Genomic DNA, 113,710 nt, shown 5'->3' with positions numbered 1-113,710 from the left:
CCGGCAAAGCGGCACCCCGGCAACAGTTGCGGGCCATCAGTTGACGCCGACCCTTGCGCAAACCCGGTAAAATATTGCACTTCCTTATCCCGAGGGGCGAACCGACCGCAGCCGGTGCCCGCGTTCGAGGAGAAAGAGCAGTGACAACCAAGAGCTTCGGCTGGCTCCGTCCCGCCGCCGCACTGATCGTTGCGGGGGCGCTCTCAGCGTGTGCCCTGCCCCAGGTCGGCCCGAACAAGACACAGATCGAGGCCGGATCGGTTGCCAAGGGCGGCGATGCCTTCATCGTCGATGTCGACAATCGCGTGGCCAAGGCCACGGACGTGATCCCGTCGCTGGGGTTCTCGCGCGACTTCACCAATGCCGCGCAGCTGACATCGGACACGATCCGCCCCGGCGACGTGCTGGGCCTGACGATCTGGGAAAACGTCGATGACGGGCTCCTGACCGGGGCCACCGGCAACGCCACCGCGCTGGAAGAGGTGCAGGTGGACAGCGCGGGGTTCATCTTCGTGCCCTATGCCGGGCGCATCCGCGCCGCCGGCAACACGCCCAACCAGCTGCGCGAATCGATCACCCAGCAACTGGATGAACAGACCCCCGACCCGCAGGTGCAGGTGCGTCGCCTTGCGGGCGACGGCTCGACCGTGTCGCTCGTCGGCGCGGTCGGCGCGCAGGGGGTCTATCCGATCGAACGCTCGACCCGGTCGCTGTCGTCGATGCTGGCCAAGGCCGGCGGCGTGACGGTCGAACCCAAGATCGCGCAGGTCACGGTGATCCGCGGCGGCTCGCGCGGCAAGGTCTGGTTCCAGGACATCTTCTCGAACCCGTCGCTCGACATCGCGCTGCGCGGCGGCGACCGCATCCTGGTCGAGGAAGACACCCGGTCCTATGTCGCCATGGGCGCCACCGGCACCCAGGCGCGGGTTCCCTTCGAGAGCAAGGACCTGTCGGCCATCGAGGCGGTGGCGCAGGTGGGCGGGCTGGTCGGCGCGGCATCCGACCCCACCGGCATCTTCGTATTCCGCGAGGAATACCCCAAGGTCGCCAACAACGTGCTGGGCCGCACCGACCTGAGCGGGCCGCAGCGCATGGTCTATGTGCTGAACCTGACCGAAAAGAACGGCATGTTCGTGGCGCGCGATTTCATCATCCGTGATGACGATACGGTCTATGTGACCGAGGCGCCCTTTACCCAGTGGTCGAAAACGCTTTCGCTGCTGATCGGTTCGGTGACCCCGCTGGCAAGCGTCAAGACCCTCGCCAACTAGTCCCGTGCCCGGCCGCGAACGCGTCGGGCCGACGGGCCACCCCCGGCTCTTTGCCTATAATGGCGGTTTCCTGAACCGGCGGATCCGGCGGATCCTGACGCTCGCCGGAGCGCCGGTTCGCGCCGGCCTGCCCGGCCCCGGCGATGCGGTCGCTGTCTGGGGCGACAGTCCCACCGCCTGGCGCGGGCAAGCGGTGGCGCAACGGCGCGGGGTGCCCCTGTGGCGGATCGAGGACGCGTTCCTGCGGTCGCTGCATCCCGGCCGCGCCGGCGAACCGCCGCTGGGGCTGCTGATCGACCGCACCGGCGTGCATTTCGACGCCGCGCACCCGTCGGACCTGGAAACCCTGCTGGCCACCCACCCGCTGGACGAGACCTCGATGCTCGGTCGCGCACGCGACGCGATCACCCGGATGCGCGAGGCCCATCTGAGCAAATACAGCGGTGTCGACCCCGGCCTGCCGGTGCCCGATCCGGGCTATGTGCTGGTGGTGGACCAGACGCGCGGTGATGCCTCGGTGCGGGCCAGCGGCGGCGACCGGGCGCGGTTCCGCGCCATGCTGGCGGCCGCGCGCGATGAAAACCCCGGTGCCCGCATCCTGATCCGAACCCATCCCGAAACGGCGTCGGGGTTCCGTCCCGGCCATTTCGACGCCTCGGACACGGGCGGCGATGCCATGTTTTCGACCGACCCGGTCAGCCCCTGGCACCTGGTCGATGGCGCGGTCGCGGTCTATACCCTGTCCTCGCAGCTGGGGTTCGAAGCCATCCTCGCCGGCCACAGGCCCCGCGTGTTCGGCCAGCCCTTCTATGCCGGCTGGGGGCTGAGCGTGGATGAAACACCGCTGCCGCGCCGTGGCCGCACCCTGACAGCGGCGCAGCTCTTTGCCGCCGCGATGATCCTCTACCCGGTCTGGTACGACCCCTATCGCGACCGGCTGTGCGATCTGGAATCCGTTCTCGACACGCTCGACGCGCAGGCCCGCGCCTGGCGCGAGGATCGCCACGGCTGGGTCGCCAGCGGCATGCGCCTGTGGAAACGCCGCCCCCTGCAACGGTTCTACGGCCGCGAGAAACGGGTGGTGTTTTCCGATCACCCGCCCCGCGATACGCGCCGCCACATGGTCTGGGCCGGCAGGGCGGGGCCGGGCCAGTCGGACCAGGCGGGCCAGTCGGGCCAGTCGGACCAGGCGGGCGCGGTCCGCGTCGAGGACGGGTTCCTGCGGTCGCGCGGGCTGGGCGCCGAACTGGTGCCGCCGCTGTCGCTGGTGACAGATGATCTGGGCATCTACTACGATCCGCGCCAGCCCTCGCGGCTGGAGGCGCTGATCGCGCAGCGCGCCACCCTGACCCCGGCCCAGCGCACCCGGGCCGAGGCGCTGATCGCGGCGCTGACCGGCGTCGGGCTGAGCAAATACAACCTTGGCGGAACCGCCCCCACCCTGCCCGCCGGGCGCAAGGTTCTGGTGCCGGGACAGGTCGAGGACGACGCGTCGATCCTGACCGGCACCGGCGCGGTGTCCAGCAATGCAGGGCTGCTGCGCGCGGCGCGGGCGGCCAACCCCGGCGCGGTGCTGATCTACAAGCCCCACCCGGATGTCGAGGCCGGGTTGCGCAGGGGCGCGGTCGATGACCTGTCGGCGGCGGATCTGGTCGCAACCGGGGCCGACCCGGCGGCGCTGCTGTCGCAGCTGGACGAGCTGTGGACGATGACATCGCTGATGGGGTTCGAGGCCCTGTTGCGGGGCGTCCCGGTGGTGACGCTGGGCGCGCCGTTCTATGCGGGCTGGGGGTTGACGGACGATCGGGGCGAGGTGCCCGCCCGGCGGACTGCGCGCCCCGGTCTCGCCGGGCTGGTCCATGCCGCGCTGATCGACTACCCGCGCTATTTCGATCCCGTCACCGGCCAGCCCTGCCCGGTCGAAGTGGTGGTGGAGCGGCTCGCCGCCGGTGCGGTGGCGCATCCCGGTCTGGCCAACCGGCTGCTGTCGAAGCTGCAGGGCATCTTTGCCAGCCGCGCCGATCTGTGGCGATAGCCAGCTAGAACCGGCGCGTCATCTTCGACATGCGCCGCATCTGGCGCATGGTCTGCCTGGCCTTGCGGTGCTGTTGCTGCTGCGCCTGCCGGTCCTGTGGCGACAGCCCGGTATCGTCGGCCGGTCCGCCCCCCGACGCGGCCATGTCGATCCCCGCATCGATGCCCTTGCCGATCGCACGGCGAGACATCATCCGGATCAACCGGTGGATCAGCCTTTCAAGGGTCATCAGGTCACTCCTCGAACATTTCCGACTGGCCGGTTTCGACGCCGTCATCATCGTCGTCGTCATCGGCCTGCGGCCCCGGCACCCCCGGCGGCGGACGGTTTTCCAGCAACCCGGCCGCGCGCAGTTCCTTCAGCCCCGGCAGGTCGCGCGCGGTTTCCAGGCCGAAGTGATCCAGGAATTCAGGCGTTACCACGAACGTCACCGGGCGGCCCGGCGTCATCCGGCGCCGGCCGAGCCGAATCCACTCCATCTCCATCAGCTGGTCGATGGTGCCCCGGCTGACCGAAACCCCCCGGATTTCCTCGATCTCGGCCCGCGTCACCGGCTGGTGATAGGCGATGATGGCCAGGGTTTCGACCGCCGCGCGGCTCAGTTTTCTGGTCTCGACCGTTTCCTTGCGCATCAGGAACCCCAGGTCGGGCGCGGTGCGGATCGCCCAGGCATCGCCCACGCGTACCACGCGAACCCCGCGCCCCTCATAGCGCTTGCGCAGCCGCACCAGGGCCTCGGCCGGATCGCTGCCATGGGGCATCCGTGTCTCGAGATCGCGCACGGAGACCGGCTCGACGCTGGCGAACAGCACCGCCTCGACCATGCGTTCCTGTTCCCCCATGGGCGGCGCTTCGAACAGCGTGTCGCCGCCGGCATCGCCCGCGGACTCCGCGCCGGTCTCGATATCGTCGCTCTCAGTCATCTTTCTTCCTGCGCAGGTGTATCGGGGCAAAGGTATCGCTCTGCCGGATTTCGAGATGCCCTTCCTTGACCAGTTCCAGCGAGGCGGCAAATGTCGCCGCCGTGGCCGACCGCCGCCGCGCCGGATCGCTTTCCCAGCCATCGGGCAGATAGCTGGTCAGATCGGTCCAGGTGCCGGCAAAGCCGATCAGCGGGCGCATCCGTTCCAGCGCCTGTTCCATCGTGAACACCGCGTCGCGATCCATCACGAAGGGGCGGAAATCGTCGCGGGTGCGGATCCGGGCATAGCCCTGCATCAGGTCCAGCAGCGTCGCCGAATAGCGCACGGTGCGGATACGCGCCACGTCCTCGGCTTCGCCGCGGGCAAAGAAATCGCGCCCCAGCCGATCGCGCCCCATCAGCCGCGCCGCCGCGTCGCGCATCGCCTGCAGCCGCTCCAGCTGGAACGCCAGATGCGCGGCCAGCTCCTCGCCGGTGGGGCCCTCCTCGGACGGGTCCGGCGGCAGCAGCAGGCGCGATTTCAGGAACGCCAGCCAAGCCGCCATCACCAGGTAATCCGCAGCCAGTTCGATCCGCAGCGCCTTGGCCTTTTCGACGAAGGCCAGATACTGGCGCGCCAGTTCGAGCACCGAGATCCGGCGCAGGTCGACCTTCTGGGTGCGCGACAGGGTCAGCAGAACGTCGAGCGGCCCCTCGAACCCGTCCACATCGACGATCAGCGCCTCTGCGGCCAGCCGGTCGGCGACCGCCATTCCGTTATTCGAGAACAGGCTTTCCTCAGCCATAAACCTCACCGCCCATGAGGCGGGAAAGTTCGACCTCGGCAGCGCCGATGTCAAGCGGTTCCGGGTCACGCCGCGCCGCCAGCGCCGCCTCGGCGCGGGCCTGTGCCCGCGGCCCCATCCGTCCGGCCGCGTCCGCCACCGCGACCCGGTCGGCCAGCGGGGCATTGCAGAACAGCACCGCATCACACCCGGCCGCCAATGCCCGGCGCGCCAGATCAGGCCGCGCACCCTGCAGGGCTTGCATGCCCAGATCGTCGGTCATCACCAGCCCGTCGAACCCGATCCGGTCGCGGATCACCGCCATCACCCCGGCCGACAACGTCGCGGGACTGTCCGCGTCGAGGGCTTCGTAGAGCAGATGCGCCGTCATCCCCATCGGCAGGTCGCGCAGGGCCCGGAACGGGGCGAAATCGGTGTCGTCCAGTTCCGCGTTCCCGGCGCTCACGCGCGGCAGGTCGACATGGCTGTCCAGCGTGCTGCGCCCATGTCCGGGCATGTGCTTGACCACCGGCAGGACGCCACCCGCCAGCAGCGCGTCAGCCACCGCCCGGCCCAGCCGCGCCACCTGCCCGGGGTCGCCGCCATAGCAGCGGTTGAGCAGGAATTCATGGGTTTGCGGCCCGGCCAGATCGACCATCGGCGCACAATCGCTGTCGATGCCCAGCGACCGCAATTCATCCGCGATCAGCCGGTATCGCAGATACATCGCCCGATCCGCCCGGTCGCCCGCGCGGGCCACATGATCGAGCGGCGGCAACCACTGGCGGGCCAGCGGCGGGCGAAGTCGCTGCACCCGCCCGCCTTCCTGGTCTATCGTGATCGGCGCATCGCGCCCGACCGCCATCCGCATGTCGTCGCACAGCGCGCGCACCTGGTCGGCGGTTTCGATGTTGCGGCCGAACAGGATGAACCCGAACGGGTCGGCATCCCGAAAGAACGCCTTTTCATCGGCGCTGAGCCGCAGCCCGTCGGCATCCAGGATGGTGGCGCCGAAATTCATCGCGAGATCACCGCGCGATGACCGGAATGCAGTCGACCCCCTCGGACACGAACACCGCGCAGAACCGGCGCGTGTCGTTCATGTCGTTGAACCCGGCGGCGCGCAGACGCCAGAAGCTGCGCCCGCCGCTCTTGGCTTCCTGCACCACGCGACGCTTGTCGGCGAGATAGTCACCGAACCGCGCGCCCAGCCGGTCCCAGTCGGCCCGCGCCGCCTCGGCGCTGTCAAAGGCGCCGAGCTGCGCCAGTTTCGTCCCCGGCGGGATGCCCGCGGGATCGAGATCGAGGCCCGCCGTCGGCGCCGCCGCGACCGCAGTCGCCGACGATTTGATCACCGCGGCGTCACCCGGGCGGGCGCGCGGGCGCAGGGATTGTTTCGGTCCGGGACCGGTGACCACCGCCGCCGCGGCCCTGGGGGCGGCCCCCTCGACGCGCATCACCGCCGGTTCGGGCTGCGGCAGGCCGGTGTCCTGTTGCTGCTGGCCCTTGATCACGTCGGCCAGCAATTCCTCGATCAGCCGGTTCACATCGCCATTGTCAGCCCGCGCGGCAGGCGCCGGCGTTTCGGTCAGCGCCTCGGCGGGACGGTCTTCTTCGGACAGTTCCATCGGCTTGGGCGCCAGCACCAGTTTTTCGGCGGGCGGCGCGGCCGGGCCTTCGGCGGCGACACGGTTCACCGCCAGCCCCTGATGGTCGGCGGCGCGGCCGCCGGGATCGGCGGGCAGGTCGCGCATCGGCCCTTCGAGCGCACGCACCACCGGCACACCGGAGACATCCCGGACCAGAATCTTGTAGCCCCAGACCCCGATCCCGCCGATCAGCGCAAGCGATACCGCCGCGCCCATCAGGTTCACCATGCCTCGAAATCCGCCAGCGGTTTCGCCCGCAGGCTGGTATGCCTGCGGGTTCACGTCCCGCGTGTCCTCGTAAACTGCCATATCCGCCTCACTGCCCTTCGCGCGGATACGAACCGCGCCGGGTTTCTCTGCTGCCTCGAACCGGCGCGCTGGTGGGCTTGTTACCGCATCTCCTGCGCCGGTGTGACGCCAAGAATACCAAGACCTGAGGAAATAACAACGGAAACGGCACGCGCGAGGGCGAGTTTCGACCGGCTGGTGTCTTCGTCGCCATCCTGCAGGAACCTAAGCCCCGGCAGATCGTTGCCCCGGTTCCACAAGGCATGGAAATCGCCCGCGAGTTCATAGAGGTAGAACGCGATCCGGTGGGGTTCGTGGGTCCGCGCGGCGATCTCGACCTGGCGCGGCCATTCGGCCAGCTTCTTCGCCACGGCAAGCTCGGCCTCGTGATCCAGCCGCGACAGGTCTGCCCCGCCCAGCCGGGCGTCGCCGGCATCGAGACCGGCCTCGGCGGCGCGGCGCAGCAGGCTCATCACCCGCGCATGGGCGTATTGCACATAGAAGACCGGGTTCTCGCGGCTCTGTTCCAGCACCTTGTCGAAATCGAAATCCAGCGGCGCATCGTTCTTGCGGGTCAGCATCACAAACCGGGTCACGCCGGGGCCGACCTGGTCCACCACATCGCGCAGGGTGACGAAATTGCCTGCGCGCTTGGACATCTTGAACGGTTCGCCATTCTTCCACAGCTTCACCAGCTGGGTCAGCTTGATGTCCAGCGGCACCTTGCCGTCGCTCAGCGCCGACACCGCCGCCTTCATCCGCTTGACATAGCCGCCATGGTCGGCGCCGAACACGTCAATAAGCTCGTCGAAGCCCCTGAAAACCTTGTCGAAATGATAGGCAATGTCCGGCGCGAAATAGGTCCAGCTGCCATCGGATTTCTTCACCGGCCGATCCACGTCATCGCCGTGATCGGTGGACCGGAACAGGGTCTGTTCGCGGGGTTCCCAATCCTCGGGTTTCTTGCCCTTGGGCGGCTCCAACACGCCCTCGTAGATCAGCCCCTTGTCGTCCAGGCTGGCCAGCGCCGCCTCGATCCGCCCGGTGCCATAGAGCGATTTTTCCGAGAAGAACACGTCCATCTCGACGCCCAGCGCGGCGAGATCGGCGCGGATCAGGTCCATCATCGCCCCGGTGGCAAAGACACGCGCCTCGGCCAGCCAGACCTCTTCGGGCTGGTCCACCCAGGCATCGCCCACCTTGTCCTTGAGCGCCTGTCCCACCGGCACCAGATAGTCGCCGGGATAGGTGCCGTCTTCGAAGGCGACCTGGTGCCCATGCGCTTCGAGATAGCGCAGATAGACCGACCGGGCGAGCACATCGACCTGCGCCCCGCCGTCGTTGATGTAATATTCACGGGTCACGTCATGGCCCGCATAGGCCAGAAGGCTGGCCAGCGCGTCGCCGAACACCGCCCCCCGCGTGTGCCCCACATGCAACGGTCCGGTGGGGTTGGCGCTGACATATTCGACGTTGACGCGCCGCCCCTGCCCCATGTCCGACCGGCCAAAGCCGTCGCCCCGGGCCAGAACCGCACCGATCACGCCCTGCCAGACCGACGGGGCCAGCCGCAGGTTGAGAAACCCCGGCCCGGCCACGTCGGCGCTGTCGATGCGGTCATCCGCCGACAACTCCCGCGCCAGCGCGGCGGCGATGTCGCGCGGTTTCATGCCCGCGGGTTTCGCCAGCACCATCGCCGCGTTGGTCGCCATGTCGCCATGCGCGGCATCGCGCGGCGGTTCGACCGCCACATTGTCGAAGGCCAGCCCCCCGGGCAGCGCGCCTTCGGATTGCATCCGGCCCAGCGCGTCAATGACGAGGCCGCGGATTTCTGCAAAGAGGTTCATCACGTCGCTTTCCTTTGTCGACCCTGCGTTTAACATTCTCGCGAACATGGTCAACGCGGCTTGTGACCGACCGGACCGGCGCGGGCGGCTATGCCCCGCCCATCAGCCGGGCGTGTTCCTGCAGCGCGAAGCGGTCGGTCATGCCGGCGATGTAGTCCGACACGATCCGCGCCAGCGCGGTTTCATCCGCCACCGCGGCGATCTCGGCCTGCCACTGGCCCGGCAACAGTTCGGGCCGCGACAGGTAGAGCGGGAACAGGTCCTCGATCACCTGCGTGACCTCGGCCCGGATCTTCATCACCGAGGGCGCGCGATACATGCGCGTGAACAGGAACCCGCGGATTTCGCGCAGCCTGGCCAGCAGCGGATCGGAAAAGGCAATGACCGGACGGCCCAGCAGGCGCAGATCCTCGACGCTGCGCGCGCCCGACGCGTCGAGCTGCGCGCGCGAGGTGTCGATCACATCCGACACCATCACCCCGAACACCCGCCTCAGCGCCTCGTGCCGGCGGCGTGATCTGTCCAGCCCCGGATAGGCGGTGTCGACCGCGTCAAATGCGGCATCGACGATGGGCAGCGCCGCGATCTCGTCATCGGTGAACAGCCCGGCGCGCAACCCGTCATGCAGGTCGTGATTGTTGTAGGCGATGTCATCCGACAACGCCGCCACCTGCGCCTCGGGGCCGGCATGGCTGTGCAGTTCCAGGTCGAATGCCGCATTGCATTCGGCCAGCGCCCAGGGCAGGTCACCGGTGACCGGACCATTGTGCTTGGCGATGCCTTCGAGCGTTTCCCAGGTCAGGTTCAGGCCGTCGAACTCGGCATAATGCCGTTCCAGCGCGGTGACGATGCGGATCGCCTGCGCGTTGTGGTCGAACCCGCCATGGGGCACCATCAGCGCATGCAGCGCGTCCTCGCCGGTATGCCCGAACGGGGTGTGGCCCAGATCATGAGCCAGCGCCACCGCCTCGGTCAGTTCCGGGTTCAGGCCCAGCGCACCCGAAATGGTCCGCGCCACCTGCGCCACCTCGATCGAATGGGTCAGCCGGGTGCGGAACAGATCACCCTCGTGTTCGACGAAGACCTGCGTCTTGTGCTTGAGCCGCCGAAAGGCGCCGGCATGGATGATCCGGTCGCGGTCACGCTGGAAGCAGGATCTGAAGCTGCTTTCCTCTTCGGGCACCAGCCGCCCGCGGCTGCGCGCCGGATCGGTCGCAAATGATGCCTTCATGACCCGTCAATTCCTTGTCCCCGGTCCTCGCAATTTCTATATTGCAGGGCGCGGGGCTTTGAAACCGCGCATTGAACCAGCAAGGATCCCACGATGAACCTGCCGCCGAAAGTCACCGACCGCGCCTTTCAACGGCTGGCCGAGATCGGGGCCGCCGAACAGGGCCAGGCCCTGCGCGTCGCCGTCGAAGGCGGCGGCTGCTCGGGGTTTCAGTATGACATCGTGCTGGACGCACCGGGCGATGGGGACCTCGTGCTCGAGGGCAACGGGCAAAAGGTGGTGGTCGACCGGGTGTCGCTGCCGTTCCTCGAAAACGCGGTGATCGATTTCGCCGATGAACTGATCGGCGCCCGGTTCGTGATCGAGAACCCCAACGCCACGTCCTCTTGCGGCTGCGGCACGTCCTTTTCGATGTAGCGCATCCGGCAGCGGCTAATCCGCCGGACAGGCGCTGGGGAAGCGGCTGGCTGGATAGTCGCGGTCGAGCGACCGGGGCATCAGCGACAACATCCCGTCCTCGGCGATGCTGTCCGCGATCCCGTTCAACAGCCCGGCAACATCACGCACACGCTGCTGCGCCACCGGCCCGGCATCCGCCTCGGCATGGGAAAACGCCGCCGGGTCGTCCAGCATGTGCCGGGCGAGCGCACGGATGCGGGCGGCCGATACCGGGTGCGTGCCCGTTGCGGCAGCGCGGCCTTCGGGATCGCGCCACCAGGCCGCAAGATAGTAGATCAGCACGCCCATCGGCATCGTGCCCACCGAGGTGAAATGCCGGGTGGCGAAATCGTCGGCCGCGATCTCCTGCGCCTGGGATGCCGCCGCGGTCAGGCCCGCGCGATGCCGCAGCACCAGATGGCCGGTTTCATGCGCCAGGATGAACAGCAGGCCGGAGGAATAGAACCGGTCGGACAGGCTGTTGGTATAGGGATCGGCCAGCAGCGCATCGCGGTCGAGCGCAAAGGCCCGCAGCGGCGACGGCATCGCCCTGCCCTTGCGCAGCAGCGACCAGAGATAGGAATGCACATGGTCCTGGCTGCAACCTCGACCGTGGAACCAGGCGGTCAGGGTGGCGATGTCATCAAAGAAACGGATCGATTCCAGCGGCATGTAGATCGTTCCCGTGGCCGGGTCGGAAAAGAACGCCATCGGATGCGGGCCGCGTTCGGGAAACGCCAGGCTGATCCCATCGGCCAGCGGGCGCTGATCGCGCGGCATATGGGCGATGATGCCGTCCTGCAACGCGGCTCGGAGACTGGGGATCGCGCGATCGGCCACCCGTGCCATGTCTGCCGCCGAATAGAACTCGGCACCGGCCGGCGTTGCCAGCAGCACCGGCACCGCCAGCACCCGCAGCATGGCGCGGCAGGCTGACCGCACCCGGTGACCGGGCCCGGCAGGCGGCGACCCGCCGTTCCGGTTGTCGGCGTGATGAGGCATCCGTTGGTCCATTGCGTGTCTTTCGCGCTGGCTGCACGCATGATATCGCCGCAATGATAGCACATCGCCACGCAACGCGCCTGTCGTGGCCGTGCCGTGGCGGGCGAAACGGGCGGCCGGAGACGCAGATGAAGATTGCAACATTCAACATCAACGGCATCAAGGCCCGTGCGCAGGCGCTGCCCGCCTGGCTCGATGACGCGCAGCCCGACGTGGTCCTGCTGCAGGAAATCAAGTCGGTCGACGAGGCGTTCCCGCGCGATATCTTCGAGGATCGCGGATACAACGTGGAGACGCACGGCCAGAAGGGCTTCAACGGCGTCGCGATCCTGTCGAAACTGCCGCTTGAGGATGTGCGCCGCGGCCTGCCCGGCGACGACAGCGACGAACAGGCCCGCTGGATCGAGGCGACCGTGGTCGGCACGCGTGCGCTGCGGGTCTGCGGGCTCTACCTGCCCAACGGCAACCCGGCGCCGGGGCCGAAATACGATTACAAGCTGGCCTGGATGGAACGGCTGCGCCACCGCGCCCGCGATCTTCTGGCCAGCGAGGAACCGGCGCTGATGGCCGGCGACTACAACATCATCCCGCAACCCGAGGATGCCGCGCGCCCCGAGGCCTGGCACAAGGACGCGCTGTTTCTGCCGCAGAGCCGGGCGGCATATTGGCGGATCGTCAATCTCGGCTTTACCGATGCGTTCCGCGCCTGCCAGCCGGCGCCCGGACATTATTCGTTCTGGGATTACCAGGCCGGCGCATGGAACCGCAATGACGGGATCCGCATCGATCATCTCCTGCTGACCCCGCAGGCGGCGGACCTGCTCCGCGATTGCCGGATCGACGCCGAAATCCGGGGCTATGAAAAGCCTTCGGATCACGTTCCGGTCTGGATCGACCTGGATATCTGAACCGCGGTCAGGCGGTCACGTCGTGGCCGTAGATCCAGTTGAACTGATGCACCATCCGTCCCGGCGCGAGGGCCCCGCCCAGTTTCAGCGCCAGATGCGCCGCGCCCCGCACGGGCGCAGACCGCAGGTGGTATTTCCAGGCGTTTCCGCTGGCGGCGGCAACCACCCGGACCACCCGGTCGCGGCGGCGGGCCTGGTAGGCGGCCAGCCCCAGCTCCATCGTTCCGGCCCGTGACAGACTGTCAGCCAGCACCCAGGCATCCTCGAGCGCCATGTTCGCCCCCTGCGCCATGAACGGCAGCGTCGGATGCGCCGCATCGCCCAGGATCGCCAGCCGCCCCTCGTGCCAAAGCTCGGCAACCGGGTGCCGGAACAGCCCCCAGTGACCGACATCGTCGACGCGGCCCAGCAACTCGGCCGCCGGCCCGGAGAAATCGGCAAAGGCGGCCCGCAGGTTTTCCGGGTCGTCGCGGTGATGCCAGCCCTCGGCGACCCAGGAGGCGCGTTCTTCGACCGCGACGATATTGACCAGCGTTCCGCCGCGGAGCGGATAACTTACCAGGTGGCGCCCCGGCCCCATATGCACGGTGGCCTCGGCCGGCTGGCCCGGAGCGGCCGCCACCACCGCGCGCCAAGCCGCCTGGCCGGTAAAGAACAGATCGGTTGCGTTGCCGAGCGCCCCGCGCGCGCAGGAATGCACTCCATCCGCGCCCACCACGAGATCCGCCGTCATCGTCACGCCGCCGGGCAGGTGCACGACCGGGTCCGGCCCTGCCTCCACGCGCTGGACCTGCTGCAGCAGCCGGATCTCGACCCCAGCCTCGCGGGCCGCCCCCGCCAGCAGGTCGATGAGGTCGGCGCGATGCACGAAGTAATAGCCCTGGCCGGATGCCAGACGGGCCAGATCGAGCCGCAGCACCTCGCCCGTGCGGGCATAGTCCCGCAACACCACCGCGCGCGCGCGCACCGCATCCCGTGCCAGCGCGGCTTCGAGGCCGAGCGCGCGCAGCACCGCGACACCGTTGGGGCTGATCTGCAACCCGGCACCGACCTCGGAAATCTCGGGCGCCTGTTCCAGCACCGTCACATCGGCCCCGAAACGCCGCAGGCACAGGGCGGCGGCCAGGCCCGCGATCCCGCCACCCAGGACCAGAGTGCTTTGCCCGTCGAGTTTCATCCGGCCTCCTGAAAACGAAAGGCGCCGGGGCAGCATTGCCCGGCGCCTGTGTTTCGTGCCCCCTCACCGCATCGGCGCGGCGGCGCCTCAGTCGTCGCGATGCACCTTCTCGCGGCGCTCGTGGCGTTCCTGCGCCTCGAGGCTCATCGTCGCGATCGGGCGGGCGTCCAGGCGCTTCAGCGAAATGGGTTCGCCGGTCACGTCGCAATACCCGTATTCGCCTTCGTCGATCCGGCGCAGAGCGCTGTCGATCTTGGCGACCAGCTTGCGCTGGCGGTCGCGGGTGCGCAGTTCCAGCGCCCGGTCGGTTTCTTCGCTGGCGCGGTCTGCCACGTCCGGGATATTGCGGGTTCCGTCCTGCAGGCCTTCGATGGTGTCGCGGCTTCCCGCCAGAAGTTCCTGTTTCCAATTCAACAGCTTGCGCCGGAAATATTCAAGCTGTCGTTCGTTCATGAAAGGCTCATCTTCGGCCGGACGATAGTCATCCGGCAGAAAAACTTCCTGCTTCATCCTCACCCCCTCGGATCGGCCAATACTGACTGACAAATCTACTTCCTTAGACATTGGCTCCTTCTGCCGCTGCGTTTATCCGAGGGCTTTCGGATTGTCACTACACAAACGCGCACCGGCTGCGCTAAAAGCCCCGACAAGCGGCCACCGCTGCGACTACACAGGAAAAGGGTTGCTAAAACATGAAATTCGAAGGCACCAGGGAATATGTGGCCACCGAGGACCTGACCGTTGCGGTGAACGCGGCGGTGACGCTGGAACGTCCGCTGCTGGTCAAGGGCGAACCGGGTACGGGCAAGACCGAACTGGCCCGCCAGGTGGCCAGCGCGCTCGGGCTGCGGATGATCGAATGGAACATCAAGTCCACCACCCGCGCCCAGCAGGGCCTCTATGAATACGATGCGGTGTCGCGCCTGCGCGACAGCCAGCTGGGCGAGGAAAAGGTCCATGATGTCGGCAACTACATCAAGAAGGGCAAGCTGTGGCAGGCGTTCGAGGCCGACGAAAAGGTGGTGCTGCTGATCGACGAGATCGACAAGGCCGATATCGAGTTTCCCAACGACCTGCTGCAGGAACTCGACAAGATGGAGTTCCACGTCTACGAGACCGGCGAGACGATCCGCGCGGAACAGCGCCCGATCGTGATCATCACCTCGAACAACGAAAAGGAACTGCCCGACGCCTTCCTGCGCCGCTGTTTCTTTCACTACATCCGCTTTCCTGACGAACAGACGATGCGCAAGATCGTCGAGGTTCATCATCCGGGCATCAAGGAGGCGCTGCTGACCACGGCGCTGACCCAGTTCTACGAAATCCGCGACACCGCGGGGCTGAAGAAAAAGCCGTCGACCTCGGAGGTGCTGGACTGGCTGAAACTGCTGCTGGCCGAAGACCTGAGCCCCGAGGACATGAAGCGCGACGGCGCCAACGCGCTGCCGAAACTGCACGGGGCGCTGCTGAAAAACGAACAGGACGTGCACCTGTTCGAACGGCTCGCCTTCATGGCCCGCGCCCAGCGCTGAAACCGCGCCGCTTTCGCTTGACCTGACAGGGACGGCGGCGCAAAAGACGCTTGAGCCGCGCGCCGCCCTCTGTCACCTTCGGACCATGCCCACACCCGTTTCCATTCGCCCCCTGCGCACAGACGACCGCGCCGACTGGGCCGAAATGTGGTCCGGGTATCTCGATTTCTATGAAACCTCTGCACCGCCAGAGGTCTATGACAGCACATTCGCCCGGCTGCTGGGCGACGACCCGCAGGATTTCTCCTGCCTGCTGGCGGAAATCGACGGTCGCCCGGTGGGGCTGGTCCATTACCTGTTCCACCGCCACGCCTGGAAGATCGAGAATGTCTGTTACCTGCAGGATCTCTATGCCCGTCCCGACTGCCGCGGCACGGGCGTCGGCCGCGCCCTGATCGAAGCGGTCTATGCCGCCGCCGACGCGGCGGGCGCGCCGTCGGTCTACTGGCTGACGCAGGATTTCAACACCACCGCCCGGCGCCTTTACGACAATATCGGCACCTGCACCCCCTTCATCCGGTACCAGCGCCCATGATCCGCACCGCCGCCTCGTTTCTCGCCGCCCTGGCGCTGGCCGCCTGCACCGCCGTCCCTGCCCCGAACACCCCGACGCGGGCACGGCAGGCCGACAGCGACCTGCCGCCGGTCCGCAGTTTCACCCGGTCGCACCCGACACCGCCGCAGCGGTCGAACGCGAATATCGCCGCCGATTTCCTCAGCCTTCACTTCGAACTCGAGAGCGGCCGCCCGCTGCCGACATTCACCCGGTTCGAGACCCCGATCACCGTGCGGGTCACCGGCGCGCCGCCGCCCACGCTCGGCCCCGACCTCGCCCGGCTGCTGACGCGCCTGCGCAACGAGGCGGGGATCGACATCCGCCAGGTGCGCGAGGGCGACGCGAATATCACCATCGAAGCGGTCAGCCGCGAGCAGATCCGCCGCGCCCTGCCGCAAGCCGCCTGTTTCGTGGTGCCCAATGTCAGCTCGCTCGAGGATTTCCGGCGCCATCGCCGCGATCAGCGCACCAACTGGTCGCTGCTGACGACACGCACCCGGCTGGGCATCTTCCTGCCCAATGACGCCGCCCCCCAGGAGGTGCGCGACTGCCTGCACGAGGAGCTCGCCCAGGCGCTGGGTCCGCTGAACGATCTCTACCGGCTGCCGGATTCGGTGTTCAACGACGACAACGTGCACACGGTTCTGACCGGGTTCGACATGCTGATCCTGCGCGCCACCTACGCGCCCGAACTGTATTCGGGCATGTCCGCCTCCGAGGTTGCCGCCGAATTGCCCGACCTGCTGTCGCGGCTGAACCCGCATGGCGATTTCCTGCCCGTCGATCCGGTCTCCAGGACCCCGCGCAGCTGGATCAACAACGTGCAGACCACGCTGGGGCCGACCGCGTCGTTGGGCGCGCGCCGGACATCCGCCAACGCGGCGGTCCGCACGGCGGCCGAACTCGGCTGGCAGGACCACCGCCGCGCCTTCGGCCATTACATGCTGGGGCGGATCGCCCAGGCAACCGACCCGATCCAGGCGCAGCAGAATTTCGATGCCGCGCTGGCCTATCTCGACCGCACCCCCGGCGCCGACCTGCACCGCGCCTATATCGTCACCCAGACCGCCGCCCATGCGCTCGCCCGCGGCGATGCCGAAACCGCGCTGAAACAGATCCGCTCCAATATCGGCGTGGCCTATCGCGCCGAGAACGCCGCGCTGCTGTCCACGCTGATGATGCTCGAGGCCGAGGCGCTGGACCTGCAGGGTCAGGGCGCCAAGGCACGCACGGTCAGGCTGGACAGCCTCGGCTGGGCACGCTACGGCTTCGGCAGCGACTGGGCCGTCCGCGCAAAGATGCGGGAAATCGCTGCGCTCAACCCCAGGCGCCGAGCCGAAAGCTGACGGGAACCGCCGCACCATGATCGTGATCCTTGCCGTCCTCGCCGGCGCCGTTTCCGGCGCGCTGATCGCCCGCAGCCGCGGCGGCCGTGGGCTGGACATGGCCCAATACGCCGCCGGCTATGCCATCGCCTTTGGCATTCTCGGCCTGCTCGTCACCGTCCTGGTTCACCGCGCGGCACTGTAGGCGCATGTTCCTGCCCTTTTTCGAAAACCTGCGCAAAACCGGCATCCCGGTGTCCTTGCGCGAATTCCTCACCTTCCTCGAAGGGATGAAAAAGGGGCTCGCCACCTACGATATCGAAGCCTTCTACTATCTCGCACGCGCCGCGATGGTGAAGGACGAACGCAATATCGACAAGTTCGACCGCGCCTTTGCCGCCAGTTTCGAAGGGCTGGAACAGATCAGCCTGCAACAGGTGCTCGACGCGGTGGACGTGCCCGCCGACTGGCTGACGAAAATGGCCGAAAAACACCTCTCGGACGAGGAAAAGGCAGAGATCGAGGCGCTCGGCGGGTTCGAGAAACTGATGGAGACCCTGCGCGAACGGCTGGCCGAACAGCAGGGCCGCCACCAGGGCGGCAACAAATGGATCGGAACCGCGGGCACCTCGCCCTTCGGCGCCTATGGCTACAACCCCGAGGGCGTGCGCATCGGCCAGAAGGAAAGCCGCCACCGCCGCGCGGTCAAGGTCTGGGACAAGCGCGAGTTTCGCAATCTCGACGACACGGTCGAACTCGGCACCCGCAACATCAAGGTGGCGCTGAAACGGCTGCGCCGCTGGGCCCGCGAAGGCGCAACCGAGGAACTCGACCTCGACGGCACCATCCGCGCCACCGCCGAACATGGCTATCTCGACGTGAAAACCCGGCCCGAACGGCACAACGCGGTCAAGGTGGTGCTGTTTCTCGACGTGGGCGGCAGCATGGACCCGCATGTCAAGGTGGTGCAGGAACTGTTTTCCGCCGCCCGCGCCGAATTCAAGCACCTGGAATATTACTATTTTCACAACTGCCTCTACGAAGGCGTCTGGCGCGACAATCGCCGGCGCTGGGACGCGCAGACCCCGACCCACGAGGTGCTGCGCACCTATGGGCCCGACTACAAATGCATCTTCGTCGGCGATGCCTCGATGTCGCCTTATGAAATCGCCTATCCCGGCGGCGCCAACGAACACTGGAACGCCGAGGCCGGCCAGGTCTGGCTGGCCCGCGCCCGCGACCAGTGGACATCGAACCTGTGGATCAACCCGGTGCCCGAGAAATACTGGGACTACACCCATTCGATCCAGATGATCCGCGAGATCTTCGAGGACCGCATGGTGCCGATGACACTGGCCGGGCTGGAACGGGGCATGCGGGACCTGACCCGCTAGCGCCACCCCCCTTCCTCTTGCCGCAAATATCCCCGCCGGAGGCTCCCGCCGCTTGCCGCCCGCGCCGAACGGTCCCATATCTGTCCCATGCTCAAGGTGACGCCGATCCTGCTGGCGGTTCTCTACGCCGTCGCGCTCTACCGGATCTCGGTCTGGCGCACGCACCGGGATCTCGACGCCCGGTCGACCGAACTGGCCGACCCCCGCCTCAAGGCGATCACCGACCGGCTGGCCGCCGCGCTCGACCTCGCACGGATCCCGGTCTTCATCTACGAGATCGACCCGGTGAACGGGCTGGCCGCGCCGGACGGGCGCATCTTCATCACCCGCGGCTTCTATCGCAAGTTCCGCAACGGCGAGGTCACCGGCGAAGAGATGGCCAGCGTCATCGCCCATGAACTGGGCCATGTGGCACTGGGCCACGCCCGGCGGCGCATGATCGATTTTTCCGGCCAGAACGCGTTGCGGGCGGCGCTGGTCATGCTGCTGGGCCGCTTCATTCCCTTTGTCGGGGTCTGGATCGCCAACGCGCTGACCTCGCTGCTGGCCGCCCGCCTGTCCCGCGCCGACGAATACGAGGCGGACGAATACGCCGCCGCGCTGCTGACCCGCGCGGGCATCGGCATCGGCCCGCAGATTTCGCTGTTTCGCAAGCTCGACCAGCTGACGCAAAGCCGCGCGGGCATGGCGCCCGCCTGGCTGATGAGCCATCCCGGCACCACCGACCGCATCGCCGCGCTCGAGGCGCTGGAAAACCGCTGGAACACCCCGTGACGTCGCGGCGCCCCTTGCCGCCGGCCACCTCCCGAACCACATCGGGACAGGACCAGCCGCGGAGCCACACATGCTGTATTCCCTTCTCGACCTCGCCCCGGTGCCCGAGGGCCAAGACATCCGGCAGGCACTGCGAAACAGCACCGATCTGGCGCAGAAGGCCGAGGCCTGGGGGTATCACCGCTATTGGCTGGCCGAACATCACAACATGCCCGGCATCGCCAGCGCCGCCACCGCGGTCCTGATCGGGCATATCGCCAGCCACACCACCACCCTGCGTGTCGGCGCGGGCGGGATCATGCTGCCCAACCACGCGCCCTACATGGTGGCCGAAGCCTTCGGCACGCTGGCCTCGCTCTACGGCGACCGCATCGACCTCGGGCTGGGCCGCGCGCCCGGCACCGACATGGTGACCGCCCGCGCCCTGCGCCGGGGGCTGTCCCAGCAGGACAGCTTTCCGCAGGACGTGGTCGACCTGCTCGGGTTTTTCGCCCCGGCGGACCCTGCCGCGCGGGTGCGCGCCTTTCCCGGGCAGGGCACCAACGTGCCGGTCTGGATCCTGGGATCCAGCCTCTACGGCGCGCAACTGGCGGCGCAGCTGGGCCTGCCCTATGCCTTCGCCTCGCATTTCGCGCCCCAGGCGCTGGACCAGGCACTCGAGCATTATCGCCGCAGCTTCCGGCCCTCGGCCTTCCTGGCCGAACCGCATGCGATGATGGCGGTCAACATCTTTGCCGCCGAAACCGATGCCGGTGGCGCACGGCTCAGAACCACGATGCAGCTGGCCTTTGCCCGGTTGCGCAGCGGCATGCCCGGCAAACTGCCCGCCCCCGTCGATGATATCGCGGCCCATCTCGACCCCGCCCTGCTGGCGGGCGTGAACGAGGCGCTGCGGATCTCGGCGACCGGCAGCCGCGAGAGCGTGCGCGCACAACTGGCGGGCCTGATCGAACGCCACGCCCCGGACGAGGTCATCATCACCGGCCAGATCCACGACCACGCCGCCCGCCTGCGGTCGTTCGAGATCGCGGCCGAGATCCTGCGCGCCCTCTGAGGCTCAGTCCGCCAGCGCCTTGGCGAGCCTCGGCAGACGCGCCTTCTTCAGCAGCGCACGCATGGTCCAGACCTGACCCGACAGCCGGTTCGCCTCGGCGAGCACCGCCTCGCCCACGCCGCGCATCCCTTCGGCATCGGCGGTCCAGAACCCGAACAGCAACCCGTCGGGCCCGGTCCGTTCCAGCCCTTCCTCGGCAAGGACATGGCGCGGGAAATCCTTGCGGTTCAGCGTCACGATCATGTCCGCCGATGCCGCCACCGCCACCGCGAGCACATGCACATCCGCCGCGTCCGGCAGCCAGAGCCGCGCCTCGATCCCCGGTGCGGGGGGGTGTTCGGCGCCGGGCCAGCGCGCGCGCAGCAGCGCGATTTCGGCCTGTGCCTGCGCCGCTCCATCAGGCCCCAGCTTTTCCGCCGCCCGCGCCCATTCGCCCAGGATCCGCGCCGACCAGAGCGGCGTGAAATGGCCCCGTTCGGCCGCCCCCAGCAGCATCTCGCGCATCACCGTGGGATAGAGCACGCAGGTGTCCAGCACCGCCTTCATAGCCGGAAGAACAGCGCCTTGAGATAGCCGCTTTCGGCCAGATGCGGCAGTTGCGGATGGTCCGGCCCGGCAAACCCGGTATGGATCAGCTGCGCCGAGCGCCCCGCGCGCCCGATCCCGCGCGCGCAGGCGCCGTGGAACCGGGGCAGATCGGCCGCGTGGGAACAGGAACACAGGCCCAGGTAGCCCCCCGGCGCGACCAGCGGCGCGGCCAGCCGGGCCACCCGTTCATAGGCGCGCAACCCGGCCGTCAGCGCCTGTTTGCCGGGCGCAAAGGCGGGCGGGTCACAGATCACCAGATCGAACGCGGCCCCTTCGGCCCCCAGTGCTGCCAGCACGTCGAACGCATCGCCCTGCCGGGTGGTGAACCGGGTCGCGACGTCCCCCGCGTCGGCCCCTGCCTCGGCCAGCGCCAAGGCCGCGGCCGAGCCATCCACCGCCAGCGCCGATTGCGCACCATTGGCGAGCGCGGCCAGCGCAAAGCCGCCCACATGGGAAAACACGTCCAGCACCCGCGCATCCCGCGCCAGCCGCGCGGCAAAGGCATGGTTGGGGCGCTGATCGTAGAACAGCCCGGTTTTCTGCCCGCCGGTCAGGTCGGCCATGTAGGTGGCCCCGTTCATCGGCACCGGAACCGGCGCGTCGGGGGCCGCTCCCCGCAGCACCGCCGATACATCGTCCAGCCCCTCCAGCGCGCGGGCACGTCCGCCGGCATTCTTGAGAATGGTCGTCACGCCGGTCACGCGGGCCAGCGCATCCGCCAGCAGGTCCAGATGCAGCTCGGCCCAGGCGGCGTTGGGCTGGATCACCGCCACCGCGTCAAAACGGTCGATCACCACGCCCGGCAGCCCGTCCGCCTCGGCATGAATCAAACGGTAGAATGGCGCGTCAAACAGCCGTTCCCGCAGTGCCAGCGCGCGGGTGAGACGCGCGGCGAACCAGTCTTGGTCCACCACGGCGGCGCTGTCGCGGTCGATGATACGGGCCATGATCCTGGACCCGGGGTTGATCGCCGCCAGCCCCAGGTCGGTCTGCGCGGCATCCTGCAGCACCGCCAGCGTCCCCGGCGACAACGCCCTGGTTCGCCGGTCGGTGACCAGATCGCCGGCATAGGCCCATGGCGCCCCGTGGCGCAGGGCGCGGGCATTTGCCTTGGGTTTCAGGCGGACACGGGGGCGGTCAGGGAGCGGATCGTTCATCCGGGCGGCATAGCCGGTCGCGTCCGCATGGGAAAGGGGCAGAAGATGTCGGACATTCGGACCGGAACAGAAATACACTTGTCACAAAACACGAACATCATACCCGATCACTTGATACCAATGGATACGGTCCGAATGCCGACGCGGTGTATTTCGCCGACAATTGAGGCGAATTTTAGGCGGTTTGAAATCAAACTCGAAAAACCGGGGGCGCCGCGTCAGTTGCGCGGGCGCGACCGCCATCCGCCCCGGCGGCGCGGCATCGACATGCCGGTCAGCCCCTGCCGCAGGACATCGACCATGGGATGGTCGCCGGGTTTGTCGGCATGGCTTTGCAGCAACGCCCGGATCGCCGGTCCCGGTTCCTGCCCGTCGGGCAGGCTCAGCGCCCAGTCGAGAAATATCGACCGGCATTCGGCGGGGGTGATCCCGTCGATTCGGAACGCTTCGAGGATCAGACCCTTGGGATCGGTCTGCGGATCACCCTTCATCCCGTGTCTCCCGCTCCAGTGCCGCGCTGATGATGTCGTCGGCCCGTCCATAGGCCTGTTCCAGCATCCCGCGCAATGCCTCGATCGTCCCGGCCCCGGCGCTGCGGCACAGGAACGCGGTTCCCGCCTGCCCGATCTCGTCCGGGTCGACGGTCTGGTCGGTCAGCAGCCGCGCCGCGGCCTGCACCGACCAAAAGAGCGCATGCGCTGCGTCCAGCGCCCCGGCCTCGGCCTCCGACAGCCAGCCGACCGCCGCCGCACCGGCCAGCCCGCCGGCCACGTCGCGCGCGGCATTGCCCCGCAGCAACGCTCCGGCCTGGGCGGCCAGTTCGATATCCTGCATCCGCCCGGCCCCGGTCTTGACATCGAACACGCCGCCCGGCGACTTGGCCGCCGCGATCCGCGCCCGCATCCCGGCCGTCTCGCGCAGCACCCCGGCCCGGTCGAACGGACCGGACAGAACCTCGCGACGGAACGCCTCGATATCGTCGGCAAAACCGGGCGCAGCGGCGACCACGCGGGCGCGCGTCAATGCCAGGTGTTCCCAGACCCAGGCCTCTTCCTTCTGGTAGCGGCGGAAACTGTCCCAGCTGGTGGCCACCGGCCCCTGCGTTCCCGAGGGCCGCAGCCGCATGTCGACCTCGTAGAGCCTGCCCTCGGCCATCGGCGCGGTCAGCGCCGTGATCAGCGCCTGGGTCAGCCGCGCGTAATAGGTGCGCGCGGCCAGCGGGCGCGGCCCGTCGGACGCCTCCACCCCGCCGGCATCGTAGATCACGATCAGGTCGAGATCCGATCTCGCGTTGAGCTGCCCCGCCCCGAGCGAGCCCATCCCGAGCACGGCCGCGCCCCGGCCCGGCGGCTGGCCGTGACGGCGGGCGAACTCGGCCACGACGCGGGGCATCAGCGCGGCGATCGTGGCGGCGGCGAGGTCCGAGAACTGCGTGCCGGCGTCCTGCGCGTCGATCAGCCCCCGCAGGTGATGCACCCCGACCCGGAAATGCCATTCCTTCGCCCAGCCCCGCGCCGCGTCGAGCTGGTGTTCGTAGTCGTCCTCGGCATCGAGCCGCGCCGACAGCGATGCCCGCAGCGCCGCTTCGCCCGGCCAGGGGGCAAAGAAATCGCCGCCGATCACCGCGTCGAAAACCCCCGAATTGCGCGACAGGTAGGCTGCCAGCGCCGGCGAGGTGCCAGTGATATCGACCAGCAGGTCGATCAGCGTCGGCCGGGCCTTGAGCAGCGAAAAGAACTGCACCCCGGCGGGCAGGCCGGCGAGGAACCCGTCCAGCGCCAACAGCGCCTCCGCCGGTTTCGGGGTCTGCGCCAGCCGCCCCAGCAACTCGGGCTTCAGTTCCTCGAAAATCCGCGCCGCGCGCTGCGACCTCAGCGCCGGATAGGTCGGCCAGCGGGCCAGGACATCGGTATCGAACGCCGCGTCGTGCCGGGGCTGGTCGGCGGGGGCCGCCGCGCCCTTGTCGGGGGCAAAGAAGCCTTCGGTGAGGTCGTGCACCTCGGTCAGTCGCGCGGTCAGGTCACGGGCGAGCGTATCGGGATCCCGGTCCATCAGGCAGGCGATCCGGGCAAAGCCGTCATCGGTGGCGGGGATCTTGTGGGTCTGGGCGTCATGCACCATCTGGATGCGGTGTTCGACCTCGCGATGGGCGCGGTAGTGATCCGACAGCCGGGCGGCCACGTCCCGCGGGATCCAACCCGCCTCGGCCAGCGCCGCCAACCCGTCGACGGTGCCGCGCAGCCGCAGCGACCGGTCGCGCCCGCCCGCGATCAACTGGCGGGTCTGGGTAAAGAACTCGATCTCGCGAATACCGCCCCGGCCCAGTTTCATGTCATGGCCGCGCAGCACCAGCCGCCCACCGGTCCCCTTGTTCTCGCGAATGCGCAGGCGCATGTCATGGGCGTCCTGGATCGCGGCGAAATCCAGATGCTTGCGCCAGACGAACGGCCGCAGCGTGTCGAGAAAACCGGCGCCCGCCGCGAGGTCGCCCGCACAGGGCCGGGCCTTGATGAACGCGGCCCGTTCCCAGGCGCGGCCCAGGCTTTCGTAATACCGTTCGGCGGCCTCCATCGCGATGCAGACCGGCGTGACGGCGGGATCGGGCCGCAGGCGCAGGTCGGTGCGGAACACATAGCCGTCGGCGGTCTTGTCAGACAGGATCGCGCACATGTTGCGGGTGGCGCGGACCAGCCCCTGCCGGGCCTCCATATAGGCATCGGGATCATAGCGGGTTTCATCGAACAGGCAGATCAGGTCGATATCCGAGGAATAGTTCAGCTCATGCGCGCCCATCTTGCCCATGGCCATGACCACCAGCCCCGCCGCCGCTTCGACATCGTCGGGGCCCTGCCCCGGCAGCTTGCCACGCCGGATCAGCGCCGCGATCTCGGATTTCAGCGCCTGATCGCAGGCCAGCGCCGCGAAATCGGTCAGCGTCGCGGTCACCCGTTCCAGCGGCCATGCGCCGCCGAGATCGGCCAGCGCGGTCAGCAGCGCGATCCGCCTCTTGCCCTGCCGCAGACCGGCCTTCAGATCGCCCGGCGTCAGCGCCCGCGCATCGTGCAACACATCGGTCACCGCCCCGTCGGGATCGTCGAGCGCCGCCGGCAGCCAGCTGGCCTCGGTCTCGATCAGCGTCTTGAGATAGGGGCTCGACCCGCCGGCCCCGGCCACCAGTTCGGCCAGATCGCCCGACAGCGCGGGCACCGCTGCCCGGGTCTCGTCGCCCAGTTCGGCGTCGAACGGGCGCGGCAGCCGGGTCAGGGCGCTGGCCAGCGGGCCGGTGGCGGACGGCAAGGAGGCAGGCGGTTCGGGGGCAGGCATATCAGACATGGGCGGAGGATGCGCAGAGCGGCTGCGCGGGGTCAATGATCCCCGGCGCCCAGCGGGGTGTCCATGGAAAAGGAATTGATCCAGCCCTCGCCATCGCGGCGCCAGAGCGAGGCGACATACATCGCCTTTTCCCCGTCCCGCCCCGGTTCGCTGAAATACGCGCGATAGACCAGCAGCACATGCCCCTGCCCCGCGGGCAGCAGCCGTTCCTCGTCGAGCCGATAGCCGGTGATGACCGGCCCGTCATCCAGCGCGGCCATGTGGTCGTCGCGACCGGCATAGCCCGATGGATAGACGCCGAGGAAATCGCAGCTGAGCATCCGGCCATCGGCCTGCGGGTCGCCCGTCAGCATCGCCTCCCACACCGCGCGTTCCAGCGCCACGATATCGGCGATTGCGGGCGGGTCGGTTTCGGTCCATTCCTGCATGACCCGCAGTCTGGCCATGCCGGGCGCCCCGTCAAGACAGGAGAAGACCGATGAGCAAGAGCCTCAGGCGCGTCCGCGCGGCGCTGGATGCCGCGGGCGTCGACGCCGAGATCCGCGAAACGCCGCTGTCGCGCACGGCGGCCGAGGCGGCCGAGGCCGTTGGCTGCGCGGTGGACCAGATCGCCAAATCGATCATCTTTCGCGGTGAAACCAGCGGCGAGGCGATCCTGTTCCTCACCGCGGGCGGCAACCGCGTCGACCCGGACCGCGCCGCCATCGCCGCGGGCGAACCGCTGGGCAAGGCCGACGCGGCGCTGATCCGGGCCCAGACCGGATTTGCCATCGGCGGGGTCGCGCCGGTGGGACACACCAACCCGATCCGCGCCTATTTCGACCCGCGGCTTGCCGATTTCCCGACCGTGTGGGCCGCCGCCGGCACCCCGCACCATGTCTTTTCCACCGAACCGGATGTTCTGTTGCGCATTTCTGGCGCACAACCTTATGATTTCACTTCGCAATCGAAGATAATGTAAAAATAGTTCACATCTCCTCTTGCAAAATCCCCGGATGGTGCCGATCTTGTTCAATGTGAACGACATTCACATCGACGACCGCCACATAACACGATCTGGAGAACCTGCACGATGACCACCTTCACCGACACTGTCCCCGCCACGACCCAGCCCGGTGGCTGGTTCGCCCGCGCCGAGGCCTGGCTCGACAGCAAGGGCAAAGGCGCATGGATCGCAGCCATGGTGCTGGGCTTCATCTTCTTCTGGCCCGTGGGACTGGCTCTTCTCGCCTACATGATCTGGAGCAAACGCATGTTCGGAAAATCCTGCCGCCGCGCCTCCCGCCACGCGCGCCACGCCTATGCCGCATCGCGGCCAACCGGCAACAGCGCCTTTGATGCCTACAAGGCGGACACGCTGCGCCGGCTGGAAGAGGAACAGCGCAACTTCGAGGCCTTCCTCGAACGGCTGCGCGAAGCCAAGGACAAGGCCGAGTTCGATCAGTTCATGGAAGAGCGCGCCCGCGTCGCCCGCGACGAGACCGACAGCGAAGATCACGACCCGGCCTGATCCTGGCCTGAACCTGGCCTGATCCCCGCCACCACCTGACCCTGACCGGCCCGCCCCCCTTGGGCGGGCCGGTTTGCCCCTCCCGAATGTTCCGGTTACACCCGGTCACCTCGTTCCCTCAGTCACGGACCCCACCCGATGCCGCATCTGCCCGACCCCGAGTTCCAGCCGGATTTCTACGCCTCGGTGCCGCTGAAACGCCTGATTGCCTGGGTGTTCGATACCATCATCATTGTCGCGCTGAGCCTGATCGCGGTGCTGTTCACCGCCTTTGTCGGCGCCTTCTTCTGGCCCGTTCTCTACCTGGTGCTCGGCTTTGCCTATCGCGTCGTCACCATCGCCAGCGGTTCGGCGACCTGGGGGATGCGGTTTGCCGGGATCGAGTTCCGCAATGCCTATGGCGAACGGTTCGATCTCGGGCTCGCGCTGGCCCATACCGCCGGCTACAGCCTGTCCATCGCGCTGCCGGTGCTACAGGTCATCTCAATCGTGATGATGCTGACCGGCGCGCGCGGCCAGGGGCTGACCGACGCGTTTCTCGGCAGCGTGGCGATCAACCGGCGCGCGGTAACCTAGGCCGCACGCACGGGCTTGGCGCATGGTTGAGCCGTTGCTATCATCGCGTGAAACCATGATGGAACACCCATGCGCCATACGCTGCCGATCGCGCCGCAATTCTATGTCACGGCTCCGCAGCCCTGCCCCTATCTGGACGGGCGGATGGAGCGGAAGCTGTTTACCGCGCTGCATGGCGACAATGCCGACCGGCTGAACGATTCCCTGTCCCAACAGGGGTTTCGCCGGTCGCAGAACGTGCTCTACCGGCCCGCCTGCGCCGAATGTTCGGCCTGCATGTCGGCGCGGATCGATGTCAGCCGGTTCAGTCCGTCCAAAAGCCAGAAACGCACCCTGCGGCGCAATGCCGGGCTGCAGCGCCGCGCCACGTCGCCCTGGGCGACCGAGGAACAATACGACCTGTTCCGCCGCTATCTGGATGCCCGCCACGCCGATGGCGGCATGGCCGACATGGACATGTTCGAATTTGCCGCGATGATCGAGGAAACCCCGATCCGCAGCCGGGTGATCGAATATACCGATGGCGAAACCGGCGCGCTTGTCGGGGTCAGCCTGACCGATGTGCTCGATGACGGGCTGAGCATGGTCTATTCCTTCTTCGACCCGGACCGGCCGCAGGAATCCATGGGCACGCACATGATTCTCGACCATGTCGACATCGCCCGCGAAAACGCCCTGCCCTTCGTCTATCTCGGCTATTGGGTGCCGGGCAGCCGCAAGATGGGCTACAAGGCCAAGTTTTCGGGGCTGGACCTCTATCACGGCGGCGAATGGCACCCGATGACCTCGCCCGCAGATTATGTCGAGGCCCGCGATACCCATCCGTTGTCATCCGACCCGATCGCGGAACAGGTGGCCGGCATCCAGTTGCCCGACCGCCACCCGACCCGGGCCTGAACCGAACCGTCAGGATATCAACGCCGAGACATGAAAAGGGGGCCCGAGGCCCCCTTTGCCGGTTCTTACCGCCGCGATCAGTTGGGCATCAGCGCGGGAACGATGGTCACGATGGCCGGGAAATACCACAGGATTCCCAGCCCGATCACCTGGATGACCACGAAAGGCAGGATACCGCGATAGATATGACCGGTCGTGACTTCCTTGGGGGCGACCCCGCGCAGATAGAACAGCGCGAACCCGAATGGCGGCGTCAGGAAACTGGTCTGCAGGTTCACCGCCACCATGATCGTGACCCATTTCGGATCGAACGACCCGCCATAGATCACCGGCCCGACGATCGGGATCACGATGTAGATGATCTCGAGGAAATCCAGCACGAAGCCGAGCACGAACAACACCAGCATCACGATCAGGAACACCGTGAATTCGTTGTCGAAGCTCTTGAGGAACTGCTGGATGTAATGTTCCCCGCCAAACGAGATCACCACCAGGTTCAGCAGCTGCGACCCGATCAGGATGGTGAACACCATCGAGGTCACCTTGGCGGTTTCGCGAACCACCGGCGTCAGCACCCCGGTCGAGAACAGCACCCAGCATCCGAACAGCAGCCCGAACAGCGCATAGAGATAGGCGCCATAGGCCAGCAGGAAGGCGATCCAGCTTTCGGCGCCGACACTTTCGCGGTTGATGCGCAGGTCGAAATTGATGCCGATCAGGATGCAGATGATGATCGCGTAGGTGGACCAGATGATGACCCTGCCCGTGCGGCCTTCGTCATGGAGCTTGCGGTAGGCCGCGAGCATGATCGCCCCGCCCGCCCCCAGCGCAGCGGCCGGTGTCGGATTGGTGATGCCGCCCAGGATCGAGCCGAGCACCGCCACGATCAGGACCAGCGGCGGGAACACGACGCGGATCAGTTCGTTCTGCGCCAGCCGCGACGCCGCCGCGCCGCATCCGTAGAGCGCCAGTGCGAACGGCAATGCCAACAGCAGGAAGGTCGCGCCCGAAGACGAGACCGGCGAGATCAGGAACAGGTCCACCAGCGCGACGAGGATCAACCCGACCGCCCCCAGCATCAGCGGCCGGGGTTCGCTGGATGGCGAGATCCCCCGCCCCATGATCAGCACCAGGCCGAGGATGACGATCAGCACGGCAACGCCGGTTCCGATCGGGGCGGCGCCGGCGATCTTGGCCAGGCGGGTTGCTTCCAGTTCCTCCTCGGTCAGTTTCTGGCTCGCCGCGGCGCCGCCGGCCGCGTCGATCCTGGCCTGTTCGGAGACCGCCGTATCCCATTTCTCCTGCCCATGCAGGTCGATCATCGAGGCCTTGCATTCCTCGCTGACATTGGTGCGCAGGCTGGCGCCTTCACCCAGGTCGGAAAAGGCGGATACCGTGATATCCTGCGAGCCGATGACATTCACGTTGACCAGCAGCACCGCCCCCACGATCAGCGCCAGCGGCGCCGCCAGCAGCCATGTCAGGGCCTCGGACCGGGTGATCGGCTCCTGGCTGGTCGACCCCATTTCCACCGCCGGGGCATGTTCGGGATTGAGCAGCGCATAGCCGAACGCATAAAGCGCATAGAGCAGCGCCAGCAGGATGCCGGGCAGCAGCGCCGCCTGGAACAGCGTGCCCACCGACACCACCGCCGGTTCCCCCAGATAGGTCAGCGCGTCCGAACAGCCCGCGGCGACGGCGCGGCTTTCCTGCGCGGTGGAATAGAGATCGCCCGCGAGCGTGCCCAGCAGCACGATCACGATCGAGGGCGGAATGATCTGCCCCAGCGTGCCCGAGGCCGCGATCACGCCGGTGGCCAGTTCCGGCGAATAATTGTTCCGCAGCATCGTCGGCAGCGCCAGCAGCCCCATCGTCACCACGGTTGCGCCGACGATACCGGTCGAGGCCGCCAGGAACGCCCCCACCACCACGATCGACACGGCCAGGCCGCCGGGCAGCGGCCCGAACACGCGGGCCATGGTGGTCAGCAGGTCGTTGGCGATCTTGGACCGTTCCAGCGCGATGCCCATCATCACGAACATCACCACCGCCAGCAGCGTTTCGATCGACTGGCCCGCCAGAACCCGTTCGTTCATGCGGTTCACGATGAAGGACACGTTGCGGTCCAGCGCGGTTTCCCAGCCCTGCGCAAAGACCGGCACAGCGGATCTCGGCAGATCCGGGTATCGGAATATCGACACCGCATCCGGCTTGACCCCCGTCGCGACCAGATCGCGATAGGCCTGGCTGCCGGTGTCTATGGCCTGGTGGATCAGCAGGCCGGCGCTGTCCAGCGCGGCGATGATCCCGAAAGAGATGATGCCCGCGCCGCCGATGGCGAACGCCACCGGAAAACCGCTCAGGATTCCCCCGAAAAGGCAGAAAAATACGATGATCAGGCCGATCTCGACGCCATCAAGTCCGAATAGCATGACCGGCTCCCTTAGTGATGTTCTTCGATTGCATGAACAATCTCGGCCTCCTCGTCGCCGAGATCATCCCTGTCGAGATGTTTGTGTTCGCTGTCCGGGCCTTCGACCAGTTCCAGGAAGGACCGGTAGAAAAAGGCGACAGCGTGGATGAAGATCATGGCGGCAAAGCTAACCAGCAGGATCTTGAACAGGAAATAGGCGTCGAACCCGTTCGGGCTGAACCCGATGGTTTCCACGTTCCAGCGCAACGCCCGCGATTTCGTCAGCAGCTTGTCCAGCGTGTCGCTCGCCGACGGTTTCGGCACCACCAGATGCCGCCACAAGAAATACCAGCCATACATCCAGATCAGTACCGCCGTCGGCATCATGAAGATGACCGCGCCGAACATGTCGATCACGCGTTTGGCGCGGAAACCCACCGCCGAATAGATCAGGTCCACACGGACATGGCTGCCCTGCACGAATGTATAGGTGGCGCAGAGCGTGACGATGATCGCGTTTTCCAGCTTCAGCATCTCGGCCCACCACGACACGTCGCGGGTCACCGTCTTGCCCAGCCCCATCGAGATTTCGGAGGCGGCGAAGATGCGCTGCATGAAGATAATGACGATCTGCTGCAGCACCATCAGCAGCCCGGCCCAGGCCATCAGCCGCCCGACGCTGTTGGCGAAACCTTCCATCACGATCACGCAGGACCACATGAAATTGCGCCAGATGAGGCCGATCAGCGTCACGATCAGCACCAGCATCAGGATGACAAAGAACAGTTCGGTCGATCCGCCGTAATAGATGAAGCGCATCAGCGCCTGCTTGTCCTCGGGACTCGACAGCCCGTCGAGCCAGCTCAGCCACAGCCCCGGATTGGCCAGCGCGTGGAACAGATTGGCAAAGGACTGTCCGAGGTTCGAGAAGAACCAGGCAATGCCGTCCAGCATATCATTCCCCTTGTTGGTTCGGTGTCACCCGAGGCGACCCGTGTCCCGTCGGTCGTTGCCGCGGGTATCGTTGCAAAACGGCCCCGGTAGGTGCCGGGGCCGCTTCGAAGTGCATCCGGGCTCGGGCGATCAGCCCAGCACGCGGTCACGCTGGGCGCGATACGCGCCTTCCGACTTGGTCAGCCAGCCCGAAGACGACCGCATCGAGTCGAATGCGCTGTTGCGGATACGGGCATAGAGGTCGTCGTCCATGTACTGGTCCAGGACCTCTTTCGAGGCCTGGCCGAAGGCATCCCAGACCGAATCCGGGAATTCCATGACCTTGACACCGCCCGCCTGGAGCCGCTGCAGCGCCGCCGAGTTCTCGGACAGGAACTGCGACAGGTTCCACTGGTGGCCTTCGCCGGCGACGATTTCGCAGATACGCTGCTGAGCCGGGGTGAAGCTCTCGAACACTTCGCGGTTGAAGGCCAGCGACAGGCCCGCGCCCGGCTCGTGGAACCCGGCGGTGTAGTAGGTCTTGGTAATCTCCTGGAACCCGGCCTTTTCGTCCGCCCAGGGGCCGATCCATTCGGTGCCGTCGATCGCACCCGAGGCCAGCGCCTGGTAGACTTCGGCGCCCGGCAGGTTCTGCACCGATGCGCCCAGCTTGCCCAGGGCTTCGCCGCCAAGGCCCGGCATCCGGAACTTCAGGCCGTTGAAATCCTCGGGGCCGTTGATCTCTTTCGAGAACCAGCCGCCCGCCTGTGCCCCGGTATTGCCGCCGAGGAAGGATTTCAGACCGAAGATCTGGCCCAGCTCGTCATGCAGCTCCATGCCGCCGTCATGGTAATACCAGTTGATTAGTTCCTGCGCGGTCATGCCGAACGGCACGGCGGTGAAATACGCATAGGCCGGATGCTGGCCGACGAAATAATAGTCGGCACCGTGATACATGTCGGCCTGGCCCGAGGTCACCGCGTCGAACACTTCGAACGCGCCGACCAGTTCGCCGGCGGCCTTCAGATCGACGGTCAGCTGGCCATCGGTCATCTCGGTGATCATGTTGGCGCTGCGCTCGGCGCTGTCATGCACCCCGGCCAGGCCGCGGCCCCATGTCGTCACCAGAGTCAGCGTCCGGTTGCCCTGCGCATAGACCGGCGCCGCCAGCGAGGTGGCAGCGGCGGCCGATCCGCCAATCGCGCTCGTTTTCAGAAAAGACCGACGATCCATCTATTATCTCCCTTGGATTTGCACCCGTTCCCCGGTCATTCGCCAGCGGGCCTGTCGTTGAAGTGGGAGCACATTATGGATTGAGATACACAAGACAAGGGGGGAATCGTGGATTTCTGCGATGCAGCAGCGGAAATCGCGATGTTAGCGCCCGAATTGCCGCCTGTTGCCGCAACGGGACCGGTTATGCCTGTTTCGCGGGCGATCACATTCCGATTGTTGCCCCGACCGCATCCGCGACGAAAGAAAATGGCGGAATGACGCCGGTTCGCGTCAGTTTTCCCGGTTGACGCCCCTGCCCGGCACCCCTAAGGTCCGCTGCATCAGCAAAGGAGCCACGGCGATGGCAACCCTAATCGTAATCGTAGGACACATGCGCATGGGCCGGTAACGGTAGACCATAATCGAACCCATGCGCCTCCGATCAACGTCGGGGGCTTTTTTTATTCAACGGATGCCGCGGATGGAGCACGAGGCGATGAAACAAGAGATGACCGGCGCGAAGATGGTGGTTCAGGCCCTCAAGGATCAGGGCGTAGACACCGTATTCGGATATCCCGGCGGCGCGGTGCTGCCGATCTATGACGAGATCTTTCTGCAAAACGACATCCGCCACATCCTGGTCCGTCACGAACAGGGCGCGGTTCACGCCGCCGAAGGCTATGCGCGGTCCACCGGCAAGCCTGGCGTCTGCCTCGTCACCTCCGGCCCCGGCGCCACCAATGCCGTGACCGGGATCACCGATGCGCTGATGGATTCGATCCCGATCGTGGTGCTGACCGGCCAGGTGCCCACCTTCATGATCGGCTCGGACGCCTTCCAGGAGGCCGATACCGTCGGCATCACCCGCCCCTGCACCAAGCATAACTGGCTGGTCAAGGATACCGACCGGCTGTCGGGGATCATTCACGAGGCCTTTCACGTCGCCACCTCCGGCCGGCCCGGGCCGGTGCTGGTCGACATTCCCAAGGATGTGCAATTCGCCAGCGGCACCTATACCGCGCCGCGCCCGTCGAAATCCCATTACCAGCCCCAGCTGAAAGGGGACCTGGAGGAAATCACCGAACTGGTGGCGGCGATCGAGACGGCGAAACGCCCGGTCTTTTATACCGGCGGCGGCGTGATCAATTCCGGCCCGGCGGCCAGCCAGCTGCTGCGCGAACTGGTGGACGCCACCGGCATCCCGATCACCTCGACCCTGATGGGGCTCGGCGCCTATCCCGCCTCCGGCCCGAACTGGCTGGGGATGCTGGGGATGCACGGTCTCTACGAGGCCAACATGGCCATGCATGGCTGCGACCTGATGATCAATGTCGGTGCCCGTTTCGATGACCGGATCACCGGGCGCATCGACGCGTTTTCGCCGAAATCGCTCAAGGCGCATATCGATATCGACCCGTCGTCGATCAACAAGGTGATCCGCGTCGATATTCCCATCGTCGGCGACGTGGCCCATGTGCTCGAGGATGTGCTCAAGGTCTGGAAGTCGCGCGGCCGCAAGATCAACGGCGCCGCGCTGAAGGACTGGCACGCGAAGATCGACACTTGGCGCGAGGTGAACTGCCTGTCCTTCACCGACAGCAAGACATCGATCAAGCCGCAATACGCACTGCAACGGCTCGAGGCGCTGACCCGCGACCACGACCGTTACGTCTGCACCGAGGTCGGCCAGCACCAGATGTGGGCGGCGCAGTTCCTGACCTTCGAGGATCCCAACCGCTGGATGACTTCGGGCGGGCTGGGAACCATGGGGTATGGTTTCCCCGCCTCTATCGGCGTGCAGATGGCGCATCCCGCCGCGCTGGTGATCAATGTTGCTGGCGAGGCCTCCTGGCTGATGAACATGCAGGAACTGGGCACCGCCGCGCAATACCGCCTGCCGGTCAAGCAATTCATCCTGAACAACGAACGGCTGGGCATGGTCCGCCAGTGGCAGGAACTGCTGCATGGCGAACGCTATTCCCACAGCTGGTCCGAGGCGCTGCCCGATTTCGTCAAGCTGGCCGAGGCGTTCGGGGCCAAGGGCATCGTCTGTTCCGATCCCGCCGATCTCGATGACGCGATCATGGAGATGATCGAACATGACGGCCCGGTGATCTTCGACTGCCTGGTCGAAAAGCACGAAAACTGCTTTCCGATGATCCCGTCCGGCAAGGCCCATAACGAGATGCTGCTGGGCGAAGCCGAGACCCAGGGCGTCATCGACAGCAAGGGATCGGTGCTGGTCTGACAGTTTCCGGCACGGAAATCTGGCCGGAAGCCCGCGAACTTCCGGCCGCGACGAACCAAGGAGAGCGACAGGATGTCTGCCCTACACATCAAGAAAGGCGCCACGCGCCACTCCGCCTATAACCTGCGCCCCACGTTCTCGGACGTGCAGGAACGGCACACGATCGCGGTGCTGGTCGAAAACGAACCCGGCGTGCTGGCCCGCGTGATCGGCCTGTTTTCCGGGCGAGGCTACAATATCGAAAGCCTCACCGTGGCCGAGGTGGACCATACCGGCCACCTGTCCCGCATCACCATCGTCACCACCGGCACGCCGCAGGTGATCGAACAGATCAAGGCACAGCTGGGCCGGATCGTATCGGTGCACGAGGTGCATGACCTGACCGTCGAAGGCGCGTCGGTCGAACGCGAACTGGCCATGCTCAAGGTGGTCGGCGAAGGCGACAAACGGGTCGAGGCGCTGCGGCTGGCCGATATCTTCCGCGCCCGCGTCGTCGACAGCACGCTGAATTCCTTCGTGTTCGAGATCACCGGCGCCCCCGACAAGATCGACGCCTTTGCCGACCTGATGCGGCCGCTGGGCCTGGCCGAGGTCGCCCGCACCGGGGTCGCGGCATTGTTGCGCGGCGATTAGAGGCGCATTTCAACCTTTCCGCCTCTTTTATGGGCGCAGAGACGTTCCGACCCGGGGTGCGGCGGCGCTCCGGGTCCCGTTGGCTTGCAATTTGCAACCGAGCCGGTAGCATCGCCGAAAAATTTGTCCCCGTTCCCCGGTAGGCCTGTTTCCGGCACCGTCCGATTGGCTTTTCTATCCGATTTGATTGCGTATCCGATATGCCCGACTGTTCCAGAAGCCCTGCTGAACTCCGCAGCATGTTCGGCCGCAACCTGCGCCGCCTGGCCCGCGACTACCCGTCGATTTCCGAACTTGCCCGGCGGCTCGATGTCAACCGCACCCAGTTCAATCGCTATCTCTCCGGCGAGAGCTTTCCGCGCCCCGACGTGCTCGACCGCATCTGCCGGTTCTTCGACATCGACGCGCGGGTCCTGCTGGAACCGGTGGAAACGATCGTCGACCGGGGCCGGGTGCTGCGGGGACCGGTGCTGGCAGGCTTTGCCGGCGCCGCCCTCGCAGGGGTCACCGAAGACCGCCTGCCCGGCGGTTTCTACCGCTATTCGCGCAACAGCTATGTCAGCATGCGAAACTGCATCACCGGCATCGTCACCGTGTTCCGCCGTGGCGGCGACACTTATCTCAGGGGATATGAACCGCGCGACGCGGTGCGCCAGCAGGGCCTGCGCCTGACCTCGGACACCCGCGAGTTTCGCGGCTATGTCTGCCGGGATGACGACGGGGTCTACATGGTCATCTCCCGTCGCCGGGGACGGACACCGCAATTCTACTATCTGGCCCCGGTGACGTCGCTGGCCCATAACTTCTGGCTTGGCTATGCCGCCCGCACCGCCCGCGAAACCAGCACCGACCGCCGCGTGACCCGGTTGGTATTCGAACATCTCGGAAAATCTCTGGCCACCGATCGCGAACGGATCATGACCGCGGCCCGGTCGAGCGGGCTCTCCCGCAACATCGACCTGCCGACCTTTCACCGGCGGCTGCTGCAGGCCGATCATCCGTTCCAGTGATTGCCCGCGGGACCGGTCAGGCCGCCGCGACGATCAGCCGATACAGGTGCCACGAGGCATGGCCCAGCAACGGCAGCACCAGGAACAGCCCCAGGAAGGCCGGGATCATCGCCACGAAGGTCAGCGCCGCGATCAGGACCGCCCAGACCAGCATCGGCACCGGATGCGCCAGCACATATCTGAAACTGGTGATCATCGCGGTCACGAAATCCAGTTCGCGGTCCAGCAGCAGCGGCAGGGCCAGCACCGCGATCATGTAGAGCAGCAGCGCAAAGAGCGCGCCGACCAGCGTGCCCGTGGCCAGCATGGCCAGCCCGTTCATGGTCAGGAACACCTCGGCCGAGGACGAGATGTTGGTCATCGTCGACAGCCCCAGGAACAGGGCAAAGATCATGTGCCCGACAAAGAACCACCACAGAAACACCACCACGATCACCGCGCAGATCGACGGCAATTGCCGCCGCCCCTGCTGCAGCACCACGCCGAAGATGGCCCCCGGTTCGAGCGGCTCGCCCGCTTCGAGCCGGTGCGACACCTCGTAGAGCCCGACCGCCGCAAACGGTCCCAGCAGCGGGAAACCGATCGCCGCCAGCACCAGCCAGAACGTGGTGTCGGTGCGCAGGGTCAGCGCGGCCAGGGCCAGCCCGCCCAGGACATAGATCCCGGCAAAGATCAGGCCATAGAACGGCGCGCGCCTCAGGTCGCGCATACCGCGCCGCAACGCCTCGCGCAGCATGTCCAGCGTCACATCGCCCATCGGCGGAACGCCGAACGCTTTTTCCGGTGCCATGTTTCCTCCCCTGTCGTTTCTCTAACCGTTCGGCATCGCCGGCCGTGTCTGCGGCCACCTGGTCGCCTCGTGATAGGCCGCGCCCAGTGCCAGCACCCGTGCATCGGACCCGCGCGGTCCGAAAATCTGCAGTCCCATCGGCAGGCCCGCCGCGCCGAAACCCGCCGGAACCGCCAGCGACGGCAGGCCCAGCAGGCTCACCGGCACCACCACCTGCATCCAGCGATGATAGGTATCCATCGCCTGCCCGGCGATCTCGGTCGGCCAGGGCCGGTTCACATCGAAGGGCCAGACCTGCGCCGAAGGCAGGATCAGGGCGTCGTAACGCCCGAACAGCGCCGCGCAGGCGCGGAACCATTCGGACCGGGTGACACTGGCGCGATGCACGTCCATCGCGCTCAGCGCCAGGCCGCGTTCCAGTTCCCATTGCGCGCTGTCCTTCAGATCCGCCTGCCGGGCGGCCAGCAGCCCCAGGCTCGCCCCGACCTGCCAGTTGCGCAGCGTGACCCAGGCCTCCCACATGGTTTCGGCGTCAAACGGCGGCGCGACCGGTTCGACATGGCATCCCAGGTCAGCCAGCACCGCCAGCGCATCGCCACACAGATCGAGGATCCCCTCCTCCATCGGGAACGCGCCGCCCCAGTCGGCGAGCCACCCGATGCGCAGGCCGGACGGGTCGGCCGGTTCCAGCGGCGACACCGGTTCATGCGGCACCCGGTGCGGCACCCGGGCGTCCGGCCCCGCGATCACGTCGAGCAGCAGCGCCAGGTCGGCCGGGCTGCGCGCCATCGGGCCGAGCGTCGCCAGCTGGTGCAGGAAACCGTCGGCCACCGGCTCGGACGGGACCAGCCCCCAGGAGGGGCGGAACCCGTAGACATTGTTCCAGGCGGCCGGGTTGCGCAGGCTGCCCATCATGTCCGACCCGTCGGCCAGCGCCACCATCCCGGTCGCCAGCGCCACCGCCGCCCCGCCCGACGACCCGCCGCAGGTTCGCGCCGGATCGTAGGGGTTGCCGGTCGCGCCATGCACCGGGTTGAACGTGTGGCTGCCCAACCCGAACTCCGGCGTGTTGGTCTTGCCGATCAGGATCGCCCCCGCCGCACGCATCCGGGCCGCGATCAGATCATCGCTGTCGGGAACATGATCGGCAAAGATCGGCGACCCCTGCGACGACCGGATTCCGGCGACATTCACCAGATCCTTCACCGCGATCGGCAACCCGTGCAGCGGCCCGCCGACCGGGCCCGCGTCCATCGCCCGGGCCTCGGCGAGCAGATCGTCCGCATCGCGTAGATCGACGATGGCGTTGAGCGACGGGTTGACTGCCTCGATACGGGCGAGCGTGGCGCGCATCAGGTCTTCGGCGCTCAGGCGCCGCGCCGACAGGTCGGCCAGGATTTCGGCGGCGGATCGCGTTGTCAGGGTCACGGGCGGCACCTCGCGTTACAGCATCCGTCCGAGCCTAGCCCCTGATATTTGACATGAAAAGCCTTTGCGCGTCCTCGCTCCGACGCCCACCGGGCCGGCACCGCGACAGGATTATCTCATCTCCGGCACCGGCAACCGGCAGGCCGCCCGCGCTACGCGTCGCCCTGCGCCTCGGCCCGGCTCTTGCCGGATACGTTCAGCGCCAGCGTCGCTGCCATGAACCCGTCCAGGTCCCCGTCCAGAACCCCCTTTGTATCCGAGGTTTCGTGGTTGGTGCGCAGGTCTTTCACCATCTGGTAGGGCTGCAGCACATAGGACCGGATCTGGTTGCCCCAGCCGGCATCTCCCTTGGCCTCGTGGGCTTCGTTGATGGCGGCGTGGCGCCGGTCCAGTTCGAGCTGATAGAGCCGCGATTTCAGCGCCTTCATGGCGATGTCGCGGTTCTGGTGCTGGGATTTCTCGGAACTGGTGACCACGATCCCGGTCGGATGGTGGGTGATCCGCACCGCCGAGTCGGTGGTGTTGACATGCTGACCGCCCGCGCCCGAACTGCGATAGGTGTCGATGCGGATATCGGCCGGGTTCACGTCGATCTCGATATTGTCGTCGACCACCGGATAGACCCAGACCGAGGAAAACGACGTGTGCCGCTTGGCCGCCGCGTCGAACGGTGAAATCCGCACCAGACGGTGCACCCCGCTTTCGGATTTCAGCCAGCCATAGGCATTCTGGCCGGAAATCTTGTAGGTGGCGGACTTGATCCCGGCCTCGTCGCCGCCGCTTTCGGATTGCAGTTCGACCTTGTAGCCCTTCTTCTCGGCCCAGCGCACATACATCCGCGCCAGCATCGAGGCCCAGTCGCAGCTCTCGGTGCCGCCGGCGCCGGCATTGATCTCGAGAAAGGTGTCGTTGCCATCGGCCTCGCCGTCGAGCAGCGCCTCGAGCTCTTTCTGCGCGGCCTTTTCGGCCAGCGCCTTCAGCGCCTGTTCGGCCTCGGCGACGACCTCGTCATCCTCCTCCATCTCGCCCAGTTCGATCAGCTCGACATTATCGGACATGTCCTGGCGAATACCGTCATAGGTTTCCATCGCATCGACCAGGATCTGGCGGTCGCGCATCAGCTTCTGCGCCGCGGCGGGGTCATCCCAGAGGTTCGGGTCCTCGACCCGCGCGTTGAACTCTTCCAGCCGGTGCGGCGCGGTTTCCCGGTCCATGCGCTGGGCCAGCAGGTCCAGCGACTTTTCGATCTCGGCCACGATGTTCTGCGTCTCGGCGCGCATGTATGCCCTCGCATGTTCGGCTGACTGAGCGACGGTGATAGACCAGCACGGATAGGCGGGCAAGCGGTCAGTAGAGCCCGCCCGATGTCACCGTGCCAAAGGTCGCCTTGGGCCCGACCACCGCTTTCTTGCCGGTCGAGGTGGTGACTTGCTGACCGCCGGCGCGGGCCTCTTCGACCAGCGGCAGGTTGGACCCCATCGCGAACCCGCCGTCAAAGGCCACGCCGAACACGGGATCGGCCCCGTCGCGGAAATACTCGGCCACCACGTTCGGCCCGCTCGCATTGTCTGGCAGCCGGGCGCCGGTAAAGCGGTTGATCTTGATGAAATGCCCGCCGGGCGGAACGTCGAACGGCCCGCCCCCGTATTTCGCGACGGCCTTTTTCATGAAGTTCTGGAACACCGGGCCGCACATGCTCGAGCCATAGGCGCTCCGCCCCATCGGGCGGGGCTGGTCATAGCCGATATAGCAGCCGGCAACGATGTTCGAGGTGAACCCGATGAACCAGACATCGCGGGCGTCGTTGGTGGTCCCGGTCTTGCCCGCGGTGGGCACCGGCAGCTTGACGGCGCCGCTGGCGGTGCCGCGTTCGACCACGCCCTTCATCATCGACGTGAGCTGGTAGGCGGTGATCGCATCCATCACCTGTTCGCGGTTGGTTTCGATCCGCGGCCCCCAGCCCGGCGTCAGCGCCGGCGACGAGCAATCCACGCAGGCCCGTTCGTCGTGACGATAGATCGTCTTGCCATAGCGGTCCTGGATCCGGTCGACCAGCGTCGGCTCGACCCGTTCGCCACCGTTGGCGAACATGGCATAGGCCGACACCATCTTGTAGAGCGTGGTTTCCTGCGACCCCAGCGCGTTGGCCAGAAACGGCTTCATCCGGTCATAGACGCCGAACCGTTCGGCATATCCGGCAACCACCGGCATACCCACCTCCTGCGCGAGCCGGATCGTCATCAGGTTCCGCGACCGTTCGATCCCGGTGCGCAGCGGCGCGGGCCCGTAGAACTTGTTCGACGCGTTCTTGGGCCGCCACAGGCCCTGCGGGGTGTTGATCTCGATCGGGGCGTCGACGACGATGGTGGCCGGGGTATACCCGGAATCCAGCGCCGCGGCATAGACGAAGGGCTTGAAGGACGACCCCGGCTGGCGCATCGCCTGGGTGGCGCGGTTGAACACCGAGGACTGGTAGGAAAAGCCGCCCTGCATCGCCAGAACCCGGCCGGAATTCACGTCCATGGCGACGAACCCGCCCTGCACGCGGGGCACCTGGCGCAGGGTCCAGCGGATGAAACTGCCATCCTTGTCGTCGGTCATGCGGCGCACCAGCACCACCTCGCCCAGTTCGAGCAGGTCGGCGGCCACCTTGGCACGGCTGCTCAGGCGCCCGTCCTTGCCCAGCTTGCGGGCCCATTGCACGTCCTTGGCCGGTATCCAGTGACCGTCCGCGTCCTCGTCCACGCCCTCGATCCCGATCCGCGCGTCCGACGCGCCCAGTTCCAGCACCACGGCGGGATGCCATTCGTCCTCGAGCACGATGTCGCGCGGCACATCCACATCGCCCAGCGCCTCGCGCCAGCTGGCCTCGTCCCCGAGCGCCTCGACCGGGATCGATTTGCGGGTGCCGCGCCAGATCCCCGTTCCACGGTCATACTGTTCGAGCTTCGCGCGCAGCGCGCGGGCGGCCACGACCTGCATTTCCTCGTCGATGGTGGCCCGCACCGTGTAGCCGCCGGTAAAGAAGGAATCCTCGTCTTCGATCCCCGGAACCCGACCGGATTCCGAAAGCTGCCGGCGGATCTCGTCGGTGAAGTAGTCCCGTGGCGGCAGCGCGGTGCGGAAGCTGGGGAAATCGCCGTTCTGCACCGACCGCAGCGGCGCGGCGACCTCGACCTTGTATTCCTCGTTGCTCAGGTATCCGTTTTCACGCATCTCGCGCAGCACGAAGTCGCGCCGGGCCCGCAGGCGCTCCTTCTGCCGGACCGGGTGATAGTCGCTCGGCGCCTTGGGCAGCGAGGCCAGGAAGGCCGCCTCATGCGGCGCCAGTTCGGCCAGCGTCTTGTTGAAATAGGTCTGCGCCGCCGCCGCCACGCCATAGGAGTTCTGCCCGAGGAAGATCTCGTTCATGTAGAGTTCGAGGATCTGGTCCTTGTCCAGCGTTTCCTCCAGGCGGGTGGCGAGGATGATTTCCTTGATCTTGCGTTCGATCCGCCGGTCGCCCGACAGCAGGAAGTTCTTCATCACCTGCTGGGTGATGGTCGAGGCGCCGCGCACGTTCTGGCCGCGCGATTTCACCGCCTCGAACGCGGCCACGGCGATGCCCCGCGTGTCATAGCCGTGGTGCTGGTAGAAATTCTTGTCTTCCGCGCTGATGAAGGCCTGCTTGACCAGGTCGGGGATCTCGTCGGCCGGCGCATAGAGCCGCCGTTCGCGGGCAAATTCGTCGATCAGGTGGCCTTCGCCGGAATAGATCCGGCTGATCGTCGGCGGCTTGTATTGCGCCAGCGATTCATGGCTGGGCAGATCGCGCCCATAGACCCAGAACACCGCCCCTATGGACAGGGCCACCGCGGCGATGCCGAGGGTCAGCAGCGAAAAGATCGCCCCGAAGAATGACGCAACAAATCTCAGCACCTGAAAACCTCTGCCCGCGCGGTTCGGCCTATATAGGCACCCCGTTCGACTTCGTCAAAACACGATCGGGCGAAAACCCGCGCGTGGCGCGCCACGTCACGCCGGTTTCATCACGTTCCGGCGAAGCCCGCGCGAGCGGGTTGAGTTTCACCGGACCATCACCCATAGCTGCGGTGATGGCTATTCGAGGCACCCGTCCCCCTGCCCCGCACCTGTCCCGCCTGCTGGTGCTGGGACTGGCGGTGGTGCTCGTGCTGGCCGCGCCGCCCGCGCGGGCGGCGTCGATTTCGCTGCTGCGGGATCCGGATATCGAAAACGGGCTCGCGATGATGGCCTTTCCGATCCTGCGGGCCGCCGGGCTGTCATCGCGGCGCACGCAACTGCTGGTGGTCGACGACCAGCGGATGAACGCCTTCGTGCTCGACAACCGCGCCATCTTCGTCAACGCGGGGCTGGTCCAGAAGGTGACCCGCCCCGAGATGCTGCAGGCGGTTCTGGCCCATGAGGCGGCGCATATCGCCAACGGACATATCTCGCGCCGGATGAGCAATCTCGACAGCGCGGGCACCGCCGCCGGCCTGGGCACGCTGCTGGCGCTGATCGCCGCCGCCGCCGGGGCCGGAGAGGCCGCCGGGGGCATCGCCATGGGCACCACCTCGTCGGCATTCCGGTCGTTTCTGGCCCATACCCGCGCCGAGGAATCGGCCGCCGACCGGTCGGCGGCGTCCTACCTGCGCTGGGCCGGTATCGATGTCGGCGGGCTGGTCGACCTGCACCGGGCCTTCGAGGGGCAGGAACTGATCAGCGTGAGCCGCCAGGACCCCTATACCCAGTCGCACCCGCTGTCGGCCGACCGCATCCGCGCCGCCGAACGCCTGGCCGCCGCGCAGCCCGAGGTGCCCGCGACCAGGGACGACACCGCCTATTGGTTCGCGCGCACGCGCGGCAAGCTGTCGGCGTTTACCCGCGCACCGGCCTGGACCCTGCGCCGCGCCCCCGCCGAGCCCCATGCCGACGTGCGACACATGCGCGAGGCGGTCGCCCATCACCGCAATCACGACCGCGTGCGCGCGCTGGCCAGCATCGACGCCGCGCTGTCGCTGCGCCCGGACGATCCGTTCTACTACGAACTCAAGGGGCAGATCCTGCTGGAACACCGGCAGGTCTCGGCCGCGGTCGCCGCCTATGAACGCGCGGTCGAGCTGGCGCCGGACAATGCGCTGATCCTTGCCGCCCATGGACGCGCGCTGCTGGCGGCCGGGCGGCCCGGCGATGCGCTGGCCGCGCTCGAGAAATCCCGGTCGCGCGATTTCCGCAACGCGATGGTCATGCACGACCTGTCGCGGGCCTATGCGCAATCCGATCAGCTTGGCATGGCCGCGCTGCTGACCGCCGAACGCTATGCCCTGCAGGGGCGCATGCCCGATGCCGGGATCAACGCCCGCCGCGCCATGGGCCTGCTGCCGCGCGGTTCCGGGCCTTGGCAGCGGGCTCAGGATGTGGTCATTGCCGTCGAACGACAGGACAAGAAAAAGAGGAAAAAGAAATGATGAAGCGCCTTGCCGCCCCGGCCGTTGCCGGTTTCGCCCTGCTGGCCGCCCCTGCGCCGGCGCTCGACCTGTCGGCCATGTCCGACGACGAGCGCACCGCCTTCCGCGCCGAGATCCGGGCCTATCTGATGGACAATCCCGAGGTGATCCTCGAAGCGGTCAACCTGCTCGAAGCCCGCCAGGCCGAAGCCCAGGCCCAGGCCGATGTCGCCCTGGTCGAGGCCAACCGCGACGCGATTTTCGATGACGGGTTTTCCTGGGTCGGGGGCAACCCCGATGGCGACATCACGCTGGTCGAGTTTCTCGATTACCGCTGCGGCTATTGCCGCCGCGCGATGCCCGAAGTGGCCAAGCTGCTGGAGACGGACGGCAACATCCGCCTGATCGTCAAGGAATTCCCGATCCTGGGCGAGGAGTCGATGACCTCGTCGCAATTCGCGGTGGCCGTGAAACAGGTCGCCGGTCCCGAGGCCTACAAACAGGCCCATGACGCGCTGATGGAGATGACCGGCGAACTGACCGAGGTTACGCTGCGCCGCCTGTCCAACGGGCTGGGGCTGGATACCGACGCGATCCTGGCCCGGATGGACAGCGACGACGTGATGCAGGAGATATCCCAGACCCGCGCGCTGGCACAGCGGTTGCAGATCTCGGGCACGCCGACCTTCGTGCTCGAGGACGAACTGCTGCGCGGGTTCCTGCCCGCCGACCGCATGGGGGAACTGATCGCCGAGAAACGCGGCGGCTGACCGCCCGCGCCCCGGCCACCCGGCCGGGGCATCCGCAGCCTATTCGGCCGCCTCTTTCGCCGCCTCGATGTCGGCGGCGCGTCTTTCGACCTCGTCCACGATATGGTCGATCATCTGGTCATTGTTCATCTTGTGGCTGGCCTTGCCCGCCAGGTAGACCATCCCCGACCCGGCGCCGCCGCCGGTGAACCCGATATCGGTCATCAGCGCCTCGCCCGGCCCGTTCACGACGCAGCCGATGATCGACAGGCTCATCGGCGTGTGGATATGCGCCAGCCGGTTTTCCAGCTCGGCCACCGTGGCAATCACGTCGAACCCCTGCCGCGCGCAGGACGGGCAGGAAATGATGTTGACGCCGCGATGGCGCAGACCCAGCGATTTCAGGATCTCGAACCCGACCTTGACCTCTTCGACCGGGTCCGCGGACAGGCTGACCCGGATCGTGTCGCCGATACCCATCCACAGCAGGTTGCCCAGCCCGATGGCGGATTTGATCGTGCCGCTGACCAGCCCGCCGGCCTCGGTGATGCCCAGGTGGATCGGCGCGTCGGTGGCCTCGGCAATGCCCTGATAGGCCGCCGCCGCAAGAAACACGTCCGAGGCCTTCACGCTGATCTTGAAATCGTGGAAATCGTTGTCCTGAAGGATGCGGATATGATCCATCCCGCTTTCCACCATCGCCTCGGGACAGGGTTCGCCGTATTTCTCGAGCAGATGTTTTTCGAGACTGCCGGCATTGACGCCGATCCGGATCGAGCAGCCGTGATCGCGGGCGGCGGCGATAACCTCGCGCACGCGCTCCTCGGACCCGATATTGCCGGGATTGATGCGCAGGCAGGCCGCGCCTGCCTCGGCCGCCTCGATCCCGCGGCGATAGTGAAAGTGGATATCCGCGACGATCGGCACCGGGCTTTCTGCAACGATGTCGCGCAGCGCCCGCGACGACGCTTTGTCGGGGACCGAAATCCGCACGATGTCGGCCCCGGCATCGGCCGCCGCCTGCACCTGCGCCACCGTCGCCGCCACGTCGGTCGTCGGCGTGTTGGTCATCGTCTGCACGGCGATCGGCGCGTCGCCGCCCACCGGCACGTTGCCGACCATGACCTGCCGCGACTTGCGGCGATAGATGTTGCGCCACGGGCGCACATGGTTGATCGACATGGCCAAAAGCCCCGCTCTCTGGATCGGACTGCGCGACTGATACGCCGCGCGGCGGCCTATCGCAATGGCCGCTATTCGCCGGGTTGGAGCGGCTCGGCCGTCACCGCCCGGGCTTCGGCCACCATCCGCGCGAGGTCGCGATCCTGTTCGAGATCCGCGACCTGGTAGCGCTCGGTGACGGATGCGATGGACAGCGGCAGGTTCGAGGTGATCCGCCCGCGTTCGCCCACCGGCCCGTAATGGGTTTCGCCCAACGCGAAATAGACCGCGCCGGATTCACCGGCGCGCAGGGTTGGCGGTTCTTCGGTCGCCGGCACGTCATAGCTGTCGCCGGCCTCCATGATACCTTCGAAGATCACCGTGCCATCCGCGGCCCGCACCCGGACCCAGGACGGGCGCACCGCAACCATGCGCAGCGCCGGTGCGGTGTCCTCGACCACCTGGGGCACCGGCAGGGGCGGGGTCTGGACGATCTGGCCATGCGGGCCGGCCCGGCTGTCGGCCACGGTCAACGGCGCGCGAAGCGACGGCGATGCGAACACGCCCTGTTCGCGCGGGTCGAGCGTGGAGATCGGCGCATCGCGGGCCACCAGCACCGGCACGTCCAGCGCCGCGGGCCGATAGAGCCGATCGAGCGCCGCCATCCGGGAATTTCCCGGCCCCGCCTCGGTGTCCTCGTCTTCCGCCGCGGCGGCCCCGTCGAGCGGGTCGAGATCGGTCAGCACCACCGGCGCCTGTTCGACCGGCGCCACCGTGACCTGCTGGATCTGGCGCAGCACGGCGAAACCGCCATAGCCGATACCGCCGATCACGGCGAGCAGGACCGCCACCGACCCGAAGGCGCGTAGATCGACGCCGCCAAAGCCCACATCCTTGACCGGCGCGTAAGGCAGGTTGGATTTGGCAAAGGGATCATGCCCCGGCCCGACCCTTGCAGGGCTGCGCACCGTATCCTCCCGCCGCAGCGACGACGCGCCGGGCGACATGCCATGGGCCACCGAGAACCCGCTTTCGGCGCAGAACGTGGCAAAGGTCTCGTCGGGATCGAGGTTCAGGTAGCGGGCATAGGACCGGACATAGCCGGCAATGAAGCCGGGGGTGTCGAATGCGGACGGGTCGCTGTTTTCGATGGCGGCGATATAGGCGGCCTTGATGCGCAGTTCGCGCTGCACGTCCAGCAGCGATTTTCCCAGCGTCGCGCGTTCGCCGCGCATCATGTCGCCGAGCTTCTGCTCGTAATCGTCGAATCCTTTCAGCACGACCGGCTGATCGTCATCGATTGTCTCTATGTCGCGCTGGGATTTGCGCCCGATCATTGCCGCCGTTCCGTCCTGCCTGCCGCATGTCCTCGCCGCGTCTCACAACCATCACCACGATTCGTGAGCGCTTATCGTTGACAAAACCTTAACACAGGACGGGAAACTTGCCCACTGCCCGCAGGCGTCACCCGGCGAGTTCGGCGCGATTCAGCGCACAATGCGACCACAGCTCATCCATCGCGTGAACGAGGCGATCCGTCTCCTTGGGGCCGTGGACCGGCGACGGGGTGAACCGCAGCCGTTCGGTGCCGCGCGGCACGGTCGGGAAGTTGATCGGCTGGACGTAGATCCCGAAATCGGCCAGCAGCATGTCCGACAGCAACTTGGTATGCACCGGGTTGCCGACGATCACCGGCACGATATGCGATCCGTGGTCGATCAGCGGCAATCCCAGCGCCTTGAACCGGGTCTTGAGGATCCGGGCCTGCAACTGGTGCTGTTCCCGCAGCTCCGGCGCCCGCTTGAGATAGGCGACCGATGCGGCGGCCCCGGCCGCGATGGCCGGCGGCAGCGAGGTGGTAAAGATGAACCCCGGCGCATAAGACCTTATGGCATCGCACATTTTCGCGCTCGCGGCGATGTAGCCGCCCATCACGCCGAACGCCTTGGCAAGCGTGCCGTTGATGATGTCCAGCCGATGCATCAGCCGGTCGCGTTCGCAGATGCCCGCCCCGCGCGCGCCATACATGCCGACCGCGTGGACCTCGTCGATATAGGTCAGCGCGCCGAATTCGTCGGCGAGGTCGCAGATCGCCTCGATCGGGCCGAAATCGCCGTCCATCGAATAGACGGATTCAAAGGCGATCAGCTTGGGCGCGGCCGGATCATCGGCCTCGAGCAGTTCGCGAAGGTGGTCGACATCGTTGTGACGGAAGACGCGCTTGGCGCCGCCATTGCGGCGCACGCCCTCGATCATCGAGGCATGGTTCAGCGCGTCCGAATAGATGATCAGCCCCGGAAACAGCTTGGGCAGGGTCGAAAGCGTGGCGTCATTGGCGATATAGGCCGAGGTGAACAGCAGCGCCGCTTCCTTGCCGTGCAGGTCGGCCAGTTCGGCCTCCAGCCGCTTGTGATAGACCGTGGTGCCCGAGATGTTGCGGGTGCCCCCCGAACCGGCACCGGCGGCATCGACCGCCTCGTGCATGGCCTCCAGCACGACCGGGTTCTGCCCCATCCCCAGGTAATCGTTGCCGCACCAGACGGTGATCGGCTGTTCCTCGCCATCGGGGCGGGTCCAGATCGCATGGGGGAAATGCCCGTTGCGGCGTTCGATGTCGATGAAGGTCCGGTAGCGGCCTTCCTCGTGCAGACGGGCGATGGCGGTATCTAGCTTGGCGGTGTAGTCCACCGGCTCCTCCATATCGTTGGGGCCTGTGCCGGGCAGTGTATCCCGCGGGGCCGTGCTGATAGGTCGTTACATGTCGCGACCGCGATGATCAACTGATTACCGGACACCGGCGGAACCGATCCTTGATTAAAATCAAGCTTTCCCGACACAACATTTCCCCTAATCGCGTCACCGGCAGCCCTGAGGCGCGGGCAGAACGCGGATCGGGACCGCCAGATCCTGCCACGCAATGTCATGTGCAGGAACCAGGAATCGCGCGGGTGGTGCCGAACCGGATTGCCCCGCATCACAACATGTTATGCGGGCTTCCTGAGGTGGTGAGCATTGCCCGGCCCGCCGCACCTGGCTCCCCCAACGGCCCTCGGACCCGGCATCTCGACTTTCGGCAAGGTTCCGACCGGGCCGTGGCCGGTCTTGGGCGAATTTGCCGCAGCGGGCCTTGTGGCCTTGAACGGGCGGGCTCTGACGGTTCGGTCCGGGCCGCCTTCGGGGTGGACACCGGCACATACGCTGCTACCGTGCCGCGAAACTGCCGGACCCCCGATCATCCCGAAGGAGCCTCCCATGTCGCTTGATGACGTGCTCGACCGTATAGACGAAGATCTGGACGCAGCGATGGACCGCCTGATGGACCTGCTGCGCATCCCGTCGATCTCGACCGACCCCAGCTATGCCGCCGATTGCGACCGCGCCGCCGAATGGCTGGTCGAGGACCTGAAATCGCTCGGGGTATCCGCCGCGCGGCGCGACACGCCGGGACGGCCGATGGTGGTGGGGCATGTCGACGGCGATGGGCCGCACCTGCTGTTCTACGGCCATTACGACGTGCAGCCGGTCGATCCGCTGAACCTGTGGGACACGCCGCCCTTCAAGCCGCGCATCGAGGACACCCCCAATGGCCGCGTGATCCGCGCCCGTGGCGCGTCCGACGACAAGGGCCAGCTGATGACCTTTGTCGAAGCGTGCCGGGCATGGAAGGCGGTGCATGGCACCCTGCCCTGCAAGCTGACGTTTTTCCTCGAAGGCGAGGAGGAAAGCGGCTCGCCGTCGCTGGTTCCCTTCATGCGCGACAATGCCGACGAGCTGAAGGCCGATCTCGCGCTGATCTGCGACACCTCGATGGTGGCCCCCGGCGTGCCCTCGATCGCCTCGCAGCTGCGCGGGATGCTGAAGGACGAATTCACCATCGTCGGCCCCCGGATCGACCTGCATTCGGGCCATTACGGCGGGCCGGCGCTGAACCCGCTCAGGGAAATCGCCCGCATCATCGCCTCGTTCCACGACGAGACCGGCCGGGTCGCGGTGGACGGTTTCTATGACGGCGTGCACGAGGTGCCCGACGACCTGAAACGGCAATGGGAAAGCTGCGGTTTCGACGAAAAGCTCTATCTCGAAAGCGTCGGCTTCACGCAACCCCACGGCGAACAGGGCTATACCGCGCTGGAACAGCAATGGGCGCGCCCAACGCTCGAGGTGAACGGGCTCTGGGGCGGCTACCAGGGGGCCGGGACCAAGACCGTCATTCCGTCCCAGGCCCATTGCAAGTTCACCTGCCGGCTGGTCGGTGACATGGATCCCGACCGGCTGCGCGACAAGATCCGCGCCCATGTCGAGGCCCGGCTGTCGCCCGATGCCGAGGTACGCTGGGACGGCAGCCTCGACGGGTCGCCCGCGGCGGTGATGAATACGGACCGGCCGGAGTTTGAACAGGCCCGGCAGGCGCTGTCGGATGAATGGAATCGCGAGGCGGTGCTGGTCGGCATGGGCGGTTCGATCCCCATCGCCGGGTATTTCAAGGAAATCCTCGGGCTCGATACCATGCTGATCGGCTTTGCCAACGAAGACGACGCGATCCATTCGCCGAACGAGAAATACGACGTGACCAGCTTTCACAAGGGCATGCGTTCCTGGGCACGGGTGCTGGATGCGCTGGCGCGGTCCGCGTGACCGGGCCCGCAGGTTTTTGCCGCCAGGGGCGTTCGCGCTCTTGGCGTAACTTCTGCGTGAGGTTACGCTCTGCCCCATGTTGAAAAAGCTGTTCCAGGCCTTCCGGCCGCCTGAACCTGTGTCCCTGCCCGATCCCGACGCGGAACTGGCGCTGGGTGCGCTTCTCGTGCGGGTCGCGCAATCGGACCGCAACTACAAGGTCGAGGAGATCGGCCTGATCGACCGCATCCTGGCCCGCCTCTACCAGCACAACGCCATCGAGGCGGCAAAGGTGCGCGCCACCTGCGAAAAGCTGCACGCCGCCGCGCCGGAATCGGACACTTTCGCCAAGCTGATCCGCGAAACCACCGGGATGGAGGAACGGCTGGCCGCGCTCGACGCGCTGTGGGAGATCGTCCTGGCCGACGGCGAGATCAACGAGGCCGAGATCGACATTCTCGAAGACGCGCGCAAGACCATGGGGTTGAGCAAGATCGACAGCGACGGATCCCGCGACCGGGTCGAAACCCGCATCGCCGAACGCGCCGGCCGGAACAGCGGCGGCCCCACCGGGCACGAGGCGCAGTAGGCATATGTTCGCAGAATTCCTGAAACGGCTGGTGCAACCGGAACCCGAGCGGCTGGACGAGAACGACGCGCAACTGGCGCTGGCGGCGTTGCTGGTGCGGGTGGCGCGGTCGGACGGGCAGTATGACGCGACCGAAATTGCCCGCATCGACCAGGTGATCGGCGACCGCTACGGGCTGTCCGCCACCGGCGCCGCCGAGCTGCGGGGCCGGGCCGAACAGCTCGAGACCGAGGCCCCCGACACCGTGCGCTTCACCCGCGCCATCAAGGACGCGGTGGCGTATGAGGACCGCCGGTCGGTGGTCGAATCGCTGTGGTCGGTGGCGCTGGCGGACGGCGAACGCGCGCAGGAAGAGGATGCGCTGCTGCGGCTGGTGGCCAGCCTGCTGGGCGTCAACGACCGCGACAGCGCACTGGCGCGGCAAAAGGCGGCCCGTGGCTGACACGGCAGGGTCGCCCGGCCGGCTGGCCAGGCTGGGCATGTATGACCTGCCCGGGCTGCACGATGCCCATGACCGGCTGTGGCGGAACATCCGGGCGCGGCTGGAGACGGGGCCGGATACATATCCGCCGGCACTCGACCGGGACACTGACGCCTGGGAGGCGTGGCAATCGCCCCGCCTGCTGCTGGCGCAGACCTGCGGGCTGCCCTATCGCGCCCGGTTGCATGCGCGGGTCACGCTGGTCGGGGCGCCGGATCACCGCCTGCCCGGTTGCCCGCCCGGCCACTACCGATCGGTCATCGTGGCCCGCACCGATGATCCCCGCGACGACCTGCCCGCCTTTGCCGATGCGGTCTTTGCCTATAACGAGGGCCTGTCGCAATCCGGCTGGGCCGCGCCTGCGGCCCATTTCTCCGACCGGGGCATCCCGATGCCGCGCCAACTGTGCCGAACCGGTGGCCATGCCGCATCGGCAAGGGCGGTGGCGGAGGGGCGGGCCGATCTCGCCGCGCTCGATGCGGTCACATGGGAGATCCTGCGCGACACGCGGGCGCCCGGCATCGCCGCGCTGCGGGTGCTGGCGCAGACCGCCGCGACCCCCGCCCTGCCCTATATCACCGCGGCCGGGACCGATCCCGAACCGCTGTTCGACGCGCTGGCCGGGGCGATTGCCGATCTCGACCGGGCGGACCGCGATGCGCTGCACCTGCACGGCGTGGTTCGTCTGCCGGCGAGCGCCTATCTGGCCCTGCCCCTGCCGCCAGGGCCGTCACCAACATACTGACGGGAAAGCACCGGTCCCGAACCGGAGGAGGAAAGCCCGCTCAGGCAGGCTCGGACTGTCCCAACCGTTCCAGCAGCGCGTTGCGGACCTGGGGGGTGACGAATTTCGACACGTCGCCGCCCAGCCGGCAGATTTCCTTGACCAGTTTCGACGCAATCGCCTGCCGGCGCGCATCGGCCATCAGGAACACGGTCTCGACGGAATCATCCAGCGCCCGGTTCATGCCCACCATCTGGAATTCGTATTCGAAATCGGCCACGGCGCGCAGGCCGCGCACGATCACCTGCGCGCCCACGTCATGGGCGCAGTTGATCAGCAGGTTCTCGAACGGATGCGCGATGATCTCAGTTTCGGTCAGCTTCGACAGCGAGGCACATTCGGCCTCGATCATCTCGACGCGTTCCTCGAGCGTGAACAACGGCCCCTTGTCGCGGTTGATCGCAACCCCGATCACCAGGCGGTCGACCATGAGGGTCGCGCGGCGGATGATATCGATATGGCCCAGCGTGATCGGATCGAACGTGCCGGGATACAGCCCTATGCGCATGGCGGCCTCCTGCCCTGTCGCATTGATTTGCGCGGATGCATGAACCGTAGCGGGCGGGGCGTCAATGCCCCATGATCATGCCTTCCAGCGCCTCTTTCTCCATCGCGACCTCGGACAGCTGCGCCTTGACCAGATCGCCGATCGTCACGAGGCCGATCATGTCACCATTGTCGACCACCGGCATGTGGCGGAACCGGCCTTCGGTCATCTGGGTCAGCACTTCCTGCACGCTGGCCTGGCTGTTGCAGGTCACCAGGTTGCGGGTCATGTAGTCGCCCACGGATTTCTGCAGGCAGTCGCCGCCGGATTTCGCAAGTTCCCGCACGATGTCACGTTCCGACAGGATGCCGGTGGCGGATTTGCCGCCATCCTCGGACACCACCACCGAACCGATGCGCCTGTCCGCGAGTATCGCGGCGGCTTCGGCCACCGAGGCATCGGGTGACACCGTCAGCACACCCTGTTGCGGCTTGGACTTGAGAATCTGCTGCACGAGCATCAGGACACCTCCGCGAAATATGGCCTTGCAGGCAAAGCGTTGCCGCAATGGGCCATCGAGTCAAGTCAGGCTTTCGAGTCGCGCCACCTCGTCGCGCAACCCGGCCGCCAGCGCCTCGGCGAACCGGCTGAGCCGGACGCTGCGCCGGTCGCCCTGGTGGCGCAGCAGGTAGAAACTGCGCCGCAGCGCGATCAGGTCCGGCAGCACCCGGCGCAGCGATCCGTGGGCAGGCAGCGCGAAATCATGGGCCACGCACAGCCCGTCACCCTGCGCCGCGAGGCGCAGTTGCACCGGAACCGAGTTCGAGGCCAGCGCCACCCGCTCGATACCCAGATCGCGCAGGTAATCCAGTTCGGCGTCATAGATCATGTCCGGGATATAGCCGATCACGCGGCGGCCGCGCAGGTCCCCGAGGCAGCGGATCGGGGCGGTCCGGCGCAGATAGCGGCGCGACGCCACCAGGCTCAGCCGGTAATCGGTGATCTTCTGAACCAGCAGCGGCCCGGCGGCGGGCGGGCTGACCGCGATGCCGATATCGGCCTCGCGCCGCGACAGGTTGACGACCCGCGGCAGCGCCACGATCTGGATGTCGAGCTCGGGGTTGTCATCGGCGATCCCGGCGCAGACGCGGGGCAGCAGGTAATTGGCGCAGCCATCCGGCGCGCCGACGCGGATCTGCCCCGACAGGCTCCCGGACGAACCCGCCAGCGCCTCTGTCGCCGACCGCACCGCCTGCTCGGCCGCCTCGCCATGTTCCAGCAACCGTTCGCCCGCCGCCGACAGCAGGTAGCCCTGCGGCGATTTCACGAACAGCGGCGCGCTGACCGCCGCCTCCAGCCGCGCGACCCGCCGCCCGACCGTCGCCGGGTCGAGCTTGAGCACCCGGCCCGCGCCGGACAGGCTGCCTTCGCGCGCCACGGCGAGGAAGACGCGCAGATCGTCCCATTGGGGTGTCATCGGCACCTGCCTTTGCAATCCTGCAAAACCTGTTTGGGATCTTGCCTCTGTTCAGGGCATTTCCGCAAGCCTATGTTGCCAGCGCATTCACGAAACGAACGCACGCGATTCCAGAGGAGGACGGCGATGCAGGAACTGACCCACTACATCAACGGCGAACATGTCAAAGGCACATCCGGACGGTTCGCGGATGTCTACAACCCCGCCACCGGCGAGGTGCAGGCGCAGACGCCGCTGGCCTCCGAGGAAGAGCTGAACCGCGCGGTCGAATTTGCCGCCGCCGCGCAGCCGGCCTGGGCCGCCACCAACCCGCAGCGCCGCGCCCGCGTGCTGATGAAATTCGTGGCCCTGCTCAACCGCGACATGGACAAGCTGGCCGAGGCGCTGAGCCGCGAACACGGCAAGACCCTGCCCGATGCGGCCGGCGACGTGCAGCGCGGGCTCGAGGTGGTCGAATACTGCATCGGCGCGCCGCAGATGCTGAAGGGCGAATTCACCGACAGCGCCGGTCCCGGCATCGACATGTATTCGATGCGCCAGGCCCTGGGCGTGACGGCGGGCATCACCCCGTTCAACTTTCCCGCCATGATCCCGATGTGGATGTTCGCCCCGGCAATCGCCTGCGGCAACGCCTTTATCCTGAAACCGTCCGAACGTGACCCGTCGGTGCCGCTGATGCTGGCGGAACTGATGGAAGAGGCCGGGCTGCCCAAGGGCATCCTGCAGGTGGTGAACGGCGACAAGCAGGCGGTGGACGCGATCCTGCACCATCCGGTGATCCAGTCGGTCGGCTTTGTCGGATCGACCCCGATCGCCGAATACATCTACGCGACCGGCTGCGCCAACGGCAAGCGGGTGCAGTGTTTCGGCGGCGCCAAGAACCACATGATCGTGATGCCGGATGCCGACATGGACCAGGCTGCCGACGCGCTGGTCGGCGCCGGCTACGGCGCGGCCGGCGAACGCTGCATGGCGATCTCGGTCGCGGTTCCGGTGGGCGACGAGACCGCCGACCGGCTGATCGAAAAGCTGGTGCCGCGCATCGAAAAGCTGAAGGTCGGCCCCTACACCGCGGGCAATGACGTGGATTACGGCCCGGTCGTGACCGCCGCCGCCAAGGCCAATATCGAACGGCTGGTCCAGTCGGGCGTGGACCAGGGCGCGAAACTGGTCGTCGACGGGCGCGGGTTCCAGTTGCAGGGCTATGAAGACGGGTTCTTTGTCGGCCCGCACCTGTTCGACAACGTGACCCGCGACATGGACATCTACAAGACCGAGATCTTCGGCCCGGTCCTGACCACCGTCCGGGCGCAGAGCTATGAAGAAGCCCTGGGCCTGGCGATGGACCACGAATATGGCAACGGCACCGCGATCTTTACCCGCGACGGTGACGCGGCGCGCGATTTCGCCAACCGGATCAACATCGGCATGGTCGGCGTCAACGTGCCGATCCCGGTGCCGCTGGCCTATCACACGTTCGGCGGCTGGAAGAAATCGGCCTTCGGCGACCTGAACCAGCACGGGCCCGATGCGTTCAAGTTCTACACCCGCACCAAGACCGTGACCGCGCGCTGGCCGTCGGGCATCAAGGAAGGCGGCGAATTCTCGATCCCCGTGATGGAATAAGCCCCCCAAGAAAACTCCGGACCGGGCCGCGCATCGCCGCGGCCCGTTGTCCATCGCGCTCACGCGCGGCTGAATTTCGCGTGATCGGCGCCATTTCGGGATCCTGAACGCTGGCCGTGGTCTGAACGCCGGTATAGACAGTGGCAAAACAACGGCAAAACAACGTTTGAGGACGAGCCATGACCCACTCCACCCGCCGAGGCGTCCTGCTGGGCGCTGCCGCCACCCTGGCCACCCCGTCCCTGCTGCGCGCGCAGGACGCTGATACCGCCTATGACCGGGTCGACAGCATGCCGCCCGTCCGGCGCAACGCCTCGGCGTTCAAGGCGCAGGACTGGCGCGACCATTTCGACGAACTGGGCGCCGGTTGCCTGCTGGCCGATATCTCGAGCCGGGCGCTGCATTACTGGGGCCCCGACGGCGTGACCTACAAGCTGTTCCCGTCATCGGTGCCGCTGTCCGAGGAACTGACCCGCCGCGGCTATTCCCGTATCGTGCGCAAGGCCGAGAACCCGAGCTGGACGCCGACCGCGAACATGCGCGAGGCGGACCCGACCCTGCCCCGGCGCATTGAGGGCGGCGTGCCGGGCAACCCGCTGGGAACCCGGGCGATGTATCTGGACTGGCCCGCCTACCTGATCCACGGCACCCATGACACCCGCAAGATCGGGCGTCAGAGCAGCTCGGGCTGCATCGGTCTCTACAACTACCATGTCGAGGCGCTGTTTCCGCTGGTCCAGATCGGCACCCAGGTCCGCCTGCTGTAACGGTTTACGCCGCCCTGCCCCGCGTCTAGGCTGATCCACAGCCGGACACGGGGGAGAGGCAGGCCGATGCAGAATGGCTTCACGCTCGGGATCGAGGAAGAATACCTTCTGGTTGACCGTGACAGCGGGTGCCTGACCACCGCCCCGCCCGCGCTGATGGAGGCCTGCCAGAAGGACCTGCAGGGGCAGGTCAGCCCCGAATTCCTGCAATGCCAGATCGAGGTCGGCACCGCCGTCTGCCCGACGATCGGCCATGCGCGCGACGACCTGCGCCGCCTGCGCGCCAGCGTGTCGCGCCACGCGGAAACCCACGGCCTGTCCCCCATCGCCGTCAGCTGCCATCCCTTCGCCGACTGGAAGGACCAGCAGCACACCGACAAGGAACGGTATTCCGATATCCAGCGCGCCCTCGGCGGCGTTGCGCGGCGGATGCTGATCTGCGGCATGCATGTGCATGTGGGCATCGAGGACCGCGAGCTGCGCACCGACCTGATGCCGCAGATCTGCTATTTCCTGCCGCACCTGCTGGCGCTGTCGGCATCCTCGCCGTTCTGGCAGGGCGAGGATACGGGGCTGGCGTCATACCGGCTGACGGTGTTCGACAACCTGCCCCGGACCGGGCTGCCGCCGCAATTCCAGAGCTGGGCCGAATATGAACGCACCGCCCAGATCCTGATCGACCTCGGCGTGATCGAGGACACCACCAAGATCTGGTGGGACCTGCGCCCGTCGCACCGGTTCCCGACCATCGAGACCCGGATCATGGATGTGCAGCCCCGGCTGGAACATACCCTGTCGCTGGCGGCGCTAATCCAGTCGGTGTCGCGGATGCTGTGCCGGCTGCGCGAACGCAACCAGCGCTGGCGCATCTACGACCGGTTCCTGATCGCCGAGAACCGCTGGCGCGCGCAGCGCTACGGCATGGCCGAGGGCCTGATCGATTTCGGCACCCCGTCGATCAAGCCCTTTGCGCAGTTGCTGGACGAGCTGATCGGGCTGCTGTCCGAGGATGCCGAGGCCCTGGGCGTGCTGACCGAGCTGGCGGCCCTGCGCGGCATCGTCGAGCACGGCAACAGCGCCACCCGGCAGCGCCGGGTCCATGCCGAGGCCAGCGCCCGCGGCGAAGACGCCGGTCGCGCGGTCGTTCGCCACCTGATCGACGAGTTCCACCACGACCTGTGATCGCCCTTTCGACGGTTGCAATATTGCTGTAAGAAATCGGAATTAAACAGGCGTTCAATTCACCGCGCTGCCGCATCCCGCCCGCAGGAGGAGCATCACATGGATTTCGCACTGACCGAGGAACAAACCGCCATATTCGACATGGCCCACGCGTTCGGGCAGGACCATATCGCGCCCTTCGCCCGCCAGTGGGAGGCCGACGGCACGATCCCCAAGGACCTGTGGCCGCGGATCGGCGAACTGGGCTTTGGCGGGCTCTATGTGTCCGAGGACGGCGGCGGTTCGGGCCTCACCCGGCTCGACGCCACGCTGGTCTTCGAAGCGCTTTCGATGGCCTGCCCGTCGGTTGCCGCCTTCCTGTCGATCCACAACATGTGCGCCAAGATGCTCGACACCTTTGCCAGCGACGACCTCAAGGCGCGGGTGATGCCGGATGTGCTGACGCTGGAAACGGTGCTGTCCTACTGCCTGACCGAACCCGGTTCGGGATCCGACGCCGCCGCGCTCAAGACCCGCGCGGAGCGCACCAATGACGGCTACACGCTCAACGGGACCAAGGCGTTCATCTCGGGCGGCGGCTATTCCGACGCCTATGTCTGCATGGTGCGCACCGGGGCCGAAGGCCCCAAGGGGATTTCCACGCTTTATGTCGAGGACGGCACGCCGGGGCTGAGTTTCGGGGCGCTGGAGGACAAGATGGGCTGGAAAAGCCAGCCCACCGCGCAGGTCCAGTTCGACGATTGCCGGGTGCCTGCCGGCAATCTGGTCGGCACCGAGGGCGACGGGTTCAGATACGCGATGGCCGGGCTGGATGGCGGGCGGCTGAACATCGCCTCCTGTTCGCTGGGCGCGGCCCAGACCGCGATGAACATGACGCTGCAATACATGTCCGAACGCAAGGCTTTCGGTCAGTCGATCGACCAGTTCCAGGCGCTGCAATTCCGGCTGGCCGACATGGAGATCGAGTTGCAGGCGGCCCGGACCTTCCTGCGCCAGGCCGCGTGGAAACTGGACCAGGGCACGCCGGATGCGTCGAAATTCTGCGCCATGGCCAAGAAATTCGTCACCGAGGCCGGATCGAAGATCGTCGACCAGTGCCTTCAGCTGCATGGCGGCTATGGCTACCTGGCCGATTACGGGATCGAGAAGCTGGTCCGCGACCTGCGCGTGCACCAGATCCTCGAAGGCACCAACGAGATCATGCGCGTGATCACGGCGCGCCACCTGCTCGCGGGGCGCTGAACCGATGGGCGATATCGACATCCGGGTCGCAGGATGCGCCGGGCGGATCACCCTGAACCGCCCCAAGGCGCTGAACGCGCTGACCTACGGGATGTGTCTCGAGATCGACACCGCCCTGCGCCGCTGGCGCGATGACAACACGGTTGCCTGCATCGTGATGGACGCCGCCGGCGACCGCGCCTTCTGTGCCGGTGGCGACATCGCCGAACTCTACGAAACCGGGCAGCGCGGCGATTTCGACTATGGCCGGAAATTCTGGCGCGACGAATACCGCATGAATGCTGCGATCTTCGAATATCCCAAGCCGGTGATCAGCTTCCTGCAGGGGTTCACCATGGGTGGCGGCGTGGGCGTCGGCTGTCACGGCACGCACCGGGTGGTGTGCGAAAACTCGGCCATCGCCATGCCCGAATGCGGCATCGGACTGGTGCCCGACGTGGGCGGGTCGCTGATCCTGGCGCTGGCGCCGGGGCGCCTGGGCGAATATCTCGGGCTGACGACGGCCCGGATGGATGCCGGCGACGCGATCCGCGCCGGGTTTGCCGATCACTACATCCCCCGCGCCCGCTGGGCCGACCTGATCGCACGGCTGGAGAAGACCGGCGACGCGACGCTGGTCGCCACGGCGGCCGAAATGCCGCCGCAGGGGGCGCTGGCACCGCGCGAGGCGCAGATTGACGCGCTCTTTGCCGGCGCCACGCTGGCCGACATCGTCAACGCGCTGAAGGCAGATGACAGCGATTTCGCCACCGATGCGCTCAGGGCGATGGGGCGCAATTCGCCGCTCTCGATGGGCTGCACGGTCGAGATGCTGCACCGGCTGCGCGGCGCGGGCAGCATCCGGCAGGCGCTGGAAATGGAATACCGGTTCACCCATCGGGCGATGGAGCACGGGGATTTTCTGGAAGGTATCCGGGCCGCGATCATCGACAAGGATCGCAACCCGGACTGGCGGCACGATCTCGACCCGCCGCCGGCGGCCGGGGTCTACAGGATGCTGCTGCCACTGGGCGACGACACGCTGACATTCGAAGGGGAGTGAGAGAGATGAAGATCGGGTTCATCGGACTGGGCAACATGGGCGCGCCGATGGCCGCCAACCTGGCGGCGGCGGGGCATGATGTCACCGGCTTCGACATGGCCGAAGTGTCCGTCGCGGGTGTCGCGATGGCCGACAGCGCGGTGGCGGCGGCCACCGGGGCCGAGGTGGTGATCACCATGCTGCCCAACGGCGCGATCCTGCGCGGCGTCGCGGACCAGGTGATCCCCGCGATGACGGCGGGCGCCACGCTGGTCGACTGTTCGACCGTCGATGTGGACAGCGCGCGCGCGGTGGCGGAACAGGCGGCCGGGGCCGGCCTGCTGGCGGTGGACGCGCCGGTGTCGGGCGGCATCGGCGGCGCCGCCGCGGGCACGCTGACCTTCATGGCCGGCGGGACCGACGCTGCCTTTGCGGTGGCAGCGCCGCTTTTCGACATCATGGGGCAGAAGGCCGTGCATTGCGGCGCGGCGGGTGCCGGCCAGGCGGCCAAGATCTGCAACAACATGATCCTGGGCGTGACCATGATCGCCACCTGCGAAGCCTTCGCGCTGGCCGACAAGCTGGGGCTGGACCGGCAGAAGATGTTCGACGTGGTGTCCACCTCGTCGGGCTACAGCTGGACCATGAACGCCTATTGCCCCGCCCCCGGCATCGGTCCGCAATCGCCCGCCGACAACGGATACCAGCCGGGATTCGCGGCCGAGCTGATGCTGAAGGACCTGCGGCTGAGCCAGCAGGCGGCGGAAGGCGCGGATGCGGACACGCCGATGGGCGAACTGGCCGAGACGCTCTATGCCCGGTTCGTCGAAACCGAGGACGGCAAGGGCATGGATTTCAGCGCCATGCTGCCCCGGTTCGAAAAACGCAGGCGCGGCTAGGACAAGCGCATCCCGCACCGGGGGCAACCGGCGGATGCGGTGCCGGTCGGTCGGCGGAAATACCGCGTCGCGGCGGCCCCGGCCGGCGGATACTTGCGCAGCACGCTGGCCCGGCACAGCCGTGATCCCTGTGAAACGGGACGGCACCGTATTATGAAGGGCGACGCCGCAACACGGAGCGCGCCCATGAAACTGCTGACATCCGCCGCGACGATCCTAGCCCTGGCCGTGACTCCTGTTGCCGGCTGGGCCGGAAACGGCAATGGCAAGGGAAAAGGCAACGGGAACAAGGTGAAGGTCGAGCGCGTCACCCCCGGCGGGACTACCCGTTCCGGGCAACGCGCGATCCATTGCCCGCCCGGCCTGGCCAGGAAAGCCGTGCCCTGCCTGCCCCCCGGCCAGATCAAATCGCGCTACGCGGTCGGGGACGTCATCACCCGCGACTACCTGCCGATCGACCATCCCGGCCGCTACGGGCTGCCGCGTGACGGCTATTACCTGCGGGCCGGCGATTACGTCTATCGCGTGAGCCGCGAAACGCACAAGGTGCTCAACCTGATCGGCGCCGTGGCCGACATCCTGAACTGACTCAGCGATACGGGTCGCGGGGGCCGCGATCCTGCGACAGGGTCTCCTGACGCGCGACCACCAGTTCCTCGATCGCGTCGGCCAGATGGATACGGTCGATATTGTAGTCGCCGCGCGCCACCCGGATCCGATGCGCCCGGATCAGAACATCGACATGGGTGCAGCCGACCGGCGGCTCGAACCGATAGCTCGCCAGTTCGATCAGCAGGCCCAGCGGGTCGGTGAAATAGATCGAATCCATGAAGCCGCGGTCGCGGGGGCCGGAATGCTTGATCCCGCGTTCGTCCAGCCGTTCGACCGCCTGCCAGAACGTCGCCTGCGACACGTTGAAGGCCAGGTGATGCACGCATCCCGGATCGGTCGGCGTGCGCCTGGGCGTGCCTTTGCGGGCCTCGTTGGTAAAAACCGTGATCAACCGCCCGTCGCCCGGGTCGAAATAGACATGGCCTTCGTCGGGATCGTCCAGATTGGGCTGGTCGAACACAAAGGGCATGCCCAGCACGCCTTCCCAGAAATCGATGGTGCTTTGCCGGTCGGTGCCGGTCAGGGTGATGTGATGCACACCCTGGGTCTGTAGCTTGCGCATGATCTTTCCTCCCGCTGCCGGTCATCGGCCCAGAATAGCCCGCGGGCCGGGTGCCGTCACTCCGCAGTCATTCCGCTGCGACCCGTTCCGGGTTCAGCATCGGCTTCAGGTAATGCCCGGTATGGCTGTTGCCGCAGGCGGCGACCTGTTCGGGGGTGCCGGCGGCGACGATCCGGCCGCCCCCGTCCCCGCCTTCGGGCCCGATGTCGATGATCCAGTCGGCGGTCTTGATCACGTCGAGATTATGTTCGATCACCACCACCGTGTTCCCCTGCTCGACCAGTTCGTGCAGCACTTCGAGCAGCTTGCGCACGTCCTCGAAATGCAGGCCCGTGGTCGGTTCGTCGAGAATGTAGAGCGTCCGTCCCGTCGCCCGTTTCGACAGTTCCTTGGACAGCTTCACCCTTTGCGCCTCGCCCCCGGACAGGGTCGTCGCCTGCTGGCCCACCTTGACATAACCCAGCCCGACACGCGCCAGCGCATCCATCTTGTCGCGGATCGACGGCACCGCCTTGAAGAACTCCTGCGCATCCTCGACCGTCATGTCCAGCACATCGGCGATGCTCTTGCCCTTCCAGGCGATTTCGAGCGTTTCGCGGTTGTAGCGCGCGCCCTTGCAGGTTTCGCAGGTGACATAGACATCGGGCAGGAAATGCATCTCGATCTTGATCACCCCGTCACCCTGGCAGGCCTCGCAACGCCCGCCCTTGACGTTGAAGCTGAAGCGGCCGGGCTTGTAGCCCCGCGCCCTCGCCTCGGGCAGCCCCGCGAACCAGTCGCGGATCGGCGTGAACGCACCGGTATAGGTGGCCGGGTTGCTGCGCGGCGTCCGCCCGATCGGGCGCTGGTCGATGTCGATCACCTTGTCGAGATGTTCCAGACCCTTGATGGTCTCGCAGGGCGCGGGCGTCTGCCGCGCCCCGTTCAGCCGCATCGAGGCGGTCTTGAACAGGGTTTCCACCGTCAATGTCGATTTTCCGCCGCCGGAAACTCCGGTGACGCAGACGAACCTGCCGAGCGGAAACTCGGCGGTGACGTCGCGCAGGTTGTTTCCCGTCGCCCGGACCACCGTCACCGCCTTGCCATTGCCGGAGCGGCGCTGGTCGGGCACCGGGATCTCGCGCGCGCCGGACAGGTACTGGCCGGTCACCGAAGCCGGGTCGGCGGCGATGTCGCCGGGCGTTCCCCGGCTGACCACGCGGCCGCCATGCACCCCGGCCCCCGGTCCGATATCCAGAACGTAATCCGCCTCGCGGATCGCTTCCTCGTCATGCTCGACCACGATCACGGTGTTGCCCTGGTCGCGCAGGTTCTTCAGCGTTTCCAGCAACCGTCCGTTGTCGCGCTGGTGCAGGCCGATCGACGGTTCGTCGAGAACATAAAGCACCCCGGTCAGCCCCGAGCCGATCTGGCTGGCCAGCCGGATGCGCTGGCTTTCCCCGCCACTTAGGGTGCCGCTTGAACGTGACAGCGTAAGGTATTCAAGCCCCACGTTATTCAGGAATCCCAGACGTTCCCGGATCTCCTTGACGATGGCGCGCGCGATCTCCTGTTTCTGGGCGCTCAGATGCTCGGGCACCGCGTCGATCCAGGCCAGCGCCTCGCGGATCGACATCTGCACCACCTCGCCCACATGCCGCAGTTTTCCCGGCCCGTCACCGGCAGAACCGATCTTCACCGCCAGCGCCTCGGGGCGCAGCCGGTGGCCGCCGCAGGCGTGGCAGGGGCGGTTGTTCTGGTAGCGTTCGAACTCCTCGCGCACCCAGTTGGAATCGGTCTCGCGATAGCGCCGCTCCATGTTGGGGATCACCCCCTCGAACACGCGCGTCACCTCGTAGACCCGCCCGCCATCGTCATAGCGGAACCTGATTTCCTCGTCGCCGGACCCGTAGAGGAACACCTGCTGAACCCGGGCGGGCAGATCCTTCCAGGGGGTCGCCTTGTCAAAGTCGAAATGCCGCGCAATCGCTTCGATGGTTTGCAGGAAATAGGGCGATTTTCCCTTGCGCCAGGGCGCGAGGGCACCGTCATAGACGCGCAGGGTCGTGTCCGGCACCACCAGGCGTTCGTCAAAGAACAGTTCCATCCCCAGCCCGTCGCAGTCGGGACAGGCCCCGAAAGGCGCGTTGAAGGAAAACAGCCGGGGTTCGATCTCGGGGATGGTAAAGCCGCTGACTGGACAGGCAAAGTTTTCGCTGAACGTGATCCGTTCGGGGTCGCCCTCGCGCGGGGCGGTTTCCAGAACCGCGATCCCGTCGGCCAGGTCCAGAGCGGTGCGCAGGCTGTCGGCCAGCCGTGTCTCCATGCCGTCGCGGATCACCAGGCGGTCGACCACCACGTCGATGTCATGGCGGAATTTCTTGTCCAGGACCGGCGGATCATCGAGATCGTGGAACGCACCGTCCACCTTGACCCGCTGGAACCCCTGCTTGCGCAGTTCCAGGAACTCCTTGCGGTACTCGCCCTTGCGGTCGCGCACGATCGGGGCCAGCAGATAGGCGCGCGCGCCCTCCTCCATCGTCATGATCCGGTCGACCATGTCCTGCACCTGCTGCGCCTCGATCGGCTGCCCGGTGGCCGGCGAATAGGGCGTGCCCGCGCGCGCGAACAGCAGCCGCAGGTAATCGTAGATCTCGGTCACCGTGCCGACGGTCGAACGCGGGTTTTTCGAGGTCGTCTTCTGTTCGATCGAGATCGCCGGGCTGAGTCCCGAGATATGGTCGACATCGGGCTTTTCCATCATGTCGAGGAACTGCCGCGCATAGGCGGACAGGCTTTCGACATAGCGCCGCTGCCCTTCGGCATAGATGGTGTCGAATGCCAGGCTCGATTTGCCCGACCCGGACAGCCCGGTGATCACCACCAGCCGGTCGCGCGGAATGTCCACGTCGATGGATTTCAGGTTGTGTTCGCGCGCGCCGCGAACCTCGATCTGTTTCAGCTCGACCATGATGCCCCCGGAATGACGGAACAGACATAAGCCCGTCATCGCGAGTGTCCAACAAAATCTACAGAACGTAAAGAGAACAAATCGCCGGTCCGCCAATTCATGCCGGCAGGTTCGCGGTGGTTGCTGGCCCGCTCGCCATTGTCCGGCTGGTGATCGGCTGGTGTCCGGCCGGCGGACCGGGCCTCTCTCGCGACGGTCAGGCCGCGCCTTCGGGGTTGAGAGGCGGCAACACCCCGGCTTCCGGACGTGAGGCCGACACCCTGCGCGCCCGCCTGAGCGCATCGCCGAGCGCGTCCCAGGCCGCGCCTTCGCGGTTCCCGGCCCCGACCGCGCGGCCATATTGCGCCGCCCCCAGCGCGAGCAACGCGGACTGGACACCGGCATCCCGGCGCGGATCGGGGCGGCCCGCGCGCGAGGCCCAGAGATCGAGCGCCGGGCGCAGCGCGGCATGATCGCGCGCGGCCAGCGCACGGGTCAGGACCCGCCACGCATGGGCCTCTGATGCCAGCACGTCCCGGCGGCGTGCGTCGATACGGTGCCGGAGCGCGGGCATCACCCGCCGAAGGGCGAGAGCGATGAGCCATGCCACGAGTAGCGCGGCAACGGCGATGGCGGCCAGAACCCGCCGGTCCCTCGGCTCGGCCCGCGACACCGGCGGGCCGTCGACCCGGATCGCGACGGTCTCGGCCTGCGCCGTCCTGACCTCGCCCGCGTCGATGTCGAACCAGTCCAGCGACACCGCAGGCAACACCCCCTCCGTGCCGCCTTCGGCGACGAAGGTGACGCTCTCGGTCCGCGCCCCGCCCGGGTCGCCGCGGGTGTCGGTTTCCTCGACGACCGGTTCGTCGGGATAGGCGGCGATGCCGGGAATGTCGCCCGATGGCATCAGCGGCGGCAGGAACATGGGTGACACGCCCTGAACCTCGATCCTGACTGTGCGCGTGAAACTCTGCCCGGGCGTCATCGCCTCGGGCGTGCCGTCGATCTGCTGGGTCAGGTGCAGGTCGCTGGCCGCGATGAACGGATCGAGCCCCCCGGCCCCCTCGGGCACGACCCCGCGAAAGGCGACCGGGTCCGTCACCAGCGTCACCTTCTCGGTCTCGCCGGTCGCGGGGTTGTTCCACGTCACCACGACATCCTGCGCCGGGATCGTGAAATTGCCGGGCACCATCGGCGACAGCCGGTAATGCCGCGTCACCCCCGACCAAGTCTCGCCTCCGATCCGTTCGGAGGTCGGGTTGGTCGACCGCCCCGGCAGCCGCACCAGCAGGTTCGGCAGTTCCATCGACGGCCAGACCGGCGGGTCGGGCATGAAGGTCGGAACCAGCACCGTCAGGCGCAGGCTGAGCGACTGGCCGGGAATGGTCTCGGTCTCGGGGAACCGGACCCGCAGCTGCGGCGTGTCGGCCCCCTGCCCGCGAACCGGACCCGGCAGCACCAGCGCGAGAACGAGGATCAGGTGCAGCCGCCGGATCATTCGTCACCGCCCTCGTCCTGCGGGTCCGTGGCGGCATCGGGCGTTTCCGCCGCGCCTGACAGCTCGAGCGCAAAGCGCAGGCGCAGGAAATCCCCGGTCCTCGTATCGACCGTGTTCATCCATTGATCGGCGGTCAGCAGCCCCTGGTTCCCATCCACCTTTTCGACCTCCAGTTGCGTTTCGGCACCGGCTCCGGATTCATTGTCGAACACCACGTCGTCGGCACCGATGCCGCCGTCCTCTCCGGTGTCGGACTGTTCGCGTTCGCGTTCGACGTAATCGACGATCCGGCGCGCCCGTTCGAGGTTTTCGGCGGCGCCGGGATATTCGGGATCGCGGGCCAGCACGGTTTCGAACGACCGCACCCCATCGCGATAGGCGCGGGATTTGATATGGGCCATCCCCTGGATGAACGCCGCCTCAGGCGTGTCGAGACGATCGAGCACCGTGACGGCCTCTTCGTACTGGCCATCGCGATAGAGCGCATAGCCACGCCACAGCGGATCGACGAACAGATCCGCCGCGCGTTCGAAATCGCGATCCTGAAACGCCAGCCGGCCCTGCTGGTCGGGGGTCAGGAACCAGTCGGCCACGCCCTCGGCCTGCGCCGGCCGGGGCGGATGCAGCGCAAACGACACTGCGGCGATCACCGCCCAGCGCATGGTCCAGCCGCGACGGAACCAGAACAGCAGCATCAGCGCCACCGGCCAAGCCAGCCAGTGGGCGCGGTCCTCCCACGGCTGGTCACCATCCTTCAGCTGCGCGCGCAGAAAGGCCGCGTTCAGCAGCCCGTCGATGCGCCGGATATCGGCGGCATCCGGGCTGACGGCCACCACCGGCACGCCCAGCGCGTCCAACCCCCGGTCGCGGTTGCCCTCGGGCCGCATCGCCAGCACCGCGATCGGCGTATCGCTGGCATCCAGCGCGGGCGCGTCGGCGGGGTCGATCGCATCGGTCACGAACAGGATACCGCCGGGGGCGGTTTCGTCGTCCAGCAGCGCACGCGCGAGGCGCAGCGCGTCAGCCGCCAACGCCCCGTCGCGCGGCATGATGTCGGGTGACAGACCCTCGAGATAAGGCAGCATGACCTGCGCATCCTCGGTCATCGGCAGGACCACATGGGCGCTGCCGGCATAGGCCACCAGCGCGGTGCGCCCACCGGCCCGCAGGTCGAGGAAATCGCGGATCTTCTGCTTGCCGCGTTCCAGGCGCGACGGCGCCACGTCGCGCTGCTCCATCGTCGCGGTCACCGCGAGCACGACGACCGCCGGGGCGGATTGGGCGGCAAACGGATCGGGCTGGCGCGACCAGGTCGGCCCGGCGGCCCCAAGCACGGCAAGAGCCAGCATCGCGGCCACGCCGTCGATGGGAAGAAATCGGCGGCGCCCCTCCGCCCCGACGATCAGCGCATCGCGCAGATGCGGCGCGATTGCGGGGGCGACGACCCGGCGCGACCGCCCGGCCCGCCGCACCATCCACCACAGGACCAGCACCAGCGGCAGCAGACCCAGCCAGACCGGGCGCAGGAAATGAAAGGCCTCGACGAGAATGGCGATGGCGGTCATGCGGACACCCCGCCGGGATCGGCCGTCTGCCGCGATCCGGCGCGGCGGCGCGCGGCGATGACATGCAGCAGCGCGACGGAGATGCACCCGATCAGCGCCGCGAGCCCGAGCGCGACCCAGGACAGGGACCGGCGCGGCCGGTAGGACAGGGTTTCCACCTCGCGCGGGGCCAGCGCGTCGATCCGGTCATACACGGCCTGCAGCGCGCCTTCGTCCTCGGCAAAAAAATACGCCCCGCCGGTCCGGTCGGCGATGGCCTGAAGCGTGACCAGGTCCACACGGTTCTCGCCGGTCGCATCCGGGTCGCCGACGCCGATGCTGAAGATCTCGACCCCGCGATCCGCCGCGATCTCGGCAGCGTTGATCGGGCTCATGCGGCTCGCGGTGTCCGACCCGTCCGACAGCAGGATCAGCAACCGCTGCTCGATCTCGCTGGTCTCGAAGGTGCGGATCGACAGGCCGATCGCATCGCCGAGCGCGGTGTGCGGCCCGGCCATGCCGACCTCGGTCCGGTCGAGCAGTTCCGAGATGGTGTCGAGATCGTCGGTCAGCGGCGCCTGCAGATAGGCGGCGGTGCCGAACACGATCAGCGCCATCCGGTCCCCGTCGCGGCCCGCGACAAAGGCCTGCACCACGTCGCGCACGCCCGCGAAGCGCTGTTTGGTCGTCCCGTCGGGTGTCGCGAAATCACGGGCATCCATCGACCCCGAAATGTCGATGGCAAGCACCACGTCCCGCGCGGCGCGTTCCATCGATACCGGGGCCCCCACCCGTTCCGGGCGCGCCAGCGCCAGCACCACCAACGCCCAGCACAGGATCGCCGCGATCATCGCGAGGCGGGGCCGGGTCAGCACCACCGCCCCGGCACGCGCCTCGGCGCCCGCGGCGGCGGTGACATGCCGGAAAAAGGGAAACCGCAACGCCTGTTCCCGTTCCCGGTGCGGCGGCATCAAACGCCAGACCAGCACCGGCAGGGGCAGCAGGACCAGCGCCCAGGGTGCGGCGAGCGAGATCATGCCTTGCCCCCGTGGTCGGCGGGCATGGTCGCCGCGCGATGGGTGCGCAGCCAGGTCCCGGCCGCATCGCGCAGTTCATCCGACGGCGCGGCCGCGTCGTCGCGATAGGGGGCCAGCCGCAATTCCTCGCCCGCCGCGGCCGGAAAACCGCCGCGCCCGGTTCGGTCGAGATACGCGACCCAGTCCCGCCCCGCGAGACCGGCGACCTCGGCCCGCGGATAGGCGGCGAGCGCCGCGCGGCGCAAGATCACGGCGATGTCGGCGGCGGTTCCCGCCTGATCTAGCGCCGTCAGCGCGGCACGACGATAGGCATCGGCCCGGCACCGCGCGGCCCAGCGCCAGAGCAGCCAGGCCAGCAGCACGACGATCAGCACGGCAAGCGCGGCCCAGCCCCAGGTCTGCGGGACCAGCGGAACCGGCGGCGGCTCGACCGGGTCGATCAATCCGTCGATCAGGTCGACGAGGTTCTCCGGCCCCGCCCCGGCCGCCGCAGAGCCGGTTCCGGTCTGCGCGTCGCTCATCCCGGTCCCAGCCCCATCAGGCGCCGCAATTGCGGCAGCGTTTCCTCGCCCGCCGACAGTGGCAGGACCGGCACGCCATGGCGGCGCTGCCAGTTCGCCACCTCGCCCAGGCGCCCCTGCGACAAGGATGCCAGGCCCTGCCGGGCACCCGGCGCGTCGGTGTCGATCTCGGCCTGCAACCGGCCATCCGACACCACCAGCCGCATACCCGCCGGCACCTCGCCCGCGACCGGGTCGGAAACCGGGACCAGCACCAGATCGTTGCGCCGGGCCAGCCCCGACACCACCCGCTCGGTCTGTTCGTCGATCCCGTCGAAATCGCTGAGCACGATGACCAGGTGGTTGCGCGATGCGATCCGGGCAACCGCGCGCAGCACCCGGGTCAGCCCGATCGGCTCGACCGCCGGGGCATCGGCCCGCAGCAGCCCGTTCGCATCGGCCAGCGCGGTCAGGAACCGGTTCAGGGCGGCGCGGCTGCGTTGCGGGCGCATCTCGGCCAGCAGGTCATCGCCGAACACGATGCCGCCGACCCGGTCGCCCTGATCGAGAATGCGGAACGCCGCCAGCGCGGCGGCCTCGGCGGCCGTCACCGATTTCATGTTCAGGACCGATCCGAAGAACATGCTCATCCGCTGGTCGACGACGATCAGCGCGGGGCGGTCCCGTTCCTCGGTCATGACCCGAACATGCGGGCGACCGGTACGGGCGGTTACCTTCCAGTCGATGGCGCGAATGTCGTCGCCGGGCAGGTAGTCGCGCAGTTCCTCGAAATTCAGCCCCCGCCCGCGCAGGCGCGAGGCATGGCGCCCGTTCAGCGCCGAGCGCGCGGGCTGGCGCGGCAGGAAACTGAGACTGCGGGCGCGTGTTTCGAGCGTGCGCAGATGCGCCAGGTCGACATGCACGCGCGGGTCGGTCGCGCCCGGCGGCCGCGGCGGCAGCGTTCCGGTCCTGCTGCGGGCGGTGCGATCCTGCATCCTCTCTCCCTCAGGGCAAGGCGACCTGCCGGACCACCTCGGCTACCACCGCGTCGGCGCTGATGCCTTCGCCCTGCGCCTCGTAGGTCAGGCCGAGCCGGTGGCGCATCACGTCGCCGACGATGGCACGCACGTCCTCGGGATCGACATAGTCGCGCCCGGCGAGCCAGGCATGGGTGCGGCCACACCTGTCGAGCGCGAGCGAGGCGCGCGGACTGGCCCCCACCTCGATCCAGCGTTTCAGGTCGTCGCCGAACGCCTCCGGAACGCGGGTCGCGTTGACCAGGGCGGCCATGTAACGCTCCATCTGGTCCGAGACATGCAGCCCGGCAATGCCGCGCCGGGCCTCGAACACGGCCGTTTGCGCGATCGGCGCAGGTGTGTCCGCCGGGGCGGTGCCGGCGGGGGCCTGGGCGGCGATTTCCTCGCCGCGCACGAGCCGGATCACCTCGACCTCGTCCTCGACCGGCGGGTAGGTGATGTTGACGTGCATCAGGAACCGGTCCATCTGCGCCTCGGGCAGCGGATAGGTGCCTTCCTGTTCGATCGGGTTCTGGGTGGCCATCACCATGAACAGCGGCGGCATCTTGTGGGTCGTGCCCGCGACCGTGACCTGCCGTTCCTCCATCGCCTCCAGCAGCGCCGCCTGGACCTTGGCCGGCGCCCGGTTGATTTCATCGGCCAGCACGAGGTTGGCAAAGATCGGGCCGGGCTCGAACCGGAACTCCGAACCGCCCTCGGCCTGGTAATAGACCTCGGTGCCGGTCACGTCCGACGGCAGCAGGTCGGGGGTGAACTGGATGCGGCTGAAATCGCATTCGAGATTTCGCGCCAGCGCCTTGATCGCGCGGGTCTTGGCCAGACCCGGCAGCCCTTCGACCAGAAGGTTGCCATTGGCCAGCAGCCCGATCAGCAAACGTTCGATCACATCGCGCTGGCCGATGATCGCCTCGCCCATCCGGGCGCGCAGGGCGTCGATCTGGGCGCGCGCATCGCAGGGCTGCGCGGCGGTCCCGGCCGCGGTTCCGGCGCTCACGTCACTCGCCATCGGGCCAGACCCGGCGCCAGTCATTCGCCATGTCGACCAGCACCCAGCCGCGCCCGGCGGCTTCGTCGAGGCCGCGGTCCAGAACACCTACATGGCCCTCGCGGTCATAGGCAAATTCGCGTTCCGCATCGGTATGATGCACGATCAGACCAAAGCGCGCGCCGTCGCCGGCGGTGGTCCATTCCAGCATCGCGAAATCGCCGTCGGAATTGCCCGCGGCAAAGATCGGGCGCTGGCCGATATGGCGCATGATGCCCACCGGCTTGCCCTCCTTGTCGTCGATGAAGGTGACGCCGCCCTCCTTGGACAGGGTGGGAGTGCCGTCTTCGCCGACCGCGTAGACGGTATTGGCCTCGGTTCCCACGACCTGCCAGGGCGGGATGCCATAGGTGTCATCGGCAAATGACCGGATGAAATCGATGCCGCCGCCCGAGACGATCCAGGTGGTGAAATCCTCGTCGCGCAGGTAGCTCAGCAGTTCCAGCATCGGCTGATAGGTCATGGTAACCAGCGGCTTGCCGGTGTCCGGGTGCTGCGTCGTGGCCAGCCACTGGCGGCTCTCGGCGAGGAACTCATCGACCGTCATGCCGGCATGGGTCACCGACTGGATTTCCAACAGCCCGGCCTCGCCCGCAGCGGCGACCGTTTCCAGATCGCCCGCATTGGCGGCCCGCAGCACGTCCGAGGTCAGGATGCTCTCGTCCTCGGCGGCCAGTTTGCGCAGACGGTCAAAGGCAAAGAGAAACTGGAAATAGAGCGGCTGTTCCGCCCAGAGCGTTCCGTCATTGTCAAAGGTGGCGATGCGGTCGGCGGGGGTGACATAGTCCGGCGATGCCGGATCGGTCACGCTTTCGACAAAGGCGATGATCGCCGATTTCGACGCGCCGTCGTTCCATGACGGCAGCGGGTCGGCAAGGCATGGACCGGCGGCGAGCAGCGCGGCGGTGAAAACGAAATGACGCATGGGATACCTCATCATATCGGTGGAACCATATCGGTGGAACCGGAGGCGCCCGGCCCCGGACGCCCTGCATATCTCTGTGGCCGGGCGCCCCGAGGGGGGCCCCGCAATATTGCCGACCGCCTGTTCAGACCCGCATGGAACGGGGGCTGGCGGTTCCGAAAACTGCTTTGTCCGGCGTCATCACGCCCCCCGTTCCTTGCAACGGATCACGCCATGATTCAGCGCGGCTCCGCGTTGCGCATTATCGGCCTGCGCCCCGCCAAGTCAAACCCTTCGCTCCACCACCTCGTGCGGCAACGGGTCCAGCCACATCCCAGGGTTGCCGAACAACTCAATTTCATTCCCATCCACAATATGCGTAGATATCCCGGTGAGGGGGAGTGGAATGAATACACGGGTGGCAATCATAGGCGGCGGCCCCTCGGGGCTGCTGTTGTCGCAACTACTGCACATGCGCGGCATCGACAACGTGGTGCTGGAACGCAAGACCAGGGACTATGTGCTGGGCCGCATCCGCGCGGGCGTTCTCGAACAGGGGCTGGTCCGCCTGCTCGAGGAGGCAGGCTGCGCCGGGCGACTGCATGCCGAGGGGTTCGTCCACGACGGCACGCTGGTGGCCTATGGCAACGAGATCTTTCGCGTCGATTTCACCGAACACACCGGATCGCCGGTGATCGTCTATGGCCAGACCGAAGTGACCCGCGACCTGTATGACGCCCGCGAAAAATCCGGCGGCCCGATCGAATTCAACGTCGAGGATGTCGCCATTCACGGCGCCGATACCGATGCGCCGCATGTGACATATGCGGTCGACGGCACGGCCCGGCGGATCGACTGCGATTTCGTGGCCGGCTGCGACGGGTTCCATGGCGTCAGCCGCCAGACCATCCCGCTGACCGTGCGCCGGGAATACGAAAAGATCTATCCCTTCGGCTGGCTCGGCATCCTGTCGGAAACACCGCCGGTGAACGACGAACTTGTCTATGCCAACTCGGCGCGGGGCTTCGCGCTGTGTTCGATGCGCAACGACAATCTCAGCCGGTACTACATCCAGTGTTCGCTGTCGGACAGCCCCGACGACTGGACCGACGAGGCGTTCTGGCAGGAACTCAAACGCCGCATCCCCGCCGAACAGGCCGGCAGGCTGGTCACCGGCCCGTCGATCGAGAAAAGCATCGCGCCGTTGCGGTCCTTCGTGACCGAACCGATGCGCTGGGGCCGGCTGTTCCTGTGCGGCGACGCCGCCCATATCGTGCCACCCACGGGCGCCAAGGGGCTGAACACCGCCGCCTCGGACGTGCACTATCTCTATCATGCGCTGCGCGATTTCTATGACAACGGATCGTCCGCCGGTATCGACGGCTATTCCGAAACGGCCCTGAAACGGGTGTGGAAGGCGGAACGGTTCTCGTGGTGGTTCTCGTCGCTGCTGCACCGCTATCCCGACCAGTCCGAATTCGACCTGAAGATGCAGATTGCCGAACTGGATTTCCTGCGCTCGAACGCGGCCGCCCAGAAGGCGATGGCGCAGAACTATGTGGGATTGCCCTATTGAGACGGGGCCGCGAAGGACATGACGCCGGCCGGCCCCTGCCGACAACCGGCCCCTGACACTGGAGGAACAGACCGATGTCCGAACGATTTGACCAAGGCATGGCCACCCGCCGCGCCGTGCTGGGCGATGCCCATGTCGACCGGGCCGAAGCGGCCAAGACCGACTTCGACCGCCCGTTCCAGACCATGATCACCGAAGGGGCCTGGGGCACGCTCTGGGCCGACGACACGATCAGCCGCCGCGAACGGTCGATGCTGACGCTGGCCCTGCTCGCCGCCACCGGCAATTTCGAGGAGATCCCGATGCATGTCCGCGCCACGGCCAATACCGGCGCCAGCAGGGATGACGTGATGCAGGCGTTTCTGCATGCCGCGGTCTATGCCGGCGTGCCCAGGGCCAACCATGCGATCAAGCTGGCCAAGCAGACCTTTGCCGAGATGGAGGACGGCGCATGACGACACCCGCCGACTATTATCAGCGCGACCGGGGCCGGCACCCGCGCGCCCTGACACCGGATTACAAGACTTCGGTTGCCCGCTCGCCGCGGCTGCCGCTGATCAGCCTGCAGCAAACGGTCAGCGAAATCACCGGCCCCGTATTCGGCCATGACGATGTCGGCCCGCTCGATCACGACCTGATCCGGAACTATGCCAAAGACGGCGACCCGATCGGTGAACGGATCATCGTGCATGGCCGGGTGCTGGACGAAGACGCGCGCCCCGTGCCCGACACGCTGGTGGAAATCTGGCAGGCCAATGCGGGCGGGCGCTATCGCCACAAGAAAGACACCTACCTGGCGCCGATCGACCCGAATTTCGGCGGCTGCGGACGCACGATGACCGGCGCGGACGGGCGCTATGCCTTCCGCACGGTCAAGCCCGGCGCCTATCCCTGGCGCAACCTGGTCAACAACTGGCGGCCCGCGCATATCCATGTCAGCGTGTTCGGCCGGTCGTTCAGCCAGCGCCTGATCACGCAGCTCTATTTCGAGGGCGACCCGCTGATCGCGCTCTGCCCGATCGTGCAGACGCTGCCCGACGCGGATGCCATCGACCAGCTGACCGCCAAGCTGGACATGAACGCGACGATCCCGCTGGATACGATCGCCTACAGGTTCGACATCGTGCTGCGCGGGCGCCGCTCGACGATGTTCGAAAACCGCCCGGAGGGGAACTGACATGCTCAAACCGGACTATCTCAGGGAAACGCCGTCGCAGACCGCCGGTCCCTATGTGCATATCGGGCTCGCGCCGGGCGCGGCGGGGTTCGACATCTATGACCGCGAACTGGGCTGGGACATCGCCGGTCCGAACGCCAAAGGCGAACGCATCCGCGTCGAAGGGCTGGTGATCGACGGCACCGGCAGCCCGATCAAGGACGTGATGCTCGAGGCGTGGCAGGCCAATGCCGCAGGCCATTACGCCCATCCCGAAGGCGGCGGGCCGGTCGAGGACGGGTTTCGCGGCTGGGGCCGTGTCATCACCGATTTCGAAACCGGCGAATGGGCGTTCGAGACCGTCAAGCCCGGCGCGGCCAAGGGGCGGTCGGGGCTGCTGATGGCCCCGCATATCAGCCTGTGGGTGGTGGCACGCGGCATCAATATCGGTCTCAACACGCGCATGTATTTCGACGACGAAACCGAGGCCAACGCCGCCGACCCGGTGCTGAACCTGATCGAATGGGAAAACCGGCGCCCGACGCTGATCGCCCGGCGCCGCGAAGGCGACGGACAGGCGGTCTACCGGTTCGACATCCGCATCCAGGGCGACGACGAAACCGTCTTTTTCGACATCTGAACCGGGTGAGGCTAGAGGACCTGCCCGATGGTCCTGGTCTTCTCGACCGTTTCCTGCCACTCCAGCGCCGGGTCGGACGCTGCGACGATGCCGCCGCCCACATGCAGCAGGATCCGGTCCCGCAGGACGCGGGCCGAGCGCAGGTTGACATAGAGCCGGGTGCCCGCGCCGACCCGTTTCGGGCCCAGGTAACCGGTGTAGAAGCTTCGCGTATCGCCCTCTTCGGCCAGGATGAAATCATGGGCCCCGGCGCGCGGCATCCCGCACACGGCGGATGTCGGGTGCAGACGCCGCAGCAGACCGGCAAGTTGCGGTTCGGGCGCAGCCGGGGCGCGGAAATCCGAACGGAGGTGATAGAGGTTTGCCGCGCGCACCGTGGCGGGCGGCGTTTCGCTGACGCCTGCGATGCCCTCGGCGGCAAAGGCATCGCGAATGAACGCGGCGACGAACCCCTGTTCCTCGACGATCTTGTCGGACCAGATCAGGTCGGCAGGATCGGTGTCAGGATCGCTGTCCGGATCTGGCCATTGCGTGCCGGCCAGCGCCATCGTGCGCAGGCCGGTGTCATCGGCGTGCAGCAGGATCTCCGGCGTCGCGGTCAGCCATGTCCCGGTCGGTTGCGACGACACCAGCGACACGAAGGCATGGGGATGCACCCGCGCCAGATCGTCGGCCAGCGCGCAAAGGTCATGCCCGACCGGCAGGTCGCGCGCATCGACGCGCGACAGCACGATCTTGTCACAGGCCCCGGCGTGGATCGCCGCAACGGCGCGGGTGACGCGGGCCTCGTAATCCGGGGCCGAAACCGGCTCGGGCACCGGCACCGTGGTCGCGGGCGCCTGGATTCCGCCACCCTCCGCGCCCCCGGCCAGCCGCGATTGCGCGGGCGTGACCGGTGTTTGCGAAAACCCCGCGCCGGTCCAGAACCGGGCGCCGTCGGCGGTGATCAGCACCTCGGCGGGCAGGTGCCAGGCGCGGTTGCCGTCATCGGTGCGAAACGGCGCCATGACAAAGGCGGGCTGGCCGCCGCTGCCGCCGAACACAGGCTCGACCCGCGGCGCGCCGGATCCACAGATCATCCGGAACCCGTCATCGCCGGGCTCGCGCCAGAGCGCAAAGGGCAGGTTCTCGGTCACGCACAGCCGGCAGGCCGCACGTTGTTGCGGGGTGATCTTGGTCATCGGTCGCGCCTTCTCCTGTCGCCCGGATACTGCCCCGGCGGGCGGGCGATGCTCCACCGCCATGTTTGCGGCGAACCATAGAGACAGACTATGGCCGCGCCCGTTCCTCCGCGCCGTATTCGTCGGGAAAGCCCAGTTCGCCCACCGCCTGCACGAGGCTCGACAACACCGTCCGGACTTCGGCCCCGTCGCGCTTGTCGGCCAGACAATGCAGCAGCACCGGCTGGCGCGGCGATCCCTCCAGCGGAAGCACCGTCAGCCCCGGGTCGCTGAGCCCGAGACTGGACAATTCGTCCTGCAACGCGATCCCGAACCCTTCGCGCATCAGGCAGGGCGCAGACTGGGCAAACCGTGTCTCGATCGAGATGTTGGGCTCGATCCCGGCCTGGTCGAAAATGCCGCGCACGAACCGGCCGTGCGGCGTGTTGGGATGAAAGAAGATCAGCGGCTCGGTGGCGATGTCGTGGATCGTCACGCGGCCCTGCGCGGCAAGCCGGTGATCGGACGGCACCACGCAGACCATGCCGATCGACGAGACACGGAACGAGGCGATACCGGGATCCTCGATCGGAAAGATGGTGATCGTGCAATCGCCCTCGGCAAACCAAAGGTAGTCGCGGTTCTGCATCATCGACAGCGTGTCCATGCGCAGCTGCGTCCCCGGGCGACGGCGGGCGAAGATCGACAGCGCGCGGGGTCCGAGCCCCTGGCTGACCGAGGGCGAGACGCCCATGCGGAACACCGAATGCTGGCCGCGCACCACATCCATCACGGTCTGCGACAGCCGCTCGAACGCGGACATGGACGGGGTGGTCGCCTCGAAAATCTGTTGCGCGGTCGCGGTCGGCCGCAGCCGGGCACCGGAGCGGTCGAACAGCGCAACGCCCAGCACATCCTCGAGCCGCTTCAGGGTGTTGGTTGCGGTGGGTTGCGCGATGCCGAGCATCTGCGCCGCGCCGCTGATCGAACCGGTCAGCATGACCGCCCGGAACACTTCGAGCTGACGAAACGTGATCATGCGCAATGTCCGTGAACAGACCTGCCGGGCTTGACAGCCCGGATTTTGTAGAGAGATTTCAGGCGCTATGCAAACCCGCCCTGCGACATGACCCGACCCGGCCCGCATTACCCCGATGCCGGCGCCCGCATCGCCTTCATGATCGGGCATCCGGTGGCGCAGACCGCCCTGCCCGCCCAGATCAACGCGCAGGCGGCCGAACGGCGTGCCGGTTTCGTCATGGTGCCCCTCGACCTGCGCCCGCCCGCGTTGCCGGGGTTTCTCGACAGCCTGCGGGGGATCGCCAACTGCGCCGGGGCGGTTCTGACCGCGCCGCACAAACAGGCGGCGGCCGGTCTCGTCGATGACCGGACGGCGGCGGCCGATCTCGCCGGGGCGGTCAATCTCGTGCTGCGGCACAGGAATGGGCGGCTTTCCGGCGACAATACCGATGGCGCGGGGTTCGTCGCGGCCCTGCGCGCTGCGCGGTTCAGGATCGAACCCGCGCGCGTGCTGCTGTTCGGATGCGGCGGCGCCGGTGCCGCCATCGCGGCGGCGCTGACGCAGGCCGGCACCGGGCGCATCGACCTCGTCGATACCGACCAGGCGCGGGCCGACGACCTGGCCGGCCGGCTGGTCGGGTGTCCCGTGCGCGCGATCCCGGCCCCGGCCAGCGTCGCGGCCTATGATCTGGTCTGCAATGCTACCGCCATCGGCGCCGACGGGCGGGCGATGGTGCATCCGTTGACCGGGCTGCGCACGGGCGCCATGGTGGCCGATGTCATCGGCCATCCCGCCCGGACGCCGTTCCTGCAAGAGGCCGAGCGGCGCGGCGCGCGCATCCAGACCGGCCCCGAGATGGCCCGCGGCCAGATGCCGCTGATCTTGGAGAAATTCGGCTGGCTTGCGTGATATAGCACGACGCTATGGGCAGCCGGAGAGTTCGCGCTTTCCTCACCCGTCGAATTACGCCAGACTTGGCGCGCCATTTGCTGCCGGCGCATGACATGCGCGCGCCGGTGGTCAAGAGACTGTGGCCAAGGGACTGAGGCCAATAGCCTGTGGCCAAGACATGAAAGCACCAAGGGAGGAAACATGTTGAACGCAAGATTGACACGCCGGCGCTGGCTCGCCGGGCTGATGGTGGTCGCCAGCGGCTTCGCCGGGCTGACCGCGACCGCGTCGCTGGCGCAGGACAAGGTGACGCTGGGCGCGCTGCGCTTTACCAGCCACGGCGCGGGCTTCGTCGCCTTCGAAAAGGGCTATTTCGCCGACGAGGGCATCGACCTCGAGCTCGAATTCTTCCAGGCGGCGCAGCCGATTGCCGTCGCCACCGCCAGCGGCGATGTCGATTTCGGCGTCACCGGCGTCACCGGCGGGCTGATGAACCTGGCGGAAAAGAACGCGATCCGCATCGTCGGCGGCGTCCTGCATGAAAAGAAGGGCTATGACGGCATGATGGTGCTGGCGTCGAACCAGGCCTATGACGCCGGGCTGAAGACCATCGACGACATGCCCGGCCATTCGGTGTCGATGACCCAGGTCGGCTCGACCTTCCACTACATGACCAGCCGCATCGCCGAGGCCAAGGGCTGGGACATGTCCGAGATGAAGATGGTGCCGCTGCAGAAGGTCGGGGCCATGGTCGCCGCGATCAAGTCGGGCCAGACCGACATCATGATCATGGTGCCGCATATCGCCAAGGCGCTGGCCGGGTCCGGCGCGGCCAAGGAAATCGGCTGGCTCAACGAATATGTCGAATACCAGATCTCGACCATGATCACGAGCGTCGACAATATCGAGAACAACCGCGACATGGTCGAACGGTTCATCCGCGCCTATTCAAAAGGCATCGCCGACATGAACCGGGTCTTCCTCGATCCCGATGCCGACCCGGCGGAAAAGGAAGAGCTGACCAGGATCATCCACAAATACGTCTATGCCGACCGGCCCTATGACAAGGCGGCGCCGTCGATCCAGAACGGTGCGATGTTCCTGAACGAAGGGGCGGCGCTGAACGTGACCGATATCGCCAAGCAGATGCAGTGGTTCACGGATGAAGGCCTGGTCGATGCCGATCTGACGGTGGAGCAGCTGGTCGATACCAGCTTTGTCGAAGCCTACTGAGACCGGGGCCCGGGGATGGATCTGAAGGTCAGGAACCTGTCGCATCGCTACGACGATCTCGAGGTGCTGAGGAATATCGACCTGACGATTTCCCAGGGCGAGATCGTCTGCGTGATCGGTCCCTCGGGCTGCGGGAAATCGACATTGCTGCGGCTCTTGGGCGGGCTGGAACGCCCGACCGAAGGCAGCGTGATGCAGGTGGGAGAGCCGCCAGCCGGCTCTCTCAACCCGCTGACCTATGTGTTCCAGGACTTCGCGCTCCTGCCCTGGCGCACGGTCGAAAAGAACATCTCGCTGGTGCTCGAAGGCCATCGGCTCGACCCGGCCGAGACCGAGGTGCGGATCGCGGATGTGCTGGAGCGCACGCGGCTGTCCGATTTCCGCAAGGCGGTGCCGAAACAACTGTCCGGCGGGATGAAACAACGGGTCGCCATCGCGCGGGCGCTGGCGGTCAACCCGGCGGTGCTGATGATGGACGAACCGCTCTCGGCGCTCGACAGCCAGACCCGCGAGTTGCTGATGGACGACCTGATCGACCTGTGGACGCGGGAGAATTTCACCTCGTGCTATATCACCCACAACCTGGCCGAAGCCGTCCGGCTGGGCCACAAGGTGGTGGTCCTGTCGCGCCGCCCCGGCGTGATCCGGGAGATCGTAGAGATCGACATGCCGCTGGCCGAACGCACCGTGTCGAACGCCGAGATCGGCGAGATCCAGCAGCGCCTGTGGAACATGATGCGCGACGAGGCCCAGAGCGCGGACATGGAGCTGGCCGGCGGGTGACCCGCCCACGCCTTTCCCCGCCCCGAACAAAGCCCAGAATGAGACCCTGAACAGCAAGAGGATCTGCCGTGGTCGACCTGCCCGCCAACAGCACTCAGGACAGTGCAACCGAACGCCCGGTGCCGTTCCGCGGCGGGGGGTTTCTGCCCCGGCCGCGGCGGTTCGTGGGTATCGCCGTTTTCGCGGCGATCCTGATCCTGTGGGAACTGGGGTCGCGGCTGGGCATCATCTCGGCGCTGGTGCTGCCCGCCCCGAGCGAGGCCTTCGAGGCGCTGGCCGATCTCGCCCGCTCGGGCAACCTGCAGAAACATCTCGGCGCCTCGCTGCAACGGCTGGTGATCGGGTTCACCTGCGGCTCCATCCTGGGGCTGATCGTCGGCACCGCGATCGGGCTGAATTCGCTGGCACGCGCGGCCCTTTCGCCGCTGGTCTCGGCGATCTTTCCGATCCCGAAAATCGCGCTGCTGCCGCTGTTCATCATCTGGTTCGGCATCGGCGAGGGCTCCAAGGTCGCGACCATCCTGTTCGGGTCGTTCTTTCCCACCGTGATCGCCACCTATGGCGGCATCGACAATGTCGACCGTGCGCTGATCCGAATGGGGCAGAGCTTCAACCTGTCGCGCTGGGACATCGTCCGCAAGATCGTGCTGCCCGCCGCCCTGCCCGCGATCCTGTCGGGCATGCGCATCTCGGCCTCGATCTCGATCATCCTGCTGGTCGCCGCCGAAATGATCGGCGCGGAATACGGCATCGGCGCCTATGTGCTGCTGGCCGGCAACCTGATGTCCACCGACCAGCTGATCGCCGGGGTGGCGATGCTGTCGACGCTGGGGCTGATCGTGAACTGGCTGATCGGCCGGGCCGAACGCTATTTCCTGAGCTGGAGAAACTGATGCCGCGCCATGAAACCCAATACGATGTCGTGGTTGCGGGCGGTGGCGCCGGCGGCGTCGGCGCGGCGCTCGGCGCGGCACGGGCCGGCGCGCGGGTCGCGCTGGTCGAGAAATACGGCTTCCTGGGCGGCGCCGCGACCAATGCGCAGGTGCTGGCCTATTGCGGGTTCTTCCATCAGGGCGCCGACCCGGTTCAGGCCGTGGCCGGGGCCGGTGAGATCGTGCTGGATGAAATGCGCCGGCTCGGCGTCGCCTGCACGCCCTACCATTCGCCGACCACCGGCAACTGGATCGTGCTGCTCGATCCCGAACGGCTCAAGATCGCGCTGGACCGGGTGCTGATGGCGCATGGCGTCGATGTCTTCCTGCACAGCCGGGTCGCCGCGGCCAGTCGCACCGCCGAGCGCGTCGAAAGCGTGACCGTCGCCGGGATGGATGGCCGGTTTCGCCTGATCGCCGAGAGCTTTGTCGATGCCAGCGGCGATGCCAACCTGGCGCTGGTGCTGGGGCAGCCGATGCGCCTCGGCGATGGCGAGGGCCGGATCCAGGCCTATTCGATGCCGATCCGGGTCAGCGGGCTGGCCGCGGATACCGCGATCGACCGGGCCCGCATGATCCGGGCGATCGAGCTGTTCAACACCCGGTCGCCGCACCGGATCGACCGCACCGATGGCGGGATCTACACGCGGGTGCCGGCATCGTCGGATTTCTGGTGGCTGGTGATCGACCGCGCCATGCCCGACCTGTCGTCGCAGAGCTTTACCCGCGCCGAACAGACCGGGCGGGAAATGGCGCTGCTGCTGGTCGACGTGCTGCGTGAAACCGTCCCCGGTTTCGAGGGCGCGTGGCTCGCGCAGACCGGCCCGCAGATCGGGGTGCGCGAAACCCGTCACCCGGCGGCGCGCTACGAGATCGGGCATGGCGACGTGATCCGCGGGCGGCTGCGTGAAGACGGGGTGGCCCGCGCCGCCTGGCCGATCGAGCTGCATTCCGAGGCGGGCAGGCCGATCTACGAACAGGTCGGCGGCAAGGGCTATTACCACATCCCGCTCGACGCGCTGCACGCCCGCGGGATCGAAAACCTGTGGTATGCGGGCCGGGTGATCGGCGCCGACCCGCGCGCCTACGGGTCGATCCGGGTGATGGGCACCGCCTTTGCCAGCGGCGACGCGGCCGGGGTTGCCGCCGCCCTGACCGCCCGGACCGGGGCCGCGCCCGATGCCGGGCCGGTACGGGCGGTGTTGCAGGATCTCGGCGCGCTGATCTGACGACCGGCCAGCCCGCCCCGCCTATTCGGCGGCGCGGGTCCGCGCGGCGCGGTCGACCAGCCGCGTGACCGCGTTTTCGATCATGCGGATGCCGGCCTCCTGCCCGAGAGACATGATCGATTCGGGATGGAACTGGACCGCCGCCACCGGCAGGTCGGCATGTTCCACGCCCATCACCACGCCATCCGCCGTGCTGGCCGTCACCCGCAGCGCATCCGGCAGGGTATCGCGCCGCGCAAACAGCGAATGATACCGCCCGATGGTGATCTGTTCGGGCAGGTCGGCAAACACGGTGCCCGCATCATGCACGGTGATCCGCGACGGTTTGCCATGCATCGGGTCGTCGAGCTGCGCCAGCTCCGCCCCGAAATACTCGGCAATCGCCTGCAACCCGAGGCAGACACCGAACACCGGCAGCCCCCGCCCCAGCGCCAGCTCGATGGTCGCCCGGCAGTCGAAATCGCGCGGGTTTCCCGGACCGGGCGACAGCACCACCAGGTCGGGGCGATAATTGTCCAGCACATCCCCGGCCAGCGGGCTGCGCGTGGTCATGACCTCGGCCCCGGTCTGCCGGAAATAATTGGCCAGCGTATGCACGAAACTGTCCTCGTGATCGACCAGCAGGATCCGCCTACCCGTGGCCACCGGCGCGCGCCAGCCGTCCCCGGCGGCCGCGTTGGACCGCATGTCGCCGCGCACCGCCGCGCGCATGGCCGACGCCTTCAGTTCGGTTTCGGCCTCTTCGTCATCGGGGTCGCTGTCATTGAGCAGCGTGGCCCCGGCACGCACCTCGGCCACGCCGTTCTTGATCCGCACCGTGCGCAGGGTCAGCCCGGTATTCATGTCGCCGTTGAACTGCACCGCGCCGATCGCGCCGCCATACCAGTATCGCGCCGATTTCTCATGCGCCTCGATGAACCGCATCGCCCAGAGTTTCGGCGCGCCGGTCACGGTCACCGCCCAGGCATGGGACAGGAAGGCATCGAACGCGTCCATGTCCTCGCGCAGCACGCCCTCGATGTGATCGACGGTGTGGATCAGCCGCGAATACATCTCGATCTGGCGCCGCCCGATCACCCGCACCGATCCGGGCACGCAGACGCGGCTCTTGTCGTTGCGGTCCACGTCCGAACACATGGTCAGTTCGCTTTCGTCCTTCTCGGACTGCAGCAGCTTGAGGATCTGTTCGCTGTCCTCGATGGCATCGGCGCCGCGCCTGATCGTGCCCGAGATCGGGCAGGTTTCGACCCGCCGGCCGGTGACGCGCACGAACATCTCGGGGCTGGCGCCGACCAGGTATTCCTGTTCGCCGAGGTTCATCAGGAACCCGAACGGCGCCGGGTTGATTTTCTTCAGCCGCCGGAAGATCGCCGAGGGCTGATCGTGGCAGGGTTCATAGAACACCTGACCCGGCACCACCTCGAACAGGTCGCCGCGCCGGAAGCTCTGCTTGGCCTCGCGCACCAGCGCGGCATATTCTCCGGGCTCGTGATCGCCGCGCGGCACGCTCTCGGGCCCCTGCCGGAACGGCTCGGCCCGCCCGCGCCGGTCCAGCCCCGCCGTGTCCAGGTCGCCCTGCGCAAAGTCGTAACGATAGGTGTAGGAGCTGGTCGAATAATGGTCGGTGATCAGCAGCTCGTCGACCAGGAACAGCACCAGGTCGCGCTGGTCCGGCTTGCGGTCCAGTTTCAGCTCGACCGGTTCGAACTGAAAGGCCAGGTCATAGCCGAAGGCCCCGTAGAGCCCCAGGTGGCTGTCCTCATCGGTGTGAAACAGCGCGGAAATCTCGCGCAGCACCGAGAACACCGACGGCGCACGCGAGCGTTCGTCCTCGTTCAGGATCCGGCCCGGCTGTGCGATCCGCAGCGCCAGCCCGTCATCGCGGTCCTTCAGCGTGTCGACGGCCTCGAGGGTTTCCAGCGCCGGCCGCAGGATCCGCATCAGGATGCGCCCGCGATCATTGAGCGCGGTCAGCCGCATGTCACGGCCACGCGCCTCGATCATCAGCGGCGGGTTGGAAAAGCCGAATTCCCAGCGGTTGTAGCGGCCGGGATATTCGTAATTCGATGCAAACAGGGCGCCGAGTTCGGAATCGAGCCGGTCGATCAGTGCCGCGGATGCCTCGAGGAACGGCGCGGGCGCACCACGGCGCGTTACGCGCACGCCCCCGTCGGTGACAAAGGTCAGGTCTTTCATGGTCTGTGGATCTCGCTGTCAAAGGGCGCGCGGGCCCCGTGGAATGGTCCGGGTCGGGCGGCGGTCAGCGCCACCGCTTGGTCAAAGCCTGTCCTCGCCATCGATGCCCGCCCATGCGACCGCACCCCCGTCGTGATCCTGTGCCTGCTCTAGCAAGCGGGTCGACCGAAGTAAACGCCGAACCGGGCCGCCAGAGCCGCCACGCGGCCAAAGGTCACGACAACGGGGCCGCGTCACCCGGTGCGGCAATGCGTGACAGCGCCCCTGCTCGCACCGGTGGCGGGGCAGGCAATATGGGGGTCAGCTTTCCGGGCCGGTGTCGCGGATCACAAAATGCTTGGTGGTGGTTTCGATGACTTCCCAATAGCCCCGGAACCCGTCGGGGATCAGGAACGACGCACCGGTGCGGAACTCGCGCCTTGTGCCGTCCTCGTGAACCAGCGCGCAATGGCCCGACACGATATAGCAATATTCATCCTTGTCGGTGAACGCGTGCCACTTGCCCGGCGTCGAGGTCCAGGTTCCCGCCGTCAGCCGCCCGTCCGGGCTGGTGAAATGCACACCGGTCCGGTGGTGCGGATCGCCGGCGACCACGCGGTCGGGCAGATCGGACAGACGGCGCGATCCGGTCGATGCCGGCGCATCATGGGTCAGGTCGATGACATGGGTGGTCATTGGGCGCGCTCCTCGGTGACGGTATTGGTCGCCTTCAACGCATCGGCCTGGGCGGCGGTGACGGCGATCATGTGCAGGATGTCCTCGGCGGAACATCCGCGCGACAGGTCGTTCGCGGGCTGGGCCAGGCCCTGGAGGATCGGGCCGATGGCATGGGCACCACCGACGCGCTGCGCGATCTTGTAGGCGATGTTGCCGCTTTCCAGGTTCGGGAACACGAACACGTTGGCGTTGCCACCCAAGGGCGAGCTTTCCGCCTTCTTGGCGGCCACGTCGGGAACGAAGGCCGCGTCGAATTGCAGGTCGCCGTCGATCATCAGGCCGGGATCCGCCTTGCGTGCGATCCCGGTGGCCTCGGTCACCTTCGACACCGATTTGTGGCTGGCGCTGCCATGGGTCGAAAAGGACAGCATCGCCACCCGCGGCTCCTCGCCGATCAGCGCCCGGAACGACCCGGCCGAGGACAGCGCGATCTGGGCCATCTCTTCGGCATCGGGGTCGATCACCAGACCGCTGTCGGCAAAGATATGGGCGCCCTTGCGGGCATGGTGGTCGGCGCAGAACAGCATCAGGAAGAAACTGGAGATCAGCGTGGTTCCCGGCGCCGGCCCGATCACCTGAATCGCGGTCCGGACGATCTCGGCGGTTGTCGCCACCGCACCGCCCACGGTGCCGTCCGCATGTCCCGATTTCACCATCAGCGCCGCGAAGACATGGGGCGACTGCACCGCCGCCCGTGCCTCGTCCTCGGTCACGCCCTTGTGCCTGCGCAGGTCGTGGTAGAGCGCGACAAACGCCTCTGTCAGCGGCGACTGGGCGGGATCCTGGATCTCGATCCCGTCGCCCTGTCCGGCACCGGCCGCGGCCAGCCGGGCCGCGATGTCGTCGCTGTCGCCGACCAGGACGACCTGCCCCACACCCTGCGCGCGCGCCGCCACCGCCGCCTCGATGGCGCGCGGGTCGGCACCCTCGCTCAGAACGATCCTGCGTTTTGACCGCGCGGCGTTTTTCAATAGGATTTCCAGGGGCTTCATGGTTGTCTACCCTTGCTAGTGAGCGATCAGCGTGACGCCTGCGAGAACGAAGATCGCAATGAAAACGGTTTCGGCGACGATCAGGGCGATGGCCTGGCCGCCGACATCGAGAATGCGCTTGAGCGAGGTTTTCATGCCGACCGCCGCGATCGACACCAGCAGCGCCCATCGCGACAGGCCCGACATCGCCTCGACCACGATTGCCGGGATCAGGCCCAGCGAATTCAGCGTGGCGAAGATCAGGAACCCGACCACGAAGGCGGGCAGGACCGGCGGGCGCTTGCCTTCGGTTGCGGTGTCCTCGGCATAGCGGCGCACCAGCACCGAGATGACCAGCACCACCGGCGCCAGCATCGCCACCCGGATCAGCTTGACCAGCGTGGCGACCTCGCCGACCTCGTCCGACACCGAGAACCCGGCCCCGACCACCTGCGCCACGTCATGGATCGTGCCGCCCAGGAACACGCCCGACACCTCATCGCTGAAATCGAAGAGCTCGGTCAGGATCGGGTAGAGGATCATCGCCAGGGTCGACAGCACGGTGACGCTGAGCACGGTGAAGATCAGGTTGCGTTCGGAATGTTCGTTGCGCGGCAGCACCGCCGAGATCGCCATCGCCGCCGAGGCGCCGCAGATCGCCACCGATCCGCCGGTCAGCAGCCCGAAACGCCAGCCCCGGTTCAGCATCCGCGCGCCCAGCAGGCCGAACAGGATCGTCAGCACCACGCCCAGCACCACCACCGCGATCAGGTGCGGCCCCAGTCCGATCATCAGCTCGGCGCTGATCCGCGCGCCCAGCAGCGCCACGCCGAAACGCAGCACCGTGCGGGCGGTGAACTCGATCCCCGGCTTGCAGGTCCCGCCCCCCTCGCCCGCCTGTTCCTCGGCCAGGAAATGAAAGGCGATGCCCAGCAGCAGCGCCATCAGCATCGCCGGGGCGCCGTAATGTTCCGACAGGAACTGCGCCGCCACCGCAATGACGACGGAGACCAGGAATCCGCGCCAGTTGTCATCGAGAAACGCGACCAGCCGGGACGTTCGCGTGGTAGCCGGGTTTGCCTGCATCAGGGTCTTCCTCTGGCAACAAAGGGGCCGTGCCCTGTCCCGGAACGGCAGGGGTCATGGGCACGGCAGGTGCCGGGGCGGTGGTCCGCCCCGGCCGGGGAGGATCAGGCCTGCGCCTTCATGTCGGCGGCGTCGATCCCGGCCACGCTGACCGGTTTCTTCATCGCGTCGCGGCGGAACGGTTCGCCCAGCTCCTGGTTCAGCATCACCTCGATGAAGGTGGTCTTGCCCTCCTTCATCTGCCGGGTGACGGCCTTGTTCAGCTCGTCCGTCAGCTCGGCCATGGTGGACACCGCCACGCCGTCGACGCCGCAGGCCCGGGCGATGCCCGCATAGCTGACCTCGGTCGACAGTTCGGTGCCGACGAAATTGTCGTCGAACCACAGGGTCGTGTTCCGCTTTTCGGCGCCCCACTGGTAGTTGCGGAAGATCACCATGGTGATCGCCGGCCAGTCGTCGCGGTTCACCGACACCATTTCGTTCATCGAGATGCCAAATGCGCCGTCACCGGCAAAGCCCACGACGGGCGTGTCCGGGCAGGCGATCTTGGCGCCGCAGATGGCCGGGAAACCGTAGCCGCAGGGACCGAACAGGCCCGGCGCCAGGTATTTGCGGCCCTCCTCGAAGGACGGGTAGGCATTGCCGATGGCGCAGTTGTTGCCGATATCCGACGAGATGATCGCCTCTTTCGGCAGCGCCGCCTGGATCGCCCGCCAGGCCATGCGCGGGCTCATCTTCTCCGGCTCGCGGCCACGGGCGCGTTCGTTCCAGGTGGTGCCCGGATCGTCGTCCTCGTGATCCATCGAGGTCAGCTCCTGCGCCCATTTCGACTTGGTGGTCGAAATCAGCTCCTTGCGGGTCTCGCGCCCGGCATCGCCGGCATTGGCGGCCAGCTGCGCCATGATGCCCTGCGCCACCTTCTTGGCGTCTCCTACGATGCCGACCGTCACCGGCTTGGTCAGGCCGATCCGGTCCGGGTTGATGTCGACCTGGATGATCCTGGCGTCGCGCGGCCAGTAGTCGATGCCATAGCCCGGCAGGGTCGAGAACGGGTTCAGCCGGGTCCCGAGCGCCAGCACCACGTCGGCCTTCGAGATCAGCTCCATCCCCGCCTTGGACCCGTTATAGCCCAGCGGGCCGGCAAAGAGCGGATGCGAACCGGGGAAGGCGTCATTGTGCTGATAGCCGACGCAGACCGGCGCATCGAGCCGCTCGGCCAGTGCCATCGATTCGGCCACCGCACCGCCCAGCACCACGCCGGCGCCGTTCAGGATCACCGGGAACTCGGCCTCCGAGAGCAGCCGCGCCGCCTCGGTCACCGCCCGTTCGCCGCCCGCGGGACGTTCGAACTCGACCACCGCCGGCAGGTCGATGTCGATCACCTGGGTCCAGAAATCGCGCGGGATGTTGATCTGGGCCGGGGCCGAGGCCCGCTTGGCCTGCAGGATCACCCGGTTCAGCACCTCGGCCATGCGGGTCGGGTCGCGGACCTCTTCCTGGTAGGCGACCATGTCCTCGAGCAACGCCATCTGTTCGACTTCCTGGAACCCGCCCTGCCCCAGCGTCTTGTTTGCCGCCTGCGGTGTCACCACCAGCAGCGGGGTGTGGTTCCAGTAGGCGGTCTTGATCGGCGTCACCAGGCTGGTGATCCCAGGGCCGTTCTGGGCGACCATCATCGACATCCGCCCCGATGCGCGGGTGAAGCCATCCGCCATCATCCCGGCATTGCATTCATGCGCACAGTCGAAAAACTTGATCCCGGCCGCCGGAAACAGGTCCGAAATCGGCATCATCGCGGATCCGATGATCCCAAATGCATGATCGATGCCATGCATCTGCAATACCTTCACAAAGGCTTCTTCCGTCGTCATTTTCATAAGAGGGTCCTCTTTTTGGCAGATATGGGATGTTGTCAGATCAGATGACTTCATCGTTGAGATAATACCAGACATAAGCCACGCGCTGGCCCAGTCGGCGGAACGGTGTGAGCAGGCCGTGGCTGGGCAGGGGCGAGGTGAAGATCGGCAGCCGGAACGCCTCGTCCGACTTGTCCCCGGCGACCAGCTGGGCCATGCGGCGCCCGGCCTGGGCGGAATACATCACGCCGTTACCGCCATAGCCCATCGCATAGAAGATGCGCTCGTCCGGATTGGGCTGGAAGATGCGCGGCATCATGTCGTGGCTCACGTCCACCCAACCCCACCAAGAATAATCCAGGTTGATATCCTCCAGCGCCGGAAACTTGCGCGCCAGCCCCTTGCGCAGCAGCTGGAGATGGCGGTCGTTCTCCGCGTCGCGCCCGGTCACGGCGCTGCGGCTTCCGATCTGCATCCGGTTGTCGGGCAGCAGGCGGTAGTAATGCCGCAGCGTGCGCGTGTCGGTCAGCGGCGACATGGTCCGGATGCCGCAGTCGTCTAGTTCGGATTGCGTCAGCGGGCGCGTCACCATCGAGTTCGACAGGATCGGCATCAGCCGGTGCCGGGTCCGCCGGTTCAGGCCGGGCGGCGTGTAGCCGGCGGTAGCCAGCGCGACCGATTTCGCGCGCACGGTCCCACCCGGCGTGCGCAAATGATGCACCCCGTTCTTGGTTTCCCAGCCCATCACCGGCGAGCCGCTGTGGATCTTCACCCCCAGACGGCGGGCCATCCGGATGTAACCGAACGCCAGCTTGGCCGCGTGGATACAGGTCCCGTCCGGTTCCCACAGCGCGCCCGCGCCCTCCATGTCCCGGACGTGCTGTTTGTGCAGCTCGTCGCGTTCGATGATCCGCGAACCATAGCCGAACACATCGTTCAGCAGCGCGCTTTCCTTGCGCAGGCTGCCCATCGCCTTGTCCCGGTGGGCAATGTAGTAGTGCCCGCCGAGCTGCGGATCGCAGTCGATGTCATCCTGTGCGATCAGGTCGTTGAACAGCTCGAACGCCTCGGTCACCTCCCGGTGCATCGCCTTGGCCACGTCGACGCCCCAGCGCTGGATCCACTGCGACCGCTTGAGACGGCCCGAGGAGATCTGCGCCTGCCCGCCGTTGCGGGTCGAACAGCCCCAGGCCGAGGTGTTGGCTTCGAGCACGACACATTGGATGCCGTGGTCCCGGGCCAGGTGGATGGCGGTCGACAGCCCGGTATAGCCCGAGCCGACGACGACCACATCGGCATCGATGTCGCCGGATACCGGGCCGTCATCCTCGGGCGGCGTGCCGGCGGTGCCGATCCAGTAGGTCGGCGCATAGTCGCGGTTGTGGCCCGGCCCGGCATCGATGATGGGGTCGTATTTCGGGTCATAGCTGGATTGGGGCCAGTGGCGAGGAATCGTATCGTCAACCATGACGGGTGCTCCCAGTAGGACTTGGTCGGGGGTCAGGCCTTGAACATCGGCCGGGATTTGCGCAGCGCCTGCTTCACGACGATCTTGCCGTCCCGCAGGGTGAACAGATCGGCGCCCTCGGCCTCGATCCGCATGCCATCGGCGTCGGTGCCGGAAAAGGTCCATTCCGACACCGCGCGGTCCCCGTGCACGAAGTGGCCGTGGTGATCCCAATGGGCATCCTTCATGCCCGCCCAGACCGCCGAGAACGCGGCCGCGATGGCCTCGGCGCCGTCGACCCGGTTGCCGAATTTCTCGTCGCCGCCGACGGTGTAGAACACGCAGTCTTCCGCGAAATGGGTCATCACGCCGTCAATATCGTGACGGTTGAACGCGTCGAAGGTCTCGGCCAGGTCCCGGGCCGTCAGTGTCTTGGTCATGGGTTTGTCTTTCTTGTTGTCAGTCAGGGGTCAGGTCTGTTCCGAATAGGGAACGATCAGTGTCGGTATCCTCGACCGGCGCAAGACGCGCTTGGCGACGGTGCCGAGAAAAGTGTGCGAAATGCCGTGGTCATGCGCGCCCAGAACGATCAGGTCGCAGCCCATCTGCTCGGACCGGCGCAGGATGACCTCGGCGGGGTGACCGTCGGTGACCTCGACCGATGTCACCAGATCGCGAATCCCGGCATCCTCGCCCTCGAACTGCGCCCAGAACCGGGCCTGCCGCTCGGCCAGCAGCTGGCGCACCATCTCGTGGCGGCGCCTTTCGGCGGTCTTGCGGGTTTCCTCGTTGAGAATGAACATCTCGAAGGTGATCCTGGCATCGTCCGAGATCGGTTCGTTCACATGCAGGACATGGATCTCGGCCCCGGTCGCCTGCGCCAGGCTGGCCGTGTATTTCAGCGCCTGGGTCGAGTTGCGCGTCAACGCCGTGGCGAACAGGATGCTTGTGACCATGGGTTTCATCGGAACGGCCTTTCGGATCAGTAGCCAAGCAGGCGGGGCAGCCAGAGCGAGAGTTGCGGGAAGAAGGCGATGATGAAGATCGCGACCGTGTTCGCGGCGGCAAAGGGCAGCGCCCGCAGGGAAATCTGTTCGATCGAGATGTTCGAGATGCCCGAGGCGATGAACAGGTTCTCGCCCAGCGGCGGGGTCTGGAACCCGATACCCAGGGTGCACACCATGACCACGCCGAAATGGATCGGGTCGATCCCCACCGAATAGGCGACCGGCAGCATCACCGGCACCAGGATCAGGATGGTGGCCAGGGTTTCCATGAACATGCCGACGAAGAGCAGGAAGAAGATGATCAGCGCCCAGATCACATAGAGGCTGTCGGTAAAGCTGAGCATGCCCTCGGCGATGATCGCCGGGATCTGGTTTTCCACCAGCAGGCGGCCGAACACGGTTGCGGTGAACAGGATCAGCAGCACGCGCCCGGTCAGCCATGTGGTCGCCTCGAGCGACTGGAACAGCGACGCCCAGGTCAGTTCACGATAGATGAACACGCCGATCACGAGGGTATAGAAGATCGCGACGATGGCGGCCTCGGTCGGGGTGAAGAACCCGGTATAGATACCGCCCAGGATCACCAGCGGCGCCATCAGGGACCAGAAGCCGCGATACATCTCGCACAGCACGTTGCGCGCCGACCAGCCTTCGCCCATGCCCTTGTAGCCGCGCTGCTTCGACATGAAGTAGTTCAGGATCAGCAGGCTGGTGGCGATCAGGAAGGCCGGGACGAACCCCGCGATGAACAGTTTGGAGATCGACACCGACTGGAAGGTGCCGAATTTCTCGACCGCTTCCGGCGGCGGCGCCATGCCCAGCGCGGCGATGCCGAAGATGACCATCGGGATCGACGGCGGGATGATGATGCCCAACCCGCCCGACGAGGCGGTGATCGCCGAGGCATAGCCGCGTTCGTAGCCGCGGTTGATCATCGCCGGGATCATCAGCATCCCCACGGCGGCGGTGGTGGCCGGGCCCGACCCCGAGATCGCGCCGAAGAACAGGCAGGCCATGACGGTTGCGGCCGAGATGCCACCGGTAAAGGGTCCGGCCAGGCTTTCGGCGACGTTGATCAGCCGTTTCGAGATGCCGGCCGCCTCCATCAGCGCCCCGGCCAGGATGAAGGCGGGCAGCGCCATCAGCGGGAAGGCCCCGACCGAGGTAAAGGCGATCTGCACGAACTTGATCGGATTCTCGCCCAGATACAAAAACGAGATCAGCGATGCGACACCCAGCGCCACCGTGATCGGCGCCCCGATGAGCAGCAGAACCAGGAAGGACCCAAAGAGGATCGATACGATTTCGGTTTCCATGACGCGTCCTCCCCGCTTCAGCCGTGCTTCGCCGCGTCGGTGGCGGCCTTGATTTCGTCGAGATCGATCTGGTCGGGATCGGCGATGTCCTCGCCCCGGACCAGGCGGCGGTAATTCACCTGGAGAACGCGGAAGGTCATCAGCGCAAAGGCGATGGGAAGCACCATGTAGATGTACTTCATCTCGACCCCCAGCGTCTGGGATTTCCAGAACTTGTTCATCTTGTTGAACACGAAATCCGTGGCCAGGTAGAGGAAGTAGACGTTGAAGAAGAGCCAGAACAGATCGGCGAAAGCCTCGATATACTTGATCGACCCTTCGGGCAGGAACCTGAACTGGAACGTGACGCGGTTATGCGCGCCCTTCAGGGCGGCATAGCTGGCCCCGAAATAGACGAACCACACGAACATGTAGACCGACAGTTCCTCGATCCAGCTGAAGGAATGGCCGAACACCTCGCGCGAGACGATCTGCACGAACAACAGGCAGACAAAGCCGGACAGCAATATCCTGCAGATGACGCTTTCGAGATTGTTCAGGATCTTCCAGAACATGCGGTTTCCCTCCTCCCGGTGCGGAAAGAGCGCGCCAGCGCTCTTCCCAGTATCGCGGCGTGGCGATTACTGCTGGACCGGGTCGCGGCCGATCGCGGCCAGGACCTCGTTCAGCTTCTCGACACCGCCGATGGAGTCGTAGAATTGCGGCCACACGCCTTCGGTGGCCAGCTGGATGAACTCGGCCTCGTCATTCTCGGGATCGACGATTTCCATGCCCTTGGCGATCAGCTCCTCCTTGATCGCGGCCTCGGAGTCGCGCAGGAACTGGGCCGATTTCCTGGTCGCTTCCTGCCCTGCTTCGAGGATCATCTTCTGGTCGTCCTCGCTGAGATCCTGGAACACGGCCTCGGACACGATCAGCGGCTCGATCGAGAAGATGTAGCGCAGGTTGGTGACGTGGTTCTGAACCTCGTAGAACTTCATCGCGTTGATGGTCATGTACGGGTTGTCCTGACCGTCGACCACCTTGGTCTGCAGACCGGTGAAGGTCTCCGACCAGGCCATCGGTGTCGGATTGATGCCCCAGGACTTGTAGGTTTCGATCATGATTTCGTTCTTGGGAACGCGGATGACCAGGTCCTGCAGGTCGGCGACCGAAACCACCGGTTTCTTGGAATTGGTGAGCCGGCGGAAGCCGGTATAGGTCCAGGCGATGATGCGCACGCCGGCGTCACGCAGGGTGTTTTCGGTCAGTTCCTGTCCGATCGGCCCCTGGGTCAGGGTTTCCGCGTCCTCGAGGCTGAGAATGACATAAGGCAGGGTGAACACGCCCACCGACGGCGAGAACGGGGTGACGTTGTTGATCGCCAGCAGCGACATGTCCAGCGTGCCGATGGCGGCTTCGTTCACGGTGTCCTGCTCGGAGCCGAGCTGGCCGTTCAGGAACAGGGTGGCGGTGTGTGCGCCGCCCGATTTCTGCTCGAGCGCCTCGATGAAGAACTTGCCTGTGGCTTCCTGCGGGCTGCCCGCGCTGTCGCCCACGGCGATCTTGAAGTTCTTGGCATCCGCCGCGCCCGCGGCCATCAGGGCCACGGTCGATACGGCTGCGGCCAGCGTGCAGACCTTTTTCACAAATGTCATGGGATCCTCCCGGTGCGTTGATTTCAACTGTCCAAAGCGCAAACCGGAATGCCCTCTCCTGTCGCACCCTCCAGCAAGGCTCGGCTTCGGTGCGGGATCATTAGCTTGCGAATTGATACCTTAAAATGTAAACTTTTGAGCGTAAGGTTTCACAATCATCGAACGTTTCATGGCCAAGAAAGCACTCGTCAAGCAGATCGTCGATGCCGACCTGAAGCTCCTGCGCATCTTCAAGGCGGTGGTCGAAAGCGGCGGCCTGTCGGCTGCCGAAACCGAGCTGAACATCGGCCGGTCGACGATCTCGAAATACATCTCGGACCTCGAGATCCGGCTGGACCTGACCCTGTGCACGCGCGGCCCGGCGGGATTTTCGGTGACCGATGACGGCAGGCGCGTTCTGGATGCGCTCGAGCAGTTGCTGTCGGCGGTGTCGCATTTCCGCACCGAGGTGAACGCGATCAAGCAGAAGCTCGCCGGGACGATCCGGATTTCGCTGTTCGACCTGTGCGCGTCGAACCCCGAATCGCATGTGGCGCGCGCGATCCGCAAATTCAACGAAACCGCGCCCGAGGTTCAGGTCGAGCTGTCGATGGAGCCGCCCAACGTGATCGAATCGCTGGTGATCGGCGGGCATATCGATGTCGGCGTGATCGCCGAGCACCGGCCCTCGGCCAGCCTGACCTACATGCCGATCTATGGCGAGGACATGTTTCTCTATTGCGGCCATGAACACCGGTTCTTCGGCCTGCGCGACGACGATCTCGATCTCGACGGCGTGCGCTCGGCCAATTATGCCGGGCTGAGCGTCAATTCACCCAACCTGCATGTCGGCCAGCAGCTCAAGCTGCGGCGGTCGGCAACCGTGCAGAGCGAACATGCGCTGACGCTGCTCATCCTGTCGGGCCGCTATGTCGGGTTCCTGCCCGATCACCTGGCCCGCCCTTTCGTCGACAAGACCATGATGCGGGCGGTGCTGCCCGAGCAGATCAACTATCGGTCCACCTTTGCCGCCGTCACGCGTAAGACCCCGGCGCCGAACCGGATCACGCGGCTGTTTCTCGACACGCTGGTGCAGGAGCATTCCGGATAGGGCACCCATCGGCAGGGCGGGCCTGTCGGCTCAGGCCTCCGCCGCCCGCCGGTCGCGCAGCGACGCGGCCGCCTGCCGCACGATCCCGGCGATCCGCAGATACTGGTCGGCCAGCGGGCTCGTCCCGCGCCAGATCATGCCGATGGTCCGGGTCGGCTCGGGATCGCTGAACCGGGCCACCGACACCGCCGCGGACCGGGTTTCGACCGGGATCGCCATTTCCGGGATCAGCGTCACGCCGATCCCGGCGCCGACCATCTGCACCAAGGTGGACAGGGTGGTGCCGTCGAGCGTCTCCCGCGCCTGGTTCGATTGCAGGTCGCAGAAGGCCAGCGCCTGTTCGCGGAAACAATGCCCTTCCTCCAGCAGCAGCAACCGCATCTCGCGCAGCATGTCCCGGTCCAGAACCGGCTTGTCCCGGTCGGCCTCGGGGCGGACCAGGACGAACGCCTCGTCGAACAGCGCCACCTCGGTCAGGGTCGGGTCCGAGATCGGCAGCGCGACGATGGCGGTGTCGATCCGGCCCTCGGCGAGGTCCTTCAGCAGGTTCGTCGTCATCGTTTCGCGGACCTGCACATCGACACCCGAAAACGTGCCCGAGAGCCGTTCGACGATGGCGGGCAGCAGATAGGGCGCGATGGTCGGAATGATGCCGATGCGCAACTGCCCGATCCACTGGTCCTGCGCGGCGCGGGCCAGGTCGCCCAGTTCGTTCACCGCCCTCAGGATCTCGCGCGACCGGGCCAGGAATTCGCGGCCCAGCGTCGTCAGCCTGACCTGCCGCGGCGTCCGTTCGAACAGGGCATTGCCCAGCGCCTCCTCGAGTTCCCTGATCTGCACCGACAGCGCCGGTTGCGAGACGGCGCAGGCCTCGGCGGCGCGTCCGAAATGGCCGTGCCGGGCCAGGGCGTCGAAATAGCGGAGCTGTCGCAGCGTGATGTTCTTCATAATGCAAAGTTATCATCGGTATTGGATAATGCAATTTCCCGTTATCGGCCGGCTGCGCTAATCTGGTCGCGGAACATCGGATCGCCGTCCGGTCGTCGATCCGAGCTATCGCAAGGTCTCAACGGGAGCAAAATCATGGACGGAAACATCACGGGGAAATGCCCCGTCGCGCATGGCGCCACCAACGTGGGCATGCGGTCGAACGAAGACTGGTGGCCGAACCAGCTCAATCTTCGCATCCTGCATCAGAATTCGGCCAAGTCCGACCCGATGGGCGCGGATTTCGACTATGCCGAGGCGTTCGGCAAGCTCGATCTCGACGCGATCAAGTCGGATCTCACCGCGCTGATGACCGACAGCCAGGACTGGTGGCCGGCGGATTACGGCCACTATGGCGGCCTGTTCATCCGCATGGCCTGGCACAGCGCCGGAACCTATCGCGTGAGCGACGGGCGCGGCGGCGCGGGCACCGGGCAGCAGCGATTCGCGCCGCTGAACTCGTGGCCGGACAACGGCAATCTCGACAAGGCCCGCCGCCTGCTGTGGCCGATCAAGCAGAAATACGGCGACAGCATCTCCTGGGCCGACCTGCTGATCCTGGCCGGCAATGTCGCCATCGAATCGATGGGCGGCCCGACGCTGGGTTTCGCCGGTGGGCGTCCCGATGTCTGGGAACCCGAGGAAGACACCTATTGGGGATCGGAAACCGAGTGGCTGGCCACGTCGGACCAGCCCGACAGCCGCTATTCCGGCGACCGCGACCTGGCAAACCCGCTGGCCGCCGTGCAGATGGGCCTGATCTACGTCAACCCCGAAGGCCCGGACGGCCAGCCCGACGTGCTGGCGTCTGGCCGCGACGTGCGCGAGACCTTTGCCCGCATGGCGATGAATGACGAGGAAACCGTGGCCCTGGTCGCCGGTGGCCACACCTTCGGCAAGGGCCACGGCGCGGGCGACCCGGCGCTGGTCGGACCCGAACCCGAAGCCGCCCCGATCGAGGCGATGGGGCTGGGCTGGATCAACGGCCATGGCAGCGGCTCGGGCGACGACACCACGACCAGCGGCATCGAAGGCGCCTGGACCGCGAACCCGACCCGGTGGGACAACGGCTATTTCGACCTGCTGTTCGGTTATGACTGGAACCTGACCAAGAGCCCTTCGGGCGCCTGGATCTGGGAACCGGCCAATGTCACCGAGGAGGACATGGCCCCGCAGGCGCATGACCCCTCGAAGAAGGTCAAGACCATGATGACCACCGCCGACATGGCGATGCGCATGGATCCGATCTATGGCCCGATCTCGCGGCGGTTCCATGAAAACCCCGACCAGTTCGCCGATGCCTTTGCCCGCGCCTGGTTCAAGCTGACCCACCGCGACATGGGCCCGCGCGCGCGGTATCTGGGCAAGGAGGTGCCGCAGGAACAGTTCATCTGGCAGGATCCGATCCCGGCATCCGAAACCGACCTGTCCGACGCCGATGTCACCGCGCTGAAGGCGAAACTGCTGGAGACGGGCCTGAGCGTCGCGGACCTGGTCAGGACCGCCTGGGCGTCCGCCTCGACCTTCCGTGGGTCCGACATGCGCGGCGGCGCCAACGGTGCGCGGATCCGGCTGGAGCCGATGGTGCGATGGGAAGCCAACGACCCCGAAAACCTGCGGCGCGTGCTGGGCGTTCTCGAAGACCTGCGCGCCGGGTTCGGCAAACCGGTTTCGATGGCCGACCTGATCGTGATCGGCGGCGCGGCCGCGATCGAGAAGGCCGCCGCCGACGCGGGCCACGACATCGAGGTGCCCTGCACGCTGGGGCGCGGCGACGCGACCCAGGACCAGACCGAGGTCGACAGCGTGGCCTGGCTCGAACCGGCGGCGGACGGGTTCCGGAATTTCCAGAAACGTCAGTTCACGGTTTCGCCCGAGGAATTGCTGGTCGACAAGGCGCAACTGCTGGGGCTGACCGCGCCGGAAATGACCGTCCTGGTCGGCGGGATGCGGGCCTTGGGCGCCAACCACGGCGGCAGCGCCCACGGTGTCCTGACCGATCGCGCCGGCACGCTGACCAGTGATTTCTTCGTGAACCTGCTGGACATGGGCACCGCCTGGACCGACCGCGGCAACGGCATCTACGAAGGCCGCGCGCGCGGTTCGGACGATATCAGGTGGACGGCGACGCGTGTCGACCTGGTGTTCGGCTCCAATGCGCAGTTGCGCGCGCTGGCCGAGGTCTATGGCCAGCAGACCGCGGGCGCCAAGTTCGTCGCCGATTTCGTCGCGGCCTGGAACAAGGTGATGAACGCGGATCGCTACGATCTGGCCTGACCGACTTGGCCTGACCGACTTGGCCTGACCGCCGGTCAGAGCCTGTGACGGCAACAGCGCGGCGTGTCGGACCCCCGATGCGCCGCCTGTTTCCCGGTTGCATCCGGGGGTGCCCGCCGCGCGGCCCCCGTTTCAGATATCGCCGAAATCTCCGCCGCGCCCCCGACCGCCGGCAAACCGGGCCGCGCCGGCGCGGCCTTCGGCGACAAAGGCCGTGGCCGACACCCATTCCCGGCGCAGGGCGGCGGCCAGCTCGGCACCGGGCATCCGTGCCGTCAGGTGGTCGGCCAGCATGCAGGCCTGCGGGAACCGCACCAGGTCGGCGGCGATGGCACGCGCGGTGTCCAGCGCCGCGCCCGCCGCGCAGACCCGGTTGGCGAACCCCAGCGACAGCGCCTCGTCCGCCTGAACCGGGCGGCCGGTCAGGATCAGGTCGCTGGCCCGCCCCTGCCCCAGGATGCGCGGCAACCGCACCGTTCCGCCGTCGATCAGCGGCACCCCCCAGCGGCGGCAGAACACACCGGTCACCGCGCCCTGCGCCATCACCCGCATATCGCACCAGGCGGCCAGTTCCATGCCACCGGCCACCGCCGGGCCCTCGATCGCGGCGATCACCGGTTTCGACGGCATCAGCCGCGACGGCCCCATCGGCCCCGGGCGCGGATCGCGCTGCGGATCGGTCCAACCGGCGGGGATGTCCAGCGACGCGATCCAGTCGTCGGCCTCGCCCGCCCCGGCCGCCTTGAGATCGAACCCCGCGCAGAAAAATCCGCCCCGGCCGGTCAGGATCATCACCCGTTGCGCCGGGTCCGCCTCGAATGCCAGGACGGCATCGAACAGCAGCCGCGCGGTGGCCGGGTCGACCGCGTTGCGGCAGCCGGGCCGGTCGATGGTGACGGTGGTGATCCCGTCCTGCGTTTCCACGCTGATGGTCATGGCTGTCCTCCCGGTCGCAGGATTCCCCCGGCGCTCGTGGCGCGCAACACCATTGGCGCGATGACGTTACGGCGCTATCACCGGAACAAAGGGGACCGAACATGCAGCATCTCGAAGAACGCATTGCGCATCTGATCCGCACCGTGGACGATCTCGACGAGGTGGTGACCGCGCAACAGGCCGAGATCGACCGGCTGACCCGGCGGGTCGAGATGCTGATGCAGCGCGAAGCCGAACGCGAGGCCCAGGGCACCGGCGGCGTGGTGCTGGGCGACGAAAGGCCGCCGCATTACTGAGCCTGCCCGCGCCGGGGGCGGGCTAAAGTTCTTCCACTTCCAGCACGCCCTCGAGGCTGCGGATCGCGCCCTTGATCCGCGGGCCGACCGGGAAATCGCGCCCGGCGTCGATCTCGACCTCGCCGGGCAGGTCCGGGTCCATCAGGCAGAACACCACCGGCCCGCGCCCGCCGTTTTTCGCGGCGGCGGCATCCTCGAGCACCCGTGCCACGGTCTCGAGCGCATCCGGCTGCGCCAGATAGACCATCAGCCCCGTTGATTCGCCCTGCGCCACCACGCTGTCGATCGGCGCGACAGACCGCGCCAGCAGCCGCAGCTTGTCCGCCTCCATCGTCGCCTCGACCGTGATCACCACCTGGGTGCCGGTTTCCAGGTGCTCGCGGCAGTTTTCGAGCGCCTCTGAAAACAGCATCACCTCATAGGCGCCGGTCGGGTCGGACAGCTGCGCAAAGCCGAACCTGTTGCCACGCGCGTTCTTGCGTTCCTGCCGGCCCGCCACCACGCCGGCCATCTTGGCCACCAGCGGCCCCTGCCGCGCCCGTTCGATCAGGTCGTCCAGCATCAGCACGTCGCGGCGTTTCAGCGACACCCGGTAATCGTCCAGCGGATGGCCCGACAGGTAGAACCCGATCGCCTTGTGTTCCTCGGCCAGCCGTTCGGCGGGCAGCCAGTCCGGGCTCTGCGACAGGCGCGGTTCGGGCAGATCGTCGCCCGCCTCGCCAAACAGCGACACCTGCGCCGAGCCGCGCTGTTCGTGAATCGCCGCCGACCACGCCACCAGCGCATCGAGGCTCTCCAGAACGCGGCGCCGGTTGCGGTCAAGCTCGTCGAACGCGCCCGCGCGGGCCATCATTTCCAGCGGCCGCTTGCCGATCCGTTTCAGGTCCACCCGGCGGGCGAAATCGAACAGGTTGACGAAAGGCGCATCGCCCCGCCCCTCGACCACCAGCCGCATCGCGTCGCTGCCCACGTTCTTGAGCGCGCCCAGCCCATAGACGAGCGCGCCGTCCACCACGTCGAAGCCCGCCTGGCTGCGGTTCACGCAGGGCGGCACCCAGGGCAGGTTCATGCCCTTGCGCAGCTCCTCGAAATAGATCGCCAGCTTGTCGGTGAGATGGATATCGCAATTCATCACCCCGGCCATGAATTCGACCGGCTGGTTCGCCTTCAGCCAGGCGGTCTGATAGCTGACCACCGCATAGGCCGCCGCGTGCGACTTGTTGAATCCGTAATTGGCAAACTTCTCCAGCAGGTCGAACACTTCCGAGGCCTTGGCCTTGTCGACCCCGTTCTCCATCGCGCCCTTTTCGAATTTCGGGCGTTCCTTGGCCATTTCCTCGGCGATCTTCTTGCCCATCGCCCGGCGCAGCAGGTCGGCGCCGCCCAGCGAATAGCCGGCCATCACCTGCGCGATCTGCATCACCTGTTCCTGGTAGACGATGATGCCCTGGGTTTCCTCGAGGATATGGTCGATCAGCGGATGAACCGACGAGATGTCGCGCTTGCCGTTCTTGACCTCGCAATAGGTCGGAATGTTCTCCATCGGGCCGGGACGGTAGAGCGCCACCAGCGCCACGATATCCTCGATGCAGGTGGGACGCATGCGCTTGAGCGCGTCCATCATGCCGGTGGATTCCACCTGGAACACCGCCACCGTCCGGGCCTGCGCATACAGCCGATAGGTCGCCGCGTCATCCAGCGGGATGGCGTTGATCTCGTTCTCGGCCCCCTCGGGCGGATCGTAGAGCCGGGTGCCGTCGGCGGCCTCGTGCAGGCCACGCCCCGTCTTGCGGATCAGGTCGACCGCGTTCTGGATCACGGTCAGGGTCTTGAGGCCGAGAAAGTCGAACTTCACCAGCCCCGCCTGTTCGACCCATTTCATGTTGAACTGGGTGGCCGGCATGTCCGATCGCGGATCGCGGTAGAGCGGCACCAGCTCGTCCAGCGGCCGGTCGCCGATCACCACCCCGGCGGCATGGGTCGAGGCGTTGCGCAACAGCCCCTCGACCTGCTGGCCATAGCGCAGCAGCCGCTCGACCACCTCTTCGTTGCGGGCCTCCTCGCGCAGGCGCGGCTCATCCGCGAGCGCCTGTTCGATACTCACCGGCTTCACCCCCTCGACCGGGATCAGCTTGGAAAGCCGGTCCACCTGGCCATAGGGCATCTGCAGCACCCGGCCCACGTCGCGCACCGCCGCCTTGGACAGCAGCGCGCCGAAGGTGATGATCTGCCCGACCCGGTCGCGGCCGTATTTCTCCTGCACATAGCGGATCACCTCTTCGCGGCGGTCCATGCAGAAATCGATGTCGAAATCGGGCATCGACACCCGTTCGGGGTTCAGGAACCGTTCGAACAGCAGGCTGTAGCGCAACGGGTCAAGGTCGGTGATCGTCAACGCATAGGCGACCAGGCTGCCCGCGCCCGACCCCCGCCCCGGCCCCACCGGAATATCGTGATCCTTGGCCCATTTGATGAAATCGGCCACGATCAGGAAATAGCCGGGGAACCCCATGCCCTCGATGATGCCGAGCTCGAAATCCAGCCGCTCCTGATAGGCCTCGGGCGTGACCGCATGCGGGATCACGGCCAGCCGCGCCTGCAGCCCCGCATTGGCCTGGCGGCGCAGTTCCTCGACCTCGTCATCGGCAAATTTCGGCAGGATCGGCGCCCGCCGGCTGGCCATGAAGGCGCAGCGGCGCGCGATCTCGACCGTGTTCTCGATCGCCTCGGGCAGATCGGCAAACAGCGTCGCCATTTCCTGCGGCGACTTGAAGTAATGCTGCGCGGTCAGGCGCCGGCGTTCGGCCTGCTGATCCACATAGGCCCCGTCCGAGATGCAGATCAGCGCATCATGCGCCTCATACATCTCGGGTCCGGGGAAATAGACATCATTGGTCGCAACAAGCGGCAGCCCGCGCGCATAGGCGATCTCGACGTGACCGCGTTCGGTCAGCCGTTCGGCGCGCGGCGCGCCGTTCTCGCCGGGATGGCGCTGCAACTCGATATAGAGCCGGTCGGGATAGATCGACGCCAGCCGATCCACCAGCGCCTCGGCCGCCTCGCGCTGGCCCGCCTGCAACAGCCGCCCCACCGGCCCGTCCGGCCCGCCGCTGAGACAGATCAGCCCGGCGCCGTGATCGTGCAGCTGCGCCAGCGTCACCTGCGGCACCTGCGCATCCCCTTCCCCGTCCCCATCCCCGCCCAGATACAGGCAGGAATTCAGCTTCATCAGGTTCTCATACCCGGCCTCGGACTGGGCCAGCAGCACCAGCGGCGCCGGCGGCGCGGCCCGCTCGCCCGGCCGCTGGTCCTGGGCGGCGAGATCGACCTGGCAACCCAGGATCGGCTGGATCCCGGCGCCGCTGGCGGCCACCGAAAACTCCAGCGCGGAAAACATGTTGTTGGTATCGGTCACCGCCACCGCCGGCATCCCGTGACGGCGGCAGATGGCAGGCAGCGCCTTCAGCCGCACGGCCCCTTCGAGCAGCGAATATTCGGTATGGACACGCAGGTGAATGAATCGGGGATCGCTGCTCATGCCCGCAGGCTAGCCCAGCCGCCGGCGCGGCGAAAGCGCCAAGACAGACCACGACGGGCCACGACAGACCCGATCACCGGCCACCCCATTCTTCGGAAAAATGCGAAAGACCTTTCTGCCGATGCGAACAACCAACGGCAGATAACCTGTTGGCCCGAGGTCACTTCACCTGTTGCATGGCTGCCATGCCGGACGCGCATGACGCCACGATGCCGCAGCGCAGAACAGCTTTTTCTTGCCAGCACGCACCCGGCTTACCTAACCTTGTCGCCACCAAGACCCGTACCCGTTTTCTACGTCGCATCGAAGACGGGCCCGAGGGAACAACCAGGTAACGCGACGGGTTTCACGAGATGGACATCACGTTTCTTCTGAACGGAGAGACAGTGGCGCTGACCGGGGTCTCACCCACGACGACCCTGCTCGACTGGCTGCGCGAGGACCGCGGCCTGACCGGCACCAAGGAAGGCTGCAACGAGGGCGACTGCGGCGCCTGCACCGTCATGGTGACGGATGCCGACGGCATCCGGGCGCTCAACGCCTGCATCCTGTTCCTGCCGCAATTACACGGCAAGGCGCTGCGCACGGTCGAAGGCGTCGGCACCGCCGATGACGGCCTGCACCCGGTGCAACAGGCGATGATCGACCACCATGGCAGCCAATGCGGGTTCTGCACACCGGGTTTCGTGATGTCGATGGTCGCCGCCCATGCCTGCGGCGCCACCGATCACGACACCCGGCTTGCCGGCAACCTGTGCCGCTGCACCGGCTACGCCCCGATCATCCGCGCCGCCCGCGCCGCCGAACCGGCCCCGGTGCCGGGCTGGGTCGACCGGGACCGGTCCTTCCTCTTGCCGGAAATATCCCGGGGGGAGGGCGCAGCCCGGGGGGCAGAGCCCCCCTGCCACGGCGCCCTGCCGCGCAGCGCCGACGACCTGGCCGAGATCTATGCCGCCCACCCCGACGCCACCCTGGTGGCCGGCGCCACCGATGTGGGGCTCTGGGTCACCAAACAGCTGCACGATCTCGATCCGGTGATCTTTCTCGGCGGCTGCGACGACCTGAAACGGATCGACATCACCGCCGACAGGGTGCGGTTCGGCGCGATGGTGGACATGAACCGCATGGGGGCGGCGCTGGCCGGTCTGCACCCTTCCTATGCTGAGATGATCCGCCGCTATGCCAGCGTGCAGGTGCGCCACGCCGCCACCGTCGGCGGCAACATCGCCAACGGCTCGCCCATCGGGGACAATCCCCCGGCGCTGATCGCGCTCGGGGCCAGCCTGCACCTGCGCCGGGGCGATGCCCGGCGCGACCTGCCGCTCGAGGATTATTTTCTCGACTATGGCAAACAGGACCGGCAACCCGGCGAATTCGTCGAGGCGGTCAGCTTTCCGCGCCAGCCCGACCGGCTGAAATGCTACAAGCTGTCGAAACGGTTCGACCAGGATATCTCGGCCGTCTGCGGCTGTTTCTGCATCGCCGTCGAAGACGGCACCGTGCGCGAGGCGCGGATCGCCTTCGGCGGCATGGCCGGCATTCCCAAACGCGCCACCGCCGTCGAGGCGGCGCTGCGCGGCCGGCCCTGGGGCGCGGACACCATCGCCGCCGCCCTGCCCGCCTTCGGCGCGGATTTCACCCCGCTCAGCGACATGCGCGCCTCGGCCGCCTACCGGCTGGACGGCGCCCGCGCGATGCTGGAACGGTATTTCGCCGAGGACCGGGGCGAAACCACCAATGTTCTGGAGGTCGGGTCATGAGCGTCGCCAAACCCCTGCCCCATGATGCGGCCCCCCTGCATGTCACCGGCGCCGCGCGCTATGTCGATGACATTCCGACCCCGCGCGGCACGCTGCACCTGGCCTTTGGCCTCGCCACCATCGCGCGGGGCCGGATTGCCGCGCTCGACCTCGACGAGGTCCGGCAGGCCGCGGGCGTCGTCGCGGTTCTGACCGCCGGCGACCTGCCCTTTGCCAATGACGTGTCACCGTCGATCCACGACGAACCGCTGCTGTCGGACGGCACGATCCACTACTTGGGCCAACCGGTTTTCCTGGTGGTGGCGCAGAGCCATCTCGCCGCGCGCAGGGCCGCACGGCTGGGCCGGGTGGCCTATGACGAGGAAACCCCGATCCTGACCGTGGAACAGGCGCTGGCCGCGGATGCCCGGTTCGAGGATGGCCCGCGCATCTATGAAAAGGGCGATGCGGCCGCGGCCATCGCCGGGGCCGACCATGTGATCGAGGGCCGGTTCGAGATCGGCGGGCAGGAACATTTCTACCTCGAGGGCCAGGCCGCGCTGGCGCTGCCGCAGGAAGGCGGCGACATGCTGGTGCACAGCTCGACCCAGCACCCGACCGAGATCCAGCACAAGGTCGCCGAGGCGATCGGCGTGCCGATGCATGGGGTCCGGGTCGAGATCCGGCGCATGGGCGGCGGCTTTGGCGGCAAGGAAAGCCAGGGCAACGCGCTGGCGGTGGGCTGCGCGGTGGCGGCCCGCGCGACCGGGCGGCCCTGCAAGATGCGCTATGACCGCGACGACGACATGGTGATCACCGGCAAGCGCCACGCCTTCCGCATCGATTATCGCGCCGGGTTCGGCGCGGATGGCCGGATCGCCGGGGTCGAGTTCACCCATTATGCGATCTGCGGCTGGGCGCAGGACCTGTCGCTGCCGGTGGCCGACCGGGCGATGCTGCATGCCGACAACGCCTATCTTCTGCCGGCGGCGCGGATCGTCAGCCACCGGCTGAGGACCAACACACAGAGCGCCACCGCCTTTCGCGGTTTCGGCGGGCCGCAGGGCATGGTCGGGATCGAACGGGTCATGGATCACGCCGCGCATGTGCTGGGGCTCGACCCGGCCGAGCTGCGGCGGCGGAATTACTATGCGGCCCCGGACCGGGGGGGCTCTGCCCCCCGGGCTGCGCCCTCCCCCCGGGATATTTCCGGCAAGAGGAAGGACAACAGCACGCCCTACGGGATGGAGGTCGAGGATTTCGAGCTGCATGGCATGACCGGGGCGCTGCTGGCATCGTCGGATTATGCGGCGCGGCGGGCGGCAGTGGCGGCGTGGAACGCGGAAAACCGTTTGATCAAGAAGGGCATCGCATTTTCGCCGGTGAAGTTCGGGATTTCCTTCACGCTCACGCATCTGAACCAGGCCGGGGCGCTGGTGCATGTCTATCAGGACGGGTCGGTGCATCTGAACCATGGCGGCACCGAGATGGGCCAGGGGCTGTTCCAGAAGGTGGCGCAGGTGGCGGCCAGCCGCTTTGGCATTCCGCCCGGCGCGGTGAAGATCACCGCCACCGATACCGCCAAGGTGCCCAACAGCTCGGCCACCGCGGCCTCGTCGGGCAGCGATCTGAACGGCATGGCCGTCCGGGCCGCCTGTGACACCATCCGCGACCGGATCGCCGCTTTTCTGGCCGAACGGCACCAGGCCGAGCCCGGATCGGTGCGGTTCGCGGACGGGCAGGTGGAGGTGGGCGAGGCGCGGTACGGTTTCGCCGACGCGGCGAAGCTGGCCTATGAGGGCCGGGTCAGCCTGTCGGCCACCGGGTTCTACAAGACGCCGAAAGTGGCCTGGGACCGGATCCGGGGCCATGGGCGGCCCTTCTACTATTTTGCCTATGGCGCGGCGGTGACCGAGGTGGCGGTGGACACGCTGACCGGCGAGAACCGGATCCTGCGCGCCGATATCCTGCATGACGCGGGCGCCTCGCTGAACCCGGCGCTGGATATCGGCCAGGTCGAGGGCGGCTATGTCCAGGGCGCGGGCTGGCTGACCACCGAGGAGCTGGTCTGGGACGGCAAGGGGCGGCTGACGACCCACGCCCCGTCCACCTACAAGATCCCCGCCTGTTCGGATCGTCCCGGTATTTTCAACGTGGCCCTGTGGGACGGGCACAACCGCGAAGACACCATCTACAGGTCCAAGGCGGTGGGCGAGCCGCCATTGATGCTGGGGATTTCCGCCTGGCTGGCGCTGTCGCACGCGGTGTCGGCCTGCGGCGACGCCTATCCGGCGCTGAACGCCCCCGCCACGGCCGAGGAAATCTGGCACGCGGTCCGGAGGGCGCGGGATGGGATTTGACCTCGATGCCCTGCGCGCGGCGGTCGCCGCCCATGGCCGCGTCACCCGCGTGGTGATCGCCGAGGTCAGGGGATCGTCGCCGCGCGAGGTCGGCACGGCGATGTTGGTCTGGCCCGAACCGGACGGGGTCGGGCAATCCGGCACGATCGGAGGCGGCACGCTGGAACATGCCGCGACCGGGGCCGCCCGGCGGCAGAGGGCCGCGCGGGTGCTGAGCCGCCATGCGCTGGGCCCCGACCTGGGCCAGTGCTGTGGCGGGGCGGTGACGCTGCTCAGCGAGGTTTTCGACGCCGGAACCCTGGCGGTGCTGGATGGCGAGGTGATCGCCCGGCCCGCGGGCGGCGATACCGCGATGCCGCTGGCGGTCAGGCGGCTGCTGGCCGCCGCGCGGGCGCAGGGCGTGCCGCCGGAGCCGCAGCTGGTCGAGGGCTGGATGGTCGAACCGGTGCATCGCCCGGCCCGGCCGGTCTGGATCTGGGGCGCGGGGCATGTGGGCCGGGCGCTGGTTGATGTGCTGGCCCCCCTGCCCGACATGGCCATCACCTGGGTCGATACCGGAGCCGAGCGTTTTCCGGCGGCGGTGCCCGCCGGTGTCACCACGGTGCCCGCCGCCGACCCGGCAAGGTTGGTCGCCCATGCGCCGGCGGATGCCGAACATCTGGTGCTGACCTATTCCCACGCGCTGGACCTGGAAATCTGCAACCGGCTGCTGGGCCACGAGTTCGCCTTTGCCGGGCTGATCGGGTCGGCCACGAAACGGGCGCGGTTCCGGTCCCGGCTGGCCGCGCTGGGGCATGGCCCCGAACGGATCGCGCGCATCACCTGCCCGATCGGCGATCCGACCCTGGGCAAGCACCCGCAGATGATCGCCGTCGGCGTCGCCGCACAGATGCTGCGCTCAGGACGCCATATTTCCAACGACAAGGAGCTGAGCGCGTGACCACACCGCTTCTGAGCATCAGGGGCCTGACCAAGGCCTATCCCGGTGTCGTGGCCAATGATACCGTGTCCTTTGACATCGGCCAGGGCGAGATCCACGCGCTGCTGGGCGAGAACGGCGCCGGGAAATCCACCCTGGTCAAGATGATCTATGGGCTGGTGAGCCCCGACAGCGGCAGCATGACGCTCAATGGCCGGCCCTTTGCCCCGCCCGAGCCGCGCGCCGCCCGCGCCGATGGCATTGCCATGGTGTTCCAGCATTTTTCGCTGTTCGACGCGCTCAACGTGGCCGAGAATATCGCGCTGGGCATGGAGAAACCGCCCGCCATGGGCGATCTGTCCGCGCGGATCCGCGAGGTGAGCGAAACCTACGGGCTGCCGCTCGATCCCTATCGCACGGTGGGCGACCTGTCGGCGGGCGAGCGCCAAAGGGTCGAGATCATCCGTTGCCTGTTGCAGGAACCCAGGCTGCTGATCATGGACGAACCGACCTCGGTGCTGACGCCGCAGGAGGTGGATATCCTGTTCGAAACACTGCTGAAACTGCGCTCGGAGGGCACGTCGATCCTCTATATCTCGCACAAGCTGGAGGAAATCCGCACCCTGTGCGATCACGCCACCATCCTGCGGCTGGGCCGGAATGTCGGCGAATGCGTGCCGCGCGACACCACGGCGCGGGACATGGCGGAACTCATGGTCGGCTCGACCCTGCAGACCCCGAAACGCGACAGCCGCGAGTTCGGCGCGGTCGCGCTGGACATCTCGGGCCTGTCGGTGCCATCGCCGTCGGAATACGGCACCGCGCTCAGGAACGTGCATCTCGGCGTGCGCCGAGGCGAGATCCTGGGCATCGGCGGTGTCGCGGGCAACGGACAGGACGAATTGCTGGCGGTGCTGGCGGGCGAGATCCGCACCGCGCCGGACGCGGTCAAGCTGAACGGCCGGCCGGTCGGGCGGATGGGCCCGACCGAGCGCCGCCGGCTCGGCCTTCTGACCGCCCCCGAGGAACGGCTGGGCCACGCTGCCGCACCCGACATGAGCCTGACCGAGAACGCGCTGCTGACCGGGTCGGTGCGCGAGAACCTGGCCCGCGGCGGGTTTCTGAAATGGCGTGACACCCGTGCCTTTGCGGAGCGCATAATCTCAGCCTTCGACGTGCGCACGCCGGGCCCCGACAACGCGGCGCGATCGCTGTCGGGGGGCAACCTGCAGAAATTCGTGATCGGCCGCGAGGTGCTGCAGCGCCCGGAGGTTCTGGTGGTGAACCAGCCGACCTGGGGCGTCGACGCCGCCGCCGCCGCCGCGATCCGGCAGGCGCTGCTCGATCTCGCCGCGGGGGGTGCGGCGGTGATCTGCATCAGCCAGGATCTCGACGAGTTGATGGAGATCTCAGACAGTTTCGCCGCGCTGAACGAGGGCCGGCTGAGCGCCCCGCGCGAGGCCTCGGGACTGAGCGTGGACGAGATCGGCCTGATGATGGGCGGCGCGCATGGCATGGAGGTGGCGCATGTCTGAGGCGGGTAGAAAGAGAGTTTTCATGCCTTCGGCGAGGATATTTCGGGCAAGAGGAAGCCGGGGGTGGAGCGCATGATCGTGCTGGAGAAGAGACCGCAGCCGTCGCGGGCCTGGTCCGTGGCGACGCCGCTGGTGGCGGTGCTGGCGACGATGATCGCGGGCGGGCTGCTGTTCGCGGCGCTGGGCAAGAACCCGGTCGAGGCGATCCGCACGATTTTCTGGGAACCGCTGTTCGGCGAGTTCGCGTTTTTCTATCGCCCGCAGCTGCTGGTGAAGGGGGCGCCGCTGGTGCTGATCGCGATCGGCCTGTCGCTGGGGTTCCGCGCCGGGATCTGGAATATCGGCGCCGAGGGGCAGTACATCATCGGCGCGCTGACCGGGGCCGGTATCGGGCTGGCCTTCTACCCGATGGAGGGCTGGTTTATCTTTCCGCTGATGGTGCTGGGCGGTGCTTTTGGGGGCTGGGCCTGGGCGACGATCCCCGCGGTGCTGAAGGTGCGGTTCGGGACCAACGAGATCCTCGTGTCGCTGATGCTGGTCTATGTGGCCGAACAGCTGCTGGCCTCGATGTCGCTGGGATTGCTGAAGAACCCCGAGGGGTTCGGGTTTCCCGGCTCGCGGAACCTGCAATCCTATGACAGCGCGCATAACGCCGAGCTGATCGCCGGATCGGGCATGCACTGGGGCGTGGTGGTAGCGCTGATCGCGGTGATCTTTGCCTATGTGCTGCTGAACCGGCACATGACCGGGTTTCACATCCGCCTGACCGGCGAGGCGCCGCGCGCGGCGCGCTTTGCCGGGGTCAGCCCGTCGCGGCTGATCCTGTTCTGCCTCGGGATGTCGGGGGCACTGGCCGGGCTGGCGGGACTGTTCGAGGTGGCGGGCCCGGCGGGACAGGTCACCATCGATTTCAACGTGGGCTACGGCTTTACCGCGATCATCGTCGCCTTTCTCGGCCGGCTGCACCCGGTGGGTATCCTGCTGGCGGGTGGATTGATGGCGCTGACCTATATCGGCGGCGAGATCGCGCAATCCAATCTCGGCCTTCCGGCCGCCGCGATCCAGGTGTTCCAGGGCATGTTGCTGTTCTTTCTGCTGGCGTTCGATCTGCTGACCAATTACCGCCTGCGGGCGGCCGCAAGCGAGGTGGCCTGAGATGGACCTGACCGCGATCAACCCCGTCCTGCTCATCGCATCGCTGATGGTGGCGGCCACGCCGATCCTGCTGGCCGCGGTGGGCGAGCTGGTGGTGGAGAAGGCCGGCGTGCTGAACCTGGGCGTCGAGGGCATGATGATCACCGGCGCCATCTGCGGATTTTCCATCGCCGTGGAAACCGGATCGCCGCTGCTGGGCTTTGTCGCCGCGGCGGTGGGCGGTGCCGTGCTGTCGCTGCTGTTTGTCCTGCTGACCCAGGTGGCGCTGGCCAACCAGGTCGCCTCGGGGCTGGCGCTGACCCTGTTCGGGCTGGGCCTGAGCGCGCTGATGGGCCAGGGCTATGTCGGCATCAAGCCGCCGCCGATGAGCCGGCTCGACATCCCGGTGCTGAGCGATCTTCCGGCGGTCGGTCCGATCCTGTTCAGCCACGACATCGTACTCTATTTCGGGATCGCGCTGGTCGCCGCGGTGTGGTGGATGCTGAAGTATTCGCGGGTCGGGCTGGTGCTGCGCGCGGTCGGCGAGAACCACGACGCCGCCCATGCGCTGGGCTACAAGGTGATCCGCATCCGCATCGCCGCGATCCTGTTCGGCGGCGCCTGCGCCGGTCTCGGCGGGGCCTATATCAGCCTGATCCGCGTGCCCCAGTGGACCGAGGGCATGACCGCCGGCGTCGGCTGGATCGCGCTGGCGCTGGTGGTGTTCGCGAGCTGGAAACCCTGGCGGGTGCTGCTGGGGGCCTACCTGTTCGGCGGCATCACCGTGCTGCAGCTGAACCTGCAGGCGGCGGGCGTTGCCATTCCCGTCGAATATCTGGCAATGTCGCCCTATCTCGTCACCATCCTCGTGCTGGTGATCCTTTCCGCGGACAAGAGCAGCGCACCCGCGTCTCTGGGCCGCATTTTCCATGCCTCCCACTAGGGGGCGGACG

The 113,710-nt window shown here is 67.0% G+C and carries 103 protein-coding genes (1 of these 103 cut by a window edge); 50 read left to right on the top strand and 53 right to left on the bottom strand.

Annotated elements, in window-relative coordinates; all coding sequences use genetic code 11:
- From C6Y53_RS16485 to C6Y53_RS16475, 3 genes are all read left to right on the top strand, one after another.
- Window positions 1–44, top strand: the final stretch of a protein-coding gene (locus C6Y53_RS16485; protein WP_106473442.1) for a capsule biosynthesis protein. Its footprint begins 1,258 nt before the window's first position; 44 of the gene's 1,302 nt are visible here — the last part of the coding sequence; the start codon falls outside the window, past its left edge; it ends in the stop codon at window positions 42–44.
- A 96-nt stretch (window positions 45–140) separates the two neighbouring features.
- Entirely contained in the window at window positions 141–1,271 is a 1,131-nt protein-coding gene (locus C6Y53_RS16480) for a polysaccharide biosynthesis/export family protein (protein ID WP_425300317.1), read from the top strand.
- Between the two features lie 4 nt (window positions 1,272–1,275).
- Entirely contained in the window at window positions 1,276–3,306 is a 2,031-nt protein-coding gene (locus C6Y53_RS16475) for a capsular polysaccharide biosynthesis protein (RefSeq protein WP_106473441.1), read from the top strand.
- A 4-nt stretch (window positions 3,307–3,310) separates the two neighbouring features.
- Here C6Y53_RS16475 and C6Y53_RS16470 read toward each other — a convergent pair whose 3' ends face one another.
- The 7 genes from C6Y53_RS16470 to C6Y53_RS16440 form a co-directional block, all read right to left on the bottom strand.
- Window positions 3,311–3,535, bottom strand: a complete 225-nt coding sequence (locus C6Y53_RS16470; RefSeq protein WP_106473440.1) for a hypothetical protein — start codon at window positions 3,533–3,535, stop codon at window positions 3,311–3,313.
- Between the two features lie 4 nt (window positions 3,536–3,539).
- Window positions 3,540–4,229, bottom strand: coding sequence for an SMC-Scp complex subunit ScpB (gene scpB, locus C6Y53_RS16465; protein WP_106473439.1), 690 nt, complete (start codon window positions 4,227–4,229; stop codon window positions 3,540–3,542).
- Window positions 4,222–5,013: a segregation and condensation protein A gene (locus C6Y53_RS16460; protein ID WP_106473438.1), complete on the bottom strand. Its 792-nt coding sequence runs from the start codon at window positions 5,011–5,013 to the stop codon at window positions 4,222–4,224. Before C6Y53_RS16460 ends, scpB begins: the two co-directional genes overlap by 8 nt.
- Window positions 5,006–6,013: a glycoside hydrolase family 3 N-terminal domain-containing protein gene (locus C6Y53_RS16455; RefSeq protein ID WP_106473437.1), complete on the bottom strand. Its 1,008-nt coding sequence runs from the start codon at window positions 6,011–6,013 to the stop codon at window positions 5,006–5,008. The genes C6Y53_RS16460 and C6Y53_RS16455 overlap by 8 nt, the downstream gene beginning before the upstream one ends.
- Window positions 6,014–6,020: 7 nt before the next feature.
- Window positions 6,021–6,950, bottom strand: a complete 930-nt coding sequence (locus tag C6Y53_RS16450) for an SPOR domain-containing protein (protein WP_106473436.1) — start codon at window positions 6,948–6,950, stop codon at window positions 6,021–6,023.
- An 80-nt stretch (window positions 6,951–7,030) separates the two neighbouring features.
- Window positions 7,031–8,776, bottom strand: coding sequence for an arginine--tRNA ligase (argS, locus tag C6Y53_RS16445; protein WP_106473435.1), 1,746 nt, complete (start codon window positions 8,774–8,776; stop codon window positions 7,031–7,033).
- Between the two features lie 88 nt (window positions 8,777–8,864).
- The gene (locus C6Y53_RS16440) at window positions 8,865–10,007 is read right to left on the bottom strand and encodes a deoxyguanosinetriphosphate triphosphohydrolase (RefSeq protein WP_106473434.1); all 1,143 of its coding nucleotides are present in this window, start codon (window positions 10,005–10,007) and stop codon (window positions 8,865–8,867) included.
- A gap of 93 nt (window positions 10,008–10,100) precedes the next feature.
- Between C6Y53_RS16440 and C6Y53_RS16435 the strand changes: the two genes are divergently transcribed.
- Entirely contained in the window at window positions 10,101–10,424 is a 324-nt protein-coding gene (locus C6Y53_RS16435; protein WP_106473433.1) for a HesB/IscA family protein, read from the top strand.
- Between the two features lie 15 nt (window positions 10,425–10,439).
- On the opposite strand, the gene C6Y53_RS16430 is transcribed toward C6Y53_RS16435, so the two are convergent.
- Complete coding sequence (locus C6Y53_RS16430) at window positions 10,440–11,447, bottom strand: M48 family metalloprotease (RefSeq protein WP_149615544.1); 1,008 nt, start codon at window positions 11,445–11,447, stop codon at window positions 10,440–10,442.
- Window positions 11,448–11,575: 128 nt separating this feature from the next.
- Between C6Y53_RS16430 and xth the strand changes: the two genes are divergently transcribed.
- Window positions 11,576–12,355: an exodeoxyribonuclease III gene (gene xth, locus C6Y53_RS16425; RefSeq protein ID WP_106473431.1), complete on the top strand. Its 780-nt coding sequence runs from the start codon at window positions 11,576–11,578 to the stop codon at window positions 12,353–12,355.
- A gap of 7 nt (window positions 12,356–12,362) precedes the next feature.
- Here the strand turns inward: xth and C6Y53_RS16420 are convergent, their stop codons facing one another.
- The gene (locus C6Y53_RS16420; protein ID WP_106473430.1) at window positions 12,363–13,532 is read right to left on the bottom strand and encodes an FAD-dependent monooxygenase; all 1,170 of its coding nucleotides are present in this window, start codon (window positions 13,530–13,532) and stop codon (window positions 12,363–12,365) included.
- Window positions 13,533–13,619: 87 nt separating this feature from the next.
- The gene (gene dksA / locus C6Y53_RS16415; RefSeq protein ID WP_106473429.1) at window positions 13,620–14,042 is read right to left on the bottom strand and encodes an RNA polymerase-binding protein DksA; all 423 of its coding nucleotides are present in this window, start codon (window positions 14,040–14,042) and stop codon (window positions 13,620–13,622) included.
- Window positions 14,043–14,224: 182 nt separating this feature from the next.
- Here dksA and C6Y53_RS16410 point away from each other — a divergent pair, with 182 nt between their 5' ends.
- From C6Y53_RS16410 to C6Y53_RS16385, 7 genes are all read left to right on the top strand, one after another.
- Window positions 14,225–15,064 (top strand): AAA family ATPase, encoded by an 840-nt coding sequence (locus tag C6Y53_RS16410; RefSeq protein WP_106473428.1) that lies wholly within the window; start codon window positions 14,225–14,227, stop codon window positions 15,062–15,064.
- An 85-nt stretch (window positions 15,065–15,149) separates the two neighbouring features.
- Window positions 15,150–15,599, top strand: a complete 450-nt coding sequence (locus C6Y53_RS16405) for a GNAT family N-acetyltransferase (protein WP_106473427.1) — start codon at window positions 15,150–15,152, stop codon at window positions 15,597–15,599.
- On the top strand, window positions 15,596–16,966 hold the full coding sequence (locus C6Y53_RS16400; protein ID WP_106473426.1) for a DUF2927 domain-containing protein: 1,371 nt from the start codon (window positions 15,596–15,598) through the stop codon (window positions 16,964–16,966). The genes C6Y53_RS16405 and C6Y53_RS16400 overlap by 4 nt, the downstream gene beginning before the upstream one ends.
- A 16-nt stretch (window positions 16,967–16,982) precedes the next feature.
- Window positions 16,983–17,150 carry a hypothetical protein gene (locus tag C6Y53_RS21065; RefSeq protein WP_211299410.1) on the top strand — a complete coding sequence of 56 codons (168 nt, stop codon included), beginning with the start codon at window positions 16,983–16,985 and terminating at the stop codon, window positions 17,148–17,150.
- A 4-nt stretch (window positions 17,151–17,154) separates the two neighbouring features.
- Window positions 17,155–18,339, top strand: a complete 1,185-nt coding sequence (locus tag C6Y53_RS16395; protein WP_106473425.1) for a vWA domain-containing protein — start codon at window positions 17,155–17,157, stop codon at window positions 18,337–18,339.
- A gap of 87 nt (window positions 18,340–18,426) precedes the next feature.
- Window positions 18,427–19,113, top strand: coding sequence for a M48 family metallopeptidase (locus C6Y53_RS16390; protein ID WP_106473424.1), 687 nt, complete (start codon window positions 18,427–18,429; stop codon window positions 19,111–19,113).
- A 70-nt stretch (window positions 19,114–19,183) separates the two neighbouring features.
- Window positions 19,184–20,167, top strand: a complete 984-nt coding sequence (locus C6Y53_RS16385) for an LLM class flavin-dependent oxidoreductase (protein ID WP_106473423.1) — start codon at window positions 19,184–19,186, stop codon at window positions 20,165–20,167.
- Window positions 20,168–20,170: 3 nt separating this feature from the next.
- Here the strand turns inward: C6Y53_RS16385 and C6Y53_RS16380 are convergent, their stop codons facing one another.
- The 5 genes from C6Y53_RS16380 to C6Y53_RS16360 all read right to left on the bottom strand — a co-directional run bounded on the left by C6Y53_RS16380 (window position 20,171) and on the right by C6Y53_RS16360 (window position 25,691).
- Window positions 20,171–20,713 (bottom strand): RSP_2648 family PIN domain-containing protein, encoded by a 543-nt coding sequence (locus C6Y53_RS16380; protein ID WP_106473422.1) that lies wholly within the window; start codon window positions 20,711–20,713, stop codon window positions 20,171–20,173.
- Window positions 20,710–21,912 (bottom strand): RSP_2647 family RNA methyltransferase, encoded by a 1,203-nt coding sequence (locus C6Y53_RS16375; protein WP_106474151.1) that lies wholly within the window; start codon window positions 21,910–21,912, stop codon window positions 20,710–20,712. The genes C6Y53_RS16380 and C6Y53_RS16375 overlap by 4 nt, the downstream gene beginning before the upstream one ends.
- 218 nt (window positions 21,913–22,130) lie before the next feature.
- Window positions 22,131–22,403, bottom strand: a complete 273-nt coding sequence (locus tag C6Y53_RS16370; RefSeq protein ID WP_106473421.1) for a hypothetical protein — start codon at window positions 22,401–22,403, stop codon at window positions 22,131–22,133.
- Window positions 22,393–25,236, bottom strand: coding sequence for a bifunctional [glutamate--ammonia ligase]-adenylyl-L-tyrosine phosphorylase/[glutamate--ammonia-ligase] adenylyltransferase (locus C6Y53_RS16365; RefSeq protein WP_106474150.1), 2,844 nt, complete (start codon window positions 25,234–25,236; stop codon window positions 22,393–22,395). Before C6Y53_RS16365 ends, C6Y53_RS16370 begins: the two co-directional genes overlap by 11 nt.
- Window positions 25,237–25,277: 41 nt before the next feature.
- Complete coding sequence (locus tag C6Y53_RS16360; protein WP_244614858.1) at window positions 25,278–25,691, bottom strand: nuclear transport factor 2 family protein; 414 nt, start codon at window positions 25,689–25,691, stop codon at window positions 25,278–25,280.
- 32 nt (window positions 25,692–25,723) lie between these two features.
- Between C6Y53_RS16360 and C6Y53_RS16355 the strand changes: the two genes are divergently transcribed.
- The 4 genes from C6Y53_RS16355 (at window position 25,724) to C6Y53_RS16340 (ending at window position 28,228) form a co-directional block, all read left to right on the top strand.
- On the top strand, window positions 25,724–26,206 hold the full coding sequence (locus tag C6Y53_RS16355; protein WP_106473419.1) for a YbaK/EbsC family protein: 483 nt from the start codon (window positions 25,724–25,726) through the stop codon (window positions 26,204–26,206).
- Window positions 26,207–26,317: 111 nt separating this feature from the next.
- Entirely contained in the window at window positions 26,318–26,755 is a 438-nt protein-coding gene (locus C6Y53_RS16350) for a DUF2852 domain-containing protein (RefSeq protein WP_106473418.1), read from the top strand.
- Between the two features lie 138 nt (window positions 26,756–26,893).
- Window positions 26,894–27,331 carry an RDD family protein gene (locus C6Y53_RS16345; RefSeq protein WP_106473417.1) on the top strand — a complete coding sequence of 146 codons (438 nt, stop codon included), beginning with the start codon at window positions 26,894–26,896 and terminating at the stop codon, window positions 27,329–27,331.
- 69 nt (window positions 27,332–27,400) lie between these two features.
- On the top strand, window positions 27,401–28,228 hold the full coding sequence (locus tag C6Y53_RS16340; RefSeq protein ID WP_106473416.1) for an arginyltransferase: 828 nt from the start codon (window positions 27,401–27,403) through the stop codon (window positions 28,226–28,228).
- Between the two features lie 77 nt (window positions 28,229–28,305).
- On the opposite strand, the gene C6Y53_RS16335 is transcribed toward C6Y53_RS16340, so the two are convergent.
- From C6Y53_RS16335 to C6Y53_RS16325, 3 genes are all read right to left on the bottom strand, one after another.
- Window positions 28,306–30,660 (bottom strand): TRAP transporter large permease, encoded by a 2,355-nt coding sequence (locus C6Y53_RS16335; RefSeq protein WP_106473415.1) that lies wholly within the window; start codon window positions 30,658–30,660, stop codon window positions 28,306–28,308.
- A gap of 11 nt (window positions 30,661–30,671) precedes the next feature.
- Window positions 30,672–31,595 (bottom strand): TRAP transporter small permease subunit, encoded by a 924-nt coding sequence (locus C6Y53_RS16330; RefSeq protein ID WP_106473414.1) that lies wholly within the window; start codon window positions 31,593–31,595, stop codon window positions 30,672–30,674.
- Window positions 31,596–31,724: 129 nt separating this feature from the next.
- Window positions 31,725–32,807, bottom strand: a complete 1,083-nt coding sequence (locus C6Y53_RS16325; protein WP_106473413.1) for a TRAP transporter substrate-binding protein — start codon at window positions 32,805–32,807, stop codon at window positions 31,725–31,727.
- 478 nt (window positions 32,808–33,285) lie between these two features.
- On the opposite strand from C6Y53_RS16325, the gene C6Y53_RS16320 reads away from it, so the two are divergent.
- The 3 genes from C6Y53_RS16320 to C6Y53_RS16310 all read left to right on the top strand — a co-directional run bounded on the left by C6Y53_RS16320 (window position 33,286) and on the right by C6Y53_RS16310 (window position 36,680).
- Window positions 33,286–35,037: an acetolactate synthase 3 large subunit gene (locus C6Y53_RS16320; RefSeq protein ID WP_106474149.1), complete on the top strand. Its 1,752-nt coding sequence runs from the start codon at window positions 33,286–33,288 to the stop codon at window positions 35,035–35,037.
- Window positions 35,038–35,109: 72 nt separating this feature from the next.
- The gene (gene ilvN / locus C6Y53_RS16315; protein WP_106473412.1) at window positions 35,110–35,670 is read left to right on the top strand and encodes an acetolactate synthase small subunit; all 561 of its coding nucleotides are present in this window, start codon (window positions 35,110–35,112) and stop codon (window positions 35,668–35,670) included.
- Window positions 35,671–35,909: 239 nt separating this feature from the next.
- Window positions 35,910–36,680 carry a helix-turn-helix domain-containing protein gene (locus C6Y53_RS16310; RefSeq protein ID WP_106473411.1) on the top strand — a complete coding sequence of 257 codons (771 nt, stop codon included), beginning with the start codon at window positions 35,910–35,912 and terminating at the stop codon, window positions 36,678–36,680.
- 16 nt (window positions 36,681–36,696) lie between these two features.
- On the opposite strand, the gene C6Y53_RS16305 is transcribed toward C6Y53_RS16310, so the two are convergent.
- The 4 genes from C6Y53_RS16305 to C6Y53_RS16290 all read right to left on the bottom strand — a co-directional run bounded on the left by C6Y53_RS16305 (window position 36,697) and on the right by C6Y53_RS16290 (window position 42,816).
- Window positions 36,697–37,470, bottom strand: a complete 774-nt coding sequence (locus C6Y53_RS16305; protein ID WP_106473410.1) for a DUF2189 domain-containing protein — start codon at window positions 37,468–37,470, stop codon at window positions 36,697–36,699.
- A gap of 21 nt (window positions 37,471–37,491) precedes the next feature.
- Window positions 37,492–38,898, bottom strand: coding sequence for an amidase (locus tag C6Y53_RS16300; RefSeq protein ID WP_106474148.1), 1,407 nt, complete (start codon window positions 38,896–38,898; stop codon window positions 37,492–37,494).
- Window positions 38,899–39,050: 152 nt separating this feature from the next.
- On the bottom strand, window positions 39,051–40,178 hold the full coding sequence (prfB, locus tag C6Y53_RS16295; RefSeq protein WP_106473409.1) for a peptide chain release factor 2: 1,128 nt from the start codon (window positions 40,176–40,178) through the stop codon (window positions 39,051–39,053).
- A 67-nt stretch (window positions 40,179–40,245) separates the two neighbouring features.
- A complete protein-coding gene (locus tag C6Y53_RS16290; RefSeq protein WP_106473408.1) occupies window positions 40,246–42,816 on the bottom strand; it encodes a penicillin-binding protein 1A in 2,571 nt (856 codons plus the stop codon).
- Between the two features lie 176 nt (window positions 42,817–42,992).
- Between C6Y53_RS16290 and C6Y53_RS16285 the strand changes: the two genes are divergently transcribed.
- Entirely contained in the window at window positions 42,993–44,366 is a 1,374-nt protein-coding gene (locus C6Y53_RS16285) for a M48 family metalloprotease (protein WP_106473407.1), read from the top strand.
- Window positions 44,363–45,115 (top strand): DsbA family protein, encoded by a 753-nt coding sequence (locus C6Y53_RS16280; protein WP_106473406.1) that lies wholly within the window; start codon window positions 44,363–44,365, stop codon window positions 45,113–45,115. Before C6Y53_RS16285 ends, C6Y53_RS16280 begins: the two co-directional genes overlap by 4 nt.
- 39 nt (window positions 45,116–45,154) lie before the next feature.
- Here C6Y53_RS16280 and ispG read toward each other — a convergent pair whose 3' ends face one another.
- The 3 genes from ispG to hemA form a co-directional block, all read right to left on the bottom strand.
- Window positions 45,155–46,276, bottom strand: a complete 1,122-nt coding sequence (gene ispG / locus C6Y53_RS16275) for a flavodoxin-dependent (E)-4-hydroxy-3-methylbut-2-enyl-diphosphate synthase (protein WP_106473405.1) — start codon at window positions 46,274–46,276, stop codon at window positions 45,155–45,157.
- Window positions 46,277–46,347: 71 nt separating this feature from the next.
- A complete protein-coding gene (locus tag C6Y53_RS16270; RefSeq protein WP_106473404.1) occupies window positions 46,348–47,592 on the bottom strand; it encodes a helix-turn-helix domain-containing protein in 1,245 nt (414 codons plus the stop codon).
- Window positions 47,593–47,719: 127 nt separating this feature from the next.
- Window positions 47,720–48,943, bottom strand: a complete 1,224-nt coding sequence (hemA, locus tag C6Y53_RS16265; RefSeq protein ID WP_106474147.1) for a 5-aminolevulinate synthase — start codon at window positions 48,941–48,943, stop codon at window positions 47,720–47,722.
- Between the two features lie 564 nt (window positions 48,944–49,507).
- On the opposite strand from hemA, the gene C6Y53_RS16260 reads away from it, so the two are divergent.
- From C6Y53_RS16260 to C6Y53_RS16245, 4 genes are all read left to right on the top strand, one after another.
- A complete protein-coding gene (locus C6Y53_RS16260) occupies window positions 49,508–50,890 on the top strand; it encodes a dipeptidase (protein ID WP_106473403.1) in 1,383 nt (460 codons plus the stop codon).
- 76 nt (window positions 50,891–50,966) lie between these two features.
- Complete coding sequence (locus tag C6Y53_RS16255; RefSeq protein ID WP_106473402.1) at window positions 50,967–51,458, top strand: tellurite resistance TerB family protein; 492 nt, start codon at window positions 50,967–50,969, stop codon at window positions 51,456–51,458.
- 4 nt (window positions 51,459–51,462) lie between these two features.
- The gene (locus tag C6Y53_RS16250; RefSeq protein ID WP_106473401.1) at window positions 51,463–51,900 is read left to right on the top strand and encodes a tellurite resistance TerB family protein; all 438 of its coding nucleotides are present in this window, start codon (window positions 51,463–51,465) and stop codon (window positions 51,898–51,900) included.
- Window positions 51,893–52,684, top strand: coding sequence for a phosphate/phosphite/phosphonate ABC transporter substrate-binding protein (locus C6Y53_RS16245; RefSeq protein WP_244614857.1), 792 nt, complete (start codon window positions 51,893–51,895; stop codon window positions 52,682–52,684). The genes C6Y53_RS16250 and C6Y53_RS16245 overlap by 8 nt, the downstream gene beginning before the upstream one ends.
- Window positions 52,685–52,724: 40 nt before the next feature.
- Here C6Y53_RS16245 and coaD read toward each other — a convergent pair whose 3' ends face one another.
- From coaD to C6Y53_RS16230, 3 genes are all read right to left on the bottom strand, one after another.
- Entirely contained in the window at window positions 52,725–53,231 is a 507-nt protein-coding gene (coaD, locus tag C6Y53_RS16240) for a pantetheine-phosphate adenylyltransferase (protein WP_106473399.1), read from the bottom strand.
- 61 nt (window positions 53,232–53,292) lie between these two features.
- On the bottom strand, window positions 53,293–53,730 hold the full coding sequence (locus C6Y53_RS16235; RefSeq protein WP_106473398.1) for a CBS domain-containing protein: 438 nt from the start codon (window positions 53,728–53,730) through the stop codon (window positions 53,293–53,295).
- A 60-nt stretch (window positions 53,731–53,790) separates the two neighbouring features.
- Window positions 53,791–54,687, bottom strand: coding sequence for a LysR family transcriptional regulator (locus C6Y53_RS16230; RefSeq protein WP_106473397.1), 897 nt, complete (start codon window positions 54,685–54,687; stop codon window positions 53,791–53,793).
- A 126-nt stretch (window positions 54,688–54,813) separates the two neighbouring features.
- Between C6Y53_RS16230 and C6Y53_RS16225 the strand changes: the two genes are divergently transcribed.
- From C6Y53_RS16225 to C6Y53_RS16195, 7 genes are all read left to right on the top strand, one after another.
- Window positions 54,814–56,313, top strand: coding sequence for a CoA-acylating methylmalonate-semialdehyde dehydrogenase (locus C6Y53_RS16225; RefSeq protein WP_106473396.1), 1,500 nt, complete (start codon window positions 54,814–54,816; stop codon window positions 56,311–56,313).
- A 179-nt stretch (window positions 56,314–56,492) separates the two neighbouring features.
- A complete protein-coding gene (locus C6Y53_RS16220) occupies window positions 56,493–57,080 on the top strand; it encodes a L,D-transpeptidase (protein WP_106473395.1) in 588 nt (195 codons plus the stop codon).
- 66 nt (window positions 57,081–57,146) lie between these two features.
- Window positions 57,147–58,262 carry a carboxylate-amine ligase gene (locus C6Y53_RS16215; RefSeq protein WP_106473394.1) on the top strand — a complete coding sequence of 372 codons (1,116 nt, stop codon included), beginning with the start codon at window positions 57,147–57,149 and terminating at the stop codon, window positions 58,260–58,262.
- Window positions 58,263–58,361: 99 nt separating this feature from the next.
- Complete coding sequence (locus C6Y53_RS16210; protein ID WP_106473393.1) at window positions 58,362–59,504, top strand: acyl-CoA dehydrogenase family protein; 1,143 nt, start codon at window positions 58,362–58,364, stop codon at window positions 59,502–59,504.
- Window positions 59,505–59,508: 4 nt separating this feature from the next.
- Window positions 59,509–60,546, top strand: a complete 1,038-nt coding sequence (locus C6Y53_RS16205) for an enoyl-CoA hydratase/isomerase family protein (RefSeq protein WP_106473392.1) — start codon at window positions 59,509–59,511, stop codon at window positions 60,544–60,546.
- 5 nt (window positions 60,547–60,551) lie between these two features.
- On the top strand, window positions 60,552–61,424 hold the full coding sequence (mmsB, locus tag C6Y53_RS16200; RefSeq protein WP_106473391.1) for a 3-hydroxyisobutyrate dehydrogenase: 873 nt from the start codon (window positions 60,552–60,554) through the stop codon (window positions 61,422–61,424).
- A gap of 186 nt (window positions 61,425–61,610) precedes the next feature.
- Window positions 61,611–62,012 carry a hypothetical protein gene (locus C6Y53_RS16195; RefSeq protein ID WP_106473390.1) on the top strand — a complete coding sequence of 134 codons (402 nt, stop codon included), beginning with the start codon at window positions 61,611–61,613 and terminating at the stop codon, window positions 62,010–62,012.
- Between the two features lies 1 nt (window position 62,013).
- Here C6Y53_RS16195 and C6Y53_RS16190 read toward each other — a convergent pair whose 3' ends face one another.
- From C6Y53_RS16190 to C6Y53_RS16150, 9 genes are all read right to left on the bottom strand, one after another.
- Window positions 62,014–62,598 (bottom strand): VOC family protein, encoded by a 585-nt coding sequence (locus C6Y53_RS16190; RefSeq protein WP_106473389.1) that lies wholly within the window; start codon window positions 62,596–62,598, stop codon window positions 62,014–62,016.
- 67 nt (window positions 62,599–62,665) lie between these two features.
- Entirely contained in the window at window positions 62,666–65,548 is a 2,883-nt protein-coding gene (uvrA, locus tag C6Y53_RS16185) for an excinuclease ABC subunit UvrA (RefSeq protein WP_106473388.1), read from the bottom strand.
- A 196-nt stretch (window positions 65,549–65,744) separates the two neighbouring features.
- Window positions 65,745–67,025, bottom strand: coding sequence for a BatD family protein (locus C6Y53_RS16180; protein ID WP_106473387.1), 1,281 nt, complete (start codon window positions 67,023–67,025; stop codon window positions 65,745–65,747).
- Window positions 67,022–68,590, bottom strand: a complete 1,569-nt coding sequence (locus C6Y53_RS16175) for a VWA domain-containing protein (RefSeq protein ID WP_106473386.1) — start codon at window positions 68,588–68,590, stop codon at window positions 67,022–67,024. The genes C6Y53_RS16180 and C6Y53_RS16175 overlap by 4 nt, the downstream gene beginning before the upstream one ends.
- The gene (locus C6Y53_RS16170; protein ID WP_106473385.1) at window positions 68,587–69,606 is read right to left on the bottom strand and encodes a VWA domain-containing protein; all 1,020 of its coding nucleotides are present in this window, start codon (window positions 69,604–69,606) and stop codon (window positions 68,587–68,589) included. The genes C6Y53_RS16175 and C6Y53_RS16170 overlap by 4 nt, the downstream gene beginning before the upstream one ends.
- Window positions 69,603–70,127: a DUF4381 domain-containing protein gene (locus C6Y53_RS16165; protein ID WP_106473384.1), complete on the bottom strand. Its 525-nt coding sequence runs from the start codon at window positions 70,125–70,127 to the stop codon at window positions 69,603–69,605. The genes C6Y53_RS16170 and C6Y53_RS16165 overlap by 4 nt, the downstream gene beginning before the upstream one ends.
- The gene (locus C6Y53_RS16160; protein ID WP_106473383.1) at window positions 70,124–71,101 is read right to left on the bottom strand and encodes a DUF58 domain-containing protein; all 978 of its coding nucleotides are present in this window, start codon (window positions 71,099–71,101) and stop codon (window positions 70,124–70,126) included. Before C6Y53_RS16160 ends, C6Y53_RS16165 begins: the two co-directional genes overlap by 4 nt.
- A gap of 10 nt (window positions 71,102–71,111) precedes the next feature.
- The gene (locus tag C6Y53_RS16155; RefSeq protein WP_244615017.1) at window positions 71,112–72,059 is read right to left on the bottom strand and encodes an AAA family ATPase; all 948 of its coding nucleotides are present in this window, start codon (window positions 72,057–72,059) and stop codon (window positions 71,112–71,114) included.
- Between the two features lie 79 nt (window positions 72,060–72,138).
- On the bottom strand, window positions 72,139–73,113 hold the full coding sequence (locus C6Y53_RS16150; protein ID WP_106473381.1) for an HAD family hydrolase: 975 nt from the start codon (window positions 73,111–73,113) through the stop codon (window positions 72,139–72,141).
- Window positions 73,114–73,498: 385 nt separating this feature from the next.
- Here C6Y53_RS16150 and pobA point away from each other — a divergent pair, with 385 nt between their 5' ends.
- From pobA to pcaG, 4 genes are all read left to right on the top strand, one after another.
- A complete protein-coding gene (pobA, locus tag C6Y53_RS16145) occupies window positions 73,499–74,668 on the top strand; it encodes a 4-hydroxybenzoate 3-monooxygenase (protein WP_106473380.1) in 1,170 nt (389 codons plus the stop codon).
- Window positions 74,669–74,742: 74 nt separating this feature from the next.
- On the top strand, window positions 74,743–75,123 hold the full coding sequence (gene pcaC / locus C6Y53_RS16140) for a 4-carboxymuconolactone decarboxylase (protein ID WP_106473379.1): 381 nt from the start codon (window positions 74,743–74,745) through the stop codon (window positions 75,121–75,123).
- On the top strand, window positions 75,120–75,845 hold the full coding sequence (pcaH, locus tag C6Y53_RS16135; RefSeq protein WP_106473378.1) for a protocatechuate 3,4-dioxygenase subunit beta: 726 nt from the start codon (window positions 75,120–75,122) through the stop codon (window positions 75,843–75,845). Before pcaC ends, pcaH begins: the two co-directional genes overlap by 4 nt.
- 1 nt (window position 75,846) lies before the next feature.
- On the top strand, window positions 75,847–76,464 hold the full coding sequence (pcaG, locus tag C6Y53_RS16130) for a protocatechuate 3,4-dioxygenase subunit alpha (protein ID WP_106473377.1): 618 nt from the start codon (window positions 75,847–75,849) through the stop codon (window positions 76,462–76,464).
- A gap of 11 nt (window positions 76,465–76,475) precedes the next feature.
- Here pcaG and C6Y53_RS16125 read toward each other — a convergent pair whose 3' ends face one another.
- Together C6Y53_RS16125 and C6Y53_RS16120 are read right to left on the bottom strand one after the other, a co-directional pair.
- Window positions 76,476–77,645 carry a chorismate-binding protein gene (locus C6Y53_RS16125; protein WP_211299408.1) on the bottom strand — a complete coding sequence of 390 codons (1,170 nt, stop codon included), beginning with the start codon at window positions 77,643–77,645 and terminating at the stop codon, window positions 76,476–76,478.
- Window positions 77,646–77,733: 88 nt separating this feature from the next.
- Window positions 77,734–78,663 (bottom strand): LysR family transcriptional regulator, encoded by a 930-nt coding sequence (locus C6Y53_RS16120; RefSeq protein ID WP_106473375.1) that lies wholly within the window; start codon window positions 78,661–78,663, stop codon window positions 77,734–77,736.
- 87 nt (window positions 78,664–78,750) lie between these two features.
- Between C6Y53_RS16120 and C6Y53_RS16115 the strand changes: the two genes are divergently transcribed.
- The 5 genes from C6Y53_RS16115 to C6Y53_RS16095 all read left to right on the top strand — a co-directional run bounded on the left by C6Y53_RS16115 (window position 78,751) and on the right by C6Y53_RS16095 (window position 83,713).
- Complete coding sequence (locus tag C6Y53_RS16115) at window positions 78,751–79,554, top strand: shikimate dehydrogenase family protein (protein ID WP_106473374.1); 804 nt, start codon at window positions 78,751–78,753, stop codon at window positions 79,552–79,554.
- A gap of 183 nt (window positions 79,555–79,737) precedes the next feature.
- Window positions 79,738–80,769, top strand: coding sequence for an ABC transporter substrate-binding protein (locus C6Y53_RS16110; RefSeq protein WP_106473373.1), 1,032 nt, complete (start codon window positions 79,738–79,740; stop codon window positions 80,767–80,769).
- 15 nt (window positions 80,770–80,784) lie between these two features.
- On the top strand, window positions 80,785–81,552 hold the full coding sequence (locus tag C6Y53_RS16105; protein WP_106473372.1) for an ABC transporter ATP-binding protein: 768 nt from the start codon (window positions 80,785–80,787) through the stop codon (window positions 81,550–81,552).
- Window positions 81,553–81,620: 68 nt separating this feature from the next.
- The gene (locus C6Y53_RS16100; RefSeq protein ID WP_211299407.1) at window positions 81,621–82,445 is read left to right on the top strand and encodes an ABC transporter permease; all 825 of its coding nucleotides are present in this window, start codon (window positions 81,621–81,623) and stop codon (window positions 82,443–82,445) included.
- Window positions 82,445–83,713, top strand: coding sequence for an FAD-dependent oxidoreductase (locus C6Y53_RS16095; protein WP_106473371.1), 1,269 nt, complete (start codon window positions 82,445–82,447; stop codon window positions 83,711–83,713). The genes C6Y53_RS16100 and C6Y53_RS16095 overlap by 1 nt, the downstream gene beginning before the upstream one ends.
- 21 nt (window positions 83,714–83,734) lie before the next feature.
- Here the strand turns inward: C6Y53_RS16095 and C6Y53_RS16090 are convergent, their stop codons facing one another.
- The 11 genes from C6Y53_RS16090 to C6Y53_RS16040 form a co-directional block, all read right to left on the bottom strand.
- Entirely contained in the window at window positions 83,735–85,909 is a 2,175-nt protein-coding gene (locus tag C6Y53_RS16090) for an anthranilate synthase component I (RefSeq protein WP_106473370.1), read from the bottom strand.
- Between the two features lie 300 nt (window positions 85,910–86,209).
- Window positions 86,210–86,584 carry a cupin domain-containing protein gene (locus C6Y53_RS16085; RefSeq protein ID WP_106473369.1) on the bottom strand — a complete coding sequence of 125 codons (375 nt, stop codon included), beginning with the start codon at window positions 86,582–86,584 and terminating at the stop codon, window positions 86,210–86,212.
- On the bottom strand, window positions 86,581–87,618 hold the full coding sequence (gene pta / locus C6Y53_RS16080) for a phosphate acetyltransferase (RefSeq protein WP_106473368.1): 1,038 nt from the start codon (window positions 87,616–87,618) through the stop codon (window positions 86,581–86,583). Before pta ends, C6Y53_RS16085 begins: the two co-directional genes overlap by 4 nt.
- A gap of 15 nt (window positions 87,619–87,633) precedes the next feature.
- On the bottom strand, window positions 87,634–88,683 hold the full coding sequence (locus tag C6Y53_RS16075) for a YeiH family protein (protein WP_106473367.1): 1,050 nt from the start codon (window positions 88,681–88,683) through the stop codon (window positions 87,634–87,636).
- 104 nt (window positions 88,684–88,787) lie between these two features.
- Window positions 88,788–90,560 (bottom strand): sulfoacetaldehyde acetyltransferase, encoded by a 1,773-nt coding sequence (gene xsc, locus C6Y53_RS16070; protein WP_106473366.1) that lies wholly within the window; start codon window positions 90,558–90,560, stop codon window positions 88,788–88,790.
- 40 nt (window positions 90,561–90,600) lie between these two features.
- The gene (locus C6Y53_RS16065) at window positions 90,601–92,007 is read right to left on the bottom strand and encodes an NAD(P)/FAD-dependent oxidoreductase (RefSeq protein ID WP_106473365.1); all 1,407 of its coding nucleotides are present in this window, start codon (window positions 92,005–92,007) and stop codon (window positions 90,601–90,603) included.
- A 32-nt stretch (window positions 92,008–92,039) separates the two neighbouring features.
- On the bottom strand, window positions 92,040–92,426 hold the full coding sequence (locus tag C6Y53_RS16060) for a nuclear transport factor 2 family protein (RefSeq protein WP_106473364.1): 387 nt from the start codon (window positions 92,424–92,426) through the stop codon (window positions 92,040–92,042).
- 30 nt (window positions 92,427–92,456) lie between these two features.
- The gene (locus tag C6Y53_RS16055; protein ID WP_106473363.1) at window positions 92,457–92,951 is read right to left on the bottom strand and encodes a universal stress protein; all 495 of its coding nucleotides are present in this window, start codon (window positions 92,949–92,951) and stop codon (window positions 92,457–92,459) included.
- A 17-nt stretch (window positions 92,952–92,968) separates the two neighbouring features.
- On the bottom strand, window positions 92,969–94,309 hold the full coding sequence (locus C6Y53_RS16050; protein ID WP_106473362.1) for a TRAP transporter large permease: 1,341 nt from the start codon (window positions 94,307–94,309) through the stop codon (window positions 92,969–92,971).
- A 17-nt stretch (window positions 94,310–94,326) separates the two neighbouring features.
- Entirely contained in the window at window positions 94,327–94,863 is a 537-nt protein-coding gene (locus tag C6Y53_RS16045; RefSeq protein WP_106473361.1) for a TRAP transporter small permease, read from the bottom strand.
- Between the two features lie 66 nt (window positions 94,864–94,929).
- Complete coding sequence (locus C6Y53_RS16040; protein ID WP_106473360.1) at window positions 94,930–95,946, bottom strand: TRAP transporter substrate-binding protein; 1,017 nt, start codon at window positions 95,944–95,946, stop codon at window positions 94,930–94,932.
- A gap of 169 nt (window positions 95,947–96,115) precedes the next feature.
- On the opposite strand from C6Y53_RS16040, the gene C6Y53_RS16035 reads away from it, so the two are divergent.
- Window positions 96,116–97,036 carry a LysR family transcriptional regulator gene (locus tag C6Y53_RS16035; protein ID WP_106473359.1) on the top strand — a complete coding sequence of 307 codons (921 nt, stop codon included), beginning with the start codon at window positions 96,116–96,118 and terminating at the stop codon, window positions 97,034–97,036.
- A 30-nt stretch (window positions 97,037–97,066) separates the two neighbouring features.
- On the opposite strand, the gene C6Y53_RS16030 is transcribed toward C6Y53_RS16035, so the two are convergent.
- Window positions 97,067–97,984: a LysR substrate-binding domain-containing protein gene (locus C6Y53_RS16030; protein ID WP_106473358.1), complete on the bottom strand. Its 918-nt coding sequence runs from the start codon at window positions 97,982–97,984 to the stop codon at window positions 97,067–97,069.
- A gap of 135 nt (window positions 97,985–98,119) precedes the next feature.
- Between C6Y53_RS16030 and katG the strand changes: the two genes are divergently transcribed.
- Window positions 98,120–100,300: a catalase/peroxidase HPI gene (katG, locus tag C6Y53_RS16025; protein ID WP_106473357.1), complete on the top strand. Its 2,181-nt coding sequence runs from the start codon at window positions 98,120–98,122 to the stop codon at window positions 100,298–100,300.
- A gap of 132 nt (window positions 100,301–100,432) precedes the next feature.
- Here katG and C6Y53_RS16020 read toward each other — a convergent pair whose 3' ends face one another.
- Window positions 100,433–101,236 carry a crotonase/enoyl-CoA hydratase family protein gene (locus C6Y53_RS16020; protein WP_106473356.1) on the bottom strand — a complete coding sequence of 268 codons (804 nt, stop codon included), beginning with the start codon at window positions 101,234–101,236 and terminating at the stop codon, window positions 100,433–100,435.
- Between the two features lie 101 nt (window positions 101,237–101,337).
- On the opposite strand from C6Y53_RS16020, the gene C6Y53_RS16015 reads away from it, so the two are divergent.
- Window positions 101,338–101,532 (top strand): SlyX family protein, encoded by a 195-nt coding sequence (locus tag C6Y53_RS16015; RefSeq protein WP_106473355.1) that lies wholly within the window; start codon window positions 101,338–101,340, stop codon window positions 101,530–101,532.
- 22 nt (window positions 101,533–101,554) lie between these two features.
- Here the strand turns inward: C6Y53_RS16015 and dnaE are convergent, their stop codons facing one another.
- Window positions 101,555–105,070, bottom strand: a complete 3,516-nt coding sequence (gene dnaE, locus C6Y53_RS16010; RefSeq protein ID WP_106473354.1) for a DNA polymerase III subunit alpha — start codon at window positions 105,068–105,070, stop codon at window positions 101,555–101,557.
- A gap of 353 nt (window positions 105,071–105,423) precedes the next feature.
- Between dnaE and xdhA the strand changes: the two genes are divergently transcribed.
- The 6 genes from xdhA (at window position 105,424) to C6Y53_RS15980 (ending at window position 113,700) form a co-directional block, all read left to right on the top strand.
- Window positions 105,424–106,830, top strand: coding sequence for a xanthine dehydrogenase small subunit (gene xdhA, locus C6Y53_RS16005; RefSeq protein ID WP_106473353.1), 1,407 nt, complete (start codon window positions 105,424–105,426; stop codon window positions 106,828–106,830).
- Window positions 106,827–109,169: a xanthine dehydrogenase molybdopterin binding subunit gene (gene xdhB, locus C6Y53_RS16000; RefSeq protein WP_106473352.1), complete on the top strand. Its 2,343-nt coding sequence runs from the start codon at window positions 106,827–106,829 to the stop codon at window positions 109,167–109,169. The genes xdhA and xdhB overlap by 4 nt, the downstream gene beginning before the upstream one ends.
- Window positions 109,159–110,109: a xanthine dehydrogenase accessory protein XdhC gene (gene xdhC / locus C6Y53_RS15995; protein WP_106473351.1), complete on the top strand. Its 951-nt coding sequence runs from the start codon at window positions 109,159–109,161 to the stop codon at window positions 110,107–110,109. Before xdhB ends, xdhC begins: the two co-directional genes overlap by 11 nt.
- Entirely contained in the window at window positions 110,106–111,623 is a 1,518-nt protein-coding gene (locus C6Y53_RS15990; RefSeq protein WP_106473350.1) for an ABC transporter ATP-binding protein, read from the top strand. Before xdhC ends, C6Y53_RS15990 begins: the two co-directional genes overlap by 4 nt.
- Before the next feature lie 72 nt (window positions 111,624–111,695).
- Window positions 111,696–112,778: an ABC transporter permease gene (locus C6Y53_RS15985; RefSeq protein WP_106473349.1), complete on the top strand. Its 1,083-nt coding sequence runs from the start codon at window positions 111,696–111,698 to the stop codon at window positions 112,776–112,778.
- A gap of 1 nt (window position 112,779) precedes the next feature.
- The gene (locus C6Y53_RS15980) at window positions 112,780–113,700 is read left to right on the top strand and encodes an ABC transporter permease (protein ID WP_106473348.1); all 921 of its coding nucleotides are present in this window, start codon (window positions 112,780–112,782) and stop codon (window positions 113,698–113,700) included.
- Window positions 113,701–113,710: the final 10 nt, after the last annotated feature.

The sequence above is a fragment of the Pukyongiella litopenaei genome, assembly GCF_003008555.2.
In the GTDB taxonomy this organism is placed as follows: Bacteria; Pseudomonadota; Alphaproteobacteria; order Rhodobacterales; family Rhodobacteraceae; genus Pukyongiella; species Pukyongiella litopenaei.
Note: the sequence above shows the minus strand (reverse complement) of the source record. Positions and strands in the feature narration are given on the sequence as shown.

What these genes read in the sequence shown, in the direction of transcription:
- C6Y53_RS16470 (WP_106473440.1), bottom strand. Translation starts at nt 3,535, where the DNA reads ATGACCCTTGAAAGGCTGATCCACCGGTTGATCCGGATGATGTCTCGC.
- scpB (WP_106473439.1), bottom strand. Translation starts at nt 4,229, where the DNA reads ATGACTGAGAGCGACGATATCGAGACCGGCGCGGAGTCCGCGGGCGAT.
- C6Y53_RS16460 (WP_106473438.1), bottom strand. Translation starts at nt 5,013, where the DNA reads ATGGCTGAGGAAAGCCTGTTCTCGAATAACGGAATGGCGGTCGCCGAC.
- C6Y53_RS16455 (WP_106473437.1), bottom strand. Translation starts at nt 6,013, where the DNA reads ATGAATTTCGGCGCCACCATCCTGGATGCCGACGGGCTGCGGCTCAGC.
- C6Y53_RS16450 (WP_106473436.1), bottom strand. Translation starts at nt 6,950, where the DNA reads ATGGCAGTTTACGAGGACACGCGGGACGTGAACCCGCAGGCATACCAG.
- argS (WP_106473435.1), bottom strand. Translation starts at nt 8,776, where the DNA reads ATGAACCTCTTTGCAGAAATCCGCGGCCTCGTCATTGACGCGCTGGGC.
- C6Y53_RS16440 (WP_106473434.1), bottom strand. Translation starts at nt 10,007, where the DNA reads ATGAAGGCATCATTTGCGACCGATCCGGCGCGCAGCCGCGGGCGGCTG.
- C6Y53_RS16435 (WP_106473433.1), top strand. Translation starts at nt 10,101, where the DNA reads ATGAACCTGCCGCCGAAAGTCACCGACCGCGCCTTTCAACGGCTGGCC.
- C6Y53_RS16430 (WP_149615544.1), bottom strand. Translation starts at nt 11,447, where the DNA reads ATGCCTCATCACGCCGACAACCGGAACGGCGGGTCGCCGCCTGCCGGG.
- xth (WP_106473431.1), top strand. Translation starts at nt 11,576, where the DNA reads ATGAAGATTGCAACATTCAACATCAACGGCATCAAGGCCCGTGCGCAG.
- C6Y53_RS16420 (WP_106473430.1), bottom strand. Translation starts at nt 13,532, where the DNA reads ATGAAACTCGACGGGCAAAGCACTCTGGTCCTGGGTGGCGGGATCGCG.
- dksA (WP_106473429.1), bottom strand. Translation starts at nt 14,042, where the DNA reads ATGAAGCAGGAAGTTTTTCTGCCGGATGACTATCGTCCGGCCGAAGAT.
- C6Y53_RS16410 (WP_106473428.1), top strand. Translation starts at nt 14,225, where the DNA reads ATGAAATTCGAAGGCACCAGGGAATATGTGGCCACCGAGGACCTGACC.
- C6Y53_RS16405 (WP_106473427.1), top strand. Translation starts at nt 15,150, where the DNA reads ATGCCCACACCCGTTTCCATTCGCCCCCTGCGCACAGACGACCGCGCC.
- C6Y53_RS16400 (WP_106473426.1), top strand. Translation starts at nt 15,596, where the DNA reads ATGATCCGCACCGCCGCCTCGTTTCTCGCCGCCCTGGCGCTGGCCGCC.
- C6Y53_RS21065 (WP_211299410.1), top strand. Translation starts at nt 16,983, where the DNA reads ATGATCGTGATCCTTGCCGTCCTCGCCGGCGCCGTTTCCGGCGCGCTG.
- C6Y53_RS16395 (WP_106473425.1), top strand. Translation starts at nt 17,155, where the DNA reads ATGTTCCTGCCCTTTTTCGAAAACCTGCGCAAAACCGGCATCCCGGTG.
- C6Y53_RS16390 (WP_106473424.1), top strand. Translation starts at nt 18,427, where the DNA reads ATGCTCAAGGTGACGCCGATCCTGCTGGCGGTTCTCTACGCCGTCGCG.
- C6Y53_RS16385 (WP_106473423.1), top strand. Translation starts at nt 19,184, where the DNA reads ATGCTGTATTCCCTTCTCGACCTCGCCCCGGTGCCCGAGGGCCAAGAC.
- C6Y53_RS16380 (WP_106473422.1), bottom strand. Translation starts at nt 20,713, where the DNA reads ATGAAGGCGGTGCTGGACACCTGCGTGCTCTATCCCACGGTGATGCGC.
- C6Y53_RS16375 (WP_106474151.1), bottom strand. Translation starts at nt 21,912, where the DNA reads ATGAACGATCCGCTCCCTGACCGCCCCCGTGTCCGCCTGAAACCCAAG.
- C6Y53_RS16370 (WP_106473421.1), bottom strand. Translation starts at nt 22,403, where the DNA reads ATGAAGGGTGATCCGCAGACCGATCCCAAGGGTCTGATCCTCGAAGCG.
- C6Y53_RS16365 (WP_106474150.1), bottom strand. Translation starts at nt 25,236, where the DNA reads ATGCCTGCCCCCGAACCGCCTGCCTCCTTGCCGTCCGCCACCGGCCCG.
- C6Y53_RS16360 (WP_244614858.1), bottom strand. Translation starts at nt 25,691, where the DNA reads ATGGCCAGACTGCGGGTCATGCAGGAATGGACCGAAACCGACCCGCCC.
- C6Y53_RS16355 (WP_106473419.1), top strand. Translation starts at nt 25,724, where the DNA reads ATGAGCAAGAGCCTCAGGCGCGTCCGCGCGGCGCTGGATGCCGCGGGC.
- C6Y53_RS16350 (WP_106473418.1), top strand. Translation starts at nt 26,318, where the DNA reads ATGACCACCTTCACCGACACTGTCCCCGCCACGACCCAGCCCGGTGGC.
- C6Y53_RS16345 (WP_106473417.1), top strand. Translation starts at nt 26,894, where the DNA reads ATGCCGCATCTGCCCGACCCCGAGTTCCAGCCGGATTTCTACGCCTCG.
- C6Y53_RS16340 (WP_106473416.1), top strand. Translation starts at nt 27,401, where the DNA reads ATGCGCCATACGCTGCCGATCGCGCCGCAATTCTATGTCACGGCTCCG.
- C6Y53_RS16335 (WP_106473415.1), bottom strand. Translation starts at nt 30,660, where the DNA reads ATGCTATTCGGACTTGATGGCGTCGAGATCGGCCTGATCATCGTATTT.
- C6Y53_RS16330 (WP_106473414.1), bottom strand. Translation starts at nt 31,595, where the DNA reads ATGCTGGACGGCATTGCCTGGTTCTTCTCGAACCTCGGACAGTCCTTT.
- C6Y53_RS16325 (WP_106473413.1), bottom strand. Translation starts at nt 32,807, where the DNA reads ATGGATCGTCGGTCTTTTCTGAAAACGAGCGCGATTGGCGGATCGGCC.
- C6Y53_RS16320 (WP_106474149.1), top strand. Translation starts at nt 33,286, where the DNA reads ATGAAACAAGAGATGACCGGCGCGAAGATGGTGGTTCAGGCCCTCAAG.
- ilvN (WP_106473412.1), top strand. Translation starts at nt 35,110, where the DNA reads ATGTCTGCCCTACACATCAAGAAAGGCGCCACGCGCCACTCCGCCTAT.
- C6Y53_RS16310 (WP_106473411.1), top strand. Translation starts at nt 35,910, where the DNA reads ATGTTCGGCCGCAACCTGCGCCGCCTGGCCCGCGACTACCCGTCGATT.
- C6Y53_RS16305 (WP_106473410.1), bottom strand. Translation starts at nt 37,470, where the DNA reads ATGGCACCGGAAAAAGCGTTCGGCGTTCCGCCGATGGGCGATGTGACG.
- prfB (WP_106473409.1), bottom strand. Translation starts at nt 40,178, where the DNA reads ATGCGCGCCGAGACGCAGAACATCGTGGCCGAGATCGAAAAGTCGCTG.
- C6Y53_RS16285 (WP_106473407.1), top strand. Translation starts at nt 42,993, where the DNA reads ATGGCTATTCGAGGCACCCGTCCCCCTGCCCCGCACCTGTCCCGCCTG.
- C6Y53_RS16280 (WP_106473406.1), top strand. Translation starts at nt 44,363, where the DNA reads ATGATGAAGCGCCTTGCCGCCCCGGCCGTTGCCGGTTTCGCCCTGCTG.
- ispG (WP_106473405.1), bottom strand. Translation starts at nt 46,276, where the DNA reads ATGTCGATCAACCATGTGCGCCCGTGGCGCAACATCTATCGCCGCAAG.
- C6Y53_RS16270 (WP_106473404.1), bottom strand. Translation starts at nt 47,592, where the DNA reads ATGATCGGGCGCAAATCCCAGCGCGACATAGAGACAATCGATGACGAT.
- C6Y53_RS16260 (WP_106473403.1), top strand. Translation starts at nt 49,508, where the DNA reads ATGTCGCTTGATGACGTGCTCGACCGTATAGACGAAGATCTGGACGCA.
- C6Y53_RS16255 (WP_106473402.1), top strand. Translation starts at nt 50,967, where the DNA reads ATGTTGAAAAAGCTGTTCCAGGCCTTCCGGCCGCCTGAACCTGTGTCC.
- C6Y53_RS16250 (WP_106473401.1), top strand. Translation starts at nt 51,463, where the DNA reads ATGTTCGCAGAATTCCTGAAACGGCTGGTGCAACCGGAACCCGAGCGG.
- coaD (WP_106473399.1), bottom strand. Translation starts at nt 53,231, where the DNA reads ATGCGCATAGGGCTGTATCCCGGCACGTTCGATCCGATCACGCTGGGC.
- C6Y53_RS16235 (WP_106473398.1), bottom strand. Translation starts at nt 53,730, where the DNA reads ATGCTCGTGCAGCAGATTCTCAAGTCCAAGCCGCAACAGGGTGTGCTG.
- C6Y53_RS16230 (WP_106473397.1), bottom strand. Translation starts at nt 54,687, where the DNA reads ATGACACCCCAATGGGACGATCTGCGCGTCTTCCTCGCCGTGGCGCGC.
- C6Y53_RS16225 (WP_106473396.1), top strand. Translation starts at nt 54,814, where the DNA reads ATGCAGGAACTGACCCACTACATCAACGGCGAACATGTCAAAGGCACA.
- C6Y53_RS16220 (WP_106473395.1), top strand. Translation starts at nt 56,493, where the DNA reads ATGACCCACTCCACCCGCCGAGGCGTCCTGCTGGGCGCTGCCGCCACC.
- C6Y53_RS16215 (WP_106473394.1), top strand. Translation starts at nt 57,147, where the DNA reads ATGCAGAATGGCTTCACGCTCGGGATCGAGGAAGAATACCTTCTGGTT.
- C6Y53_RS16210 (WP_106473393.1), top strand. Translation starts at nt 58,362, where the DNA reads ATGGATTTCGCACTGACCGAGGAACAAACCGCCATATTCGACATGGCC.
- C6Y53_RS16205 (WP_106473392.1), top strand. Translation starts at nt 59,509, where the DNA reads ATGGGCGATATCGACATCCGGGTCGCAGGATGCGCCGGGCGGATCACC.
- mmsB (WP_106473391.1), top strand. Translation starts at nt 60,552, where the DNA reads ATGAAGATCGGGTTCATCGGACTGGGCAACATGGGCGCGCCGATGGCC.
- C6Y53_RS16195 (WP_106473390.1), top strand. Translation starts at nt 61,611, where the DNA reads ATGAAACTGCTGACATCCGCCGCGACGATCCTAGCCCTGGCCGTGACT.
- C6Y53_RS16190 (WP_106473389.1), bottom strand. Translation starts at nt 62,598, where the DNA reads ATGCGCAAGCTACAGACCCAGGGTGTGCATCACATCACCCTGACCGGC.
- uvrA (WP_106473388.1), bottom strand. Translation starts at nt 65,548, where the DNA reads ATGGTCGAGCTGAAACAGATCGAGGTTCGCGGCGCGCGCGAACACAAC.
- C6Y53_RS16180 (WP_106473387.1), bottom strand. Translation starts at nt 67,025, where the DNA reads ATGATCCGGCGGCTGCACCTGATCCTCGTTCTCGCGCTGGTGCTGCCG.
- C6Y53_RS16175 (WP_106473386.1), bottom strand. Translation starts at nt 68,590, where the DNA reads ATGACCGCCATCGCCATTCTCGTCGAGGCCTTTCATTTCCTGCGCCCG.
- C6Y53_RS16170 (WP_106473385.1), bottom strand. Translation starts at nt 69,606, where the DNA reads ATGATCTCGCTCGCCGCACCCTGGGCGCTGGTCCTGCTGCCCCTGCCG.
- C6Y53_RS16165 (WP_106473384.1), bottom strand. Translation starts at nt 70,127, where the DNA reads ATGAGCGACGCGCAGACCGGAACCGGCTCTGCGGCGGCCGGGGCGGGG.
- C6Y53_RS16160 (WP_106473383.1), bottom strand. Translation starts at nt 71,101, where the DNA reads ATGCAGGATCGCACCGCCCGCAGCAGGACCGGAACGCTGCCGCCGCGG.
- C6Y53_RS16155 (WP_244615017.1), bottom strand. Translation starts at nt 72,059, where the DNA reads ATGGGCGAGGCGATCATCGGCCAGCGCGATGTGATCGAACGTTTGCTG.
- C6Y53_RS16150 (WP_106473381.1), bottom strand. Translation starts at nt 73,113, where the DNA reads ATGCGTCATTTCGTTTTCACCGCCGCGCTGCTCGCCGCCGGTCCATGC.
- pobA (WP_106473380.1), top strand. Translation starts at nt 73,499, where the DNA reads ATGAATACACGGGTGGCAATCATAGGCGGCGGCCCCTCGGGGCTGCTG.
- pcaC (WP_106473379.1), top strand. Translation starts at nt 74,743, where the DNA reads ATGTCCGAACGATTTGACCAAGGCATGGCCACCCGCCGCGCCGTGCTG.
- pcaH (WP_106473378.1), top strand. Translation starts at nt 75,120, where the DNA reads ATGACGACACCCGCCGACTATTATCAGCGCGACCGGGGCCGGCACCCG.
- pcaG (WP_106473377.1), top strand. Translation starts at nt 75,847, where the DNA reads ATGCTCAAACCGGACTATCTCAGGGAAACGCCGTCGCAGACCGCCGGT.
- C6Y53_RS16125 (WP_211299408.1), bottom strand. Translation starts at nt 77,645, where the DNA reads ATGACCAAGATCACCCCGCAACAACGTGCGGCCTGCCGGCTGTGCGTG.
- C6Y53_RS16120 (WP_106473375.1), bottom strand. Translation starts at nt 78,663, where the DNA reads ATGATCACGTTTCGTCAGCTCGAAGTGTTCCGGGCGGTCATGCTGACC.
- C6Y53_RS16115 (WP_106473374.1), top strand. Translation starts at nt 78,751, where the DNA reads ATGACCCGACCCGGCCCGCATTACCCCGATGCCGGCGCCCGCATCGCC.
- C6Y53_RS16110 (WP_106473373.1), top strand. Translation starts at nt 79,738, where the DNA reads ATGTTGAACGCAAGATTGACACGCCGGCGCTGGCTCGCCGGGCTGATG.
- C6Y53_RS16105 (WP_106473372.1), top strand. Translation starts at nt 80,785, where the DNA reads ATGGATCTGAAGGTCAGGAACCTGTCGCATCGCTACGACGATCTCGAG.
- C6Y53_RS16095 (WP_106473371.1), top strand. Translation starts at nt 82,445, where the DNA reads ATGCCGCGCCATGAAACCCAATACGATGTCGTGGTTGCGGGCGGTGGC.
- C6Y53_RS16090 (WP_106473370.1), bottom strand. Translation starts at nt 85,909, where the DNA reads ATGAAAGACCTGACCTTTGTCACCGACGGGGGCGTGCGCGTAACGCGC.
- C6Y53_RS16085 (WP_106473369.1), bottom strand. Translation starts at nt 86,584, where the DNA reads ATGACCACCCATGTCATCGACCTGACCCATGATGCGCCGGCATCGACC.
- pta (WP_106473368.1), bottom strand. Translation starts at nt 87,618, where the DNA reads ATGAAGCCCCTGGAAATCCTATTGAAAAACGCCGCGCGGTCAAAACGC.
- C6Y53_RS16075 (WP_106473367.1), bottom strand. Translation starts at nt 88,683, where the DNA reads ATGCAGGCAAACCCGGCTACCACGCGAACGTCCCGGCTGGTCGCGTTT.
- xsc (WP_106473366.1), bottom strand. Translation starts at nt 90,560, where the DNA reads ATGAAAATGACGACGGAAGAAGCCTTTGTGAAGGTATTGCAGATGCAT.
- C6Y53_RS16065 (WP_106473365.1), bottom strand. Translation starts at nt 92,007, where the DNA reads ATGGTTGACGATACGATTCCTCGCCACTGGCCCCAATCCAGCTATGAC.
- C6Y53_RS16060 (WP_106473364.1), bottom strand. Translation starts at nt 92,426, where the DNA reads ATGACCAAGACACTGACGGCCCGGGACCTGGCCGAGACCTTCGACGCG.
- C6Y53_RS16055 (WP_106473363.1), bottom strand. Translation starts at nt 92,951, where the DNA reads ATGAAACCCATGGTCACAAGCATCCTGTTCGCCACGGCGTTGACGCGC.
- C6Y53_RS16050 (WP_106473362.1), bottom strand. Translation starts at nt 94,309, where the DNA reads ATGGAAACCGAAATCGTATCGATCCTCTTTGGGTCCTTCCTGGTTCTG.
- C6Y53_RS16045 (WP_106473361.1), bottom strand. Translation starts at nt 94,863, where the DNA reads ATGTTCTGGAAGATCCTGAACAATCTCGAAAGCGTCATCTGCAGGATA.
- C6Y53_RS16040 (WP_106473360.1), bottom strand. Translation starts at nt 95,946, where the DNA reads ATGACATTTGTGAAAAAGGTCTGCACGCTGGCCGCAGCCGTATCGACC.
- C6Y53_RS16035 (WP_106473359.1), top strand. Translation starts at nt 96,116, where the DNA reads ATGGCCAAGAAAGCACTCGTCAAGCAGATCGTCGATGCCGACCTGAAG.
- C6Y53_RS16030 (WP_106473358.1), bottom strand. Translation starts at nt 97,984, where the DNA reads ATGAAGAACATCACGCTGCGACAGCTCCGCTATTTCGACGCCCTGGCC.
- katG (WP_106473357.1), top strand. Translation starts at nt 98,120, where the DNA reads ATGGACGGAAACATCACGGGGAAATGCCCCGTCGCGCATGGCGCCACC.
- C6Y53_RS16020 (WP_106473356.1), bottom strand. Translation starts at nt 101,236, where the DNA reads ATGACCATCAGCGTGGAAACGCAGGACGGGATCACCACCGTCACCATC.
- C6Y53_RS16015 (WP_106473355.1), top strand. Translation starts at nt 101,338, where the DNA reads ATGCAGCATCTCGAAGAACGCATTGCGCATCTGATCCGCACCGTGGAC.
- dnaE (WP_106473354.1), bottom strand. Translation starts at nt 105,070, where the DNA reads ATGAGCAGCGATCCCCGATTCATTCACCTGCGTGTCCATACCGAATAT.
- xdhA (WP_106473353.1), top strand. Translation starts at nt 105,424, where the DNA reads ATGGACATCACGTTTCTTCTGAACGGAGAGACAGTGGCGCTGACCGGG.
- xdhB (WP_106473352.1), top strand. Translation starts at nt 106,827, where the DNA reads ATGAGCGTCGCCAAACCCCTGCCCCATGATGCGGCCCCCCTGCATGTC.
- xdhC (WP_106473351.1), top strand. Translation starts at nt 109,159, where the DNA reads ATGGGATTTGACCTCGATGCCCTGCGCGCGGCGGTCGCCGCCCATGGC.
- C6Y53_RS15985 (WP_106473349.1), top strand. Translation starts at nt 111,696, where the DNA reads ATGATCGTGCTGGAGAAGAGACCGCAGCCGTCGCGGGCCTGGTCCGTG.
- C6Y53_RS15980 (WP_106473348.1), top strand. Translation starts at nt 112,780, where the DNA reads ATGGACCTGACCGCGATCAACCCCGTCCTGCTCATCGCATCGCTGATG.